This is a genomic window from Bacteroides muris (ex Afrizal et al. 2022) (assembly GCF_004793475.1).
Lineage (GTDB): Bacteria > Bacteroidota > Bacteroidia > Bacteroidales > Bacteroidaceae > Bacteroides > Bacteroides muris.
Window position 1 is genome coordinate 1 of the sequence record NZ_SRYZ01000011.1, and the last position, 99092, is coordinate 99092.

General features: G+C 46.9%; 76 protein-coding genes, 2 tRNA genes and 1 riboswitch. Of the genes, 50 read left to right on the plus strand and 28 right to left on the minus strand.

What is annotated here, in order from left to right:
- From E5355_RS19645 to E5355_RS06910, 6 genes are all read left to right on the plus strand, one after another.
- On the plus strand, nucleotides 1-293 hold a 293-nt coding region (locus tag E5355_RS19645), incomplete at its 5' end, for a hypothetical protein (protein ID WP_210434521.1).
- Nucleotides 294-386: 93 nt separating this feature from the next.
- Nucleotides 387-1244 carry an ATP-binding cassette domain-containing protein gene (locus E5355_RS06890; protein ID WP_136009721.1) on the plus strand — a complete coding sequence of 286 codons (858 nt, stop codon included), beginning with the start codon at nucleotides 387-389 and terminating at the stop codon, nucleotides 1242-1244.
- Entirely contained in the window at nucleotides 1241-2086 is an 846-nt protein-coding gene (locus tag E5355_RS06895) for a hypothetical protein (protein ID WP_136009722.1), read from the plus strand. Before E5355_RS06890 ends, E5355_RS06895 begins: the two co-directional genes overlap by 4 nt.
- 4 nt (nucleotides 2087-2090) lie before the next feature.
- A complete protein-coding gene (locus E5355_RS06900) occupies nucleotides 2091-2459 on the plus strand; it encodes a GntR family transcriptional regulator (protein WP_136009723.1) in 369 nt (122 codons plus the stop codon).
- An 18-nt stretch (nucleotides 2460-2477) separates the two neighbouring features.
- Nucleotides 2478-3308, plus strand: coding sequence for a hypothetical protein (locus tag E5355_RS06905; RefSeq protein WP_136009724.1), 831 nt, complete (start codon nucleotides 2478-2480; stop codon nucleotides 3306-3308).
- A 127-nt stretch (nucleotides 3309-3435) separates the two neighbouring features.
- Nucleotides 3436-4746 carry an anaerobic C4-dicarboxylate transporter family protein gene (locus E5355_RS06910; protein WP_136009725.1) on the plus strand — a complete coding sequence of 437 codons (1311 nt, stop codon included), beginning with the start codon at nucleotides 3436-3438 and terminating at the stop codon, nucleotides 4744-4746.
- Nucleotides 4747-5680: 934 nt separating this feature from the next.
- Here the strand turns inward: E5355_RS06910 and E5355_RS06915 are convergent.
- Complete coding sequence (locus E5355_RS06915) at nucleotides 5681-6115, minus strand: hypothetical protein (RefSeq protein WP_246866898.1); 435 nt, start codon at nucleotides 6113-6115, stop codon at nucleotides 5681-5683.
- Between the two features lie 189 nt (nucleotides 6116-6304).
- Between E5355_RS06915 and E5355_RS06920 the strand changes: the two genes are divergently transcribed.
- Complete coding sequence (locus E5355_RS06920) at nucleotides 6305-7852, plus strand: sulfatase family protein (protein WP_136009726.1); 1548 nt, start codon at nucleotides 6305-6307, stop codon at nucleotides 7850-7852.
- A 177-nt stretch (nucleotides 7853-8029) separates the two neighbouring features.
- On the opposite strand, the gene E5355_RS06925 is transcribed toward E5355_RS06920, so the two are convergent.
- A tRNA-Met gene (locus E5355_RS06925) sits at nucleotides 8030-8102 on the minus strand.
- Nucleotides 8103-8339: 237 nt separating this feature from the next.
- Between E5355_RS06925 and E5355_RS06930 the strand changes: the two genes are divergently transcribed.
- The 4 genes from E5355_RS06930 (at nucleotide 8340) to E5355_RS06945 (ending at nucleotide 13010) form a co-directional block, all read left to right on the plus strand.
- Nucleotides 8340-8924 (plus strand): TetR/AcrR family transcriptional regulator, encoded by a 585-nt coding sequence (locus E5355_RS06930; protein WP_136009727.1) that lies wholly within the window; start codon nucleotides 8340-8342, stop codon nucleotides 8922-8924.
- 31 nt (nucleotides 8925-8955) lie between these two features.
- Nucleotides 8956-9702 (plus strand): 3-oxoacyl-[acyl-carrier-protein] reductase, encoded by a 747-nt coding sequence (fabG, locus tag E5355_RS06935; protein WP_005828602.1) that lies wholly within the window; start codon nucleotides 8956-8958, stop codon nucleotides 9700-9702.
- 88 nt (nucleotides 9703-9790) lie between these two features.
- The gene (locus E5355_RS06940) at nucleotides 9791-10462 is read left to right on the plus strand and encodes an RluA family pseudouridine synthase (RefSeq protein ID WP_136009728.1); all 672 of its coding nucleotides are present in this window, start codon (nucleotides 9791-9793) and stop codon (nucleotides 10460-10462) included.
- Between the two features lie 10 nt (nucleotides 10463-10472).
- Nucleotides 10473-13010, plus strand: coding sequence for an alpha/beta hydrolase family protein (locus tag E5355_RS06945; RefSeq protein WP_136009729.1), 2538 nt, complete (start codon nucleotides 10473-10475; stop codon nucleotides 13008-13010).
- A gap of 232 nt (nucleotides 13011-13242) precedes the next feature.
- Here the strand turns inward: E5355_RS06945 and E5355_RS06950 are convergent, their stop codons facing one another.
- Together E5355_RS06950 and E5355_RS06955 are read right to left on the minus strand one after the other, a co-directional pair.
- Entirely contained in the window at nucleotides 13243-13425 is a 183-nt protein-coding gene (locus E5355_RS06950; RefSeq protein WP_136009730.1) for a hypothetical protein, read from the minus strand.
- Nucleotides 13426-13648: 223 nt separating this feature from the next.
- Entirely contained in the window at nucleotides 13649-14992 is a 1344-nt protein-coding gene (locus E5355_RS06955) for a sigma-54-dependent transcriptional regulator (RefSeq protein WP_136009731.1), read from the minus strand.
- A gap of 93 nt (nucleotides 14993-15085) precedes the next feature.
- On the opposite strand from E5355_RS06955, the gene E5355_RS06960 reads away from it, so the two are divergent.
- From E5355_RS06960 to E5355_RS06975, 4 genes are read left to right on the plus strand one after another with little or no spacing between them, the layout of a single operon-like run.
- Complete coding sequence (locus E5355_RS06960; protein WP_136009732.1) at nucleotides 15086-15925, plus strand: peptidylprolyl isomerase; 840 nt, start codon at nucleotides 15086-15088, stop codon at nucleotides 15923-15925.
- Between the two features lie 24 nt (nucleotides 15926-15949).
- On the plus strand, nucleotides 15950-17188 hold the full coding sequence (locus E5355_RS06965) for a M16 family metallopeptidase (protein WP_136009733.1): 1239 nt from the start codon (nucleotides 15950-15952) through the stop codon (nucleotides 17186-17188).
- A gap of 1 nt (nucleotide 17189) precedes the next feature.
- On the plus strand, nucleotides 17190-18533 hold the full coding sequence (locus tag E5355_RS06970) for an MATE family efflux transporter (protein WP_136009734.1): 1344 nt from the start codon (nucleotides 17190-17192) through the stop codon (nucleotides 18531-18533).
- Nucleotides 18534-18538: 5 nt separating this feature from the next.
- Nucleotides 18539-20884, plus strand: a complete 2346-nt coding sequence (locus E5355_RS06975) for a hybrid sensor histidine kinase/response regulator (RefSeq protein ID WP_136009735.1) — start codon at nucleotides 18539-18541, stop codon at nucleotides 20882-20884.
- Between the two features lie 14 nt (nucleotides 20885-20898).
- On the opposite strand, the gene E5355_RS06980 is transcribed toward E5355_RS06975, so the two are convergent.
- Both E5355_RS06980 and E5355_RS06985 read right to left on the minus strand, forming a co-directional pair.
- Nucleotides 20899-22017: a BF3164 family lipoprotein gene (locus tag E5355_RS06980; protein WP_136009736.1), complete on the minus strand. Its 1119-nt coding sequence runs from the start codon at nucleotides 22015-22017 to the stop codon at nucleotides 20899-20901.
- A 1-nt stretch (nucleotide 22018) separates the two neighbouring features.
- The gene (locus E5355_RS06985; RefSeq protein WP_136009737.1) at nucleotides 22019-22273 is read right to left on the minus strand and encodes an NVEALA domain-containing protein; all 255 of its coding nucleotides are present in this window, start codon (nucleotides 22271-22273) and stop codon (nucleotides 22019-22021) included.
- Nucleotides 22274-22440: 167 nt separating this feature from the next.
- Here E5355_RS06985 and E5355_RS06990 point away from each other — a divergent pair, with 167 nt between their 5' ends.
- The 11 genes from E5355_RS06990 (at nucleotide 22441) to rodA (ending at nucleotide 42620) form a co-directional block, all read left to right on the plus strand.
- On the plus strand, nucleotides 22441-26988 hold the full coding sequence (locus E5355_RS06990; protein ID WP_136009738.1) for a translocation/assembly module TamB domain-containing protein: 4548 nt from the start codon (nucleotides 22441-22443) through the stop codon (nucleotides 26986-26988).
- Nucleotides 26989-27067: 79 nt separating this feature from the next.
- On the plus strand, nucleotides 27068-29422 hold the full coding sequence (locus E5355_RS06995; protein WP_136009739.1) for a BamA/TamA family outer membrane protein: 2355 nt from the start codon (nucleotides 27068-27070) through the stop codon (nucleotides 29420-29422).
- Nucleotides 29423-29576: 154 nt separating this feature from the next.
- On the plus strand, nucleotides 29577-30488 hold the full coding sequence (locus E5355_RS07000) for a nucleotidyltransferase family protein (protein ID WP_136009740.1): 912 nt from the start codon (nucleotides 29577-29579) through the stop codon (nucleotides 30486-30488).
- A 502-nt stretch (nucleotides 30489-30990) separates the two neighbouring features.
- Nucleotides 30991-32952 (plus strand): ABC-F family ATP-binding cassette domain-containing protein, encoded by a 1962-nt coding sequence (locus tag E5355_RS07010; protein WP_136009742.1) that lies wholly within the window; start codon nucleotides 30991-30993, stop codon nucleotides 32950-32952.
- A 20-nt stretch (nucleotides 32953-32972) separates the two neighbouring features.
- Nucleotides 32973-35009 (plus strand): M13 family metallopeptidase, encoded by a 2037-nt coding sequence (locus E5355_RS07015; protein ID WP_136009743.1) that lies wholly within the window; start codon nucleotides 32973-32975, stop codon nucleotides 35007-35009.
- A 160-nt stretch (nucleotides 35010-35169) separates the two neighbouring features.
- A complete protein-coding gene (purH, locus tag E5355_RS07020; RefSeq protein ID WP_136009744.1) occupies nucleotides 35170-36693 on the plus strand; it encodes a bifunctional phosphoribosylaminoimidazolecarboxamide formyltransferase/IMP cyclohydrolase in 1524 nt (507 codons plus the stop codon).
- Between the two features lie 115 nt (nucleotides 36694-36808).
- Entirely contained in the window at nucleotides 36809-37831 is a 1023-nt protein-coding gene (locus tag E5355_RS07025) for a rod shape-determining protein (protein ID WP_005828544.1), read from the plus strand.
- On the plus strand, nucleotides 37831-38673 hold the full coding sequence (gene mreC / locus E5355_RS07030; RefSeq protein ID WP_136009745.1) for a rod shape-determining protein MreC: 843 nt from the start codon (nucleotides 37831-37833) through the stop codon (nucleotides 38671-38673). The genes E5355_RS07025 and mreC overlap by 1 nt, the downstream gene beginning before the upstream one ends.
- A gap of 46 nt (nucleotides 38674-38719) precedes the next feature.
- Nucleotides 38720-39223: a rod shape-determining protein MreD gene (gene mreD, locus E5355_RS07035; RefSeq protein WP_136009746.1), complete on the plus strand. Its 504-nt coding sequence runs from the start codon at nucleotides 38720-38722 to the stop codon at nucleotides 39221-39223.
- A gap of 19 nt (nucleotides 39224-39242) precedes the next feature.
- On the plus strand, nucleotides 39243-41099 hold the full coding sequence (gene mrdA / locus E5355_RS07040; protein ID WP_136009747.1) for a penicillin-binding protein 2: 1857 nt from the start codon (nucleotides 39243-39245) through the stop codon (nucleotides 41097-41099).
- A gap of 63 nt (nucleotides 41100-41162) precedes the next feature.
- Entirely contained in the window at nucleotides 41163-42620 is a 1458-nt protein-coding gene (gene rodA / locus E5355_RS07045; protein WP_136009790.1) for a rod shape-determining protein RodA, read from the plus strand.
- A gap of 265 nt (nucleotides 42621-42885) precedes the next feature.
- On the opposite strand, the gene E5355_RS07050 is transcribed toward rodA, so the two are convergent.
- From E5355_RS07050 to E5355_RS07070, 5 genes are all read right to left on the minus strand, one after another.
- Nucleotides 42886-43371 carry a gliding motility lipoprotein GldH gene (locus E5355_RS07050; RefSeq protein WP_136009748.1) on the minus strand — a complete coding sequence of 162 codons (486 nt, stop codon included), beginning with the start codon at nucleotides 43369-43371 and terminating at the stop codon, nucleotides 42886-42888.
- Nucleotides 43349-44713 (minus strand): PSP1 domain-containing protein, encoded by a 1365-nt coding sequence (locus tag E5355_RS07055; protein ID WP_176468515.1) that lies wholly within the window; start codon nucleotides 44711-44713, stop codon nucleotides 43349-43351. The genes E5355_RS07050 and E5355_RS07055 overlap by 23 nt, the downstream gene beginning before the upstream one ends.
- A 67-nt stretch (nucleotides 44714-44780) precedes the next feature.
- Entirely contained in the window at nucleotides 44781-45908 is a 1128-nt protein-coding gene (gene holB, locus E5355_RS07060; RefSeq protein ID WP_136009750.1) for a DNA polymerase III subunit delta', read from the minus strand.
- A gap of 72 nt (nucleotides 45909-45980) precedes the next feature.
- Nucleotides 45981-46934 carry a methylenetetrahydrofolate reductase [NAD(P)H] gene (gene metF, locus E5355_RS07065; protein ID WP_136009751.1) on the minus strand — a complete coding sequence of 318 codons (954 nt, stop codon included), beginning with the start codon at nucleotides 46932-46934 and terminating at the stop codon, nucleotides 45981-45983.
- 91 nt (nucleotides 46935-47025) lie between these two features.
- Nucleotides 47026-48933 carry a fimbrillin family protein gene (locus E5355_RS07070; RefSeq protein ID WP_136009752.1) on the minus strand — a complete coding sequence of 636 codons (1908 nt, stop codon included), beginning with the start codon at nucleotides 48931-48933 and terminating at the stop codon, nucleotides 47026-47028.
- Nucleotides 48934-49276: 343 nt separating this feature from the next.
- Here E5355_RS07070 and metA point away from each other — a divergent pair, with 343 nt between their 5' ends.
- Genes metA through E5355_RS07085 form a run of 3 tightly spaced genes read left to right on the plus strand, consistent with a single transcriptional unit; the run spans nucleotide 49277 to nucleotide 53176 of the window.
- Nucleotides 49277-50194 carry a homoserine O-acetyltransferase MetA gene (gene metA, locus E5355_RS07075; protein WP_136009753.1) on the plus strand — a complete coding sequence of 306 codons (918 nt, stop codon included), beginning with the start codon at nucleotides 49277-49279 and terminating at the stop codon, nucleotides 50192-50194.
- A gap of 26 nt (nucleotides 50195-50220) precedes the next feature.
- Nucleotides 50221-52086 (plus strand): peptidase U32 family protein, encoded by a 1866-nt coding sequence (locus E5355_RS07080; protein WP_136009754.1) that lies wholly within the window; start codon nucleotides 50221-50223, stop codon nucleotides 52084-52086.
- Nucleotides 52087-52120: 34 nt separating this feature from the next.
- Nucleotides 52121-53176, plus strand: a complete 1056-nt coding sequence (locus tag E5355_RS07085) for a hypothetical protein (protein WP_136009755.1) — start codon at nucleotides 52121-52123, stop codon at nucleotides 53174-53176.
- Nucleotide 53177: 1 nt separating this feature from the next.
- Here the strand turns inward: E5355_RS07085 and E5355_RS07090 are convergent, their stop codons facing one another.
- The 4 genes from E5355_RS07090 to radA all read right to left on the minus strand — a co-directional run bounded on the left by E5355_RS07090 (nucleotide 53178) and on the right by radA (nucleotide 59483).
- Nucleotides 53178-55586: a TonB-dependent receptor gene (locus E5355_RS07090; RefSeq protein WP_136009756.1), complete on the minus strand. Its 2409-nt coding sequence runs from the start codon at nucleotides 55584-55586 to the stop codon at nucleotides 53178-53180.
- A gap of 263 nt (nucleotides 55587-55849) precedes the next feature.
- Entirely contained in the window at nucleotides 55850-56461 is a 612-nt protein-coding gene (locus E5355_RS07095; RefSeq protein ID WP_136009757.1) for a response regulator transcription factor, read from the minus strand.
- 68 nt (nucleotides 56462-56529) lie between these two features.
- Entirely contained in the window at nucleotides 56530-58110 is a 1581-nt protein-coding gene (locus E5355_RS07100) for an NAD(P)/FAD-dependent oxidoreductase (RefSeq protein WP_136009758.1), read from the minus strand.
- A 5-nt stretch (nucleotides 58111-58115) separates the two neighbouring features.
- Nucleotides 58116-59483 carry a DNA repair protein RadA gene (gene radA, locus E5355_RS07105; RefSeq protein WP_136009759.1) on the minus strand — a complete coding sequence of 456 codons (1368 nt, stop codon included), beginning with the start codon at nucleotides 59481-59483 and terminating at the stop codon, nucleotides 58116-58118.
- Nucleotides 59484-59603: 120 nt separating this feature from the next.
- On the opposite strand from radA, the gene E5355_RS07110 reads away from it, so the two are divergent.
- On the plus strand, nucleotides 59604-60146 hold the full coding sequence (locus E5355_RS07110) for a beta-class carbonic anhydrase (protein WP_136009760.1): 543 nt from the start codon (nucleotides 59604-59606) through the stop codon (nucleotides 60144-60146).
- A gap of 10 nt (nucleotides 60147-60156) precedes the next feature.
- On the opposite strand, the gene E5355_RS07115 is transcribed toward E5355_RS07110, so the two are convergent.
- Entirely contained in the window at nucleotides 60157-61194 is a 1038-nt protein-coding gene (locus tag E5355_RS07115) for an asparaginase (RefSeq protein ID WP_136009761.1), read from the minus strand.
- A gap of 448 nt (nucleotides 61195-61642) precedes the next feature.
- Between E5355_RS07115 and thrA the strand changes: the two genes are divergently transcribed.
- The 3 genes from thrA to thrC all read left to right on the plus strand — a co-directional run bounded on the left by thrA (nucleotide 61643) and on the right by thrC (nucleotide 66727).
- Entirely contained in the window at nucleotides 61643-64075 is a 2433-nt protein-coding gene (gene thrA, locus E5355_RS07125; protein ID WP_136009762.1) for a bifunctional aspartate kinase/homoserine dehydrogenase I, read from the plus strand.
- Between the two features lie 20 nt (nucleotides 64076-64095).
- Complete coding sequence (locus tag E5355_RS07130) at nucleotides 64096-65355, plus strand: cofactor-independent phosphoglycerate mutase (protein WP_136009763.1); 1260 nt, start codon at nucleotides 64096-64098, stop codon at nucleotides 65353-65355.
- Between the two features lie 70 nt (nucleotides 65356-65425).
- On the plus strand, nucleotides 65426-66727 hold the full coding sequence (gene thrC / locus E5355_RS07135; protein WP_136009764.1) for a threonine synthase: 1302 nt from the start codon (nucleotides 65426-65428) through the stop codon (nucleotides 66725-66727).
- 51 nt (nucleotides 66728-66778) lie between these two features.
- Here the strand turns inward: thrC and E5355_RS07140 are convergent, their stop codons facing one another.
- Genes E5355_RS07140 through E5355_RS07150 form a run of 3 tightly spaced genes read right to left on the minus strand, consistent with a single transcriptional unit; the run spans nucleotide 66779 to nucleotide 70294 of the window.
- On the minus strand, nucleotides 66779-67393 hold the full coding sequence (locus E5355_RS07140; RefSeq protein WP_136009765.1) for a thiamine diphosphokinase: 615 nt from the start codon (nucleotides 67391-67393) through the stop codon (nucleotides 66779-66781).
- A 1-nt stretch (nucleotide 67394) separates the two neighbouring features.
- Nucleotides 67395-67982: a nicotinamide riboside transporter PnuC gene (gene pnuC, locus E5355_RS07145; RefSeq protein WP_136009766.1), complete on the minus strand. Its 588-nt coding sequence runs from the start codon at nucleotides 67980-67982 to the stop codon at nucleotides 67395-67397.
- Nucleotides 67982-70294, minus strand: coding sequence for a TonB-dependent receptor (locus E5355_RS07150; RefSeq protein WP_136009767.1), 2313 nt, complete (start codon nucleotides 70292-70294; stop codon nucleotides 67982-67984). Before E5355_RS07150 ends, pnuC begins: the two co-directional genes overlap by 1 nt.
- Nucleotides 70295-70330: 36 nt before the next feature.
- A riboswitch (TPP riboswitch) is annotated at nucleotides 70331-70426 on the minus strand.
- Nucleotides 70427-70546: 120 nt separating this feature from the next.
- On the opposite strand from E5355_RS07150, the gene E5355_RS07155 reads away from it, so the two are divergent.
- Nucleotides 70547-71398: a mechanosensitive ion channel family protein gene (locus E5355_RS07155; RefSeq protein WP_136009791.1), complete on the plus strand. Its 852-nt coding sequence runs from the start codon at nucleotides 70547-70549 to the stop codon at nucleotides 71396-71398.
- Nucleotides 71399-71662: 264 nt separating this feature from the next.
- Here the strand turns inward: E5355_RS07155 and E5355_RS07160 are convergent, their stop codons facing one another.
- Nucleotides 71663-73552, minus strand: a complete 1890-nt coding sequence (locus E5355_RS07160) for an alpha-L-fucosidase (RefSeq protein ID WP_136009768.1) — start codon at nucleotides 73550-73552, stop codon at nucleotides 71663-71665.
- 187 nt (nucleotides 73553-73739) lie between these two features.
- Between E5355_RS07160 and E5355_RS07165 the strand changes: the two genes are divergently transcribed.
- From E5355_RS07165 to E5355_RS07175, 3 genes are all read left to right on the plus strand, one after another.
- Nucleotides 73740-74495 (plus strand): IS5 family transposase, encoded by a 756-nt coding sequence (locus E5355_RS07165; protein ID WP_136009769.1) that lies wholly within the window; start codon nucleotides 73740-73742, stop codon nucleotides 74493-74495.
- 51 nt (nucleotides 74496-74546) lie between these two features.
- Nucleotides 74547-75791: a RagB/SusD family nutrient uptake outer membrane protein gene (locus tag E5355_RS07170; protein ID WP_246866900.1), complete on the plus strand. Its 1245-nt coding sequence runs from the start codon at nucleotides 74547-74549 to the stop codon at nucleotides 75789-75791.
- A gap of 140 nt (nucleotides 75792-75931) precedes the next feature.
- The gene (locus E5355_RS07175) at nucleotides 75932-77479 is read left to right on the plus strand and encodes an arylsulfatase (protein ID WP_136009771.1); all 1548 of its coding nucleotides are present in this window, start codon (nucleotides 75932-75934) and stop codon (nucleotides 77477-77479) included.
- A 258-nt stretch (nucleotides 77480-77737) separates the two neighbouring features.
- Here E5355_RS07175 and E5355_RS07180 read toward each other — a convergent pair whose 3' ends face one another.
- Both E5355_RS07180 and E5355_RS07185 read right to left on the minus strand, forming a co-directional pair.
- A complete protein-coding gene (locus E5355_RS07180; RefSeq protein ID WP_136009772.1) occupies nucleotides 77738-78112 on the minus strand; it encodes a DUF4377 domain-containing protein in 375 nt (124 codons plus the stop codon).
- Between the two features lie 508 nt (nucleotides 78113-78620).
- On the minus strand, nucleotides 78621-79142 hold the full coding sequence (locus E5355_RS07185) for an RNA polymerase sigma-70 factor (RefSeq protein ID WP_136009773.1): 522 nt from the start codon (nucleotides 79140-79142) through the stop codon (nucleotides 78621-78623).
- Here E5355_RS07185 and E5355_RS07190 point away from each other — a divergent pair.
- The 7 genes from E5355_RS07190 (at nucleotide 79109) to E5355_RS07220 (ending at nucleotide 85982) form a co-directional block, all read left to right on the plus strand.
- Entirely contained in the window at nucleotides 79109-79630 is a 522-nt protein-coding gene (locus E5355_RS07190) for a hypothetical protein (protein WP_136009774.1), read from the plus strand. The genes E5355_RS07185 and E5355_RS07190 overlap by 34 nt on opposite strands.
- 135 nt (nucleotides 79631-79765) lie before the next feature.
- Nucleotides 79766-80410: a RagB/SusD family nutrient uptake outer membrane protein gene (locus E5355_RS07195; RefSeq protein WP_136009775.1), complete on the plus strand. Its 645-nt coding sequence runs from the start codon at nucleotides 79766-79768 to the stop codon at nucleotides 80408-80410.
- Nucleotides 80411-80765: 355 nt separating this feature from the next.
- Nucleotides 80766-82373, plus strand: a complete 1608-nt coding sequence (locus E5355_RS07200; RefSeq protein WP_136009776.1) for an alpha-galactosidase D — start codon at nucleotides 80766-80768, stop codon at nucleotides 82371-82373.
- Between the two features lie 50 nt (nucleotides 82374-82423).
- The gene (locus E5355_RS07205) at nucleotides 82424-84142 is read left to right on the plus strand and encodes a DUF4091 domain-containing protein (RefSeq protein WP_246866901.1); all 1719 of its coding nucleotides are present in this window, start codon (nucleotides 82424-82426) and stop codon (nucleotides 84140-84142) included.
- Between the two features lie 103 nt (nucleotides 84143-84245).
- Nucleotides 84246-84419: a hypothetical protein gene (locus E5355_RS07210; protein ID WP_176469617.1), complete on the plus strand. Its 174-nt coding sequence runs from the start codon at nucleotides 84246-84248 to the stop codon at nucleotides 84417-84419.
- Between the two features lie 301 nt (nucleotides 84420-84720).
- Nucleotides 84721-85263, plus strand: a complete 543-nt coding sequence (locus tag E5355_RS07215; protein WP_136009777.1) for a hypothetical protein — start codon at nucleotides 84721-84723, stop codon at nucleotides 85261-85263.
- Nucleotides 85264-85772: 509 nt separating this feature from the next.
- The gene (locus tag E5355_RS07220) at nucleotides 85773-85982 is read left to right on the plus strand and encodes a winged helix-turn-helix domain-containing protein (protein ID WP_136009778.1); all 210 of its coding nucleotides are present in this window, start codon (nucleotides 85773-85775) and stop codon (nucleotides 85980-85982) included.
- Between the two features lie 238 nt (nucleotides 85983-86220).
- Here the strand turns inward: E5355_RS07220 and E5355_RS07225 are convergent.
- The 3 genes from E5355_RS07225 to E5355_RS07235 all read right to left on the minus strand — a co-directional run bounded on the left by E5355_RS07225 (nucleotide 86221) and on the right by E5355_RS07235 (nucleotide 88136).
- A tRNA-Lys gene (locus E5355_RS07225) sits at nucleotides 86221-86296 on the minus strand.
- Between the two features lie 95 nt (nucleotides 86297-86391).
- On the minus strand, nucleotides 86392-87507 hold the full coding sequence (locus tag E5355_RS07230) for an AI-2E family transporter (RefSeq protein WP_136009779.1): 1116 nt from the start codon (nucleotides 87505-87507) through the stop codon (nucleotides 86392-86394).
- Nucleotides 87508-87530: 23 nt separating this feature from the next.
- Nucleotides 87531-88136, minus strand: a complete 606-nt coding sequence (locus tag E5355_RS07235) for a thymidine kinase (RefSeq protein ID WP_136009780.1) — start codon at nucleotides 88134-88136, stop codon at nucleotides 87531-87533.
- 110 nt (nucleotides 88137-88246) lie between these two features.
- Between E5355_RS07235 and E5355_RS07240 the strand changes: the two genes are divergently transcribed.
- From E5355_RS07240 to E5355_RS07260, 5 genes are all read left to right on the plus strand, one after another.
- Nucleotides 88247-88831 carry a hypothetical protein gene (locus tag E5355_RS07240; protein WP_136009781.1) on the plus strand — a complete coding sequence of 195 codons (585 nt, stop codon included), beginning with the start codon at nucleotides 88247-88249 and terminating at the stop codon, nucleotides 88829-88831.
- 13 nt (nucleotides 88832-88844) lie between these two features.
- On the plus strand, nucleotides 88845-89519 hold the full coding sequence (gene rsmI / locus E5355_RS07245; RefSeq protein WP_136009782.1) for a 16S rRNA (cytidine(1402)-2'-O)-methyltransferase: 675 nt from the start codon (nucleotides 88845-88847) through the stop codon (nucleotides 89517-89519).
- 34 nt (nucleotides 89520-89553) lie between these two features.
- On the plus strand, nucleotides 89554-90432 hold the full coding sequence (locus E5355_RS07250; RefSeq protein WP_136009783.1) for a hypothetical protein: 879 nt from the start codon (nucleotides 89554-89556) through the stop codon (nucleotides 90430-90432).
- An 86-nt stretch (nucleotides 90433-90518) separates the two neighbouring features.
- Nucleotides 90519-91217, plus strand: coding sequence for a YjjG family noncanonical pyrimidine nucleotidase (locus E5355_RS07255; protein WP_136009784.1), 699 nt, complete (start codon nucleotides 90519-90521; stop codon nucleotides 91215-91217).
- Nucleotides 91218-91269: 52 nt separating this feature from the next.
- A complete protein-coding gene (locus E5355_RS07260) occupies nucleotides 91270-91935 on the plus strand; it encodes a MarC family protein (protein ID WP_136009785.1) in 666 nt (221 codons plus the stop codon).
- Nucleotides 91936-91993: 58 nt separating this feature from the next.
- Here the strand turns inward: E5355_RS07260 and E5355_RS07265 are convergent, their stop codons facing one another.
- The 3 genes from E5355_RS07265 to E5355_RS07275 all read right to left on the minus strand — a co-directional run bounded on the left by E5355_RS07265 (nucleotide 91994) and on the right by E5355_RS07275 (nucleotide 98383).
- The gene (locus E5355_RS07265) at nucleotides 91994-93511 is read right to left on the minus strand and encodes a RagB/SusD family nutrient uptake outer membrane protein (RefSeq protein ID WP_136009786.1); all 1518 of its coding nucleotides are present in this window, start codon (nucleotides 93509-93511) and stop codon (nucleotides 91994-91996) included.
- 17 nt (nucleotides 93512-93528) lie between these two features.
- The gene (locus E5355_RS07270; RefSeq protein ID WP_328515056.1) at nucleotides 93529-96348 is read right to left on the minus strand and encodes a SusC/RagA family TonB-linked outer membrane protein; all 2820 of its coding nucleotides are present in this window, start codon (nucleotides 96346-96348) and stop codon (nucleotides 93529-93531) included.
- Nucleotides 96349-97192: 844 nt separating this feature from the next.
- Nucleotides 97193-98383: a site-specific integrase gene (locus E5355_RS07275; RefSeq protein WP_136009788.1), complete on the minus strand. Its 1191-nt coding sequence runs from the start codon at nucleotides 98381-98383 to the stop codon at nucleotides 97193-97195.
- Between the two features lie 453 nt (nucleotides 98384-98836).
- Here E5355_RS07275 and E5355_RS07280 point away from each other — a divergent pair.
- Nucleotides 98837-99092, plus strand: a 256-nt coding sequence (locus E5355_RS07280) for a carboxypeptidase-like regulatory domain-containing protein (protein WP_136009789.1), incomplete at its 3' end; no start/stop codon positions are given.

The window sequence follows — 99092 nt, forward strand, 5'->3', positions numbered from 1 at the left end:
TCGCCGTTTTAGAGGAAGCCCCCGAGTCAGAAATGACGAGGGGGCTTTTGCTTTTTCCACATCACACATCACACATCCTTGTCATTGTGCCTATTATATATATTGGTCAACTCTATAGCCAAGTCGTAGACCGATTTCAGTTCGGGATAATGTTCGAATATGATTTCCGCACGTATTCTTTGGAAGTCAGTCCATTTACTAATGTACTGCTGGCGATTTTAGTCTGCTTGTTCTCTTTTTCCATTTCTTTCTTTTTGCCTTCTTTTTGTATTCTTGGAGGAATATTTCTGTGAAAGCACTTGTTATATTGAAAAGAAGCGCTACATTTGTAGTGTACTACTGTGCTAGTACACATAATTGCTGAAAATCATTAAATCATTCAAGTTATGCTACAAGCAAAAAATGTTTCGTTTGGTTATCACAGAAGGAGAAAAGAAGTCCTGAGTGATTTCTCGCTTTCGCTGAAAACGGGCAAAGTGTATGGGCTGTTGGGGAAGAATGGAGTGGGCAAATCCACGTTGCTCTATCTGATGAGCGGTTTGTTGACTCCCAAACGGGGGAGAGTGATGTATCGTGGTACCGATGTGCGCCGCCGGTTGCCTGCCACGTTGCAGGACATGTTTTTGGTGCCCGAGGAGTTCGATCTTCCATCGGTGTCCTTGGTCAGTTACATCGAACTGAACAGCCGGTTCTATCCCCGTTTCAGCAAAGAAGACATGGTGCGGTATCTTCATCTTTTCGAGATGGATATGGATGCTCATTTGGGCGCATTATCCATGGGACAGAAGAAGAAAGTCTTCATGAGTTTTGCCTTGGCCACCAATACATCTCTGCTGCTGATGGACGAGCCTACCAACGGACTTGACATTCCGGGCAAGAGCCAGTTCCGCAAGTTTCTGGCATCGGGCATTTCCGAGGAGAAGACGATTGTCATCTCCACGCACCAGATACGCGATATAGACAAAGTGTTAGACCATGTGTTGATAATGGACAACAGCCATGTGCTGCTTGACGAATCCATCTCCGGCATTTGCAACAAACTGTTGTTTATGGAGAGCGACGACCGGGAATTGGCCAAGCGTGCGCTCTATGCACTCCCTTCCGTGCAAGGCAATTACCTGATGCTGCCCAATACGGAAGAGGCTGAAACGGAAATCAACCTTGAACTGCTGTTTGGAGCCACGCTTTCGGTTCCCGAAAAGATAGCAGAAATGTTCCACCCCCAAATGAATGAACCGAGATGAAGATACACGATACTTTTTTTAGTTTGCACCGTTTCGCCAACGTATGTCGCAAGGAGATAATCGAGAATTGGAAGTCCCTGCTGCTCCGCATGCTGCTGATGTATGGTGGGCTTACCGTTGTTCTGGTCTGGAATGCCTATTATGAATATGGCAGGTGGCAGGATGTACTCCAGATGCAGGATAGGATAGAGCAGGATATCTGGACTTTCGGAACCGTCATTTTCATGATAGGCATGGGCGTTATGGGATGCCTCAGTGCATCGTTCATGATGGAAGGCATGAAGACGAAGAACGGTCGGTTGGGCGTGCTGATGACGCCTGCCACCATGTTCGAGAAGTTTTTTGCCCGATGGCTGGTGTTTACCTTTGGTTTCTTGCTGGCCTATCTGGTAGCCTATAGGCTGGCCGACTGGACACGCATGCTGGTATACATGGCTGCCTATCCCGAAGCCGAGACTGTGGCACAGGTACCGTTACTTTCCCGTCTGGTGGGCGATTGTGCGGGGTATTGGACGGCTTTTCCCACCTACGAGCAGTTTATGCTTGCGCTCAGCATGTATTTCTTTTTTCAATCCTGCTTTGTGCTTGGCAGCGCTATCTGGTCTAAGAATGCCTTTGTCAAAACATTTGTGGCAGGAGTGGGCATCGTCATAGTCTATATTTTGGTGACTGTCATGATGCACAAGTTGCTGCTGGGAAACCAATATATGTGGAATATGGGCGAACCGACCGAAAATGAGTTGCTGCTTCTGACAACCTTGGTTTCTTCCTTCATGGCTTTGTTCAACTGGACAGTTGCCTATTTCCGTTTCAAAGAATCCGAAATCATTAATCGCTGGTAGTCGTATGAATTTTAAAGAGAGTAAAGCCATTTACTTGCAAATAGCGGAGCGCATTTGCGATGAAGTGCTTCTGGGGCAATACCGGAAGGAGGAACGTATCCCCTCGGTGCGCGAATATGCAGCCGTGGTAGAGGTAAATGCCAATACCGTGATGCGTTCCTACGATTACTTACAGACGCAGGGGGTGATTTATAACAAGCGCGGCATTGGCTATTTTGTGTCGGCTGATGCCCGCGAGTTGATATTCTCGTTGCGCAAGGAGTATTTTATGAAAGAAGAGTCTGATTATTTTTTCAGGCAGCTTTCCATGTTGGGCATATCAGCCGAAGAATTGGCTGATATGTACCGGAAGTTTATTAAGAAACAAAAATAAAGAAAAAGAGAAAACGTCATGAAACGAACAACGTATGTGATAATAGGAATGCTGGTTGCCGGATTGGCGGTGATATGCGGTGCCATTTTTTATGCGTCATGTCACATGGTCGGGAGGGAATCGGCCGATGCCGTTGAAATCGGTGGAGAAAGGAAAACAGTAGAACTGCCCGAATGCAGGGTAGTGAAACTACTTCACTCTTCCATTGTACGGGAAGAGCATAAGCGGACAGTGAGAGAGCCGGACAGGATTTCTTATTCACTCTGTCAGGTTCCCTTGTCGGTATCTCCGGCAGATTCCGGGCAAGGTAGCTTTTCTTATGCCGGTGATATGGATGAATTTCTCTCGATGAGTTTGGTGGGCGACACATTGCTTGTTTCCTTTGATTTCTCCCGCAAGGCGGATTTGCATTCTTTCGCTTTTGTGAAAATCAAATCGGAACAAATGGAACTGAAAATACCTTCCACTGTGCAGACGGTCTTGGTGGATGTTGATGCTGCCGCCGCTTTCTGTGATTTCCGTCGCGACTCGCTTGCTTTCCATACGCGGGGCGTTGCTTCGGTGAGAAACTGCCGGATGAACTCGCTGTCGGCTCGGGCGGTTGAATTGAAGTTCGTCAGTGGCGAGGTGCGCGATTTGCATATAGATTTGGATGAAGTGCATGCCTGGCAAGTGGTTGCCGACTCATTCCACATCGACACCGAACATTTGTCGGGTAGTCGCGAACATTGGAATTCACTGCAAGTCGGTGAATGTCGGCAGGTGCTTTGGACACCTGTCGGGGAGGAAGCTTCTCTGCATTTGAATTTGAAACAGGCTGCGAAATTGGAAATAGGTGAACAACCGTAGTACGAATACATTATCTTTGACCGGAAAACGAAAACAGGCTGCATCGAATACAGAACTTTTTCATGCAGGCATGAAAGTTCTGTATTCAGTTTGCATTATCTTTGCAGGAAATCAAAAGAAGTAGGGTATGGTCTTGCAATTGTTATTTGTATTGGTGGCTATCATTATCGGTGCCCGTCTGGGCGGCATCGGACTAGGGGTAATGGGAGGGATAGGCTTGGCTGTCCTGACGTTCGGTTTTGGCTTGCAGCCCACATCGCCTCCCATTGACGTCATGCTGATGATAGCCGCTGTTATTTCTGCCGCATCCTGCATGCAGGCCGCCGGAGGACTGGACTATATGGTGAGGCTGGCTGAGCGGTTGTTGCGGAAGAATCCCTCGCAGGTCACCATCCTAAGTCCCATCGTCACCTATCTCTTCACCTTGGTTGCAGGTACGGGACATGTGGCCTATTCGCTACTACCTGTGATAGCCGAGGTGGCTACCGAAACAAAGATACGCCCGGAAAGGCCGCTGGGCATTGCGGTGATTGCTTCGCAGCAGGCCATAACGGCAAGTCCCATTTCGGCTGCCACCGTTGCCTTGCTCGGGTTGCTGACTGGATTTGACGTTACCTTGTTCGATATTCTGAAAATAACAGTTCCGGCTACCATTATCGGGGTGCTTGTGGGTGCCTTGTTTTCTATGAAGGTGGGCAAGGACCTTGCGGACGATCCGGAATATAGGAAGCGGTTATCCGAAGGTTGTCTGACCGCTGCGAAGGTGGAGATAAGGGATATACATAACAAGCGGCATGCTGTTCTGTCCGTCCTCATCTTCTTCCTTGCCACTGTTTTTATCGTGTTCTTCGGTTCGTTCGACAGTTTACGACCTGCCTTCGTGATAGACGGAGAAACGGTGAAGCTCGGCATGTCTGCCATCATCGAAATCGTGATGCTTTCTGCTGCCGCCCTCATCTTGCTGCTGACCCGTACCGACGGTATGAAGGCAACACAAGGTTCCGTATTCCCTGCAGGCATGCAGGCGGTGATTGCCATATTCGGCATTGCCTGGATGGGAGATACTTTTCTTCAGGGAAACGTGCTCCAGCTGACCCAGTCCATCGAAGGAGTGGTGAGGCAGATGCCGTGGCTGTTCGGTATAGCCTTGTTTGTCATGTCGATTCTGCTTTATAGCCAGGCTGCTACTGTGCGTGCGCTTATGCCTTTAGGCATCGCTTTGGGCATTTCGCCTCTGGTACTGATTGCCCTGTTTCCCGCGGTAAACGGTTATTTCTTTATTCCCAATTACCCCACTGTGATAGCGGCTATCAATTTCGACCGTACCGGAACAACCCGCATCGGCAAGTATGTACTGAATCATTCGTTCATGCTGCCCGGACTTATTTCGACTGGGGTTGCCATCGGGCTGGGATTGTTCTTTATCAGGATGTTTTGACGGAAACCGATTCTTTTGAAGGGAATCCTTCCGTAATTTTGTAGATTTACTCTGAGCCTTTTGGAGTATATCCCTATCTTTCCTCTAAAAAAACAAAGAAGCTCACCTCTCTCTTTCTGCTTGGGGATAGATATGATTTATTAGGCCCACATTATCCCGGGAGACTTCCTGTTTTTGAAGTCTCCCACAAAGACACGGTCCTTTTCATCAATAAAGTTTAAGTTTATGCCGCTTCATCTGCAAGCGTTCCTCATGATATTGGCGCAGGATATCACGATTGGTATCGGTTACAAAACCATGAGTTATTCCAAACAACAATCCAATAGATACTCATACTCTCAAGGGACACTTCACAAACATGATGGGAAACAAGCAAATCACGTAGTTTATCCAACTACCAAAAACAGAATCAATTTTTGAGCCGTTTTTATACAAGATATATATATAAATACTATCTTTGTGAACATCAAGACCACATTCATAAGAAGCCAATTTATAGCTTAATTACTGGAGACCTAAAGATAAGAAAAAATGTGTACCAAGAGTACAAATAAGGCTAAGGAGAAGGAGGTGGTGTTGTTTTTTTATGCGACTGGCATAAAATCTAAAGGATTTTGCGTAAGTTTGTAATATCTGTTACTTATGCGAATCAGTAGTTGAACTCTGATTCATTGTTTTAATAAATAAATGCGATGGCAATTTTCTCCATCGTATGTACCAAAAGTCCGAATGTAAATCAGATTTTCATCGTTCTTTGAGTATTTGTTTTCTCATTTAGCCGGTTGAAAAACGATTCTATGGGTTGTCTGACCTTTGAAACGGCAATAGAAAATAGGTCTCTGTCTGCTTTCTGTCTTTGCGTAATAATCGGATTCTCTCCTTTTATAACTTTAGTGGGAGTCAGTATGTTTACACTTTTTTTGCTGTTTATTTCCTAAAAATGCGAAGTCTGAGTATACTTATCGGCAAATATATCTCTGTTTATCAGACCATCATCTGCTTCTCTTTTAAGAACTGTCAGATTATTCTCCTGTGCGGATGATAAGATAATCATTTTCAGTAGCCATTTCCTCTGTTTTGTCTTTCCTGCACAAGTAGTGATGGGCATGGAGTCAATAAGTGATGTCATAGAATCGCAATCTATTGGTTTAAAGAAAGTAAGCAGCAGCTTCACCAGTTCGTTAATCGCCTCACTCATCAGGTTTAACCGATAGTTGGGAAGGTTAGGAAACCAGGAAAGCAAATATGCTTTGGTAAATGTATGTATCTCGTTGATGCTAAAATAGCGCTGTACAGTAAGTAGCTCCTGATTGGTGTAGAACTTCAGTGAAGACTCGTAAACATCGCAGATATACATATATATATTCATAAGTTTTAACTCTTTCTACTTGGGAATCATAATTAGAATAATGAGTGTTTTTTATTCTTATAATTTGTTGATTAACAAGGAGATTAAGAGATGAGTATATGAGGGATTGAATAATAACAATTTATAAACTGAATCAGTAAGTGATTTCAAATACTGATTCGCATTACTTACAAAATAATGGTATTTTATATGAAAAAAAAACACTATGGAATGCTTTCTCTAGCTGTAGCTTCATACCTGACAGCTTATGCGGAAAATGGAAAGCAGAATACGGACAAACCGAATGTGATTCTTATTTATGCTGATGATTTGGGATATGGTGACTTGGAATGTTATGGGGCAAAAAATGTGCAAACCCCTAATGTTAATCGCTTGGCATCCAAAGGTATCCGGTTTACCAACGCACATGCCACCGCTGCCACCAGTACCCCGTCCAGATATTCCATGCTGACAGGAGAATACGCATGGCGTAAACCGGGAACAGACGTTGCGGTAGGAAATGCGGGAATGATTATACGTCCCGAACAGTACACCATAGCAGATATGTTTAAAAGTTCCGGTTATGCCACAGGAGCATTTGGTAAATGGCATTTGGGGTTAGGTGACAAAACTGGGCAACAAGATTGGAATGCTCCTCTTTCCGCCTCTTTGGGCGATTTAGGATTCGATTACTCTTATATTATGGCTGCCACGGCCGACCGGGTTCCTTGTGTATTTATTGAAAATGGCCAAGTTGCCAATTACGATCCTTCCGCTCCGATAGAAGTGAGCTATGTAAAAAATTTCCCCGGTGAGCCTACCGGTAAAGACAACCCCGAACTGTTGTACAATCTCAAACCAAGCCACGGACATGATATGTCCATTGTAAACGGTATCAGCCGGATCGGTTATATGAAAGGGGGGGGGAAAGCATTGTGGAAAGATGAAAATATAGCTGATTCCATTACTACACATGCCATTGAGTTTATCAAGCAACATAAGGACGAGCCTTTCTTTATGTATTTCGCTACGAATGATGTGCATGTTCCCCGTTTTCCACATGAGCGTTTTCGTGGTAAAAACAAGATGGGGTTGCGTGGTGATGCTATCGCACAGTTTGACTGGAGTGTAGGTCGGTTGTTGGAAACCCTTGACGAAATGGGGCTGACCGGGAATACATTGATTATCCTTTCCAGTGACAATGGTCCGGTGGTAGATGACGGATACGATGACAAAGCGGAAGAATTACTGAACGGTCACGAACCTACCGGTGGTTTGCGAGGGGGGAAATATAGTGCATTCGAAGGAGGTACTCGCGTTCCTGTAATTGTGCATTGGCCCCAGGCCGTCGGCAAGCCTGGGGTTAGCGATGTTCTTATTTCACAAATAGACTGGTTGGCATCATTGGCTTCTTTAGTGAATGCTCGTATTCCGAAAGGAAGTGCTCCCGACAGTTACAACCGCCTGGGTAACTTGTTGGGCCAAGACAAGACAGATCGTCCATGGGTTATTGAGCAAGCCGCTAACCACACTTTGTCTGTACGTACCAAAGACTGGAAATTCATTGAAGGAGGTGACGGACCGGAAATGATACCTTGGGGGCCGAAAATTGAAACTGGATATTTGGGTACTCCTCAATTATATGATATGAAGCAAGTAGGCGAAAAAAAGAATGTGGCAACACAATATCCTGAGAAAGTGTTCGAACTGGAAAAGATATTGAGAAAAGTACGAGACAGAAGTATAAAGATGAAGTAAAGTATATCGGAGAATCTGGTTTGCTTTTAATCGGTAGATACCCTCATGGTCGTTAGGCTATGAGGGTATCTGTTTTATACGTATTTCCATAAAAAATCTGCAAACTGCCCCTGTCTTGTCCGACCTTTTAAAAAAAGAGGATAAAAAGCTTACATCAGCTATTTATCCTCATTATAGTTGCGGAGATCCGACTCGAACGAATGACCTTTGGGTTATGAGCCCAACGAGCTACCAACTGCTCCACTCCGCGATGTTATCGTTTTGTGAGTGCAAAGGTACGGCTTTTTATTTAATATGCAAATAAAATGCATGATAATTTTGAGATTAAGTAGGCTTTCCTGGATAATGTGCTGATAAATAGAATGATAGTAAGCCTGCTTTTTTCTTTCTTTTTAGAGCTATTTGTTAATAAAATGAATGTTTTCTTGTAAGATATGCGGAAATGTCTTACTTTTGCTCAAATAATAAAGCAATGTGCAATTAATTTATGACCGTATCTAAAACAAAAGCTAAATTAGTGGACGTTGCCCGTCAGCTGTTTGCAAAGATGGGTGTTGAAAATACCACGATGAATGATATTGCCCTCGCTTCAAAGAAAGGTAGGAGAACACTCTATACCTATTTCAAGAGCAAGGAAGATATTTACTTGGCTGTTGTTGAGTCGGAGCTGGATATTCTCTCGGATATGATGAAGCGTGTGGTGGAGAAGGATGTTCAGCCGGACGAGAAACTGATGGAAATGATTTATACCCATCTGGATGCAGTGAAGGAGGTTGTTTTTCGGAACGGTACCCTTCGTGCCAATTTCTTTCGGGATATTTGGAGAGTGGAGAAAGTGCGCAAACGTTTTGACGCCAAGGAAACCCAACTTTTCAAGGAGGTCTTGCGTGAAGGCATGGAGAAAGGTGTTTTCCAGATAGACGATTTGGATATGACTGCTGAGATTGTGCATTACAGTGTCAAAGGCATTGAAACACCTTATATTCGTGGCCATATAGGAGCCAATCTGGAGGATGAGGTGCGGGATGCTTACGTTACCCGTCTGGTGCTTGGCGCGTTGGGGAAGAAGTAAGAATACATTTTATAAATAATTTAAAAATAATATGGGATTATTAGATGGAAAAACAGCCATTGTGACGGGTGCAGCACGTGGCATCGGCAAGGCTATCGCTTTGAAGTTCGCTCAAGAAGGAGCAAATATTGCATTCACTGACTTGGTGATTGATGAAAATGCTGAGGCTACAGCAAAGGAACTGGAAGCTTTGGGAGTAAAGGCAAAGGCATATGCCTCCAACGCGGCAAACTTTGAAGACACAGCCAATGTAGTGGCAGAAATCCATAAGGACTTTGGTCGCATCGATATTCTGGTAAACAATGCCGGTATCACACGCGACGGCCTGATGATGCGCATGAGCGAACAGCAATGGGATATGGTTATCAATGTCAACCTCAAATCGGCATTCAACTTTATCCATGCCTGCACCCCTATCATGATGCGGCAGAAGGCAGGTAGCATTATCAATATGGCATCTGTGGTAGGTGTTCACGGCAATGCCGGCCAGGCCAACTATTCTGCTTCCAAAGCCGGTATGATTGCTTTGGCCAAGTCTATCGCACAGGAACTGGGTTCTCGCGGTATCCGTGCCAATGCCATTGCTCCGGGCTTCATCATGACAGCCATGACCGATGCCTTGTCCGAAGAAGTGAAGGCTGAATGGTGCAAGAAGATTCCTTTGCGTCGTGGCGGTACACCCGAAGACGTGGCAAACATTGCTACCTTCCTGGCTTCTGACATGTCTTCGTACGTGTCCGGTCAGGTAATTCAGGTAGATGGTGGTATGAATATGTAGAATGACAAGCAAATTGAGGGATTAAGAATTGAAAGGTACAATCTACTTTCATTCTTTAATTCTGTCATTATTAATTTTTGAAATAACGATGACTGTCGTATACGAAGACAATCATATCATTATAGTCAACAAGACCGCTTCCGAGATAGTTCAGGGAGACAAAACGGGTGATACACCGCTTTCGGAAACTGTAAAGCAGTACCTGAAAGAGAAGTACAGCAAGCCCGGAAATGTCTTTATCGGTGTCACCCACCGACTGGACCGCCCCGTGAGCGGTCTTGTTGTTTTTGCCAAGACCGGTAAGGCACTATCGCGTCTGAATGAGATGTTCAAGAACAGCGAGGTGAAGAAGACTTATTGGGCAGTGGTGAAGAACCTGCCTCGCGAAGAAGAAGGGGAGCTGGTGAATTATTTGGTACGCAACGAGAAACAGAACAAGAGTTATGCCTACGACAAGGAGGTGCCGGGCAGCAAGAAAGCGATTTTGCGCTATCGGATTATCGGGCGGTCGCAGAACTATTATCTGTTGGAAGTAGACCTGAAAACCGGACGTCATCATCAGATACGCTGTCAGTTGGCAAAGATGGGTTCTCCTATCAAGGGCGACTTGAAGTATGGTTCGCCCCGCTCCAACCCCGACGGCAGCATCTGTCTGCATGCGCGGTCTATCCGTTTTGTGCATCCGGTGTCCAAAGAACTGATAGAAGTGGAGGCGCCTGTTCCTCCCGGAAATTTATGGAATGGTTTTGAAACGATTTAATCTTACTGTAATGAAGAAAATCATAGTTTTGTCGGGCTTGCTGCTCCTTGCGGGATTGGCTGCCCAAGCTCAGGAAAGGATTGCTGAGTATAATGTGCGTCCTGCCGTTACGGTGCGCACCCCCCTCCAAGGCGATAGTATCAACTTCAAAGGAGATAAGTTTACTGTCGGTAATCTTTTGAAGACGAAGGTCAACCTCGGCTTCGACGGATGTCAGTACGAACGTATGGCGGCTGATACGGCCGGATATGTCGCTGTGGCAAAGGCGGATAAGGACAATCTGTTCTATCTGTTTGCCACCAATCTGCGTGCCGAGCGTTTCATGAAGGGCAAGCTGAATGTATATTCCCCTGCCCGTTTTGAGGTGTTTGTAAACGGTGAATCCAAACAGGTCAAGGAGACGGCAGAGGACAGCTTGTCGCAGGTTCGTCCTACGGCCGTGAGTCTGCGCATGAATCCCGAAGCAGATTATGAGATTGTTATCAAGTTGCTTTCAAGCGCGGACGACAAGATGCAGCCGATGCTGAAATGCGAATTTGAAAAGGAAGAAGACTTTACCGATGTAGCCTGTCAGATAGCACCGGACATGAAGAGACGCTTTTCTTTGTTCAACACCAATTTCGGTTCCCGAGTGAGCTGGGTTTCTCTTTCGCCCAACGGCAAGTACCTGCTGACCCGCTATTCGGACAGTTACGACGTGAAACGTTTCAGAACCCGTTGTGAACTGACCGAGGTGAAGACCGGCCGGGTGATACTGCCCAATGCCAATGAAGGGATGAAGTGGATGCCCAACAGCAACAAGCTTTACTATACGGTTATGGGTGAGAAGCAGAACGACCTGGTTGTGTTCGACCCTGCTACGATGCGTGAAGAAGTGCTGCTGAAGAATGTCCCGGAAGGATATTTTAGCTGGTCTCCTACGGAAGAATACCTTATCTATATGCTCACGGACGAGGGCGAAAAGGTGAGTGGCCCGTTGAAACGTCTCTTGCATCCGGACGACCGTATCCCCAATTCTCGCAACCGTTATTATCTCATGAAATACGATGTGGCGACGGGACTTTCCGAGCGTCTGACCTATGGTAACCGCAACGTCTATCTGAATGATATTTCTCCGGATGGCAAGAAACTGTTGTGCAGCACTTCCAAGCCAGACATCACTCGATGTCCTTTCTCTCTCTCTTCTCTTTTCGAGATTGATCTGGCCACCTTGCAGGCAGATACACTGGTGGCTTGGGATGCCTATCTGGGAGGAGCTTCCTATTCTCCGGACGGCAAACAGCTTCTGGTGACCGGCAGTCCGTCCGCTTTCGGAGGCATCGGCAAGAACTGTGGTGAACATCCTATTGCCAATGACTTTGATACCCAAGCCTTCATTATGGATCTGGCTACAAAGAAAGTGCAAGCCATCACGCGCGATTTCAATCCTACGGTGTCTCTCGTGCAGTGGAACCGTGTGGACGGATGTATCTATTTCGATACGACCGATGGAGATTGCAGTCATATCTATCGTTATGTTCCGAAGACGGGTGGCTTTGAGATGCTGCCGCTTGAAGAGGATGTGATTACTTCCTTCACGCTGGCCGATGACAATCCGGTTGTGGCTGCCTATGTGGGCGGAGGAAACGCTAGCACGGGCGTAGCTTACACGTACGACACGAAGAAAAAAGTTTCCACCCTGCTTGCCAATCCCATGAAGCCCATCCTCGATAAGATTGAGCTGGGACAGATGGAAGAGTGGAACTTTACAGCTTCGGACGGTACGGAGATAAAGGGAATGATTTGCTTGCCGCCGTCTTTCGACCCGAACAAGAAGTATCCGCTTATCGTGTACTATTATGGAGGAACGACTCCTACGACCCGCGGCATTACTTCTCCGTACTCTGCACAGTTGTTTGCATCACGCGACTATGTGGTTTATGTTATCCAGCCCAGTGGTGCCATCGGGTATGGCCAGGAGTTCTCTGCACGCCACGTCAATGCTTGGGGTGAGCGTACGGCCGATGAAATTATTGAAGGCACGAAGAAGTTCTGTGCAGCCCATCCGTTTGTCAACGATAAACGTATCGGATGCTTGGGCGCCTCTTATGGAGGATTCATGACGATGTATCTGCAGACTAAGACGGATATGTTTGCTGCCGCAGCCTCACATGCAGGTATCAGTAATGTGACGAGCTATTGGGGCGAAGGTTTCTGGGGATACTCCTATAACTCGGTGGCGGCTGCCGAGAGCTATCCTTGGAATAATCCCGATTTGTTTACGAAACATGGAGCGCTGTTCAATGCGGACAAGATTAAGACTCCTCTGTTGTTGCTGCATGGCACGGTAGATACGAATGTGCCTATCGGTGAAAGTATCCAGTTGTATAATGCGCTGAAGATATTGGGCAAGCCGGTGGAATTCATTACCGTGGACGGTGAGAATCATTTTGTGTCTGATTATGCAAAGCGTGAATTGTGGCACAATTCAATCATGGCTTGGTTTGCCCGCTGGTTGCAGGATAGTCCGGCATGGTGGAATGACCTTTATCCGGAAAGGAACTGGTAATACTTTATCTCTACTTTACCTATCGTAAAGCGGCACTTTATCACCGATAAAGTGCCGCTTTATTAGTGATAAAGCAATACTTTACTGGTAATAAAGTGCCGCTTTATGATGGGTAAAGTGAATATAAAGTGATTTCTGTCTGATAATAAGTATCTTACTGTGATGAAATGAAAAAGCCGTTTCCCAGAATAGACAAGGAGGAAACGGCTTTTTTGTTGTAGTGTGCTTACTGTTATTCGGCCACTTTTGCTGTGTCTGGGACGTTCTCGGCTTTCTGCAAAGTATCCGTTATCACAGTGTCGTTAGACAAGGTTGTTGTCTTACTCGGCTGTTCTACCGGAGCCTTGGCTTGAGCCAAGAACGATCCGCCACAAACAAACATAAACAGGGCTGCTACTAATACTAATTTTTTCATAATTCATTTGCTTTAGGTTGATAATATATTGTTGTTAAGTCTAAGTGCCTGCTTGGTGTAGCGCTTGGTGCTTACGCTTAATATAGGTCAAATGATGTGCCAAAAGAAGTGCGGTTCGGTTAAGTTGTTGAAATATAACTGTATATGAATTCGAGGCACAGTATGACACAGTGTGGAAAAATGTGGAATATGTGGAGGGAGATGTGGAATTATTCCACACTTCTCAGTCCGACAAGTGATAAAGTTTCAGTTTGTTGTACAGTGTTTTGCGGTCGATTCCCAACAGTTGTGCCGCACGGCTCTTGTTGTTTCCCGTCTGCCGCAGCGCCTCGATAATCTGATGCTTCTCTGCCTCCTCGTTGCGGAGAGGAATACCGATGATGGCCGGTGCTGGTCCTTTCAGTTCGCTTAGTTCATTGATTGTAATGAATTTGCCTTGCGCCAGCAGTGTGGCACGGCGCACCATGTTCTTCATCTGGCGCAGGTTGCCCGGCCAGGGATATTCCAATAAGGCGCGTGATGCTTTATCGTCGAAGCCGGTCAGTTGCTTGTCCATTTCGCGGTTGGCCTGGTCCAGAAAGAAATTGGCAAAGAGCAGGATATCTTCACGGCGGTCTTTGAGTTGCGGCATACGCAGCGTGAATTCATTGATACGGTGGTATAAATCTTCACGGAACATCCCTTTTCCGATGGCTTGCTCCAGATTTTCGTTGGTGGCGGATACCAGACGCACGTCCACGCTTATCTCTTTGTTCGAGCCTACGGGACGTATCTTGCGCTCTTGCAAAGCACGCAGCAACTGTATTTGCACTTCATAGCTCAGGTTTCCTATTTCATCCAGAAAGATGGTACCACCGTTGGCTTCAACGAAAGCGCCCGTCTTGTCGGTCAATGCGCCGGTAAAGGCGCCCTTTATGTGACCGAAGAACTCCGAGGCGGCCAATTCTTTGGGGATAGAACCGCAATCGATGGCTACAAACGGCCGGTCGGCACGCTTGCTGAGTTGATGGATGCGGTGGGCCACGTATTCTTTGCCCGTTCCGCTGGCGCCATTGATGAGTACGGACATGTTGGTAGGTGAAACCAGTTTCACATAATTATAGAGTTGCTTGGCGGTATCGCTCTCTCCTTCTAGGTAATCGGAAGGGGGGAGGGGAGTGCTTCCTATCCCTTTAGCGGGAGTGCCTTTTGAAGAACTATGGCCGGCACGCATTTTCTGCGCTTCCTCTATTTTCTTCAATAATTCATCCGGATTTATCGGTTTGGCTATATAATCGCAGGCTCCCAGTTTCATGGATTGGACAGCCGATTGTATATCAGCGTATCCCGTCATGATGATGAGCGGTATTTGCAAATTGCGTTCGCCCAGCCATTTCAGTAAGTCAATGCCATCCTTGTCGGGCAGACGCAGGTCGGATAATATCAAGTCTACGGTTCCCGACTCAATATGTTTTTGAGCACGGGCAATGCTGCTGGCGGAGGTTACTTGGAAACCTTTTTTGCCGAGCCATGTTTTTAGCATCATGCCGTAAGTAATATCATCTTCTACGATTAATATGGATGTCATCGCTTTTGCCTTTTATCTCTTTTATGCAGGCAAAGGTAAGTGCTTTTGTCTGATTTTAGTATATTTGCAAACTTAAATTAAATAAAAAACAAAATGAAAAGAAATCTTATTGTATTATTAACTATACTGGTTTGCGGTCTGACTGCCTGCAAGCCGGGACAAAAGAAAGAAGTAGATATGGAAAAAGAAACGAAGTTGAAGATTGAGACAAGTGCGGGTGATATCATCGTGAAACTGTATAACGAAACCCCGAAACATCGTGATAACTTTATCAAGCTGGTGGAAGACGGCACGTATGAAGGTACGCTGTTCCACCGTGTCATCAAGGACTTTATGATACAGGCAGGTGACCCGGAATCGAAGAAGGCCCCGAAAGGCAAGATGCTTGGTACGGGTGATGTGGGTTATACCGTTCCTGCCGAATTCGTCTATCCGAAGTATTTTCACAAAAAAGGTGCTTTGTCGGCTGCACGTCAGGGTGATGAGGTGAATCCTGAGAAGGCATCGTCCGGTTGTCAGTTCTACATTGTGACCGGAAAGGTGTATGGTGATTCTACTTTGCTGGGTATGGAACAGCAGATGAACCAGATGCGTCTGAACAATGCTTTCAATGCATTGGCACAGAAGCACATGAAAGAAATCTACAAGATGCGCAAGAATAACGATCAGGATGGCTTGATGAACTTGCAGGATTTATTGATTGCGCAGGCCGAGGCTCAGGTTGCCAAGGAACCGGAGTTCAAATTTACTCCCGAGCAAGTAAAGGCCTATACTACTGTGGGCGGTACTCCGCATTTGGACGGTGCATATACCGTATTCGGTGAAGTGCTGGAAGGTATGGATATCGTTGATAAAATACAGAAGGTCAAGACCGACCGTAACGACCGTCCCGAAGAGGATGTGGTTATTAAAAAAGTGACTGTGATAGATTGATGATGTAATCTGTCATTCCATTTTATGAAGATAAACAAAAAGATATTTGACAACGGTCTGCGGTTGGTGCACAAAGAGGACACCAGCACGCAGATGGTTGCCTTGAATATTGTTTATGACGTGGGTGCTCGTGACGAACATCCCGGGCATACGGGCTTTGCCCATCTGTTCGAGCATCTGATGTTCGGAGGTTCGGTGCATATTCCTGATTATGATGCTCCTTTGCAACTGGCAGGTGGGGAGAATAATGCATGGACCAATAATGATATTACCAATTACTACCTGACGGTTCCGAAATCGAATGTGGAAATCGGTTTTTGGCTGGAGTCCGACCGTATGCTGGAACTGGCATTCAGTGAGCAGAGTCTTGAAGTGCAGCGTGCGGTAGTGATGGAGGAATTCAAACAACGTTGCCTCAACCAACCGTATGGCGATGTGGGGCATCTGCTTCGTCCTTTGGCCTATCAGACGCATCCTTATCGCTGGCCTACTATCGGAAAGGACCTTTCTCATATTGCCAATGCCACGCTGGATGAGGTAAAAGAATTCTTTTTCCGTTTTTATGCACCTAATAATGCGGTTTTGGCCGTTACCGGAAATATCTCGTGGGAAGAAACGGTGAGGCTGACTGAAAAGTGGTTCGCTCCCATTCCCCGTAGAAACGTGCCCGTAAGGCAATTGCCGCAAGAAGTCGCACAGACGGTGGAACGCCGACAAACGGTGGAACGGAATGTTCCTTTGGATGCATTGTTCATGGCTTATCACATGTGTAGCCGTAAGGATGCCGATTATTATGCATTCGATATTTTATCGGATGTTCTGAGCAATGGAAGTTCCAGCCGATTGACCCGCAGGCTGGTGCAGGAGCAAAAGCTCTTTTCCAGTCTCGATGCCTATATCTCCGGTACACGGGATGCCGGACTGCTGCATATCAGTGGAAAACCCTCTGCAGGCGTATCTCTGGAGCAAGCCGAGGCTGCTGTTCGGCAAGAACTGGAAGAGTTGAAATCTGGGCTTGTTGGAGAGCAGGAATTGGAGAAAGTAAAGAATAAGTTTGAATCTACACAGATATTCGGCAACATCAATTATTTGAATGTTGCTACGAACCTTGCCTGGTTTGAGCTGACCGGAGAGGCGGAAGACATAGACCGTGAAGTAGACAATTACCGTGCCGTGACGGCAGAACAGCTTCATAGGGTGGCACAGCAGACGTTCCGTGACGAAAACGGGGTTGTGCTCTATTATCAAAAAGAAAACCTTTAGTATGAGAAATTTATTTGATACGTATAAGCAACACTATAAAGCACTGCTTCTCTTGGGACTGCCCATTGTGGTGGGCCAGTTGGGAGTCATTGTACTTGGTTTTGCCGATACGCTGATGATTGGGCATCACAGCACGGAGGAGCTGGGGGCCGCTTCTTTTGTAAACAATCTGTTTACTCTATGCATTATTTTCAGTACGGGTTTCAGTTACGGGCTGACACCGATTGTAGGAGGATTTTACGGTAACCACCGTTTTGCCGAGGCCGGACAGGCGTTGCGGTGCAGTCTGGTGGCCAATGTGCTGGTGGCTTTACTGCTGACTTTCGTCATGACTGTTCTGTATTTCAATGTAGAACGGTTGGGGCAACCTGAAGAATTACTGCCTCTGATTAAGCCTTATTATCTGGTGTTGCTTGCTTCATTGGTTTTTGTCATGTTGTTCAACGGTTTCAAACAGTTTACCGACGGCATCACTGATACCAAGACGGCCATGTGGATTCTGCTTGGAGGAAATGCGCTTAACATCGTAGGAAACTATATTCTAATTAATGGCAAACTGGGTTTCCCGGAACTGGGATTGCTGGGTGCGGGTATCAGTACCTTGTTTTCCCGCATTGTAATGGTGGTGGTCTTTGCGCTGATTATGTTCCGCAGCCATCGGTTTATTCGTTATAGAATCGGTTTCATGCGGTTGGGATGGTCGACCCCGATGTTCAAGAAACTCAATGCGCTGGGCTGGCCCGTCGGCATGCAGATGGGGATGGAGACGGCTTCCTTCAGTCTGAGTGTCATCATGGTAGGCTGGTTGGGAACACTTGCTTTGGCATCGCATCAGATAATGCTTACTATCTCTCAGTTCACCTTTATGATGTATTACGGCATGGGTGCTGCGGTTGCTGTGCGTGTCAGCAACTTCAAGGGGCGGGAAGACGGACAGAATGTGCGTCGCTCGGCATATGCAGGTTTCCACATTGTCCTTTGTATGGAGGTGGTGTTGCTGAGTATCGTCTTTGCACTTCGCGGACAAGTAGGCGGATGGTTTACGGACAATGCGGAGGTTTCTGCCATGGTTGCTTCTCTTTTCTTCCCGTTCTTGATTTACCAGTTCGGTGATGGGTTGCAGATTAACTTTGCCAATGCTTTGCGCGGTATCTCGGACGTGAAGCCAATGATTATTATTGCATTTATATCCTATTTTATGATATCTTTGCCTGTAGGGTACCTTTGTGGCTTCATCTTCGGCTGGGGACTGACGGGAGTCTGGATGGCTTTTCCGTTCGGACTTACCAGTGCGGGGCTGATGCTGTGGTTGAGATTCCGTAAACAGACAAGGAACAGGGCCTGATAAGTATGAATAGTGTCTCCAAAGTAAAGATTGCCGTAGGCTACACTTTGTTGCTGGCTGTATTGTTTTTTTCCTTGTTATTCGTGCGGCGGGAAATGGAGAACCTTATTCTTACCGATGACCACAATGTACAATGGGCGGATAGTGTGCTTGCCTTGATACGAGAGAAAGATGCCAACACGATAAGAATGCTGCGTACGCTGAGTGAGGCGAGTGACAGTGTGGTATCTACCAGCGACATTGAACAGATAATTGCCCGGCAGGATTCGGTAGTGGCCCAGCAGCGTGTGCAGCATCGTATCATTACACATCGGGATACGGTTGTGACGCGTCCTAAGAAGAAGGGGTTTTTCCGTCGTTTGGGTGAAGTGTTTGTCCCCTCCAAGGAAGATACGGCTATCCAAGTAAAAACCTCCCTCGAATTTGCAACGGATACGGTGATAGAACCTTATAATCCGGCCGACTCTTTGCATGAGAAACTGCGGGCTGTGGCCCGGCAGAAGAAAGCTGTAAACACTGTTATACAGCGACGTAAACGCTATCTGCAGCGTTTGGACCATACACTGACAGCCCGCATAGACAGCTTGCTGAAAGATTATGAGACGGAAACATTGCTGCGTGCCCGGGAGGAGGACGAATATCAACAAGCGGTTCGCTACCGTTCGGCAAAGATTATCGGTGGCATTGCCGCAGGGGCGGTGGTGCTTTCCGCTTTTTTTCTTATTATCATTGGTCGCGACATAACCCGCAGCAACCGTTACCGCCGTGAACTTGAAGAGGCCCGCCGTCACGCCGAAGACCTGCTTGCTGTCCGTGAAAAACTGATGCTTGCCATTACCCATGACTTCAAAGCACCGCTCGGATCTATCATGGGCTATGCCGATCTGCTTTCCCGGCTGACGGTGGATGAGCGGCAGCGGTTTTACCTGGACAATATGAAAACCTCATCGGAGCATCTGCTGAAGCTGGTCATTGATTTGCTCGATTTCCATCGCCTTGACTTGAACAAGGCCGAAGTCAACCGGGTCACCTTTCATCCTTCCCGCCTGCTCGAAGAGATACACGTCAGTTTTGAGCCACTTACGGCTGCCAAAGAGCTGATGCTTCATTGTGACATAGCCCCCGAACTAGGAGGTACTTATATCTGCGATTCCTTGCGTCTGCGCCAGATTATTAATAATCTGCTGTCCAATGCCGTGAAGTTTACGGACCGGGGCAGTATTACCATGACGGCCCGTTACGAAGCCCGTCAACTGGTAGTTGCCATCGCTGATACTGGTAAGGGAATGGAGCCTGCCGACCGTGAACGTATCTTTCAGGAGTTCACCCGCTTGCCGGGCGCTCAGGGAAAAGAAGGATGCGGACTCGGACTTTCCATCGTCCGTATGTTGGTACAGTTGCTCGAAGGTGCGATTGAAGTGGATAGTGTACCGGGTAAGGGAAGCACTTTTACCATATATATTCCTATCTATCCCGTAAGAAGTGAAGGACATGACATTAAGGATAAAGAACCGGACTGTGCCGGCATGCAGAATGGCAATTCTTCATGCCCTATTTCTCATCCTTCACTGAAGAATGTTCTCCTTATTGATGACGACCGTATTCAGCTTACTCTTACTGCCGCCATGCTCCGGCAGAGCGGCATAAATTCTGTTTCCTGCCTGCAATTGGACGAATTGTTGGATGCTTTGCGCACGGAGACTTTTGATGCGCTGCTCACAGATGTACAGATGCCTGCCATTAATGGTTTCGACTTGCTGAAGCTGCTACGTGCCTCAAATATACCGCAAGCACAGTCCATTCCGATTATTGCCGTAACTGCCCGTAGTGACATGAAGCGTGAAGAATTTACTTCGCACGGCTTTGCCGGGTGTCTGCACAAGCCTTTTACGGTGCAGGAACTTCTTTGCGAAACGAATGCCGGAGATGCGGAAGCAGCGGCTGTTCCGATGTCTGCCGGTACGGCAAATGCCATTACCGGGACTGCGGTGCCCATTGTGAAGGCTGCTTCTGTGGTGGCAGGTTCGACCTATGACTTCGCTGCGTTGACTTCCTTTGCAGGCGATGATTTTGAAGCTGCACAATCTATTCTGGAGAGTTTTCGATCGGAGATGCGTCTCAATATCCATCGCTTGGAAGAGGCTGTTGCAGCTTGCGATATGGACGGGATGGCCGCTGTTTCCCATAAAATGATTCCCCTCTTCAAATTGTTGGGAGCCGCGGAAGTTGTGGCATTGTTAAGGCAGTTGGAAGCCGCTACGGGAACGCCTTTTACGGACGAATGGGGGACAAAGGCAGCTTTGGCACTGCGCCTGCTGGAGGAAGTGTATCGGCACATTCCGGCAGGCTGAGGGAGGCATTGCTTTCAGAAGATGTGGGGGTAACGCATCAGGACGGGTTCATACGCTTCCGATTCCGTGATGCCATAGATGAGGCTGTCGTCTTCCGTAACGGCAATGTTGACCACGAAGGGATTTAGGTGCAGCTTGTGGCACAGACGGCCTTCCCAGTCGAATACAAGAATCTCTTCGCTGAAAGCGGTTCTTTTGCCTGGACCCTTGAACTTGTCGGGCGTTTGTCCTCGGGTTATGGCACGCCGTTCGCCATGGCTCTCTCGGGATAGAAGCAGATAGATGTACCGGGATGTCACGGATACTTTGAATCCGGTCAATTGCCAATCCGGAGCTCCTTCCGGTGAGATGCCGTCTTCGCCAGGCTGATAGGTAGGATATTGGTCGAGCATGACTTTGCGGTTGATGACCCGGTTGTCTTCCAGATCGAAGATTTCGGCATAAAGCCCCTCGTCACCGCAGCCATATAGGAAGCGATTGCGGGTGGGATGTTTTTTGAGGCGTGCCGAGGAGTTGTAGATCCACTGCTTGGTCATCATCGGACTGTCGAAACCGTCGGCGGGGAAGAAACCCGCTACGTCTGTCAGCCGACCAGTAGGCAGATGCAATAGCTTGAACCAATCTTGTCTCTTATTCTTGGGATTAGGTATGACACAGGCAACAAGTACAATACTGTCGTTGACGAAGTCCGCTTTCATGAGCCATAAGGAGGCGTTTTGCCTGAAAGCAGTGACGGGATACACAGCTTTTGTGTTGAGGTTGATAAGCTGTGCACCCATGTCGTTGCCGCTATAGAGCAACATGTTGCGGGTAGGTTTGTGATAGTATATCAAGTGGGCTTCTGCCAGTTCTGTGGGGCCTGCTCCCCGTGCACCGTAGCGTTGGGTGAGGCAGGCGCTGTCGGCGGTCAGCCTGTAGGTCTCAAAGAAGTGTTGTTCTTTGGAAACTTCTATGATAATCTCGTTAGCATCGGCGTCGATTACTGCATAACCGTTTTGTAGAGAGTCGGTCGGCACTGCAACTCCTTCAAGATAAAACGTGGTGGTCCCGTCTGATGTGCGACGGGAACACGACATTGTCAATGCCCCCGTCAGAATCAGGACAAGGAGGAGGAAGGGGAACGTGCGTTTCATGTTATTGGGATTTGGTCATGTCTTTAATGATGATGTGTCGCCAGATACCGTCAGATCCTTCTGTCAGAAACTTACATTCTGCGTTTTCCTTTTCTGAACAAGGTATTTTGACCGGTTTGTCTCCTTCTGTGTTGGCAAGTGCTTCAATATTTGCTAATTGGAGGTCTGTAAGTTGCGCTAAATCCATATTGCGATGTCTTAAATAGCTGAAGGATATAGCCGCTGCTGCAAACATGGTAATAATAATTTTTTTCATAATCTATTCGCTTTTAAGTTTGGTTTTAATGGCTTATCCCGCAAATCTAATGATATTTTTTTAAAATGCGACAAATGTTACTCTTTTCGCAACGTATAAGAACTAAATGTCACAAGAAATTGTTTCCTTTGTAGAACTTTTGAATACGATGACTGATTAACGTTCCGATGAAAAGAAAAGGATTTAAAATAGCACTTTGGGCGTTGCTTACTCCTATAACATTATTTATAATACTGATGATATTGCTCTATGTACCTCCCGTACAAAGTTTCATACGGAAGCAAGCTACGGCAATTGCGTCAGATGCTACGGGTATGGATATATCCGTAGAACGGATTGATTTGCGCTTTCCTTTGAATCTGCTGGTTCGTGGTGTACTTGTAGTAGAACCGGCTGACAGCACTGCCGGTGTGCAGCATCCCGATACCTTGTTGAATCTGGAAAGCCTGAATGTACATGTGCAGGCATGGCCTTTGTTTAAAGGAAAAGTGGAGGTAGATGACATTACCTTGAAAAAAGTTGCCGTAAACTCCTCCAATCTGGTGGAAGGCATGCGCATCAAAGGGGTACTGGGGCATTTCTTTCTTGAAAGCCATGGTATAGATCTCACTAAGGAAGATGCTATCCTCAATAACATTGAGTTGAGCGATACCCACGTTCAGGTGATGCTTACCGATACGACCGAGACTCCCAAAGATACCACTGAGACGGCGTTGAACTGGAAAGTGACTCTCCATACCCTGAAATTGAAGAATGTATCGGTCGATTTACAGATGCCGTTGGATTCTATGGGACTGAAAGCCCATATAGGGGATGCAGAGATTGCGGATGCCGCCGCCGATTTGAAGCATCAGTTCTATGGCTGGAGGAAATTCCTGCTGACCGGAACTTCCGTCAATTATGATACCGGCGGCCCGGGAAGTGCGATAGGATTCGACCCCTCGCACATCGCTCTTCGTGACATCCGTCTGGGCATTGACTCTGTGATGTACTACGGCAGGGATATGAACGCCGTTATCCGGGAATTTTCCATGTACGAGCGTTCCGGTTTGAGTGTAACTTCTCTGACCGGTCGGTTGTTTGCCGACTCTACCGTTATCCGTATCCCTTCTTTGAAGTTACTGACACCTCATAGTGAAATGAACCTTACGGCACAGACTTACTGGAAACTGATAAATATGCCTACCATCGGCCGTCTGACAGCCCGTTTCAATGCCCGTATCGGCAAACAGGATGTACTGCTTTTTGCCGGTGGCCTGCCGGAAGCTTTCAAGGAAGCCTACCCGTTCCGTCCGTTGACGATTCATGCCGGTACAGAAGGAAACCTGAAGCAGATGCAGATTTCACGTTTTACGGCCGAGCTGCCCGGAGCTTTTTCGCTGAGTGGAGGAGGAGAGTTTTGGAATCTGACCGACAGTGTAAAACGTAGCGGGAGCATGGACTTTGAAATGCACACACAGAACCTGAACTTCCTGACCGGACTTGCCGACATTGCTCCCGACGGCTCTGTCATCGTGCCGGACAGCATGCACCTTGCGGCATGTGTCGGTGTGGAGGGGGCGCAGTGCACTGCTACCCTGAAGCTGCAAGAGAAGGAGGGCGACTTGAATCTGGATGCTGCCTATAACCTTGCTACGGAGGCCTACCATGCCGACCTTGCCATCAACAACTTGCAGGTGCATCACTTCCTGCCTAAGGACTCTATCTATGCTCTTACGGCAAAGATGTCCGCTAAGGGACAAGGGGTGGATATGGCATCACGAAAGACTGTGGCTGCTTTGAATGCTTCCTTGGAAAAACTACAGTATGGCCATTGGGACATTTCCGGCGTGGATGTGCATGCCGGACTCAAGTCATCCGTTGCTACCGTCCGTCTTGCCAGCGATAATGTTCTTCTCAAGATGCAGGGAAATGCGGATATGCGTCTTGACCGCAGCTATCTGGATGGCGCTTTGGATTTGAATGTGAAAGAGGTAAATCTGCATAAGCTGGGGTTGGTGCCCCGACCGTTGAAACACCCGTTTGCCTTTACAATGGGAGTGGAGGCACGCCATGATTCTCTCAAGTTGAGGCTTGATGCCGGTGACTTGAATCTGCGTTTCCGCGCCCACAGCACGTTGAAGAAGTTGATGGAACAGTCGGATAAATTTGTCTCTATCCTGACAAAGCAGATTGATGAACGGTGTCTGGACCATGCCGCTTTGCGCCAAGTCCTTCCTTCAGCGGGCATGCATCTGGAAGCCGGTAATCAGAATCCCGTCAGTTATTTTCTGGCTGCAAAGGGTATTTCCTATAATGATTTCAAACTGAGTTTCGGGTTTACTCCGCAAGTCGGCATCAACGGGCGTACGGCTGTTCACGGATTGCGCATGGACTCCTTGCAGCTTGATACGATATTTTTTACAGTGAAACAGGATACTGCCCGCATGAAGTTGCAAGGCGGTGTCATAAACGGTCCCAAGAACCCGCAGTTTGTGTTCCGCAGTACTCTGACGGGTGAAGTCCGTAATGAAGATGCGGAGCTGACTGTGGATTATGTGGATGGAAAAGGGCAGACCGGTGTGCTATTCGGTATTAATGCCCGTCCGTTGACCGAAGGACATGGTCGCGGTAATGGTGTGCTGCTGAACCTCGTTCCTGCCGAGCCGATTATTGCTTTCCGTAAATTCCATTTTGAGGACAATTGTAACTGGATTTATTTGCATAAGAATATGCGCGTCTATGCCAATATCGACATGGACAGCGACGACGGTTTGTGCTTCCGCATGCAGTCAAACAAGGATGACACCCTTTCTTTGCAGAACATAAATGTGGAACTGAACCGGTTGCGTTTGGACGAACTGACCGATGTGCTTCCTTATATGCCCCGGCTTACGGGATTGTTCTCTGCCGAAGCAAATTATATACAGACCGCCACTTCCTTGCAGGTGTCTGCCGAAGCTAATGTAGAGAAACTGACCTACGAACGCCAACCGGTTGGAGATATCGGCTTGGGGGCTACCTGGTTACCGGGCGACAAGGATACACACTATCTGAATACCTATTTCACATATGATAATGAAGAGGTGATGACTGCCGACGGTATCCTGAAGCAGAAGAACGGAAAGGATACCCTGGAAGTGTCCACTCGTTTCGAACATTTCCCATTGAAGATGGTCAATGCATTCATCCCTGACCAAATGGTGACTTTTACCGGAGATATTGATGGGGGGCTTTATATTGGCGGTTCGCCGGACAAGCCTCAGATGCATGGTGATATTGCTTTGGACAGCGTGTCGGTCTACGCACGTCAGGCAGGAGCACGTTACTGGTTTGACAACCGTCCGGTACAGGTAAAAGACAACCAGTTGATATTCGATAAGTTTGCCATTTATACCACCAGCAAGAATCCGTTTACGATTGACGGTAAGGTAGATTTCCGGAATATGGAACGTCCTACAGCCAATCTCAATCTGCTGGCCGAAAATTATACCTTGCTGGATGCACCGCGCACCCGCGAGAGCTTGGTTTACGGAAAAGTGTTTGTCGATTTGCGTGCCACGGTGAAGGGGCCGCTTGACGGGCTTGCCATGCGCGGAAACATGAACCTGCTGGGCAATACCAACGTGACGTATGTGTTGACCGACTCTCCTTTGACTGTAGAAGACCGCCTTGACGGACTGGTCACCTTTACCTCGTTTGCCGATACCATGTCGGTGGCGGCAGAAGAGGTGCCGGCCATGTCGTTGGGAGGGTTGGAGATGTACATGTCTGTCCATATAGACGATGCGGTCCGCCTTCGTGCCGACCTGAGTACCGACCGCAGCAAGTATATCGAACTGGAAGGCGGTGGTGACCTGAACATGCAGTATACCCCGCAGGGAGATATGAGCCTTACCGGACGCTACACCCTTTCGGGCGGTGTCATGAAGTATTCGTTGCCCATTATTCCGCTGAAGGAGTTCCAGTTCAATCCCGGCAGCTATGTGGATTGGCGGGGCAATATCATGAATCCTGCTCTGAATCTGAAAGCAACGGAACGTGTACGTTCTTCTGTGTCCGATGGAGATGGGGAAGGTTCGCGAATGGTGAATTTCGATGTTTCCATTTCCATTAAGAACAAGCTTGAATCGCCCGATCTCATTTTCGATATTTCGGCACCCGAAGATGCCGCAGTGGAGAATGAGTTGCAAGCCATGGGTGCAGAGGAACGCAGTAAGCAGGCCATTGCCATGCTTGCCACAGGCATCTATCTGAATAGTGGTGCCAAAGGAGGAGGATTGACGATGGGAGCTGCCTTGAACTCTGTGCTTCAGAGCCAGATAAATTCTTTGGCGGGAGGCATAAAGGGCGCTAATATCAGCGTGGGTGTGGAAGACCGCACCTCTTCTGAAACAGGCGACACGCAGAAAGATTTCAGCTTCCGTTATTCCCAGCGTTTCTTCAACGACCGCGTGCAGATTGTCATCGGTGGTAAGGTATCTACCGGTGCCAATGCCACGAACAATGCGGAGTCGTTCATCGACAATATATCGTTGGAATACCGCCTTGATGCTTCGGGCACCCGTTATGTCCGGGTATTCCATAATAAAAATTATGAAAGCATACTTGATGGCGAGATAACCGAGACGGGTGTCGGCCTTGTATTGCGCCGGAAGATGGACCGGTTGGGTGAACTCTTCATCTTTAAAAAGAAGGGGATAAAGGAGCGGGAAAACGGGTTGAAGAGGGAGTGAGTTGACAAAGCAGAAAGTATTCATCTTCTTTCCCTCCTTGCATCTTCATCAGCTTGAAACTTAATATGAAGCAAATGATATGAAACGATTGATATTGCATGTTGCAGGATTGATTTTTCTGGCGGGTTGCTCTACTACGAAGCACTTGCCCGAAGGAGAAATACTCTATACCGGCCAGAAGCCGATGGTGGTATTGAATCGCAGTGAAACCCCCGTTGGCGAGATTGCTATGGAAGAGGTGGAGGCGGCTCTTGCCACGGCGCCCAATAATTCTTTGTTGGGAAGTTCCAGAATCCGTTATCCCTTTCCTTTCGGACTGTGGATTTACAATGGTTTCCAGAAATACGAGAAAGGGTTGGGCAAGTGGATATTCAATAAGTTTGCCGCCACTCCGGTACTTATGTCCACAGTGAATCCTGATATTCGCCAAAAGGCGGCTGTCAACTTGCTGCGCGATTATGGCTATTTCAATGGAAGCGTCAGCTACAAGACATTTGCAGACCCGAAGGATTCCTTGAAAGCCAAACTGCAGTATACAGTAGATATGCGTAATCCTTATTTTATAGATACGGTATATTATCGTGGTTTTAACCAGCGCACCACCCGCATCATGGAATTGGGGCGTCGACGTTCCCTTATCAGTCCGGGAGAACAATTCAATGTGGCTGATTTGGATGGGGAGCGTACCCGTATCAGCACCTTGCTGCGTAATGTGGGCTGTTATTATTTCCGTCCCGACTACTTGACCTATCAGGCAGATACCATGATGGTTCCTAATGGGCATGTCCAGATGCGCTTGATTCCCGTTCCCGGTATGCCAACGGTAGCCGAGAGGCAGTTCCGTGTGGGGCGTAAATCCGTATATCTTCTTGGAAAACAGGGGCAGGAGCCCAATGACAGCATGGATTATAAAGGCTTGACCATACACTACTATAACAAACCTCCGGTACGTCCCAACATGCTTTACCGTTGGCTGAACTATCAAGGTTATCGGCGGAAACGTCAGATACAGGACAGTGCGGGTATTGCCCGCCAGCGTTCCGTGCAGAGCTTGTATAGTCTGTATCGGCAAACCCGTATTCAGGAACGACTGGCAAGTGTCGGCATCTTCCGTTATGCCGAAATGCAGTATATACCGCGTGATACGGCATTTGTGTCCGATACATTAGATGTGAAAGTCATTGCCGCTCTTGATAAGCCATACGATGCCGAATTGGATTTTAATGTCACCATGAAGAGCAATAACCAGACCGGACCGGGTGCTGCCTTTACCGTGACCAGGAACAATGTCTTCGGTGGCGGCGAAAGCTGGAATGTGAAGCTGAACGCTTCGTATGAATGGCAGACGGGCAAGGAGAGCTCTTCCTTGATGAACAGTTATGAACTGGGCATTTCCTCCTCGCTTGTCTTTCCGCGCGTGGTGTTTCCTCGGATGGGTGACCGTGAATATGATTTTCCTGCCACTACGACATTCCGTTTGTATGCCAATCAGGTGAATCGTGCCAAATATTATAAATTGCTGGCTTTTGGCGGTAACGTCACTTACGACTTCCAACCCAAAGCCACTTCCAGGCACAGTATAACTCCTTTCAGACTGACGTTTAATGTACTGCGCAATCCTACGGCTGCTTTTGATGCGTTGCGTGCCCAGAATCCGGCTCTCTATGTCAGTTTGCGCGACCAGTTTATACCAGCTATGGAGTATACCTATACTTATGACAATGCTTCTGTGCGTCGCAAGCGCAATCCCATTTGGTGGCAGACCACTGTCGTATCGGCCGGTAATCTGACTTCGGCTGTTTACCGCATGTTCGGCAAGCCGTTCGGCGAGGAGGGAAAGAAGCTTTTCGGTGTGCCTTTCGCACAGTTCCTGAAGCTGAATTCGGAATTCAGGTATCATTACCGTATAGACAAGAATCAGATGATAGCCTCGCGCATTGCGGGAGGAGTGATATGGTCGTACGGAAACGCTACGACTGCCCCTTATACAGAACAGTTCTATATCGGTGGTGCCAATAGTGTGCGTGCTTTCTCTGCGCGCAGCATAGGCCCGGGTGGCTATCCTCCCGAGAAGAACAGGAAGTATACCTATATTAACCATGTAGGCGATATCCGCATGGAAGCCAATGTAGAGTATCGCTTCCGTATGATTGCGGATTTGCACGGGGCTGTGTTTCTGGATGCCGGCAATGTATGGCTGATGCGCAAGGACGAAAGTCGCCCGAACGGTGAGTTTACCCTGAAGAACTTCCCGAAACAGATTGCTTTGGGCACGGGATTCGGCTTGCGTTACGATTTGGACTTCCTTGTTTTCCGTCTGGATTTGGGTATCGGACTGCATAATCCGTATGATACCGGAAAGTCGGGATATTACAATATTCCTAAGTTCAAAGACGGACTGGCTGTGCACTTTGCCATCGGTTATCCGTTCTGATTGTTTGTGAAGAAGTTGATTTTTCATAAAATGCGCGTTTTTGTACAGTTGAGGCTAAAGAATGAACTGAAACTTCCTTCTGCCAGTCATAAATTTTTGTACATTTGCAATCGTTATCAAACGTGATACACTAACCTTTTTAAATATAACTGATATGAAACCAACTTTATTCTTATTGGCAGCCGGTATGGGTAGCCGTTACGGTGGCTTGAAACAATTGGACGGACTGGGTCCCAATGGCGAAACTATTATGGATTATTCTATCTACGATGCTATCAATGCCGGTTTCGGCAAGCTCGTTTTTGTTATCCGTAAGGATTTTGAGCAGGATTTCCGTGATAAAATCATTTCTAAATACGAAGGTCATATTCCATGCGAACTGGTGTTCCAGTCTATCGACAACCTTCCCGAAGGCTTCACTTGTCCCGAAGGACGTACCAAACCTTGGGGAACCAATCATGCTGTGATGATGGGTGCCGATGTGATAAAGGAACCGTTTGCCGTTATCAATTGTGATGATTTCTATGGCCGCGACTCTTTTCAGGTAATGGGCAAATTCCTGTCTTCCCTTCCCGAAGGTTCCAAGAATGTGTATTCCATGGTAGGATTCCGCATTGGCAACACGTTGAGTGAAAGCGGTACCGTATCCCGCGGTTTGTGCGGAACGGATGCAAACAATCTGTTGACTTCCGTAGTGGAACGTACCAAGATTCAACGTATGGACGGCGAAGTGAAGTACATCGACGATAACGGCGAATGGACTGCTACTCCCGAGACTACTCCGGTCAGCATGAATTTCTGGGGCTTTACTCCCGATTATTTTGCTTACAGTGCAGAATTTTTCAAGAGTTTCTTGAGCGACCCGAAGAACATGGAGAACCTGAAGAGCGAATTCTTCATCCCGCTGATGGTGGATAAGCTGATTAACGACGGCACTGCTACCTGCGAAGTGCTCGATACGACCAGCAAGTGGTTTGGTGTGACTTATCCTGAAGACCGTCAGAGCGTGGTCGACAAGATTCAGGCTCTGGTGGATGCAGGCGAATATCCTGCAAAGTTGTTCTAAAAGTAAGATAGAAGGATAACCTGATTCGCGATTTGCGTTAATTTATAGGACAGAAGAGCAAAAGGACAAATATGGGGAAGGCGTTTTGCCGGAGCTGTGTTTGTTCTTTTGTTCTTCTGTCTTTTTTGTTTTTGTCTTCCATGCTTCCATTCTTTTGCCAGCTTGTTGGCACAGTTTTGCCTCCTTGTTGGCAAGGCCTTGTCATCAGCTTGGCAAAGTCTTGCCATTACTTTGGCAAAACCGTGTCGGTGCTATGTCTATGCCTTGGCAAGGTATTCTCTGATTACCATGACTTTTTCATTTTTAATAAATATGAACGAGGAGCCGCGGATACGGAAAGCAGGTGACTCAGGTTGCGGTGTGGGGCTGATGCTGGTGCTGGTGGTGTGCGAGGAAGTGTGATATACTATTGTAGGAATTGCCGGCATTTTCTCCGTTTTATCTTTATATACCGTTGAAAATCGCTACCTTTGCAGCTCTTAACGATAAATTCATTGACACTATGATATCTGTAGAAGGACTGAAGGTAGAATTTAATGCCACTCCTCTGTTCGAAGACGTCTCTTATGTTATCAATAAGAAAGACCGTATAGCTCTTGTCGGCAAGAATGGTGCCGGTAAGTCCACCATGCTCAAGATATTGGCTGGCATTCAGCAGCCCACTGCCGGTGTTGTTGCCGTTCCCCGCGAATGTACTATCGGGTATTTGCCCCAAGTGATGATACTCAGTGACGAGCGTACTGTGATGCAGGAGGCCGAACTTGCCTTCGAGCATATTTTTGAGATGCAGGCTGATATTGAGCGTATGAACCTGCAACTTGCCGAACGTACCGACTACGACAGCGAGGATTACCAGAAACTGATTGACCGCTTCACCAACGAAAATGAACGTTTCCTGATGATGGGTGGTACCAACTACCGTGCCGAGATAGAGCGCACGCTTCAGGGGCTGGGCTTCAGCCGCGAGGACTTCGACCGCTCTACAAGCGAATTCTCCGGTGGTTGGCGCATGCGTATAGAACTTGCCAAACTGTTGCTTCGCCGTCCGGATGTGTTGCTGCTCGACGAGCCCACCAACCACCTTGATATCGAAAGTATCCAGTGGTTGGAGAACTTTCTTTCCACCCGTGCCAATGCGGTGGTGCTTGTCAGCCACGACCGTGCCTTTTTGAACAACGTCACTACGCGTACCATCGAAATAACTTGTGGACGCATTTACGACTATAAAGTGAAATATGATGAGTTCGTGGTGCTTCGCAAGGAGCGTCGGGAGCAGCAACTGCGTGCTTACGAGAATCAGCAGAAGCAGATACAAGATACGGAAGACTTTATCGAACGCTTCCGGTACAAGGCTACCAAAGCAGTGCAGGTGCAAAGTCGCATCAAGCAGCTTGAAAAGATAGAACGTATCGAGGTGGATGAAGAAGACAACTCCTCTTTGCGCCTGAAGTTCGTTTGCAGTAGTCGTAGCGGTAATTATCCTGTTATCTGCGAGGATATGGAGAAATCCTACGGTGAGCACGTTATTTTCCATGATGTGAACTTGACCATCAACCGAGGAGAGAAGGTTGCTTTTGTCGGCAAGAATGGCGAAGGTAAGTCTACGCTTGTAAAGTGTATTATGGGTGAGATTACGGATTATACCGGAAAACTTACACTGGGACATAATGTGCAGATTGGATATTTTGCCCAGAACCAGGCACAACTCTTGGATGAGAACTTGACTGTATTCGATACGATTGACCGCGTGGCCGTAGGGGATGTCCGTCTCAAAATCCGTGATATTCTGGGTGCTTTCATGTTCGGCGGTGAGGCTTCGGATAAAAAGGTGAAAGTGCTCAGCGGTGGAGAGCGCACCCGGCTTGCCATGATAAAACTGCTGTTGGAACCGGTGAATTTTCTGATTCTCGACGAACCGACGAATCATCTTGACATGCGCTCCAAAGATGTGCTGAAGGAGGCTATTCGCGATTTTGACGGTACTGTGATAATAGTCAGTCATGACCGTGATTTCTTGGACGGACTTGCGACTAAAGTGTACGAGTTCGGTGGCGGACTGGTGAAGGAACATCTGGGAGGAATTTATGATTTCCTGCAAAAGAAGCAGATAGAGAGTCTGAATGAGTTACAGAAATCCCCTTCACTTTCCACTTCGCCCACTGCCGGAAAGGCGGCATCGGGCAGTGTCGGTGCAGAATCGGCCCAACCCTCGGCAACCAAACTCTCTTACGAGGAGCAGAAGGAGTTTAACAAGAAACTTAAGAAACTGGAACGCCGCGTTGCCGATTGTGAAGCGGAGATAGAGCAGACGGAGGCTGCCATTGCTATTCTTGAGGCCAGGATGGCTACACCGGAAGGCGCTTCGGACATGTCGCTTTATGAGCAGCACCAAAAACTGAAAGAGCAGCTTGACCGTGCGATGGAAGAGTGGGACGCGGCTACTGTAGAGTTGGAGAATCACTAACTGTTATATTTTATATATTTATGAAAGCAAATCATTTGTTACCTATTGCAGCGTTCTGTCTGATGACGGCATCCTGCAACACCGGCAAGCAGCAGGCTGAACTTACAGCAGGCATCCAGCTCGCCAATCTTGACACGACGGCTCTACCCGGAACTGACTTTTACCAATACGCATGTGGCGGTTGGATGAAGAACAATCCGATTCCTGCTGAGTACTCACAGTACGGCTCTTTCACTATCCTTGCAGAAAACAACCGTAAGCAGATTCAAGGACTGATTGAAGAACTTGCCGCCACCCAGCACGAAGCCGGTAGTGTGGCACAAAAAATCGGTGACTTGTACAAAATCGTAATGGACAGCGTGAAGCTGAACAAGGACGGTGTAGCCCCCATCAAGGCTGAACTTGACCAGCTGGCTGCTTTGAAGGACAAGAAGGAGCTTTATGCTTTGCTGGGCGATATGCAGAAGAAAGGTATCATCGCCTACAACGTGCTGTATGTTGGCGCTGACGAAATGAACAGTAGCATGAATGCTGTACAGACCTATCAGACCGGGCTGAGCATGGGCGAACGCGAATACTATCTGGAAAACGATGAGGCTACTGCTAAAATTCGTGATGCTTTCCGCGCGCATGTACAGAAGATGTATCGATTGGCCGGTTTTGACGAGGCTACTGCCAAGAAAGGTATGGAGGTGGTGATGGATGTGGAAACATGTCTTGCCAAGGCTTTCCGCTCTCGTACGGAGTTGCGTGACCCGCATGCCAATTATAACAAAATGAGCATGGAGGAGCTGGAACAGAATTATCCTACTTTCGATTGGAATGCTTATTTGTCTGCCATGGGATTGAAGGATGTGAAGGAAATTATCGTAGGCCAGCCTGCTTCGCTGAAAGCTGCTGCCGATATTCTGGATACGTTGCCTATTGAACAGCAGAGCCTTTATCTGCAATGGAAATTGATTGATTCTGCCGCAAGCTTGCTGAACGATGCTATGGCAGAACAGAACTTCGACTTCTACAGCCGCACCATGAGCGGTACACAAGAGATGCAGCCCCGCTGGAAGAGAGCGGTAAGCACTGTAAGCAGTGCGCTGGGTGAAGCTGTAGGTCAGATGTACGTGGAGAAATATTTCCCTGCTGCTGCCAAGGAACGTATGGTTACTTTGGTGAAGAACTTGCAGGAAAGCCTGGGCGAACGTATCAAGAACCTTGCCTGGATGGGTGATTCTACCAAGGTGAAAGCTCTGGAAAAACTGGCTACCTTCCATGTGAAGATTGGTTATCCCGACACTTGGAAAGACTACTCCACGCTGGAAATCAAGGACGATTCTTATTGGGCAAACATGGAGCGTGCCAATGAGTGGGACCATGCCCAAATGATAGCCAAGGCCGGAAAGCCGGTGGATAAGGACGAGTGGCTGATGACTCCGCAGACTGTCAACGCTTATTACAACCCCACTACCAATGAAATCTGTTTCCCCGCCGGTATCCTGCAATATCCTTTCTTCGATATGAATGCAGATGACGCCTTTAACTACGGTGCCATCGGTGTGGTAATCGGTCATGAAATGACTCATGGATTCGATGACCAAGGCCGCCAGTACGACAAGGACGGTAACCTGAAAGACTGGTGGACTGCTGAAGACGCCAAGAACTTTGACGAACGTGCCCAGGTGATGGTAAACTTCTTCGATAGCATCGAGGTTGCTCCGGGCGTATATGCCAACGGACGCATGACATTGGGTGAGAATATTGCCGACCACGGTGGCCTGCAGGTTGCTTATCAGGCATTCAAGAAAGCTACGGCTACCAATTCGTTGCCGGTGTTGGATGGTTTCACTCCCGAACAGCGTTTCTTCCTGGCATACGCAGGTGTATGGGGCAACAATATCCGTCCCGAAGAAGTGCTGAACCGCACAAAAAGTGATGTGCACTCATTGGGCGAATGGCGTGTAAACGGTGCACTGCCGCAAATAGGTGCTTGGTATGAGGCATTTAATGTGACAGAAAAAGACCCGATGTTCTTGCCTGTAGAAAAACGTGTATCTATTTGGTAAACCAACAAAATAGCCCTTAAAAAAAGGCGGCAGACTGGAAACAGATGCCGCCTTTTTTAATTATACCTAATTTATTGTGTATGAATGTATGTATGAATAAACAAAATTTGTAACTTTGCACATCAAATACTAATATACGCATACTTTAATACGCAAATCCATGTCTGAAACAAAAAGAATCAAAACAGCTCTGGTATCAGTTTACCATAAGGAAGGTTTGGACGAAATCATTACCAAACTGCATGAAGAAGGTGTAGAGTTCCTCTCAACCGGTGGAACCCGTCAGTTTATAGAATCCCTGGGTTATCCCTGCAAGGCAGTGGAAGACCTGACTACATACCCTTCCATTTTGGGTGGACGCGTGAAGACTTTGCATCCGAAGGTTTTCGGAGGCATCCTTTGCCGCCGTGGACTGGAGCAGGATATGCAACAGATTGAAAAATATGAAATCCCCGAAATAGACCTCGTCATCGTTGACCTCTATCCGTTTGAGGCTACAGTTGCCAGTGGTGCCGAAGAACCGGCCATCATCGAAAAGATTGATATAGGTGGTATCTCCCTGATTCGTGCTGCTGCCAAGAACTACAATGATGTGGTTATCATCGCTTCGCAGGCACAATATCAGCCGTTCCGTGACATGCTGATGGAACACGGGGCCACTACTACCATCGAAGAGCGTCGTTGGTTTGCCAAAGAGGCGTTCGGAGTGTCTTCACACTATGATTCTGCCATCTTCAACTATTTTGATGGCGAGGAAAGTTCCGCTTTCCGTTGTTCTGCCAACAGCCAGAAGACTTTACGCTACGGTGAGAATCCGCACCAGAAAGGTTATTTCTATGGCAATATTGATGCTATGTTCGACCAGATTCACGGTAAGGAAATCTCTTATAACAACCTGCTCGACATCAATGCTGCCGTTGACTTGATTGATGAATTCAAAGATACTACTTTCGCTATCCTGAAACATAACAATGCCTGCGGGTTGGCTTCACGTCCCACTGTACTGGAAGCATGGAACGATGCGCTTGCCGGTGACCCGGTATCTGCTTTCGGTGGTGTACTCATCACGAACAGTGTGATAGACAAGACTGCCGCCGAAGAAATCAATAAAATTTTCTTTGAGGTGATTATTGCTCCCGATTATGATGTGGATGCGTTGGAAATTCTCGGTCAGAAGAAGAACCGTATTATCTTGGTTCGCAAGTCGGCAGCTCTGCCTAAGAAGCAGTTCCGCTCTCTGCTGAACGGTGTATTGGTTCAGGACCGCGACCTTAAGGTGGAAACTCCTGAAGAGTTGAAGACTGTAACCACAAAAGCTCCCACAGCCCAAGAAATTGAAGACATGCTCTTTGCAAACAAAATTGTGAAGAACAGTAAGTCGAATGCTATTGTGCTGGCAAAAGGCAAGCAACTGTTGGCAAGCGGTGTAGGTCAGACCAGCCGTGTGGATGCTTTGAAGCAGGCTATCGAGAAAGCCAAGAACTTTGGTTTCGACCTGAATGGTGCAGTAATGGCGAGTGACGCGTTCTTCCCCTTCCCGGATTGTGTGGAGATTGCCGGTAACGAGGGAGTAACTGCTGTCATCCAGCCGGGTGGGAGTATCAAGGATGAACTCTCGTTTGAATATTGCAACGAACATGGTATTGCCATGGTAATTACCGGATTCCGTCATTTTAAGCACTAATTCGGATTTACGATTTGACGATTTACGATTTACGATTGAAGTTACATCGTAAGTCTGAATCTCAAATTGTAAACAAAAGGAATATCAATCGTAAATAGTTAAATCGTAAATATTAATGGGATTATTCTCTTTTACACAAGAAATAGCGATGGACCTTGGCACAGCCAATACCATCATCACCACGAATGGCAAGATTGTGGTGGATGAGCCTTCGGTGGTGGCCTTAGACCGTCGTACCGATAAAATGATTGCCGTGGGTGACAAGGCAAAGATGATGCATGAAAAGACCCACGAAAACATACGTACCATCCGTCCGCTGCGTGATGGTGTGATTGCAGACTTCTATGCTTGCGAGCAGATGATACGCGGACTTATCAAGATGGTGAACAACCGTAACCGTCTTTTCTCTCCGTCACTCCGCATGGTGATTGGAGTTCCTTCGGGCAGTACCGAAGTGGAGTTGCGTGCCGTGCGCGATTCTGCCGAGCATGCCGGCGGGCGCGACGTTTATTTGATTTTCGAGCCGATGGCCGCTGCCATCGGTATCGGTATCGACGTGGAGGCTCCCGAAGGCAATATGATTGTTGACATAGGTGGTGGCTCTACGGAAATTGCCGTTATCTCTTTGGGAGGTATCGTAAGCAACAACTCCATCCGTATTGCCGGTGATGACTTGACAGCCGATATTCAGGAATACATGAGCCGCCAGCACAACGTGAAGGTCAGCGAGCGTATGGCTGAGCGTATTAAGATTAATGTAGGTGCCGCCTTGACGGAACTTGGTGAAGATGCTCCCGAAGACTATATCGTTCATGGTCCGAACCGCATCACGGCATTGCCCATGGAAGTGCCGGTATGCTATCAGGAAGTGGCGCACTGCTTGGAGAAGTCTATTTCTAAGATTGAGACTGCCATCTTGAGTGCATTGGAGAATACACCTCCCGAATTGTATGCCGACATCGTCCACAACGGTATCTACCTTGCCGGCGGCGGCGCATTGCTTCGTGGCCTGGATAAGCGTCTGACTGATAAAATAAACATACCGTTCCACATTGCGGAAGACCCCTTGCATGCCGTTGCCAAAGGTACGGGCGTGGCATTGAAGAATGTTGACCGCTTCTCATTCCTGATGCGGTAATGCGGAATTTATTAAACTTTCTCATTAAATATAATTACTGGTTCCTCTTTCTTCTGTTAGAGGTAGCCAGTTTTATTTTATTATTTCGCTTCAACCATTACCAGCAGAGTGTGTATTTCACCTCTGCCAATGGCGTGGCAGGGAAGGTTTATGAGCTATCGGGTGGCATCACTTCTTATTTTCATTTGAAGACGGTCAATGAGGACTTGCTCGACCGTAATATGTGGTTGGAACAGCGACTTTCCTTTCTGGAAAATGTATTGAAAGAAAAAGGATTGGACTCCGCCAGACTGTACAGTATGGAACGGCTTGCTCCTACGGAGTATCAGGTATTCAAGGCGAATGTCATAAAGAACAGCCTGAACAAGGCTGATAATTACATCACTTTAGACCGTGGAACGACGGAAGGTATCCGTCCTGAGATGGGAGTGGTGGATGCCAATGGCGTGGTGGGCATTGTGTATAAGACCTCTCCCCATTATTCGTTGGTCATTCCGTTGTTGAACAGCAAGTCGAGCATCAGCAGCAAGATTGTGGGCAGTGATTATTTCGGTTATCTGAAATGGGAGGGAGGTGACTCCCGTTTTGCCTATCTGAAGGATTTACCCCGGCATGCCGAATTCAATCTGGGAGATACGGTAGTGACCAGTGGCTATTCTACGGTGTTTCCCGAAGGTGTCATGGTGGGGACGGTGGATGATATGTCAGATTCGCACGACGGGCTTTCCTATCTGTTGAAGATAAAGCTGGCTACGGACTTTGGAAAGCTGAGCAATGTGCGTGTCATATCCCGCACCGGGCAAGCTGAGCAAAAGGCATTGGAAGCAAAGGGGGAAGAGTAGTAATTGGTGATTGATGATATATCGTTTAGCGTAAAAAAAGATAACATTGTTAGTTAATTATCTGCATAAAATAGGATGGTTCATAGGCTTGGTACTGTTGCAGGTACTGATATTGAACAATGTGCATATAGCAGGATATGCCACTCCATTTCTGTACATTTACCTGATATTGAAGTTTGAGTCGGACACTCCCCGCAATGCGTTGATGTTGTGGGCATTTTTCTTGGGCTTGGCTGTCGATGTCTTTTCCGACACGCCAGGGATGAATGCTGCTGCTACGGTGTTCCTGGCTTTCTTGTGTCCCGTTTTCCTGCGCTTATTCGTGCCTCGTGACACGCTGGATACACTGGTTCCGGCTATCCGTACAATGGGGATTCTTCCTTTTCTGAAATATTTGGTTGTGAGTGTGCTGATACATCACGGCTTGTTGCTTGCCCTCGAATTTTTCTCTTTTGCCCATATCGGTACGCTGTTGTTGAGAATCGTGACAAGTACCCTGCTTACTGTGACCTGCATTATGGCTGTTGAGGGGATAAGAAAGAAAGGATAAAGGGATTAAGGATTAGGAATTGATGAAAGATTATACATTAGAAAAGCGGAAATATGTAATCGGGGCGGCGGCTATTGTCATCGTTATTATTTACGTGTTCCGGTTGTTCGACCTGCAGATCATGACCGATGACTACAAGAAGAATGCCGACAGCAACGCTTTTCTGAACAAGATACAATATCCCTCGCGCGGGGCTATCTACGATCGTAACGGTAAGTTGCTTGTGTTTAACCAGCCGGCATACGACATTACGTTTGTTCCGCGGGAGGTGATACAGTTGGACACGCTCGACCTTTGCAGCGCCCTGAACATCACCCGTGAACAGTTTGACAAACGGATGAAGGACGTCAAGAACCGTTGGATGAATCCCGGTTATTCCAAATACACCCATCAGGTGTTTATGACGCAACTTTCTGCCGAGGAGTGCGGTGTGTTTCAGGAGAAGCTGTTCAAGTTTCAGGGTTTCTATATTCAGCGGCGCACCATCCGCCAATATACTTATAATTCTGCCGGACATGCGTTGGGGGATATTGCTGAGGTGTCCAAGCGTGATATAGAGAACGATGATTACTATATCCGTGGTGACTATATAGGCAAGCAAGGCATCGAGAAGTCTTATGAAAAGTACCTGCGTGGAGAAAAAGGGGTGGAAATCCTCTTGCGTGATGCCCATGGACGTATTCAGGGGCGCTACATGAATGGACAGTTGGATCGTCCTTCCGTGCCGGGCAAGAATTTGACCTTGGGGTTGGACATAGACTTGCAGATGCTGGGCGAACGCCTGCTGCAGAATAAAATCGGTGCAATCGTGGCCATCGAACCGGCTACGGGCGAGATTCTCTGTATGGTTTCTTCGCCTTCCTTCGACCCTCATCTGATGATTGGGCGGCAACGCGGAAAAAATCACCGGATGTTGCAGATGGACAAGCGGAAACCTTTGCTGAACCGTGCCATTATGGGGGCATATCCTCCGGGTTCTACTTTCAAGACGGCTCAGGCGCTGACGTTCCTTCAGGAAGAGATTATTCATGAGGATTATCCGGCTTATCCTTGTGCGCATGGCTTCAACTATGGAAGTTTGCATGTAGGATGCCATGCGCATGGCTCCCCGTTGCCACTGGTACCTGCCATCGCCACTTCGTGTAACTCTTATTTCTGCTGGGGGCTGTTCCGTATGTTCGGTGACAAGAAGTATGGTTCGCCACAGAATGCGATTACGGTATGGAAAGACCACATGGTGTCGCAGGGGTTCGGCTATCGGCTCGGTACCGATCTTCCTGGTGAGCAGCGTGGCTTTATTCCCAATGCCCAATTTTATGATAAGACGTATCGGGGCTCTTGGAACGGGCTGACAGTTATCAGTATCTCCATCGGGCAGGGTGAGATTACCGCTACTCCGTTGCAGATTGCTAATTTGGGTGCGACCATTGCCAACCGGGGACATTTCATCACTCCGCATATCGTAAAGGAGATAGAGGACAATGAGCTCGACACTCTTTATCGCAATCCCCGTTATCCCATTGTCGACCGTGAGTATTATGAGATGGTGGTGAAGGGTATGCGTGCCGCCGTTACGGGAGGGACATGCCGTGTGGCAGGTGCTATCTTGCCCGGTATAGAGGTGTGTGGTAAGACGGGTACGGCGCAGAACCGTGGCAAAGACCATTCCGTTTTCATGGGCTTTGCCCCGATGGATAATCCCAAGATAGCCATTGCGGTGTATGTGGAGAACGGTGGTTTCGGTGCTACGTATGGAGTGCCTATCGGTGCAATGATGATGGATCAGTACCTGCATGGAAAACTGTCGCCCGAGAACGAGATACGGGCAGAAGAATTCAGCAACCGTGTGATACTCTACGGTGATGAGGAGAGATGATGGAGAGGAATCAAGGATGAGTAACTCCAATCGTAAATTGTAAATCGTAAAATAGTGAATAAATTGGTGACGCGGAAAGATAGTATGTGGAAATCATTGGACTGGGTGACGATTGTCGTTTACCTGCTGCTGATTGTATTCGGCTGGTTCAGTGTCTGTGGAGCGAGTTATGATTATGGTGACCGTGACTTTCTGGACTTCTCCACCCGTGCCGGCAAGCAGTTCGTCTGGATTATATGTTCCTTCGGGCTGGGGTTTGTATTGCTGATGCTGGACGATTCCCTCTATGACATGTTCTCCTACCTTATATATATAGGGCTGATGCTGTTGCTGATTGTCACGATATTCATTGCGCCCGACACGAAAGGATCGCGGTCGTGGATTATCCTGGGACCGGTCAGTTTGCAACCGGCGGAATTTGCCAAGTTTGCCACGGCGCTGGCGCTGGCCAAGTATATGAGTGCCTACTCGTTTACGATGAAGAACTGGAAAAGCTCCCTTATGCTGGCTTTTTTGATTCTCTTCCCCATGTTGCTGATTATCCTGCAGCGGGAGACGGGTTCGGCATTGGTGTACTCTGCATTTTTTCTGATGCTTTATCGGGAGGGAATGCCGGGCGTGGTGCTCTTTTCGGGTATATGTGCGGTGGTCTACTTTGTAGTGGGCATCCGTTTTGATGCGGTAATGATTGCCGATACGCCGACGCCTATCGGAGAGTTTGCCGTACTGCTGATGGTGCTGCTCTTTGCCGGAGGCATGGTGTGGGTTTATAAAAAGCGTTGGGAACCCACGCGGAATATCATCGGTGGTTCGTTGGGACTGCTACTTGTGGCTTATCTGACTTCGGAATACGTGGTACCCTTCAACTTGGTGTGGGTACAGTGGGGGCTTTGTGCACTTGTTGTCGGGTATCTAATCTTTCTTTCTTTAAGCGAGCGCCATTTATCTTATTTTCTGATCGGGCTGTTTGCCTTGGGGTCGATAGGTTTTCTCTACTCCAGCGACTACTTCTTCAATAAAGTGCTGGAACCTCATCAGCAGATACGTATCAAGGTGGTACTTGGCATGGAGGAGGACCTTGCAGGCGCCGGCTATAACGTAAACCAGTCGAAGATAGCCATTGGCTCCGGGGGCCTGACCGGCAAAGGTTTCTTGAACGGTACGCAGACAAAGCTGAAGTATGTGCCGGAGCAAGATACGGACTTCATCTTTTGCACCGTGGGCGAGGAGGAAGGATTCGTAGGGTCTACGGCTGTACTGTTACTGTTCCTTATTCTTGTCTTACGGCTGATTGCTGTGGCCGAGCGGCAGCAATCTCCCTTTGGCCGGGTATACGGCTACTCTGTGCTTAGCATATTCTTATTCCATTTATTCATCAATATAGGTATGGTGCTGGGACTGACTCCTGTTATCGGTATCCCATTGCCTTTCTTCAGTTATGGAGGTTCGTCTCTTTGGGGGTTCACTATCCTGTTGTTTATTTTCCTACGGATTGATGCGGGACGTAATCGCCGAATTTAGTTGTGATTCCGTTTTCTTGTGGAATATGCGAATGGGCTTGATTATCATTACATTGCATTTACACATTGTTTACATCGTAATGTAACGGCCGTTACACCGCATTGTAACGTCCTTTACGCTGTATCGTAACGTCTTTTACGCCAGGATGTAACGCTATGAGGCAAGAGGGTCAGTTATGAGAGCTCGTCAGTTTCCCCTTCGAGGAGATGTGAGTGGGAGACTGAGACAGTTGTTAGAAAAGGTAATAAAGCAGAATAGGGAGCTCCTATCTCTTCAGTTTGATGCCGATGTCATTGATTCCTTGCAGCCTTTCGTCCGGTAGCGTATAGGCCACTTTAAAGAGGTAGATGCCGGGTTTGCCGATTCGAACGCTTCCTGCGGAGACGGCAGTCTGATAGAGGCCTCCCCAGCCGTCACCTTTCCAGATTCCTTCTTTGTCCGCGAGGATTAGCTGTATGGTGTCCGTGGGTGACGGAATGGAATCTGCGGTGGTGTAGCAGATGGATAGAGGTAGATTCTGATAGGGGTAGTTGCTTCGGTTACGAACTTCCAAAGACAGTTTGTAGTAGGTCAGTGAGTCGGTGACCTTCACGTCGAAAGAGAGCGTGTCTTCGCGCAGCCAGCCTTCGGTGGGAAGGGATTGGAAGGAATGGTATACAGTCTGTTTGTCGCAAGCGCTCAGCAGGCTTGCGGCAAACAGTAGTATGATACCTTTCAGGCAGAGATTTCTATTCTTGAGTCGGTTTGTCATTTTGGGCAGGTCTTTCACCTTGAGGTTTAGGCTTATTGTTACGGGGCGGACGACGGTTGTTATTGTTCCTTTGTTGACGTTCGCCTTGTTGCTGGTCACCCTGTTTGGGGGCTTGCCGGTCTTGTTTTTGCCTCGGTTGCCGGTCTTGCCAAGATTGTTCTCTCTGACTGTTGGCTTGGGGAGCACTCTGTTGCGGACGACCGTTTCCACTCTTTTTCTTTTTCCTGTTACGGTTGTTGTTGCTGTTTTCGCCACCGTTGCCGTCACCGCCACCCTTGCCTTTACGGTTACGGTCAAAGCGGGTGAGGCTCTCTTGTTCCAGCAAGTCTACCGGCTTTTTAGGTTCGGAGCGATGGTTTTCTTCTGTCAGGCTGTCGGGCTTGATGCCGCGTCTGTTCAAGCCGATGACCTCAAAAGCCCGTCTGCCGCTGATGGTCACCAGGTTGGCGGGGATATTCTTGTCGCTCGAGTAGGTTATCAGATTGCTCAGGATGTCAGCCTTGAAGAAGAAGAACTCGCCATCCTTCGTTTCCAGGGTAATCTCACGTGAGGGCAGACGCTTTTGTGCTTCCACGTAACAGTCCACTTCGTAGTTGAGGCAGCATTTCAGCTTGGCGCATTGGCCGGCAAGCTTCTGCGGATTCAGGGATATGTCTTGGAAACGCGCCGCGCTGGTAGATACCGATACGAAGGAGGTCATCCAGGTGGCGCAGCAGAGTTCGCGTCCGCAAGGACCGATGCCACCGATGCGTCCTGCTTCTTGGCGGGCGCCTATCTGTTTCATCTCGATGCGTACGTGGAAGGCGTCGGCAAGAACCTTGATGAGCTGGCGGAAGTCCACCCGCTCGTCGGCGATGTAGTAGAAGATGGCCTTGTTGCCGTCTCCCTGATATTCCACGTCGCCAATCTTCATGTTGAGGTCGAGGTCTAAGGCTATCTGACGCGAACGTATCATGGTTGAGTGTTCGCGGGCTTTTGCCTCGTTGTACTTCTCCATATCCACAGGTTTCGCCTTGCGATAAATGCGTTTGATGTCTGCCTCGGACTTGATATTGGTCTTCTTCATTTGTAGCGGTACGAGTCGTCCGGTCAGGGTTACCACACCGATGTCATGTCCGGGGGTGGCTTCTACGGCTACGATGTCGCCTTTCTCCAGAGGTATCTTGTTGCTGTTGCGGAAATAACCCTTGCGAGTATTCTTGAACTGAACCTCTACCAGCTCACTTTCATTGGCATTGCCCGGAATGTCTGCCAGCCAGTCGTAGGTGTTCAGTTGCTTGTCCTGCCTGCCGCAACTCTTGCAGCACAGGCCTCCGCTTCCGTTATGTAGTTTAAATTCCATCATCTGATTTATTTACTATTTGACTATTTACTATTTGATACTTTGCATTTCATTGTTTTGCCACCTTTCATTGTTTCAACAGCACAATCATCTTTAGCGAGAAGTCGAAGAACACCATGCGGGCGTTTACGTTCTGCTCGATGTGGCGTTGTGCCTCACTTAGTTCGTCCATGATACCCATGACATTCCGTTCGTTGACAAAGGGGGCGAAACGGGTGGCGAAGTTTTGTTCGGGCAACGTCATGTAGTTCATCTCCTTACGATGCAGGTTGTAGATGAAGTTCTCGCGGGTCATACGCTGGCAGTAGTCCAGGAAGTTTTTCTGCCGTTCGCGTCCCATGGCGGCAAGTTGCTCGCTCCATTGTTTCATTTCCCGTATCTTGCGCTGGTAGGAGAGACGCATCAAGCTGACAAAGAGATTGAAGAACAGTTCGTTCTCCTCATTCAGGTGGATGGTTTCCAGCGCTTTGATGAAGTCGCCGTTTGCCAGATGGGCTATCGTCTCGCTGTCACGGGGCTGCACTCCGTATTTCTGCTGCAGAGCTTCGGCTATGTCGGCTTCTTCAATCTTGGGGATGTTGAAGCGCTGCGTGCGGCTGAGGATGGTAGGCAGTATCATTTCCGGAGCTTCGGAGATGAGGAGGAATATCGTTCTTTCGGGTGGCTCTTCCAGTAGCTTCAGTAGCTTGTTGGCGCAGACCTCGTGCATTTTTTCGGGTAGCCATACGATGGTCACTTTGTAACCTCCTTCGCTGGACTTCAGGCTGAGTTTGCGAGTTATCTCATCACTCTCTTTGGCGTAGATGATGGCTTGTCCGTTTTCGGCATCCATTTCGTTCAGCCAATGGTTCAGCCCGAAATAGGGACTGTTCAGCAGAAGGCGTCGCCAGTTGGCGATATAATCGTCGCAGACTTCCTTTTTCCCTTTGGCGCTTTTGACGATAGGGTATACGAAGTGTACGTCGGGATGCACCAGCTTGTTCCATTTCACGCAGGAAGGGCAGGTGCCGCATGCATCGGTTTCCGTCCGGTGGGGACAGCAGAGATAGCGGGCATAGGCAAGTGCCAATGGGAGTTTTCCTACTCCGGCAGAGCCGCAGAAAAGTTGTGCGTGGGGGATGCGTCCTTCCTGCACTTCTTGTATCAGCCTTTGTTTGGCTGCCTCTTGACCTATTATCTCCTTGAAACTGAACACGGGTTAATTAGTTATGAGTTATTACTTGTGACACTGCCAGTTGCCAATTGTCAACTATCAGTCATCCATTGTTTAGTAGATTTGTTTGGCTACTTCCCTGATGCTGTCTGTGGCTCCTACCGAGTAGAAGTGGAGGCTTGGGACGCCATGGGCTATCAGCTCTTTGCACTGCTGCACGCACCATTCGATACCCGCTTGCTGGGCTTCCGCATCGGTATTGCACTTCAGAACCTCTTGGGTCAGTTCCTCGGGCAAATCTACTTTGAACGTCTTGGGTATCATGCTGAGTTGTGACAGCTTCTTGAAGGGTTTGATGCCCGGGATAATCGGGATGGTGACACCGGCTTGACGGGCGCGCTTCACGAAGTCGAAATATTTCCGGTTGTCGTAGAAGAGCTGGGTCACGGCATACTCCGCACCCATTTCCATTTTCTTCTTCAGCCAGTGGATGTCAGTATCCATGTTGGGAGCTTCTTCATGCTTTTCCGGATAGCATGCCACACCGTATGAAAACGGGGTATTGGTGACTTTCATCTCGGAGCCGTCCACAAAGATGCCTTTGTTGAAGTTATTGATTTGTTCCTGTAGTTCGATGGCGTGGTGATAACCGTTGCCCACGGGGATAAACGAGGATTCGTGCTTTGCCTTGTCCCCACGAAGTACCAGCAGGTCGGTGATGCCGAGGAATTGCAGGTCGAGCAGCACGTACTCCGTCTCCTCGCGGGTGAAGCCGCTGCAAAGGATGTGCGGCACCATGGTGATGTTGTATTTATTCTGGATGGCAGCGGCTACGGCTACGGTTCCGGGGCGGCGGCGCAGGCGGTTCCGCTGGAACAATCCGTTGCCGAGGTCTTTGTACACATATTCGCTGCGGTGCGTGGTGATGTTGATATATTTAGGGTCGAATTCCCGTAACGTATCTATGGTCTGATACAGCTTTTCGATGCCTGTACCTTTCAGTGGTGGCAATATTTCAAAGGAAAAAGCTGTTCTTTCGTTACTGTTTATCAGGTCGATTACTCTCATTTCTTTTTCGTTATCTTTGTCCGGTTGGCAAGAAACTTGCACATTGGGAACAAAAATACGAAAAAGAAATGAGAAATGCCGGAATTGCCGGCTATTCTTTTATACAGCGAATGGAAAGGGCTTTATAATAGGGCTTGCCGGTGACATGGGCGGTGCTTTTGACAAACTCGTTGCTTTCGCCGAGAAAGTAAAAGGTGCTTTCCGAAAGTGTATGCTTTGTGTAGTCCCAACTCCAAAAGGCGGTCATCTTGTTTGGGCTGTTGTGGCTCTTGTTGTACCACATTCCTACGGGGAAAGCATTGAATCGGGTATGGTTGTTGACGGGGACAACTTCGCCGGATACCATTACCTGCCATTCTCCTGCTTTTAGTATGGAGGTATCGTTGTCGGTGTAGTTTTTCAGTTGCTCCCAGTCTGTATCCGATGGAATTTTCCAGCCTTCGGGAGCCAACTCTCCTGCCAGTATGGCTTCTCCATTGTAAAAATAAATATCATATTTGTCCGGCTTGTAATATCCGGCTTTGTCCGTTCCCAAGTCAATCTGTTTTTTCAGGGGAGTTCCGTCACGGTAGGTGGTGGCATGAAGCTCTCCACCCATCCAGTATTGGGCTCCAATCTTGACAATGGGGTATTCGGTAGACACTCCTTTTCTGATGTCTCGAAGGGTGTGGCATGCCACATTCACTTTGATGGCGTTTTCCGGCTTTTCCAGAAGCAGCTTATGGTTGTTGTCTATATAGAACTTGTCTATGCCGGCAGATTCTCCTTTTGTGTAGGTAAATCCATAGTCGTCTGTATTCCAGCTTATTCTTCCTCCGCAGATGCTGTCTTTACGGTCTGCGAGTTGTAGGATGATTCCATTGCTCAGGTCGGTCTCTTCATTTTCACCTATGGGATAGGCTATAATGGCTCTGGAAGTCAATGACGCTGATTTGAGATATTCCCTACATACTTCTGCAACGGGTACTCCTTCGTGATAAATTCTGTATACATTTGAAAGAGAAAAGGAGAGAGCGGAGATATGTATGGCAGTGTAATCTTCCATATTGTCGGTGTCAATGGGAGGGAGGCTGCTCCATTCCTTGATTTTTCCGGCAAAGCTGCTCAGTACGTTGCTGTTGCTCTGCATGGCTGATATGTTGATGGTACATTGGGTGCTGCTGTTCATTTCCACGTCGGGTATTGCACAACTGTATATACGTCCGTTCCACTCCATAATGAAGGATTGTTTGCCGTCGTTTATCGTTTGGGGTATGATGATGAATTCCTTGCCGGTAAGTTTGTTGTCTTTGACGTTCCACTCGCCGGAGGCTATGATGTCTTGTGTTCCTGCAAGATTACTGAAAGTCCCGTCCTCCAGATTATAATCGGCCGAGGTCTTGAGCCCGGTTGCGATGATGCGCGGATTGGCTTTCAGCAAATCATTGGCGGAGTTGCTTGCGTCAGGAGTCAAAGAGATTGCCAGTTTGGACAGCTTGTGCTGGAACTCCAAGGTTACAGATTTGGTCTTATTGGTGATTCCTTGCGCTTTGGCTACCAAAAAGTCACTTTGTGCGCGGTTCTTCTCATTGCTTTGGTCTGTCTGTACGGATACGGGAAGGACGGACGTACCGGCGGCTACCCCTTCGGTTTGGTAAGGGTGGTAACTGATAAAGTCCAGTGGTACATCTCCTTCCGGATAGAATACTGTCTTTTTGGCAACCAGTGTGGAGCCTTCCGTATATTCCAGAACCAGATTGTCAATATACCGTTTTCCCTTGATGGAGCCGGAGGAAGTGGTTGCAAACAAACCCATTCTGTCTCCTTTTTCAAAGGTGGTGTTTGTGACCTTGGTGTTTGCCTTTTCCATTTTGATAGAGAACGTAATAGGTATCGTCCCTTCCTTAATTTCCACTTCTGGTTCTTCATCAATCCGATTCACACAAGCTGTATTTCCTAAGGACATGCAGCAGAATAAAGAGGCTGCTAAGACTCCTTTTGCAAGAATAAGTTTTTTCATTGTATTATTATTGCGGGGCAACGGTTTTTCCGCTTTCCCAGTTATACTTAATAGACCTTGTCTTAACTTAAAATGAGGATTTAGCAGAGCTATAACTGGTATGGAAAAGTCTTTTACGCTTTTGAATGCTAATTATCGGCATCATGCTTGATGCTGCAGTGCTTTTAAATCTTGTTTTTTAATAATTTTTATAAGGTTCGGGTGCAAATATAAGGAAACGTGTTAAATAAAGAGGGATAAATCAATAAAACTTTTATAGTTTATTTATCACACTCTGATTTTTTGCCTAACTTTACACGCTAAAATCATAGACAGTAATAAGTTAAACCATAGATATAAGCTCATGCCTTTAAATTTACCCGATAAACTACCTGCTATCGAGTTGCTGAAAGAGGAGAATATTTTTGTCATTGACAATTCCCGGGCAACCCAGCAGGATATCCGTCCGTTGCGTATTGTTATTCTGAATTTGATGCCGTTAAAGATTACTACGGAAACGGACTTGGTGCGTCTGCTTTCCAATACTCCGCTTCAGGTGGAAATATCGTTCATGAAGATAAAAAGCCATACTTCCAAGAACACTCCGATGGAGCACATGAAAGCGTTCTATACGGACTTTGACAAGATGCGCGATGAAAAGTACGACGGCATGATTATCACCGGTGCTCCGGTAGAACAGATGGATTTTGAGGAGGTGACTTATTGGGATGAGATTACCGGGATATTCGACTGGGCACGTACGCATGTCACCTCTACTCTCTATATCTGCTGGGCGGCGCAGGCAGGGCTCTATCATCATTATGGAGTGTCGAAGCATGCACTGGATAAGAAGATGTTCGGTATCTTTGAACATCGTACCCTGCAGCCGTTGCATCCCATTTTCCGAGGATTTGATGATATGTTCTATGTGCCGCATAGCCGTCACACGGAAGTGCGCCGGGAAGATATACTGAAGATTCCGGAATTGACGTTGCTTTCCGAGTCGGAGGATGCCGGTGTATATATGGCAGTGGCCCGTGGAGGGCGTGAGTTCTTCGTGACCGGCCATTCGGAATACTCTCCGTTGACGCTGGACACAGAGTATCGACGTGACTTGAATAAGGGCCTGCCCATCGAGATGCCCCGTAACTACTATGTGGACGATGACCCGGACAAAGGAGTGCTGGTGCGTTGGCGCGCCCATGCCAATTTGTTGTTCTCCAATTGGCTGAATTATTTCGTATATCAGGAGACGCCGTATAATATCAACGATATAGAATGAGTCGTGAGTAATTTGTAACTGAACAAATGATAAAACAACGTAAAATAGAGCTGCTGGCTCCTGCCAAGAATTTGGAGTGTGGCATAGAAGCCGTGAATCATGGAGCGGATGCGGTCTACATCGGTGCACCCAAGTTCGGTGCGCGTGCCGCTGCCGTCAACTCTTTGGAGGATATTGCAGTCTTGGTGGAGCATGCCCATTTGTATAATGCCCGTATCTATGTGACGGTCAATACCATTCTGAAAGAAGAAGAGCTGAAGGAGACGGAGAGGATGATTTGGGAATTGTACCGCATCGGGGTGGATGCGCTGATTGTGCAGGACATGGGGATTACGCGGCTGAATTTGCCACCCATCCCGTTGCATGGCAGTACGCAGATGGATAACCGTACGCCGGAGAAAGTACGTTTTCTTGCCGATGCCGGTTTCCGTCAGGTTGTGCTGGCACGCGAGTTGTCGTTGCAGGAGATACGCGGTATCCACGAGGCTTGTCCCGACGTGCCGCTCGAGGTTTTTGTACACGGGGCTCTTTGTGTCAGTTATAGCGGGCAGTGCTATGTCAGCCAGGCCTGTTTCGGACGGAGTGCCAACCGGGGGGAATGTGCGCAATTCTGCCGTTTGCCCTTCAGCCTGGCAGATGCCGATGGCAAGACTATTGTGCACGACAAGCATCTGCTTTCTTTGAAAGACCTCAACCAAAGCGAGGTGTTGGAAGAACTGCTGGATGCCGGAGCCACTTCCCTGAAGATAGAAGGCCGTTTGAAGGATGTGACCTATGTGAAGAATGTGACGGCGGCTTACCGTAGGAAACTAGATGCCATCTTTGCCCGTCGCAAGGAATATGCCCGTGCTTCTTCAGGCACCTGCCGTTTTGATTTCCGGCCACAGTTGGACAAGAGTTTCAGTCGTGGTTTCACTCATTATTTCCTGCAAGGAAGAGGAGGGGAAATTACTTCATTCGATACGCCCAAATCTTTGGGAGAAGAGATGGGCACCTTGAAGGAGCAGCGCAGAGGCTATCTCACTGTGGCCGGTGTAAAGCCTTTCCACAACGGAGACGGTGTCTGTTTTCTGGATGAGCAGGGACGTTTGCAAGGTTTCCGTATCAACCGGGTGGATGGCAACAAACTCTATCCGGCAGGGGAAGTGCCTCGTATCAGACCGCGTACCCGGCTTTATCGTAACTTCGACCAGGAGTTTGAACGTGCCCTTACCCGTAAATCTTCCGAACGTAAAATAGGTGTTTGTTGGGAGTTGGCAGATACTTCTTTCGGATTCAGCCTGACGGCTGCGGACGAAGATGATAACCGCGTGACACTCTCTTTCCCTTATCCGAAGGAGTTGGCACGTACACCGCAGGCGGATAACCTGCGCAGCCAACTGGTTAAGTTGGGAAATACCCCTTTCGAGGTAGCCGGGCATCTGTCAGAAGAGGCGTCGGGTATCAGGCTCAATCTTTCTGCGAACTGGTTCCTTCCTGCTTCTGTGGTGGCAGACTGGCGCCGGCAGGTGATAGATAAGCTGATTGTGGCCCGGCGTGTTACTTGTCGTCGTGAGCTGGCCGTCTGGAAACCGACAAGCCATGTTTTCCCGGCTACTTCGCTGACCTATTTGGGCAATGTGATGAACAGTGCTGCCCGGAGTTTCTACCATGAGCATGGACTTTCGTCTATAGCGCCTGCCTACGAGGTGCAAGCGGTTCCGGATGCTGTACTCATGTTCTGCAAGCATTGTCTGCGTTTCAGTATGGGATGGTGTCCCACCTATCAGAAAGGACATTCTCCTTATAGAGAACCGTATTATTTGGTTGGAACGGACGGCAAGCGCTTCCGTTTGTCGTTTGACTGCAAGAATTGCCAGATGAAAGTCCTTGCTCATCAAGAACCGCTTTAATGAAAAATGAGGTGTTACTAACAAATGCTTGAAAATGAGTAGTGAGGAACGGAAATGTAATAAAAGGCTGGCAAATGACCGGTGCCGGGAAGCGGGTAGAGACAAGCATCCTTTGCGCTCACTGCGTTCTCTCCTGTTCTTCATTCTTTATTTTTCATGCTTCATAGCTTTAGTTTCCTGCCATTATCCCCGTCCTAATCTTGAAGATGAGAATCTGTCTAAGGAAACGCGTGATTCGCTGACTTGTCTTTTTGAGCGGCATTATACCTGGAACGCCAATCTGGAAGTGCTGGCGGATTCCGTGAATTTGGCTTGCCTGCCCGTGAAAGACTGCTATAACATGCTTCATCGGGGAGACCGCGTGGTTGTCGCGGAGTTTGCCATCCACCCTGCCGACAGCGTGGACAGTGTATGGGTGAAGCTTGCCCATTCGCAGGAGGTGCAGGGATGGCTGAGGGAGTCCGAGATGCTGCATGCTTTTATTCCTACGGACAGTATTTCGCAGGCCATCTACTTGTTCAGTGATACCCATGTCTCTTATTTCATCATGATTTTTGCCTTGTTCGTGGCGGTCTGGCTGTTCCATGCTTTCCGGCGCAAGCAGTTGAAGATGGTGTACTTCAATGACATAGACAGTCTCTATCCGTTGTTGCTATGCTTGATGATGGCGTCTTGTGCCACTATTTATGAGTCTGTTCAGGTTTTTGCACCGGAAACGTGGCAGCACTTCTACTTCAATCCTACCTTGTCTCCGTTCAAGGTGCCGCTTGTGCTTTCTGCTTTTCTGATGGGTTTCTGGTTGTTCATTGTGGTATTGCTGGCAGTGCTCGATGACTTGTTCCGCCAGCTTTCACCGGCAGCCGCCGTATTCTATCTGTTGGGGCTGGCCTCCTGCTGCATCTTCTGTTATTTCTTCTTTATCCTTGCTACATCCATCTATGTCGGATACTTGTTTTTGGCTGCTTTTGTATGGGTATTCTTCAAAAGGCTTCGTGTTTCGCTGCTGGCTTCACGCTATCGTTGCGGCAGATGCGGGCAGAAACTGAGGGAAAAAGGAGTCTGCCCGCATTGCGGAGCGATTAATGAATAAATCAGAATCTGCATCGCAGTTCTATCCCTGCCTGCACGGGACGTCCTTTCTGCATGAATCCGTTTCCCATACTCTCGAAATAGAAGGAGGCGTAATCTTTGTCGAGTGCATTACGTACCCAGAAGTCAATCTGTCCATGCCCTTTCTGGAAGCTGATGCGTCCGTTCAGCGTGCCGTAGAAGGCTTGGCTCACGTTGTTCTCTTCCGTCCAGTAGATACGTCCGGCGCCGGTATAGTTGGCGCTCAACCGGATACAGTCCAGCCAGCGTCCCGGACGGATGCGGAAGATGTACTGCCCGCCCACGTTCATGGTATGCTTGGGGACAAACGGTACATATTTGCCGTTGTAGCTCACTTCCTGGAGTTCTCCGTTGATACGGGCATTGCCGACGTACTCCTTGAAGGTGGCGTATGTATATCCGTAGCAGGCATTCAGCGTGAACGCGTCGGTCAGGGCAGCCTGCAGGCTTGCTTCGGCTCCGTAGCTCCGGCTTTTCCCGGCGTTTACAGTAATGCGTCCCAGTCCGCTTTCTGCGAATTTGGATATTTGCTGGTCGCGGGTGTCCATATAGAAAGCGGAGACATCGGCCAGCAGACGGTCTTCCCAAAGCGTGAGGTGCATACCTGCCTCGTAATTCCAGGTATATTCGGGCTTGTAGCGGGTTGCTTCACGTACTTCCGGTACCTTTTGTTTGATGGTGTTCACATCAATCATCAGGTTTATCATCTTCAGGTTCTCGTCCGCAGCGATGGCGTCTATCATCGAATTGCTCAATACGCCGGTAATCAGGTCGGAGAACATCTGTATGTTGTATCCCCCCGAACGGTATCCTCGGGTAGCGGTGGCATATACATTGTTCCCTTTACTCCACTCGTATTGCAGGGCGAATTTGGGCAACAGCTGTACGTAGTCCGTCGACTCCTTTCCCTGATAGGCTGCATTGCCTCTCAGCGGCGAGGCGTTCTCAATGACGATAGGGAACGGCATACCTGGTTTGTTGACCGTCACCTTGAAGTCGAAATCGGTAGGAGTAGAGGCCGAATTATAGTCCATCCGTATCTTTTCATAATCCAGACGCAGGCCGACTGTAGCGGACAGTCCTTCTGTCAGCAGGTCGTTGAAGGTGGACTGGTGGAAGATGGCTCCGCTTAGTGTGGGTGTGTCGAAACTGCCGCTTACCCGCATGTTTTGGTCGTTGATGGTCAGGTGCATGTCCGGTGCTCCCGAAAGCCCGGCGAATACATTGTTCGCGTTTCCTTCTATCACCTGGTCGATGCCTTCCTTGTGGAACACGACCGGTCCGTCCGTGTGCAGCCATTGATAGAATCCGAAGGCACCGGTGGTCCATTGCCAGCGGCGGTTGGGCCTCGACTTGAGGACAACTTCCTCGGAGAGGGTGTTCATCTTCTGCCTCTGCTCGATGTTGAAGATGTTGGCGGGGCTGAAGTCCTGGTCCATGAACATGCGGTCTTTGAGGTATTGATAGCCGGTGACCATACTCAGAGTGAAGTTACGGGCTTGATATTCCAGGTTCAGTCCGGCATTCAGCAGGTTGCGGTAGTAACTGCTTGCCTCGTCGTTGGAGATTTTGCCGATGTAGGGTTTCAGTTCCTCTTTCTGTCCGGCAGGGGCCAGACTGCCCAGGTAAAAGTAGGGATATCCTCCTTGGTCGCTGTATTCGTAGTTGATGTTCAGGTCTGCCTTCCAGTTGTCCGAGGGGAGGTAGATGGCACGGAAGCGTCCGCCTGCCGATTGCCCCTTGTCGGCTTTCTCGTCTCTCACCGTGTTGCGGAAGAATCCTCCCTGGTAGTCGTAGAATCCTCCGGCAGAAAAGGCGAACCGTTCCGAAAGCTGGTGATAGTGGGTCAACGAGGTGTTATAGGCATTGTGCGTGCCTGCCCCCACGTGGAAGTCCGTTCCTTGGTAGGAGAAGGGGGATTTGGTGTGTACCTTTATCAGCCCGCCCATGGCATTGCGTCCGTAGAGCGTGCCTTGCGGACCGCGAAGCACGTCAATGCGCTCCACGTCGGCGTAGCTGAAGTCGAAGGCCGACTTGTCTATATAAGGAATGTTATCCACGTAAAGTCCCACCGAGGGAGTGTTGATGCGCGAACCTATGCCGCGGATATAGACAGCCGAAGTCAGTCGCGAGCCGTAGTCGGGGATAAACATATTGGGTACTACGGACGTCAGATTCTTGATGGAGTTTACTTGTGCGTTCTGCATGTCTTGTTGCGAAAGCAGGGTGACGGCAGCGGGCTGCTCGCGCAGTTTCCGGTTCTCTTTTGGGGCAGCAATGACGGTTATTTCCTCCACATCCACCACTTTCAAAGTGTCTGCCTCTTCGGCAAGTACATTGCCGGTTGCCAAAAGGCAGAAGATACCGGCTAAAATTCTATATCTGTTCATAAACTGTTTTTTTGCGCTTGCAAAGTAAAGGGATTCTTGCGGAAGAGGCAATCCTCATTTATTAGGATTTCGTTCTTGGACTGCCAATCATGAATCGTTCCATCACATAGAAAATATCGTTCCACCATGGGGTAAAAATCGTTCCACCATGATGGAACGATTTTTACCCCATGACGGAACGATTAAGTTGTAGCATATAAGTATATTGATTGGGGCGGAGCCTTTCTGAAAAACTCCGCTTCTGATGTATTCCGGTTGTAGGATTATATTCTGTCGGCTTCCACATATCCATGCATGACTGCATAGATAGTCAGCCCGGATACGGACTTGATGCCCAGCTTCTCGGTGATATTCTTGCGGTGTGAGATGACGGTAGTCTGGCTGATGTTCAGTTTGTCGGCAATCTCCTTGTTGATAAGTCCTTTGATAATCAGCACCAGTACTTCTATTTCCCGGGCGGAAAGGTCGTGTCCGGCAGCTGTATTTACTGCCATATCCGAGTGTCTGGCAGGTGCCGGCTTTTCGTGGTTTTGTCTGTATTGGTTTCCGTATTGGCGCAGTTGCAGGATGTTCTTTGCCAAGTTTTGTTCGTCCTGATAGATGTTCAGCGTCGGCATGCCCGACAGTTGGGGAACGGTTTCACCATTGACCAGCACAATGGTTTTGGGCATGCGCTCCAGAAAGAAAGCGGTATGCTCGAAGTAAATCTGTGAAGAGATGAAGTAATGCACATACATGTCAGGTGTATCATCCATCAACTCACCAAAGGAACGGAAAGAGCGGATGACGGCTGTCGGGATGATTTCCTCCAGCAGGTTCTGCAGTCCCAGGCATGAGAGGGTGTTGGAGTCGACGATTGCTATTTCAGGAGTCATTCTCGTTTTTTTGTTTCTGCAAAAGTACGGATTATTTTTATGAACGAAAAGAAAATCAAAACAGTGTCTCAGCCGAAGAAAGCCTTTGCCGCTTCCGCACACCGTTCGCCGTCAATTCCGGCAGACACAATGCCTCCGGCATATCCGGCGCCTTCTCCGCAAGGGAACAAGCCTTTTATGCGTATATGTTGCAACGTTGCTTTGTCTCTTGTTATGCGTACCGGTGCTGATGTACGCGTTTCCACTCCAATCATTACCGCCTCGTTCGTCAGGAAACCGTGGCTGTATTTTCCGAATAGCTGGAAACCTTTGCTCAGGCGTTCTGCAATGAAAGAAGGCATCCAGAAGTGGAGAGGTGAGGAAACCAATCCCGGTGCATACGAAGTTTCTGGCAGGTCGTAACTCAATTTTTTCTTAGTGAAGTCTGCCATTCTCTGCGCCGGTGCCGTCTGCTTCATATTGCCTTGTTGCCAGCAGAGGCGCTCCAGATATTCTTGAAAGTACATCATGCTTAATGGAAAATTGACTGTGGACAATTGACAATTAGCCGCACTGTCGTGCTCTATGTCTTCCGGCCGCAACTCCACTACCATTCCCGAATTGCTCCAACGGGAGCCGCGGTTGCTGGGACTCATTCCGTTGACAACAATTTGTTCGGGACCGCTGGCAGCGGGCACGACAAAACCGCCGGGACACATGCAGAAGCTATATACTCCTCGTCCGTCCACCTGGTTTACAAAGCTGTATTCGGCGGCGGGCAGATATTTTCCCCGTCCGTTCCGGTTATGATATTGTATCCGGTCTATCAAGGCAGCGGGGTGTTCCAGTCGTACGCCTACGGCAATGCCTTTGGCTTCAATCTCTATATTGTTGGCGGCAAGCCAGCGGTATACGTCCCGGGCGGAGTGGCCGGTGGCAAGTATCACCGGGCCGAGGAAGGTCTTGCCGGTATTCGTTTCAATGCCTTTGACTTCATCCTTCTCTATGAGCAGGGCGTCCATGCGTGTCTCGAAGTGAACTTCGCCACCGCATTCGATGATGGTGTTCCGCATGTTTTCGATGATACGCGGCAGTTTGTCCGTACCTATGTGCGGATGTGCATCTACCAGTATGGAAGTAGAGGCGCCATGTTGGCAGAAGACGTTCAGAATCTTGTCTACATTACCGCGCTTCTTGCTGCGTGTGTACAGCTTGCCATCCGAGTAGGCTCCGGCGCCTCCCTCTCCGAAGCTGTAATTGGACTCCGGGTTGACGAGTTGCTGGCGGCCGATTTGCGCCAAGTCTTTCTTGCGTTCCCGTACGTTCTTTCCACGTTCCACGATGACGGGGCGCAGACCGAGCTCTATCAGGCGCAGGGCGGCGAAGAGTCCTCCGGGACCGGCTCCCACCACTATCACTTGCGGTTTTCCTTCTACATTATTATATGGGGTATGTTGATATTCGTCCTCTTTCGGCATCTCGTTCAGATATGCCCGCACGTTGAGATTGATATAGATAGTCCGCTGACGGGCATCGATACTGCGCTTCAGGATGCGCGTGGCTGTTATTTCCCGTGCGTTCAGGCCTTTTTCGTGTACTAGGTAGTCTTTCAGGCGTTGCTCGTTTGCCGCAACTTCGGGCAATACGCGCAGTTGGTATTCTTGTATCATAATGATTATCCGAATAGGGCACGGAATGCTTCTTCCACCTTCCGCACCGGTATCAATTCCATTTTAATCTTTTTCGTGTTCAGTCCTTGCATGTTATACTTGGGAAGTATGAATCGCTTGAATCCAAGTTTCTCTGCTTCTCCGATACGTTGCTCTATGCGGTTGACAGGACGTATTTCGCCTGACAGGCCTATCTCTCCCGCCATGCATACCTCCGGTTCTACGGCTGTGTCCATGTTGCTGGAGAGGATGGCGCTGATGACAGCCAGGTCTATGGCGGGATCGTTTACCTTCAATCCTCCGGCAATGTTGAGAAACACGTCTTTCTGTGCCAGCTTGAAGCCTACACGTTTTTCCAATACGGCCAGCAGCATATTCATGCGGCGGATGTCGAATCCCGTGGCAGAACGTTGCGGGTTGCCATATACAGCGCTGCTGACCAATGCCTGCGTTTCGATGAGGAACGGCCTGACGCCTTCTATCGCCGAGGCAATGGCTATGCCGCTCATGCCTTCATGGTCCTGGCTCAGCAGCAGTTCGGAGGGGTTGCTTACCTGTCGTAATCCATCTTGCCGCATTTCGTAGATACCCAGTTCGGCGGTACTTCCGAAGCGGTTCTTGATGCTGCGTAGGATACGGTACATATAATGTTGGTCGCCCTCGAACTGGAGTACGGTATCCACGATATGTTCCAGTACCTTGGGACCGGCTATGCTGCCTTCCTTATTGATATGCCCGATGAGGATGACCGCCGTATGCGTTTCCTTGGCAAAGCGCAGGATGGAAGCGGAACATTCCCGCACCTGAGCGATGCTCCCCGGCGAGGATTCGAGGGTTTCGGTAGAAATCGTCTGTATGGAGTCGATGATGACTATGTCCGGACGAATGTTCTTGACGTGGACGTAAATCTGTTCCAAGGAAGTTTCGCACACGATGAGGCAGTCACTGGAAGTGTTTGTCAAGCGGTCGGCACGCAGTTTCAACTGGCGGGTGCTTTCTTCACCGGATACATAAAGGATGCGTTTCTCCGGTATGCGGAGTATGGTCTGTAGCACCAGGGTGGATTTGCCGATGCCCGGTTCGCCGCCAATCAGTACAAGAGAGCCTTGTACAAGACCGCCGCCAAGTACCCGGTTCAGCTCGGCGTCATGGAGGTCGATACGCGGCTCGTCATCGGCCACAATTTCATGGAGGGTGACGGGTTTGGCCTTGGCAGTTGCTATGCCCGATACGGGACGCTTGTTCACCACTTCTTTCCGCACCACCTCTTCCACATACGTGTTCCACATTCCGCACGACGGGCATTTGCCTACCCATTTGGGAGAGTCTTGCCCGCAGTTGCTGCATACATAAACCGTCTTTTCTTTAGCCATAATTGAGCATTCCTTCTAAAATGATTGCCCAAAGGTACAATTTTTCGATGCAGGGCTTGCAGACTCCCATAGAGTTTTTTTATTTTTGTGGGTAGAAAACAATAACATATCATAAAAGCCATGATAGAAGATATTCTTGCATATAACAGACGTTTTGTAGCCGAAAAGGGGTATGAGAAATACATCACGAATAAATACCCGGATAAGAAGATTGCCATCCTCTCTTGTATGGATACCCGTTTGACCGCTTTACTGCCGGCCGCTTTGGGCATAAAGAACGGCGATGTGAAGATGATAAAGAATGCGGGTGGAATCATTTCGCATCCGTTTGGCAGCGTCATCCGTAGTCTGATGGTGGCCATCTATGAGTTGGGAGTGACGGAAGTTATGGTGATTGCCCACTCCGATTGCGGCGCGTGCCATATGAGCAGTGCCCAGATGATAGAGCATATGAAGACCCGGGGTATCAAGCAGGAGACGATTGATATGATTCGTTTCTGCGGAGTGGATTTTGAGTCCTGGTTATATGGATTCGAAGATACGGAGAAATCGGTAAAAGGTACGGTGGAAGCCATTATCAATCATCCGCTGATACCGAATGACATCAATGTCAGCGGTTTCATAATAGATTCTGTGACGGGAGAACTGACCCCGGTGCGGTGATGGTTGTGCTTCACACGGTAATTTCCCCTGCCAGCGGCCGTCCCATCAGTTCGCGTATTTCGGCAGGCGGATAATCGTGCCCCAGGAGGAACATCAGCTTGGTTACGGCAGATTCCGTCGTACTGTCATATCCGCAGACAACTCCTGCCTGCATCAGTTGGTAACCGGTTTCATAACGCTCCATCTCAACGGTGCCGGCGCTGCATTGGGTGACATTGACAATGATGATTCCCTGTTCGCAGGCATCGTGCAGGCGGCGTAGGAACCATTCCTTTCGGGGAGCGTTGCCGGAACCGTAGGTTTCGAGGACTACGGCTTTCAGTCCTTCAGTGGCAAGTATGGCTGCCACGACATTTTCCTGAATACCTGGAAAAAGCTTCAGTATGGCGATGTTGGTATCGAGCAGATAGTGAGGCTCCAGTTCGCGGGGAGTGCCGTGCGTATGAATCTGCACATTATTATATTTAATATGTATACCGGCGGAAGCGAGTACCGGATAATTGAAGGAACGGAAAGCATTGAAGTTCTCCGCGTTCATTTTGGTGGTGCGGTTGCCGCGCATCAGGTGGTTTTCGAAGAAGATGCAGACTTCGGGCACGATGGGCCGTCCGTTGGCGTGGCAGGCGGTGGCTATCTCGATGCTGGTCAGTAGGTTTTCTTTGCCGTCTGTACGGAGCACGCCGATGGGCAGTTGTGAACCGGTCAGGATAACGGGTTTGTTCAGTCCCTCGAGCATGAAGCTGAGTGCGGATGCAGTATAGGCCATCGTATCTGTGCCATGCAGAATGACGAAACCCGTATACCGGTCGTAGTTGTCGCTGATGATGCGTACCAGTTTACGCCAGGCATCGGGGGCCATGTCCGAAGAATCCATGGGCGGGTCGAACTGATAAGTGTCGATACGGAACGCAAACCTCTGAAGCTCGGGAACATGTTTCTGCAACTGCTCGAAATTGAAGCTTTCCAGAGCACCGGTCTCTGTATTCTCTATCATTCCAATAGTTCCGCCGGTGTATATTAGCAAAACGGAAGTGTTTTCTGGGTTCATGCGCACTTTTCTTTCATATTTTTCATGCAAATATAATGATTTATCTTAATAATAGTATCAAAATGTTAGAAAAGAATGGACGGATATACAGAAAAAAGGTATGGAAAGTGTGAAAGTGTAAGCCGGAAGTTGTGCATATATCTTGCCTTTTTAGAGCCTTTCTATATTTTTATCGCAAAAAAGTCGTAAAAAGTGATATATTGAATGTTTTTATTGTTACTTTTGCAACACTTATCATAAACGATAGAAACAAGAGACAATGAACAAGTACTATCTGCATACAGTCACATCCATGTGGACTATGACCCTTAGGGGTTAGGGATAGTATTTTGTGTTTCTACGTGTTACACCATTTTTAAGCAGTTTTTCCATTTAATTAAAGTCAATGCAAGCTGTAGCAGCTTGTTTCCGACACATTGTATCAACCATCTCAACAATATAAAGAGAAATGAAAGTAATGAAATTCGGCGGAACGTCCGTAGGTTCCGTGAACAGTATTTTGAGCGTCAAGAGAATTGTAGAAGCAGTTGACGAACCGGTTATCGTGGTAGTGTCCGCATTGGGCGGCATCACGGACAAGTTGATTAACACTTCCAAGATGGCGGCAGTCGGTGATGCTTCTTACGAGAATGAGTTTCGGGAGATTGTCCACCGTCATGTGGAAATGATAAAGGAAGTGATTCCGGCAGGCGAGGCGCAGGTTGTCTTGCAGCGCCAGATTGGTGAGCTGCTCAACGAGCTGAAGGACATCTTCCAGGGTATTTATCTGATAAAAGACCTTTCGCAGAAGACATCCGATACCATTGTGAGCTATGGCGAGCGTCTTTCATCCATCATTGTTGCCCAGTTGACGGGGGCTGAATGGTTTGATTCGCGTAAGTTTATCAAGACGGAAAAGAAGCATTCCAAGCATGTACTGGATACGGACTTGACCAATTCGCTGGTACGTGAGACATTCAGCAGCCTGCCCAAGCGTGTGCTGGTTCCGGGTTTTATCGCCACAGACAAGATGACGGGCGAGGTGACAAATCTGGGTAGAGGTGGTTCCGACTATACGGCGGCAATTATTGCTGCCGCGCTGGATGCCGACAGTCTGGAAATCTGGACGGATGTGGACGGGTTCATGACGGCTGACCCGCGTGTGATTTCTGGGGCATATACAATCAATGAATTGAGCTATGTGGAAGCTACGGAGCTTTGTAACTTCGGTGCGAAAGTTGTCTATCCGCCGACAATCTATCCGGTTTGCCACAAGAATATCCCCATTCTGGTAAAGAATACCTTTAATCCGGAGGGGGTAGGAACTGTTATCAAGCAAGAGGCTTCCAATCCGCAGAGTAAGGCCATCAAAGGTATTTCTTCCATTAACGATACGAGCCTGATTACAGTGCAAGGCCTTGGTATGGTAGGTGTTATCGGTGTGAACTACCGTATCTTCAAGGCGTTGGCAAAGAACGGCATCAGTGTGTTCCTTGTGTCCCAGGCTTCTTCAGAGAATTCAACCTCTATCGGTGTGCGCAATGCGGATGCCGACTTGGCTTGCGAGGTACTGAACGAGGAGTTTGCCAAGGAAATCGAGATGGGAGAGATTTCCCCCATTCAGGCGGAAAAGAATCTGGCTACTGTGGCCATCGTAGGCGAGAACATGAAGCATACGCCGGGTATTGCCGGAAAATTGTTTGGTACGTTGGGACGTAACGGTATCAATGTAATTGCCTGTGCGCAGGGTGCCTCGGAAACCAACATCTCGTTTGTTGTGGACAACAAGTCGTTGCGCAAATCGCTGAATGTTATTCATGATTCTTTCTTCTTGTCAGAATATCAGGTATTGAATCTCTTTATCTGCGGTATAGGAACCGTAGGCGGCAGCCTGATAGAGCAAATTCACAGCCAGCGCCAGAAGTTGATGCAGGAGAACGGCTTGCAACTGAATGTAGTGGGTATCGCCGATGCAAACAAGGCCATGTTCAGCCGCGAAGGTTTCGATTTGGGACGTTTCCGTGAAGAGCTGCGGGAGAAAGGAAAGAACAGTTCCCTGGAAACGTTGCGCAATGAGATTATCGGTATGAACATCTTTAACTCTGTCTTTGTGGACTGTACGGCAAGTGCAGGCGTGGCTTCCCTTTACAAGGACTTGTTGCTGCACAATGTTTCGGTAGTGGCTGCCAATAAGATTGCCGCTTCTTCTGAATACGAGAACTACCGTGAACTGAAACAGATTGCCCGCCAACGCGGTGTGAAGTACTTGTTTGAAACGAATGTAGGCGCCGGACTCCCTATCATCAATACCATTAACGACCTTATCCATAGCGGTGACAAGATATTGAAGATTGAAGCAGTGCTGAGTGGTACGTTGAATTACATCTTCAATAAAATCAGTGCAGACATTCCTTTCAGCAAGACCATCAAGATGGCACAAGAGGAACGTTACTCCGAGCCCGATCCGCGTATCGACCTCAGTGGAAAGGATGTTATCCGCAAACTGGTGATTCTGGCACGCGAGGCCGGTTATCGTTTGGAACAGAGCGATGTGGAGAAGAACTTGTTTGTGCCCGATGACTTCTTTGAAGGCTCCCTGGATGACTTCTGGAAGAAAGTGCCGGGCCTCGATGCCGATTTCGAAGCCCGCCGCAAGGTGTTGGAAGCCGAGAACAAGCATTGGCGTTTCGTAGCCAAACTGGAAAACGGCAAGGCATCTGTCGGTTTACAGGAAGTCTGTGCCAACCATCCGTTCTACGGTCTGGAGGGCAGCAATAACATCATCCTGCTGACCACGGCACGTTATAAGGAATATCCGATGATGATACAAGGCTACGGAGCCGGTGCGGGTGTAACGGCTGCAGGGGTATTTGCGGATATTATGAGCATTGCAAACGTTTAATCCCAAGGGTAAATAGAAAGATGAAACACATCATTATATTAGGTGACGGTATGGCCGACTGGCCCGTGAAGGCTCTGGGAGGAAAGACCTTGCTACAGGCGGCTGCAACGCCCTATATGGACAAGCTGGCATGTATGGGACGTGTGGGAAGGCTGGTGACAGTGGCCGAGGGATTTCATCCCGGCAGTGAGGTGGCGAATATGTCCGTTCTGGGCTATAACCTGCCGAAGGTGTATGAAGGCCGTGGTCCGTTGGAGGCGGCGAGCATTGGTGTGGACTTGCAGCCGGGTGAGATGGCGATTCGCTGCAATATTATCTGCATCGAGGGAGACGATATCCGGAATCATTCTGCCGGGCACATCACCACAGAGGAAGCGGATGTGTTGGTGAAATACCTTCAGAAGCATCTGGGCGACGACCGTGTGTGTTTCCATACGGGCGTGCAATATCGCCATCTGCTGGTAATAAAGGGAGGGGACAAGCGCATTGACTGCACACCGCCCCACGATGTCCCCTTGAAGCCTTTCCGTCCGTTGATGGTGAAGCCGATGGAGGGTACGGAAAACATTACAGTCCCCGAAGGAGAGGCAGCACTTACTCCGAAGCAGACTGCCGACTTGATTAACGATTTGATTCTCCGTTCGCAAGAGTTGCTGGAAAACCATCCGGTCAACGTGAAGCGGAAGGCGGAGGGGAAGGACCCTGCCAATAGCATCTGGCCATGGAGCCCTGGTTATCGTCCGCAGATGGAGCGCCTTTCAGACAAGTTCCCGCAGGTGAAGCGTGGTGCAGTGATTTCTGCCGTGGATTTGATTAACGGTATCGGCTACTATGCCGGATTGCGGCGCATCACCGTAGAAGGTGCGACGGGGCTTTATGATACCAACTATGAGAATAAGGTGGCTGCCGCCCTCGATGCATTGCGGACGGATGATTTTGTCTACCTGCATATCGAGGCTAGTGATGAGGCCGGTCATGAAGGAAACGTCTCCTTGAAGATTATGACGATTGAGAATCTGGACAGCCGTGCCGTAGGTCCTATCTATGAGGCTGTGAAGGATTGGGAGGAACCCGTTGCCATCTCCGTATTGCCCGACCATCCCACTCCCTGCGAGCTCCGTACGCATACGGCCGAACCTATTCCGTTCCTCATCTGGCATCCGGGTATCGAGGCTGACGAAGTACGGACATTTGATGAAGTGGCAGCCTGTGAAGGCAGTTACGGACTGATGAAAGAAGACGAGTTTATTAATGAATTTATGAGTTCCACCACAGAGTAACACAGAGTTTCACGGGGTTTTATTTATAGAGAATTCTGTGAGACTCTGTGGTGAATAAAAAAATACCGCAATGAAATATTATAGCACCAACAAACAAGCCCCCGAAGCCACTCTTGAAGAGGCCGTGGTAAAGGGGCTTGCCGCAGACAAGGGGCTTTTCATGCCCTTTACAATCAAAACTCTGCCACAAGAGTTTTACGATAGCATCGATACGCTCAGCTTTCAGGAGATAGCCTATCGCGTGGCCGATGCCTTCTTTGGCGAGGATGTTCCTGCCGATACGCTGAAACAGATTGTTTATGACACACTCAGTTTCGATGTCCCTCTGGTCTGGGTGACGGAGAATATTTATTCACTTGAGCTGTTCCATGGTCCGACGCTTGCCTTTAAGGATGTAGGCGGGCGCTTCATGGCGCGTTTGCTGGGGTACTTTATCAAGAAGGAGGGCAAGAAGCAAGTTAATGTTCTTGTGGCTACTTCCGGTGATACGGGGAGTGCCGTTGCCAACGGTTTCCTCGGTGTGGAAGGCATACACGTCTATGTGCTCTATCCGAAGGGAAAAGTCAGTGAAATTCAGGAGAAGCAATTCACTACCTTGGGACAGAATATCACGGCTATTGAGGTAGATGGCACGTTCGACGATTGCCAGGCTCTGGTCAAATCTGCTTTTATGGACTGTGAACTCAATGAACGCTTGCAACTGACCAGTGCCAATTCCATCAACGTGGCGCGTTTCTTGCCACAGGCATTCTATTATTTCTATGCCTATGCTCAATTGAAGAAAGTGAAAGGTGACTCATCACCGGTTGTCTGTGTCCCCAGCGGTAACTTCGGCAACATCACTGCCGGACTTTTCGGTAAGCGTATGGGGCTTCCCGTGGAGCGTTTTATCGCTTCCAACAACCGCAATGATATTTTCTTCCAATATTTGCAGACGGGCATTTATACGCCGCGTCCCAGCATCGCCACCATTGCCAACGCGATGGATGTGGGCGACCCAAGCAACTTTGCCCGCGTACTCGACCTTTATGGAGGCAGTCATGCCGCTATCTCTGCGGAAATCAGCGGTGCTGCTTATACCGACGAGCAGATTGCCGAAACCATGCGGGAAGTGTGGAAGAAGGACCATTATCTGCTCGATCCGCATGGAGCCTGCGGTTTCCGGGCCTTGGTCGAAGGACTGAAACCCGGCGAAACGGGCGTGTTCCTGGAAACGGCTCATCCGGCGAAATTCAAGGATACGGTCGAAAAGATTATCGGTGAAGCCGTAGAAATACCTGCTAAGCTTCAGACCTTTATGCGCGGTGAGAAGAAGAGCCTGCCGATGCCGAAGGACTTTGCAGACTTCAAGGCCTATTTGCTGACGCGCTAGGACGGTATACTTTTTCTGCTTCGTACCAAGTGGGGAGAAGAGGGAGGAGAATCAGCGGAGAACGGTATCGTTGAGGAATACCAAGTATTCTCCTTCCGCTTCGATGGTGAATTCCGTATCGGTGCATTCGTTGAGTGTGCCTTGCCACCAGTTGGTGAAGTCGCTGAGAGGATAGACCAATCCTTTGCCATGCAGGCCGCGTGCGGTGAAGTTGATGATGGATACTTGCTGTCCGGGATGACTTGGGAAGGTGCGGGTACCCTGGCAGGGGATGAAAATACCGTAATCTGTATAGGTGCGTACGTCGGCTCCGGCTCGGAGATAGTCGATGAGCAGGCTGATATTTCCCAATGTATGGTCCTCGCGTTTGCCCGTAGCGCCGATGATGGCGATGTGGCGTTTGCCTTGCGCCAGCAGGAAGTTGACGGCTTTGGTTTGGTCGTTGGTTTCCTGGTCGCTGATGCGGTGTAGGATATGCCCGAACTTCCGGCGGTTTTCATCACTGAGGGAGTCACCGTCGCCGATGATTACGTCGGGAGTATTGCCTCGGCGGATGTATTCGTCCGCTCCACCGTCGCAACAAACCACGTAAGGCGCTTCTGCCAATATCTTCAAAGGCAGGGGATTGGCAGGATATTCCCCGTTCGCCAGAACTACTGCTTCCATCTTACATCATTTTTCTCCATTTGAAGTAGCCAAAGATAGCTATAATTGTGTAAAGGGCATACAGTCCGGCTGTAAAATCAAGCCCCTTGTAGATGTACAGCCCGGTGCTGACGGCATCTACTGCAATCCATGCCCACCATTGTTCTACATATTTCCGTGCCAACATCCACATGCCGACGATGCTCAGTGCGGTGGTGAAGGAATCTAGCCAGGGCACATTGCTGTCCGTGAAGTTCATCAGTATCCAGGCAATGCCGAGGAGGGCGGCGATGAATACGGCGGTAAGCGGCAGCAGGTAGCGCGTCGGCATGTGGGTAATGGGGGAGGACTGCTGCCTTGCATCTTTCCGTTTCAAGATAGTCCGTCGTAGAAACGCCCCGTACTTCCACATCATCCAGCCGTAGATGGCAGCCCCCATATAGTAGATATTGATACTGAAATCGGCATACAACCCTGCCTCGTAGTAGACAAAAATATAGACGGCGGGCATAATGATGCCCGCTATCCAGAGATAAATGCTTGCTCGGTATTCCAACCAGAGGTAGAGAATCCCGACAATAGTGCCTATGATTTCAAGACCGTGTTCCATCAAAAATTAATAGCTATGTGTCCCAGTACGTTCGTTCCCGCCTGCGCGGCATAGCCCGCATAGTTGTAACGGGCTTTTTCTCCTTTATCGTCGCGGTAGTATCCGCTGCCTGCGTATCCGTTATTCTCGTATTCTTCATTGAACAGATTGTAGATGGTGCATCCTACGGTTACCGACTTTACTTTAGGAAACTTGAAGGTATAGGAGAGATTCAGGTTGCTTACGAAATAAGCATCCAGCGTGCACTCCTTTTGCTTGGCGTTGCTCATGTATTGCTTGCTGATATATTGCGACTGTAACGAGGCCTCGAATCCCTTGAATGAATAGCCGAAGCGGTTATTCAGTATGAAGCCGGGAGAGAATGCGATGGGGGTATCCCCGTGTTTGACGCCCCATGCCTCAGACCCGACTTCTTCGTTCTCGTAGAGTGTCTCGGTGAAGTTTTGCACACGGTTTTTGCTTAGCGTGGCGTTGATGTCCCATTGGATACCGCACTCCAGCCGGATGCCTGTCATCAGTTCGATACCCATACGGTAGCTGTCAGGCACGTTGCTGGCCATGGCTTCGCCTATCTCGTTCAGCTCTCCCGTCAGTACCAGCTGATCTTTATAATCCATATAGTAGAAGTTGGCACCTGCATGGAGCCATGAGTTGGCAAAGGTATATCCCAGTTCGTAGTCGAACAAACGTTCAGCCTTGGGATGTTCGGTGAAGTAGCCGTCGGTGTAGTTGTTGCGCGTAGGTTCTTTATGGGCTACGCTGAACGAACCGTATAGGCGGTGGTTGCGGTCGATTTGCCAGGACAGTCCGGCTTTCGGGTTGAAGAAGTCGAAATCTTCGTCAATGTCCAATTTTTGCATTCCCGGAGTAGCGGCAGTCCAGTTGTACTTGTCGTTCAGTCCGTTTATCCTGTAGTTGATGTGGCGGTATTGCAGGTCAAGGTAGGCGCTGAGGCCGTTTACCAGTTCATAATTGGCTTTCAGATAAATATTTCCGTCGTTCTTTGTGGCGTTGTTGCGGTAGTAGTCGTGGTCGGGGTTCAGGTGGCCGATATAGTTCTTTACCCAAAGCACCCGGCCGAAGTGGTCGCCGTCATAGCGGTTCAGTGCACCGCCTAGCGAGGCATGCAGACGGTCGGCTTTGTAGCTTACAGAGAAGATTCCGCCGCCAAACCAGTTGTCCATTGCCTTCTTGCGGATAAGGTCGCTTACTTCTACCTTGCCGCCATTGTATTCGAAAGGCGACATACCGTACTCTGCCAAGGAGCGTTCACCTTTATATTCTTGATAGTATCCGTCGCCTTTGGTGTAGTGCAGGCCGATATTCAGATTCCATTGTGAAGTGAAGTTGTGGTTGAGGAGCAGTTGGTAGTTCTTCTGTGTATAGTTGTCGGTCTGGTCGTTATAGAAGTGCAGGGCGCCTCCTTCGTTCGTGAGGTAATGTTTCTCTCCGTTGTCGTCTTTATAATATTCTTTGCCGTACACGTTGCCTTCCCGGTCGGTGGCGTACATGAAGCCGCAGGAATTATAACGCCGTCCGTAGCGTTCCATCTCCTCCTTGCTGGCGTAGTTCCATGCGTGGTAAGTGCGTTCTTTGCCGGCAAAGGTTATCAGCTTGATGGAGGTATTGTCATTGTAATATCCTCCTTGCAGGTAATAGGAGTTCAAGCTCACGGACGCCCGGTCTATATATCCGTCCGTGCTGATGTTGGAGAGCCGTGCATCGAACGACCAATGATTATTGATGAGTCCTGTTCCCACTTTCACCGTTTCCTTGTGTGTATTGAAGGAGCCGTAGGAACCGTTGAACTCTGCGTAGGGTTCCATGGAGAAATCACCCGTCTGCATGTTGATGCTGGCACCGAAAGCCCCAGCTCCGTTTGTTGAGGTCCCTGCTCCGCGTTGCACCTGCATGTCTTTGACGGAGGAGGCAAAGTCCGGCAGGTTGACCCAGAACACCGTGTGGCTCTCGGCATCGTTGATGGGGATGCCGTTGGCGGTGACGTTGATGCGCGTGCCGTCTGTGCCGCGGACCCTCAGCGTGGTGTAACCTACTCCCGCACCGGCATCGCTGGTGGTAATGGCGGAGGGCGTCATGCTCAACAGATACGGCAAATCTTGTCCGAAATTCTGTTTTTTCAGTTGTTCTTTTCCGATGTTGGTGAATGCCACCGGTGTGCTGCTGGTGGCACGCGTGGAGATGACCTCCACTTCTTGCAGGTTCACCACCCGCAGGCTGTCTTGTTCCCGTGTCTGCGCACAAACACTCAGTGCTGCCATTAGGAGGCAGGCTGCCATTGCATGTCTTTTCATTTGCAATTGTTTCGTTTAGATGAATACAGAAAAGGGGAGACTTTTCTCGTTTTTCCCTCCGCCGGCACTACCCGGATCAGGTCAATGGGTATAATCTCAGCCCGTCGTATTAGGGCACCCCTTAGTTGAAATCGAGGGCAAAAGTAGGGAGTTCCGTCGAAAAAGACAAGCTAAGTGAACGAAAACCTGAGTTATTTGTTAATTTTGTACGCTTAATTTCAAAAAAGTATAGTTATGTTATTATCCTTATTCATGGCAACTTTTGCCATCCAAACTGCTGACGATGGTTTCAGCAAACTGCAAATATTTCTTCAGCAATTGATAAATTGGAGTGTGGATGCCGGTGGGCGCATCATTGGGGCTGTCATCATTTTTGTGGTGGGGCGATTCTTGATATCCCTTCTCCGGAAAATGCTGGCGAGATTATTGGAAAAAAGGCGTGTGGATGCCAGTATCCAGAGTTTTGTGAAAAGTTTGGCCAATATCTTGCTGACCGTTCTGCTGATTATTGCCGTTGTCGGCAAGTTGGGAGTGGAGACCACTTCATTTGCAGCTTTGTTGGCATCTGCCGGTGTGGCTGTTGGTATGGCACTTTCCGGAAACTTGCAGAACTTTGCGGGTGGATTGATTGTGCTGTTGTTCCGTCCTTTCAAGGTAGGCGACTGGATTGAAAGTCAGGGCGTGTCCGGAACGGTACGTGAAATCCAAATCTTCCATACGATTTTGACCACAGCCGATAATAAGGTGATTTATATCCCCAATGGCGCGTTGAGCAGTGGGACGGTGACCAATTACAGCCGTGAGGATACGCGTCGTGTAGATTGGGTAATCGGGGTGGAATACGGTGAAAATTATGATAAGGTGGAAAGCACCGTGCGTCGTATCATCTCCGAAGACAGCCGTATCCTGAATGTTCCCGAGCCGTTTGTCGCCCTTCATGCTTTGGATGCCAGCAGCGTGAATGTAGTAATCCGTGTCTGGGTAAAGAGTGGCGACTACTGGGACGTATATTTTGATATGAACAAGAAGGTTTACTCCGTATTCAACGAAGAGGGCATCGGCTTCCCGTTCCCACAACTTACGGTGCATCAGGCGAAAGAGTGATTAAGAGCATAGTGGGCTATGTGACGAGCAAAAGAAGGAATACAAATCTTGATTGCTCTTCGTGTTTTTTGAAGGCGAAAAGCTAATATGATTTTAGTTTTTCGCCTTCGTGCTTCTAAGAATCTGTTTTAATCTTATTCAGCATTTTTTGGGAGCATAGCGAGCTATGTAACGAATAGAAAGGGGGAAACAGGCTCTAGGTTTTATTTTGTGCCCATTCATTTCCCTCTATTTATTGCTCAAGGGTTCCCTTTATCTCCCAGGTTATAAAGCTTGTTGCAAAACTGTCAAAGCAAATATGCCGACTTCCGCAATAGAAGTGCAATTCTTTGCATTGATTTCCATCAGCGGCTCTAATTTGAAATATCTGCCGTTATAACTTCTTTCGAATTGTACGACATTAGGTACAGGATTGTGCATGATGTTGCTGAATTCACCATGGGTAATGCATTTTGTCCATTTCTTACCGTTATTACTTACATAAAAATTATATTTGTAGATTGTTCCATCTAAGTTTTCATCGGTAGCAGGGGCATAGCTGAAACCAGTAATTTCTGTTTCACTGCCTAAGTCAACCACCAATGGAATCAATCCCTCTGTACGCCAAACGCTCTGAAGATTTCCGTCTATGGCTTTACCGGCTTCTTTGTCATCACCAACGATGTGGTATTGAGAAATTGGCACATTACCCAACTTCACTTTGGCATTAGTGTTCGAGAGTGGTTGTGCATAGAATAGTCCGGCATTTAGAAAATTGGCTTTGCCTCGTGCCGAACGAATAGTCAGTCTTACTTTTTCCGGTTGGCATGAATCAAAACGTATCAGGCGTTTATAGCCTACGGTGGTGCCTTCTGCCAGTTTATGCCATGCATTGTCCATCCATCCTTCCAATAGGAAATCTTCTACTCGTTGCCCTTTTGCTATATCCTCCTGAAGCATAAAAGTATTGACCAGTGCGTTTGTCTGAACTGTAAATTCTCTTGATTCTCCAGAGGAAGCCTGCCAATATGAGTTTCCCTTTTTCAGGAAATTGTCATTGAACGTATTTTTCAGATAACTGGCAAATTCATTCAACCGGAGACGATCTGTTTCATGAATCAATCCTCGTTTGTCAGGTGGTATATTCAGTAGCAATACAGAATTATATCCTACCGATTTAAAATAAATATCCACTAAATGTGACAATGGCTTTACTTGCTCATTTTGGTCTGCATGATAAAACCAACCTGGTCTGATGGATACATCTACTTCTGAAGGATACCAATAAAGTTCCGATGCACGTGCCAGTACCTCTCTACCTCCCAAATCTTTTGAACGGTTAAAAATGCCTATCTCCTTATTCCTTTGTTCGGAGTGTGTATAAATACCAGGAGTAAGTACCGTGGCACTCCATTCTGTTTCACGGCCAATCCCTTTTTCGTTGCCAACCCAACGCACATCGTCGCCCATGATGGCAGTTACGGCTTTGGGCTGCAAACTGCGGATTGTCTTCTCGATGGCAGCCCAGTCATAGATTTGCTTCTTTCCGTTCGGTCCCTCACCATTAGCACCGTCAAACCACACTTCATGTACTTCACCATAATTAGTGAGCAATTCTGTGAGTTGTTTAATAAAAAACTGATTATAAATATCACCTTGTCCATAGCATTTAGCATTACGATCCCATGGTGAAAGATAAACACCAAATTTCAATCCGTATTTTTTGCAGGCATTACGTAATTCGCGTACCACATCGCCTTTTCCTTCTTTCCATGGTGAAGAAGTTACGGAATATTGGGTAGTTTTAGTGGGCCACAGACAAAAGCCGTCATGATGTTTGGCGGTAATGATGGCCATCTTGAAACCACTTTCTTTCAAAGATTTTACCCATTGTTCACAATCCAAAGATGTGGGATTGAATAAAGATGGGTCTTCCTTCCCTTCTCCCCATTCTCGACCTGTAAAGGTATTAATTCCGAAATGGAGAAATGCTGTCAACTCCATTTGTTGCCAATCCAACTGTTGCTTGCTGGGTACGAGTCTTGAAGCCATATCTATTTTTTGTTCAAGGGTAGCTCCTGATGGAAATACCACATGCTTTTCAAAATATTGTTGCGCTCTCGCAGGTATAGCCGAAGTTACAGTTAAGGCAATGTAAAAAATAAATTTTTTCATGATAATTTAATTAATTGAAGGGTTCACAAAAGACTTATGTATTACGAATACAAATATAGCAAAAAATAATGGATAAATTAATAATTTTATTTAGAGCCTGTTTAAAAATGCCTGAAATCTTTTTCTAAAGAGGTTTCCGTATCCGCCAGATTATTTCTTTCTTTGAAGCGACCAAACTTAAAAAAAGATGTATCATACAGATTTAACGGAAACCGATTGGCGATATATAACAAAAGTATTGAACCTGCAAGAAAGAAAGCGAAAATATGATTTGCGATTGATTTGGAACGCTATATTTTACCTGGTAAAGACAGGTTGTCAATGGCGGATGCTTCCTCTTGACTTTCCCAAGTGGCAGTTGGTCTATTACTACTATCGCAAATGGGCCTCTCAATTGGATTTTGACTTGTTGTTAGAGAAATTGCGTGGGCATGTACGTGTGAAACGCGGTCAAAGCATGGAACCCAGTGTAGGAATTATGGACAGTCAAAGCGTCAGATGTGGGAACAATGCTTCTTTGAACGGTATTGATGGAAACAAAAAGGTAAAAGGCATAAAACGGCATGTCATAGTGGATAAGAATGGCTTTCTTATTGCCGTTATGGTCACCATAGCTAATGTGCATGACAGTAAAGCCGCTTATTTGCTGATGAGGGTTCTTAAGGAGATGTGCTCCAGTGTAAAAAACATTCTTGCCGACGGAGGTTACCGAGGAGAACTTGTCGATAACATAAGAAAGAAATTCGGATATGTCATTCAGGTTGTTATCAGTGCGTACAAGGAACAGGGATTCAGACCCATTCAAAAGAGATGGATTGTGGAAAGAACATTCTCATGGATGGATTACAATAGAAGGCTCTGCCGAAACTATGAACTAACATTCGACTCGGCAGAGGAAATGGTCAAATTAGCCGCTATAAGATTATTATTGAGGAAAATTTAAACAGGCTCTAAATCTGCCGGTGATGGCGACAATACCATTAATACCAATGTCGTGAGGGCTTTGATTTCACGGTTTGCTTTGTTTGAAGGTACGTGGCGAAGATATCACAACTTGGGGGATGAGGAGAAATATTTTGATGCTTGTATCAAATACTCAGAAAAGCTGATGCAAGCATATCCCGATTTGCATGACAATTGGGGAGAAATGCTGACTTCCAATCTGGCCGGTATGAAAGGTATTATCCTCTACAAAGAATATGTGCCGTCAGAAGTGAACAACTATGCCATGCACTTGGTAGAGCGTACTTCCACTCACAACATTGAAATGCCTCAGCATATTGTTGATATGTACCTGTGTTCTGACGGTAACCCCATTGGTACCAGTGAGAAATACGAATGGGGAAAGACTGATAAAACTATGTACTCCACATTCCGTAATCGTGACCGCCGTCTTCTGGAAACCGTGGCACCTCCTTATGAAGTGGTTAATCATGCTAATAAAAGTTGGGAGTATGTAGACGGTAAACGTGAGTATATGGATATTTTGGGAGTTACTACCTATACTGGTTATGGTGGCGGTAACGGTGAGGCTGGTAAGCATAAAGTGTTTCCTATGATGAACTGGTCGGGAAACATCCTCCCTGCAGTTCCCCATTTCTTTACCAATCAAGGCGGTGTAGGGTTCTGTGTGGCTAAGAGCGGAAACTATGTATGGAGATTATATAACGTCTGGGATTGCTCGTTGGAGAACAAGGCAGAGGCCGACATACCTATTTTTAAGATTGATGAAGTACTGCTGAACTATGCGGAAGCTAAATATGAAAAAGGTGAGTTCAATAACGAGGTAGCCGACATTACTATCAACAAGTTGAGAAGGCAATTCGCAAAAATTGCAGATATGGACGTGAATGCTATCAATAACGGTTTTGACCCGAATCGCGATCCGGATGTAAATCCGGTTTTGTGGGAAATCCGCCGTGAACGTATGGTTGAACTGATGGGGGAAGGATTTGGTTTCTATGATGTACGTCGCTGGAAGAAAGCCGAATGGTTTATAAATAAAGTGGCTTATGGACAATGGGCTACCAAGGAACAAATTGGCGAAGGAGGAACCTTCATCAATCTTGAAACAGGTTTGGCAACTACTGATAAAGAGCAGAAAGAAGGTTACATATATATGTACAATGACCCTACCAAAGTAGGTAAGGGATGGTTGGATAAATACTATCTGTATCAGATTCCGACCAATGAAATTGCACTGAATCCTAATTTGCTTCCCAATAATCCGGGATGGTAAAACTATAGGACTTAGACTGAAAACTTTATAAATGGAGTGTCTCTCAACACTCCATTTATTTTTCAAGATATCTTCAACTTTTACTCAATTATCATTATCTTTACATACAAAATGTTTATTAATACTTTTAATACTGAATTATGAAGCCCAATCAATCCCTTTTCTGCTGCACGGCCTTGCTGGGCATACTTTGCAGCAATGGTATATCTGCTGCCGATAGAAATAAAGAGAACAAACCCAATATCCTTTTTATCTTGTGTGACGACATGGGATATGGAGACCTCGGGTGTTATGGACAAAAAAATATTGATACTCCCTGTTTGGATCAAATGGCGCAAGAAGGTATGCGTTTTACCCAGGCATATGCTGGAAGTCCTGTCAGTGCACCTTCACGGGCATCTCTGATGACCGGACAGCATACTGGACACGGACATGTACGAGGAAACAAGGAATATTGGCGGGAACAGTCTATCGTGATGTATGGCAACAACAAAGACTTTTCTGTAGTAGGGCAAGAACCTTACAGTCCAGATCATATCATACTTCCCGAAATCATGAAGAATAACGGATATACCACCGGTATGTTCGGTAAATGGGCAGGTGGTTATGAAGGCTCCTGTTCTACTCCTGACAAACGTGGTGTTGATGAATATTACGGCTTTATCTGTCAATTTCAGGCACACCTTTATTATCCTAATTTCTTGAACAGATACAGCAAGGCAATGGGAGATACCGCTGTTGTGCGAGAGGTCTTGGAAGAAAACATTCAATATCCCATGTATGGCGAAGATTATAAGAAACGACCGCAATATTCTGCCGACTTGATTCATCAACGTGCTCTGCAATGGATTGAACAGCAGAACCCTGAACAGCCTTTCTACGGTCTGCTGACCTATACACTACCTCATGCGGAATTGGCACAGCCCAATGATTCCATCTTGAGAATGTACAAACAGCGTTTCTTTACCGACAAGACTTGGGGAGGAGATGAGGGATCGCGTTATAACCCTGCGGTATATACCCATGCTGAATTTGCGGGTATGATTACTCGGTTGGATAAATATGTGGGTGAGATCCTGACCAAACTGAAAGAGAAGGGACTGGATGAAAATACCATTGTTATATTTAGCAGTGATAATGGTCCTCATGAAGAAGGGGGGGCGGATCCTGCTTTTTTCGGACGTGACGGCAAATTGCGTGGGTTAAAGCGACAATGTCACGAAGGAGGTATTCGGGTACCATTTATTGTACGCTGGCCGGGGCATGTACCTGCGGGCACAGTAAACAACCATCAGTTGGTATTTTATGATGTAATGCCAACCTTCTGTGAATTGATAGGAGACAAACGTTTCCCTAAAAAATACCTGAATAAGCAGACTGAGGGAGACTGCTTTGATGGGATTTCTTTTGCTCCTACCATGTTGGGCAATGATGAAAAACAGCAAAAGCATGACTTTCTTTATTGGGAATTTCATGAAACAGATCAAATAGGTGTGCGTATGGACGATTGGAAAATGCTTGTAAAGAAAGGTGTTCCATACTTATATAATTTGGTGACTGACCTTCATGAAGACCATGATGTGTCTGCCGATTATCCTGAAATTGTTAAACAGATGAAAGAGGTTATCTATAGGGAACATCGTCCTAGCGAACTGTTTAGAATTACGCTTCCCTCTTTGGAACCGTAAAGTAACTGCTGGAAACATTTGAATTATGAAATTGAGAAAAATAAGAATCTAAATTATAGGAATCAGTTTAATTCACCGTCTGGCTTGTAATGAGTCAGACGGTTTTTGTTTCCACATGACTCTAATTGGTTGATGTTCAATGTTATTTTTGTGTAAAGGAGGGCTATATGCAGATTTTACGCCTTTTATATCTCCTGAAGATAGATAACTGCGTTGCGCTCCAAAATATAAACCGTTTCTGGTTTCATAGTTTGCTCACTATTGATTGAAAAAGCTGACATCCGTTGTGAAAAGAGGCACTTCCGAATTTTTCTTTTCTTTTGAAATAATACGTAAGAGATGGTAGCTGTGTGATGATTGGTCTGGGCCAGCATTCTTGTTTTTGTAAACCATTACTCTTATTATATATTCATACCCTATTTCATGATTGAAATTTGAAATGCCAGTATGCATTAGTTCCCAGTTTGTTTTTCCGTTTTTCTTAACCCAATAAGCTGTACCCTCATTGGTGGTAATGACTTCTGATGCAATAACTAATGTTTCATCATAAGAATTTTCGTCATCAGAACACGAGGTGCAAAAGCTTACCATAAGTGTTAATAACACATAGCACAAGAAATTTGTAGTTTTCATAAAATGGTGTATTAGAAGTTATGTAGCAAATATAACTTATTTTATAATAAGTTGTCTATTATTTCTTGTTTTTATTTAGGCCTTTTTGTTTTCTAACCTTCTTGGCGTTTGTTTCTAAGGTCTTCTTATTAATAGCGTTGATTACATAGCCAATGAAATCGGGAATCTTTTTTTCTTATGGCTTTTTCGACAGTCTGCATTGTTTACAAAACCAATAGGGTGACCTTTTATCCGTATACTGAAGGTAATTCAGTCGTATACTGAATGTATTTCAATATACGACTGAATTGCGTTCAGTATACGACTGAAATAGGCTCTATTTATATGTGCTGATAATCAAATAGTTATATTTATGCTTTGTGGTGGTGCAAAATCACAACAAATTGAAGGCTCTAAGCGAATCGGAACAGCGAAAAAATGCATTACCTGTGACTGGAAAATAGAAAAAAAACTGCAGTATCAAAGCACTATTATATATAATGTATAGTGTCGCATCAATCCCCTTCTGTCACAGAGAATGGCTATGGTTTGCATTCATCGAAAGCATCAACAATGCCAGCGGCAAGTAATCTTTCAGGCTCTGCTCCAATAACTTCACGGCTTGTTGCACGCGGTAGTACACCAGCTTGTCGGCCACCCCCAGCCGTGCCGCCACCTCCTTGCACTCCAAGCCCTGCATGCGGTAGAGCATGAACGCCTCGCGATAGGTTTCCGGCAGGGATGCCAAAGCAGCCTCGATGCGTTGCTGCAACTCTTCAAGGCTGAAAGGTTCTTCATCGTAAAGCAGGTCGTTCATGTCTTGGCAGAAACGTTCGTCGGCGCGATGCATGGCATCGTCCTTGGCAAGCTTGTTCAGCACGCGGTGGTACACCATGCGGAAAAGGTACGCATTAAGCGACGAGTTGATGAGCAATGACTCACGCTTCTCCCAAAAGCAGGCAAACACATCTTGTACCACCTCCTCGGCATCGTCCATGCCTACAAAGCGGCGGGCGTATGCGCAAAGCAGCGGATAATAGCGGTGGAACAGTTGTTCAAAACTCTTCTTTCGGAAACAACGCTCCCAAGATTATCTACGGTTTCAACAACGCCCTGCGCTACAAACGTTTCGATCTCAATGTATATTTCTATGGTGAAGCAGGCCGCAAAGTGACTTCCAGTTATTGGGAAGACTGGATTGACACCAACCAGAACTCACAGAATCTCTCTCGTTATGTGTTCGACTCGTTCAGCAGCGAGAATCAAGGTTCCAAGAACCCCAGCATCTTGGCAGGTAGCCGCGGAAACGGTGACTATTACTTGAAGTCGCTCTACTTCATCCGTTGTGGAAACATTACTCTGGGTTACAACGTTCCGGTGAAGAAGAACTGGGGCATCTCCAACCTGCGTGTGTATGCTGATGTCAACAATCCGTTTGTCATCACCAACTGGACAGGTCTTGATCCCGAAACCGATACGGGTACTTACTCTTATCCTAACGTGACCTCTTACAGCCTTGGTCTGAACATCACGTTCTAAAAGAAAGGCAGAAGAGCGAATAAGTAAAACAAAGAAAAAAATTAAAAGATTAATCGATTATGAACAAGATAACAGAACTGTTGATGGGGTCCATCCTGCTGGCAGCTTCGAGCTGTGCGTTTGAGAGTGAAGTGTATGACAAAATTAGCCCGGATAATTTTCCTTCTACCTGGATACCGCATGGCATGGTCTTACTATCACACTTTTGAAAAGGGTGATTACCGTCTGACACGCATCTACGGTGAATATACCGATACGAGCGGCAAGCAACACAGCGAAGAACTGGACAAGACCGACGGTTCGTTGAGAGTAGGTGCGGTTCCGGGCAAATACACCATCGACGGCATGATTGGCGACAAGGGCATGTGTGACGTAGTGGTATTCCGCTTCTCGGATGTTAAGACCCTTTATGCCGAGGCAGTGGTGCGCAACAGCAACAGCGTGAACGCCATGGCCAAGGAGTATCTGAACGAAATCCGTACCAAGCATGGCAAACTGCCTGCCTTCACTGATGATGAAATCGGTACGGTAGATAAGTACCTTGACAAGCTGCTTGAAGAGCGCGGACACGAGTTTTACATGGAAGGTGTACGTCGTCAGGACCTTATTCGTCATGGCCGCTATGTGGAGATGGCTATCAAGAAGAACGAATATGCAGGTCATTCTATCGAAAACGTGAAGCGTATGGAAGGTGACAAGTACGTATATGAGCTTCTGCCCATTCCGGTGGCTACCATCCGCGACGGACAAGGTAAGATTGTGCAGAACCCAGGATTCTGATGATGTAAATTCTAAAAACAAATAATTATCATATTTGTATTTTTCTTAGTAGGAGTCCGGCGTGTGTGATACATACCGGACTTCATCTATATTCATAAATACACAAATAAACCGTATCTGATTTTTCTTGCAACATTTTTTCTCTTATCTTTGGAAATTCATTGCAGGATATGGTATCTAAAACCTGAAAAATGATTATGACAATAAAAAGGATATATAACAGTACATATATCGCTGTGTTCTGCCCGTTATGCCATCCGTTGTGCTAACGGGAATACGACGTGGACTGTGGCTGAAGGAGGCCGCTACGGCATCAATGTACTGACGGAAGTGAGTGTGGAAAATAAATAATATCATGAAATTTGCGTTACTCTTTCTTTTACTGGGATATTTCCCTGCTTTCTCCCTCGCACAGCCGACAGGCGGTGAAGTGATTCGTCCCCTGATGGGGTGGAGTTCCTGGAACACCTATCGGGTGAATATCAGTGACGAGTTGATAAAAAAACAGGCAGATGCCTTGGTACAGACCGGATTGAAGGAAGCCGGCTATACTTATATCAATATAGACGACGGCTTTTTCGGTCACCGCGATTCCACCGGACAGATGGTTACCCATCCCGTGCGCTTTCCGCATGGGCTGAAAGGCGTGGCAGAGCATATCCATTCGCTCGGGTTGAAAGCAGGCATCTATTCGGATGCGGGCAGCAATACCTGTGGTTCCATTTGGGATAACGATACCCACGGCGTGGGCTCCGGGCTTTATGGACATGAGCTGCAGGATGCCCGGCTTTATTTTAATGACTGGGGATTCGATTTCATCAAGATAGACTATTGCGGTGCGGGCCAGGAACTGGATTTGGAAGAAGAACGACGCTATTCTGGGATATGCCGTGCTATCCGCGAAGTGACGGAACGTCCCGTCTCGGTCAATATCTGCCGTTGGGCCTTTCCGGGTACGTGGGCGGCACGGTTGGCATGTTCATGGCGCATCAGTCCTGACATCCGGCCGGAGTGGGCATCAGTAAAATCCATCATCCGGAAGAACCTCTATCTGTCGGCATACGCCGGCGGCGGGCACTACAATGATATGGACATGCTTGAGATAGGACGGGGGCTGACTCCCGTAGAAGAAGAGACGCATTTCGGGATGTGGTGCATCATGAGTTCGCCACTGCTGATAGGCTGCGACCTCACCACCATTTCCGAAGCTTCACTCCGGTTGTTGAAGAACAAAGAACTTATAGCTCTGAACCAAGATCGGCTGGGTTTGCAGGCATACGTGGCCTTGCGCCAGGGCGAGGGATATGTGCTGGTGAAGGACGTGGAACAATTACGTGGACGGATACGTGCCGTGGCCTTATACAACCCTTCGGACACGGTATGCGGTTTTCATGTTCCTTTGGAAGCGCTTGAACTGGCAGGTACGGTCAAGGTGCGCGACGTGGTGCGGCAGAGGCAATTGCCGTCCATACAAGGGGTGCTTTGCAAAGAGGTGCCTCCCCACGGTGTACTGATGCTGCGCCTGGAGGGTGAAAGGAGAATAGAGCCTTCGCTTTACGAAGCCGAATGGGCTTATCTGCCTTGCTTCAATGATTTGGGCAAATCGTCCAAGACGGTGGCATATGTGCCCATGCCCGAAGCCTCGGGCGGCATGAAGATTGCTTATGTGGGAGGCAGCTGCGAGAACTATGCCGAATGGAACAAGGTATACAGTGAGCGAGGCGGATGTTACGAACTGACGGTGGATTATATTCCCGGCAAGTATCGCCGGTTGTTCATTGAGGTGAATAATGGAGAACCTATTCGGATAGACCGCCTACGTGAGACGGCGGAAGGACGTTCTGTGGCTTCGATCACGGTGCCTGTACGCTTAAAAGCGGGGTATAACACGGTGCGCATGGGTAGCCCTTATTGCTGGGCACTGGATATAGACTGCTTCCAGCTGAAACGGATAGGCGACTGACCTGCCGTTTACCCGATATGCAATATTTACTTTAAAAATAATTATATCCAATGAAAAAACATTTTCTTTCTTTTTGTACCTGCCTCTTCCTTTCGCTTTTGGCAGGTAATGTAATGGCACAGGATGTGACCGAACCAAGTGTTCCTCATGCCAATGACCCGGCATGGAACAAAACCTCTAAGAACCTACAGGCCGCCTGGGGAGACACCAATCTGCAAACCGACAAATTCATTTGTCCCATAAGCAGTAAACTCTCAAAGCACCTAATCCTGACCGCCTGGCGTGGCGAACGCCTACATGCCAAGTTCCTGGTATGGTCAGGAGAAGAAGAAGGCAGTCTGAGTTTTGAAGTGGAAGAGCAGGAAGGATGCCGCTGGACGGATGAACAGACCACCGGATTTTTGCGTTATGTGATGACCGACGAACTGAACAAGAATGGCGGAGGTTGCGGTTATCGTCCGGACAAGACTTTGTTTGATTCTGCCCTCGTTGCCGACCGCATAGAGCCTATACGCACGTTGCGCTATGAAGCGCGTACCGTACGTCCGGCGTGGATAACTTTTGACGTGCCACGTGATGCAGTTTCCGGTATTTACAAAGGTCGGATAAGAGTGGAATGCGAAGGCAAGGAATGCGGCGTGCTGCCGTTTACAATCCGGGTGATTGACCGCACAATGGCACTGCCTGAAGAGTGCAAATTCCATCTGGATTTGTGGCAAAATCCCTTTGCGGTGGCGCGTGTGGCAAACGTGCCTTTGTGGAGCCGAGAACACTTCGAAGCCATGCGTCCGCTTATGCAACGGCTGGCACGTGCTGGTCAGCGCGGCATCACCGCTTCCATTACCCATAAACCATGGAACGGACAGACTTACGACTATTTTGAGAACATGATTACCGAAATAAAGAAGGCAGACGGTACGTGGATGTACGACTTCACGGTATTCGACCGTTGGGTGGAATTCATGCAACAGTGTGGCGTAGGTCCTTACATCTACTGTTATTCCGTCATTCCCTGGAAACTCTCTTTCCGCTATTACGACCAGGCAACCAACTCCATAGTAGACAAGAAGATGAATGTCAACAAGCCCGAGTTCGATGACTATTGGGTGAACAAATTGTCAGCTTTTGCAACTCATCTGAAAGCGAAAGGCTGGTTCGGACATACTATCATTGCTATGGACGAACGTCCCAAAGAGAGTATGGAGGCAGCTTTGAGAGTCATCCGTAAGGCTGATCCGAACTACAAAATATCACTTGCCGGAAACTATCACGCTGAACTTGAAGGAGAACTGTTCGACCTCTGCATTGCCTACGACACCCAATATCCCGACGGAGTGGTGGACGCACGTCGCCAACAAGGAAAGATAACGACTTTTTACACCTGTTGCACGGAATCATGGCCTAATACCTTTACTTTCTCACAACCGGTAGAGGCATCCGCTTATGGTCCGATAGCCGCCGAACGTGGACTGGACGGCTACCTCCGCTGGGCATACAACAGCTGGGTGGAATCACCAGAAGTCGATACTCGTTTTCACACATGGGCGGCAGGCGATACCTACATCGTGTATCCTGACAACCAATCGTCTGTTCGTTTCGAAAAAATGGTGGAGGGGATACAGATGTTTGAGAAGATACAAGTGCTGAAGCAAAATCCCCGTTATGCCAAGAGCATTGAAAAGTTGTTAAAGCCTTTTGCTTACAAAAAGATTAATGCCGCCACTTTGGGTGAGGATATTAAAAGACTGAACGCTTTTCTTAACAAGTAAAAAGAAACCAAAGTGAATTTTTATTCAAATAATGATTCGCTATTCGAAATAGACAAGCCGTTGGTATATGCCGACTTTTATTTTCATCCAATTCAAACAAGTTATGAAGAAATACGCATTTTTATTCTTGTTGCTTAGCATGTTTTTCATCTTTATTGCACAATCCGGCAACAAATACCGTATTGAAATCAAAGATGGACAATTTGTTTATGACGAAGAGGCTGTCTGGGTTATTTCCGGAGAAATGCACTACACACATATTCCGCATCAATACTAGCGGCATTGTGTAAAGATGTTGAAAACCATGGGATTAAATGTTACGTATTTTGGATTTTGCATGAACTGGAGCCTGGAAATACGGACTGTCCGAAGGTGTGATTAACGGGCAAGTCCTTGTTTTTGTTAGTGCAGGTGTATCATGTGCTGAGGGTGTGTCAAAACCCTCTTTTTAACAAAATCACCCTTGCTACAGATATCTGTGACAGGGGTGATTTTCATATTTTTGGTGTTTTGACACATTCCCGGTCTTCGTTTGAACAAAATTTCTTTGTATTTTTGCAAAAAATATAGATGGGATAATGAAAGCACTGCTTGTAAAAATACTCCGCTGTTTGATGCTGATACTGGTTATTGTATTGACTGGTCTTGGATGTTATATCTATGAGAAAACTTTGGCTGCCTTATGGATACCTGTAGGGGTGGGGATTGTAGTAGCAGTCGTTACACTTCCTCTATCTAAGAAATGGGTATGGTTGACGACAGTGGAGGGCATGGGCATGAATATGTTGTGTCATGTGGTTTGTGTGGGCCTCATCGGGTATTCGCTTTTTCTTATGGGGAATTATCAGATGGCGGCTCCTGCTTCTACTCAAGAGGTGACGGTTACCGTACTTGAAAAGCTGATAAAAGAACAGGAAAAGAAACGTAAAGTAGGCAGGCACCGTTATGTGTCGGCTGGGGTGCGTAAAGAATATTTCTTAAAGGTAGCTTTCGAGAATGGAGCGATAGAGACTTTGCATGTTTCCACAGCCACATACAATAAAGCACGAAAAGGCAAACCGAAAGTCCTGACTTTGCAGAAAGGAGGTTTCGGATTGCCAGTGATAACGAAGGGGTTATAGTTTTCATCTCCTCCGTGTAAGACATCAGATGAGTAATCGAATGCTCTTCTTAAGGATTTTTGCGTACAAATTGTCTGTGAATCCAAATGGTGGCATCAGTCCTTTGAATTTCAATAATACATAATTGGAATCAGTCGGACTTTTGCTGAAGTGCGTAATGAACCAGTCTTGCTACATTCCGTGCTTATACTCCTGCGGGGTGGTCGGCTGTTAAGGTGTAGTTCAAAGACAGAAAAGTGGACGAAATGAAGAGCTATTATATAATAGTACCTTGATGATACCAGCATAATCGTTTCCGGATATAGTATAATGTGAATATTCCTTTCTATAAGGTGCTGATATTTATAAAGTTCTATATTTTTTGCAGATTTTAGGTATACGTAGTTCAAAGAATGTTATCTGAAATGAAAAGAATGGGCAATGTTTGTCATTGCTCTGTCTTTGTCTTATCTTTGAGTAGATAATATAGGATATCATTTTAAGAAAGGAACTAATAATAAGATAATAATATGAAGAATATTGAGAAGGCGACTAATAATATGAAAATGGTATATTCCATTCTGTGCAATCTTAAGAGGTGTACAATCTTTGAATTACAGAAACTGACGAAGTTCAGGGATGTGGATCTGTGTTTGGCCTTGGGGTATCTGCTGCAGAATAACCAGATTTATCAGAAGCGTATTGATAACATGGTTTACTACGGGGTCATCGCAAAATGAGAAGATATACAATAGTGCGCATATCTAACTATTATTTAATCAGTGTGTTAAAAGCCTATGTTTGAGTAATGAAAGCCTGATAAATTCAACCGGATTTTGCAGCTGACCCCATTTTCATTGTGATTCTGTATTGTGCTTTGAAGCATCGGTATGATTATAAACTTTCCAACCAACTCATTACGTAGCAGATACCTTTAAAAGAAAAAAGCAATTATCTATTTCAGATAATTGCTTTTTTTGGTGAACCGCTTGGGGCTCGAACCCAAGACCCCAACATTAAAAGTGTTGTGCTCTACCTGCTGAGCTAGCGATTCAGACCTTATTGCTGTTAAGCGGGTGCAAAGATAGCTACTTTTGTTTAAAGAAACAAATGTATTAAAGAAAAAAGTTTTGATGACGACTTTTATTTTTATTTTTCTTGTTGATTATCAGCTTGTTCAAACTTGCGAATTTTTTCTCTGTTTATGATGAAACGTTGATAGTAGGAGAGCATAAGGGTGGTAAGTGGGAGTGCTATAATCATGCCCAGCATTCCCATCAATGAACTCCAGATTGATAAAGAAAGTAGGATGATGGCAGGGTTCAGGCCCGTAATCTTCCCCATGACACGCGGTACGATGAATCCGTCTTGAATGACTTGTACTATTATGAATACCGCAAGGGCCGATGCGATGATAATCCAGAAGTTTCCTCCCGTATCCGCTGCTTTCAGTATGGCCAGCACGATGGTAGGTATAAAGCCGATAATTTGCAAATAAGGTACTAAGTTTAAAGCACCGATGAACAGGCCGAGCCCAATGGCCAGTGGGAAATCAATAATCAGAAAACCTATACTGAACAGAATACCGACACACAATGCCACGAACGCTTGTCCGCGGAAGTATCTGTTCATGCCGTCTTTTACATCGTTCATCACACTGACTACGAAAGGCCGGTATTTTTGCGGTACCAGGTGGGTCCATCCTTCGGCAATGCTTTCGTAATCCAGTAATATGAAGATTATATAGAGAAGAATGAGAAAGAAAGTAAAGAAGCTGAACAGTAGATTGACGGATTCTGACAGCAAGGACCAGAGCCGGGGAACGGTTTCCTTGATGGCGTTCAGCATATTCTCTTCCTTGAACAATTGGGTGACGAACTGGGTGTCTATGTTCTCACGAAGGAATTCGGAGAGTGTTCTGGGCACATTGCCGTCGTGGGTTCCGTTGGAAAAGTAGTCTATTACCAAATCTTTTACCCTGACGAATTCGTTCATCATGGGAGGCACAAGCAGATAGAATGCGGTTCCTCCTACAATCAGAATACTGAACAAGGCGCAGAAGATGGATATGACCCGGTTCTTGAGCCTTAATCCGTATTGGAAAAAGGTGACCAAGGGGTATATCAGATAGGAAATGAGCCATGCGATGAAGAATGGCAGCAATACGCCGCTTAGACGCTTGAAGAGCATAAGGATGCCGATAATGACGACACCGAGTATGACACCGCGAATAAAACTGTCGAATGTAATCTTTTTGCGTTCCATAATGCTCCGTTTTTTTGTATTCGTTAATGACCGTTTTCCTTTTGGTCGGCTTGGATGGCTTGCTGATAGCACTCCCGGCATAGGGGTTCATACTCTTCGGTTTCTCCCAGCAGTACTTGTTTGTCGTTCTTGACGGTACGGTGGGAGAACGAGGCGAGTTGACCGCATTTCACACAGATGGCATGTACTTTGGAAACTTCGTCTGCAATGGCACACAGTCCCGGCATAGGTCCGAATGGAATACCGCGGAAGTCCATGTCCAGTCCGGCTATAATGACGCGTATACCATTGTTGGCAAGCTGGTTGCATACATCAATCAGACCGCTGTCAAAGAACTGGGCTTCGTCAATGCCCACTACATCTATCTCTGAAGTGAAGAGCAGAATGCTGGCAGACGAGTCGATGGGAGTGGAGGCTATGGAATGACTGTCATGCGATACGACATCAGCTTCGGAATAACGGGTGTCTATGGCAGGCTTGAATATCTCTACGCGTTGTTTGGCAAATTTTGCCCGTTTCAGTCTCCTTATCAGCTCTTCGGTTTTGCCGGAGAACATGGAACCGCAAATGACCTCAATTCTTCCCCTGCGTTTGGTTTCCTGTATATGATCTTCTGAAAATAATACCATGTTTTCAAGTGTTATATTTAAGCACAAAAGTAACACTTTTGTTTGCTTTCCGATATTTTTTCATTATTTATTTCTACATTTGTAGCGTTAACACGGACTGTGTAAAGGATATGCAAACCCTATTAAACGACATAGAATTAGATATTCAGGAATTGAAATGTTTGATGCAGGCCATTTCAAGTGATGCCAATCCGACATTGAGGATTGTGGCAAGACGGAATATCCAGCAGATGAAGGCACGCTTGGAGGCGTTGCAAGAACTGCTTGAGGAGGCGCCAACGGTTGTTGTGCCGCCCTTAGAGGAACTCCCTGCTGTTACTACTCCTTTGGCCGAATCGGCTTCTCCGGTTGAACCGGTAGTCCCTGATACAATGAAGATGGTATGTGAGGAACCGGCAACAGTTCATACGGCTGAAGCGCTCCAGACTGTTGCAACTTCGGTGTCTCCTATTTTGGCGGAACGCATCAAGCCTTCCAAGGACTTGCGGCATGCTATCAGCCTGAACGATTCGTTCCGTTTTGTCCGCGAACTGTTCGCAGGCGATACTGCACGGATGAATGAAGTGGTACGCCGTTTGGGTGAGGCTCCTTCTTTGGACAAGGCTATGGATATTTTTGCTTCGGAAGTGCACCCGGATGAAGAAAATGAAGCCGCCGTCGATTTTATGGAACTCCTCAAAAAATATTTCAGCTAAACAACCGATAAGTATGGGAAAACTTTATGTAGTGCCTACTCCGGTAGGAAATTTGGAAGACATGACATTCCGTGCTATCCGGATTCTGAAGGAAGTGGATTTGATACTTGCCGAGGATACACGTACCTCCGGCATATTGCTGAAACACTTTGAAATAAAGAATGTGATGCAATCTCACCATAAATTTAATGAACATAAAACGGTTGAAAGTGTTGTTAATAGAATAAAGGGGGGAGAAACTGTAGCTTTGATTTCGGATGCAGGTACGCCGGGTATATCCGACCCAGGCTTTCTGGTGGTCAGAGAGTGTGTGCGTAATGGTATCGAAGTGCAATGCCTGCCGGGAGCGACAGCTTTTGTGCCGGCATTGGTGGCTTCCGGATTGCCGAATGAGAGGTTCTGTTTTGAAGGTTTCCTTCCACAGAAGAAAGGAAGGATGACCCGCCTGAAGGCATTGGCCGAGGAGCGTCGTACCATGGTGTTCTATGAGTCTCCCCACAGATTGGTAAAAGCTTTGACGCAGTTTACCGAACATTTCGGTGCCGAACGTCAGGCATCTGTTTCGCGGGAAATTTCAAAGGTGCACGAAGAAACGGTGCGTGGAACGCTTACAGAATTAATAGAACATTTCACAGCGAATGAACCGCGTGGTGAAATTGTGATTGTAATAGCAGGAATAGACGATTAAATAACTTCATTAACCAAACGTAAAACGAAAGCGTATGAAAAAGTTAGCAGTTTTAATTGTATGCGCGGCTGTAATGGCTTCGTGTGACAGCTTCTCTGGTGGCAATAAGAATCAGTTGAAAGCTGAAAATGATTCTTTATTGATGGAACTGACTCAGCGTAATGCTGAATTGGACGAGATGATGGGCACTTTCAATGATATTTCAGAGGGATTCCGCCAGATTAATGCAGCGGAGAGCCGTGTGGATTTGCAACGTGGCGCCGTGGCAGAAGGTTCTTTGAATGCCAAGCAGCAGATTGCGTCGGACATTGAGTTTATCCGTAAACAGATGGAAGAGAATAAGGAGCAGATTGCCAAACTGCAGTCCATGTTGAAGAACAGTAAGAATAACTCTGCCCAGTTAAAGAGAGCCGTAGAATCCCTGACTCAGGAGTTGGTGGCAAAGACCCAGCGTATTGAGGAATTGCAGGCTGAATTGGCTTCCAAGAATATCCGTATTCAGGAACTGGATGCTGCTGTGACCGGTTTGTCTACTGAGAAGGAGGAATTGACTGCCGAAAATGAGGCGAAGGCTCAAACCGTTGCCGAGCAAGATAAGGCACTTAATACAGCTTGGTTTGTGTTTGGTACAAAGAAGGAGTTGAAAAATCAGAAGATATTGACAAACACCGGACTTTTCAAAAAAGGTCAGGTGCTGAAGGATTCTGATATCAATAAGGATTACTTTACACAAGTGGATATCCGTACGACAAAAGAGATTAAACTATACTCTAAAGATGCTGATATCTTGACTACTCATCCTGCTGGCTCTTATGTGTTGGAGAAAGATGATAAAGGACAGCTGACTTTGAAGATTACAAATCCGAAAGACTTCTGGAGTGTGTCCAAGTATCTGGTAATCCAAGTAAAATAACACTGTTATAGACTGATACAGAACGGACGCAGGTTATTGGAATTGATAATCTGCGTCTATTTCTATATATCCCTCTCCTTTAAATTATGGCATCCCAATATAAGAACCTGTTTTTTGACCTGGACGACACGCTTTGGGCATTTTCCCTTAATGCACGCGATACATTTGAAGAGATGTATCATAAGTATGATTATGACCGTTTCTTCCGCTCTTTCCAGCATTTCTATACTCTTTATCAGCATCGTAATGTAGAGCTGTGGGAAGAATACGGCAGAGGCCAGGTCAGTAAGGAAGAGTTGAACCGCCAGCGTTTTCTATATCCTCTGGAGGCAGTAGGGGCGGGGGATGTTGCTTTGGCCGAGGCTTTTTCTGGTGATTTCTTTTCGGTAATTCCCACAAAAAGTCGGCTGATGCCGCATGCGTATGAGGTACTGGAATATTTGGCAGGGAAATATAACCTCTATATCCTTTCCAACGGCTTCCAGGAGCTGCAATGTCATAAGATGCGTTCGGCAGGCATTGACCACTTTTTTAAGAAGATTGTTCTCTCTGATGACATCGGTATCTTGAAGCCCTGGCCCGAAATTTTTCATTTTGCCCTTTCTGCCACGCAATCTGAGGTACATGATTCTTTGATGATAGGCGATAGTTGGGAGAATGATGTGGCAGGAGCCAAAGGAGTGGGTATGCACCAAGTGTTTTATAATGTAACCGGAAAGGAAGAACTGCCTTTTTTGCCGACTTATCATATCAGTAATCTGAAAGAATTGATGCAGATTCTGTGACATTGAAATTTTTAGTTGTACTTTTGTCTGCAGAAACGTATATTATACAGCTATGGACACAATCTTACCTTTCACTCTACTTTGTTTTACCTCCTTCTTTACGTTGACAAATCCTCTCGGCACCATGCCGGTGTTTTTGACCATGACGCATGGAATGACAGACCGTGAACGGCAGTCGGTAGTATCGCGCGCCACTCTGGTTGCCTTTATTACGATTATGGTTTTTACGTTTGCAGGGCAGTTTCTCTTTAAGTTCTTCGGTATCTCTACCAATGGTTTCCGTATTGCCGGTGGAGTTATTATCTTTAAGATTGGCTTCGATATGCTGCAAGCCCGTTATACCCCAATGAAACTGAAAGATGAGGAAATCAAGACTTATGCCGATGATATTTCCATTACTCCTCTTGGAATTCCGATGCTTTGTGGTCCCGGTGCTATAGCCAATGCCATTGTACTGATGCAGGATGCCCATACCATTCAGATGAAAGGAGTTCTTATAGGAATGATTGCCTTTATTTATCTGATTACCTTTTTTATATTGCGTGCTTCCACGCGGTTGGTCACAATCCTGGGTGAGACGGGAAACAATGTGATGATGCGTCTGATGGGACTTATTCTGATGGTTATTGCCGTTGAGTGTTTTGTCAGCGGAGTGAAACCGATATTGGTGGATATATTGAAAGAAGGAGGCATACCATCACTGGCACACCTCCTCTAAACACTTTATTTATAAAAACACATTGGGAGAATTCCCAAGTTCTTTAGGCTACTATTGATTAATAGCCTGGATTTTGTTCTATGTTCGGATTGGCATTGATTTCACCAACGGGAATTAACGGGAGCGCTTTCTTGGAGTCGCGGTTGAATGTACGTGCTTCTTCGCTCAATACGTCATGCCATCCTCTGTCATTAACGTCCGTGTAGCGTGTAACGGTTTCACCTCGGCGCATAACATCGAAGTAGCGCTGTCCTTCACCTACAAGTTCCTTGCGGCGCTCAATGTAGATGCGGTCTAATGTGATGTTTCCGCTGGTTACTTGTTTGCTTTCATCCGTTGTGCGGTTGGATATGATATCGTTCAGCAGGTTGGCAGCCTTGTTCTTGTTTCCGGCTTGGAAAGCTGCTTCTGCTGCTGACAAGTAAACTTCTGACAAGCGCAGCAACGGGACATTGGAGTAACGTACATCTCCGTTTACAGCAGGCATTTTGTTGATGTAAACTTTGCGTTTGTCAAATCCTCCTGCTGCCGCTGCCAGTAATATGTCGTTACGGATGTCTGCCGGGTCGGATGTAAGCATGTCAGAGAAGTCTTTTGTGACAATTACATCTCCATATCCGGGAGAAGCGCCAGCCTTGTCTGCATATAAGTAGGCAATACCTTCACGGTCTGTCCAGTCAGTATTGTTGTTGATGGAAATCTCGAACATGATTTCTTTTGAATGATTGGCATCACTTTTGCTCCATGCAGCAACATATTCGGACGGTTCCCAAAGTTTGTAAGACGAGTTTGATATGATGTTTTCAGCTACGGATAAAGCCTTGCTCCATTCGCCTTTTGTCATATATACACGTACCTGCAAGGCTTTGGCAGCCCAAAGGTTGACATAGCCCACTTCATTGGTTTTGGGCAGTGCATTTGAATTGATTGCATCTGTCAAATCCTTCTCAATAGCCTCATAACATTGAGCTACTGTGCTGCGGCTTGGCTTTTCTGTCGATTCCAGTGGGGAGGTAGCGATGGGCACACCGAGTGAGCTACCTTGATCTACCGTATAAGGTTTACCGTAAATGCGTGTAAGGTCAAACAGTGCCATGGCACGCAGAACTTTTGCTTCTGCATCATATTGGTCAATAGTGGCTTTTGCCTCTGCCGCATCGGTCAGGTTGCCACTTTCTGCTGCTTGAATCAGACGGTTGGCGCGTGCAATGACTACATAAGGCATCTGCCATACAGCTGTTGAGGTGGTGAAATTGTCGGCAGTTGTATATTCCATATAGTAGTAGAAGTTTGCTCTTCCACTTCCACCGTTATATTCATATTGGATATCTTCCCCTCTCATGTCACCGTATACGAACATGAGGCGTCCATAATAATTAATCAGGCTACTGTTACCTTTAACGGCAGCATAAAGTCCCGTCCGCACATTGGCCAGATCATCGCTGTTCTTGATTGCGGTTTCAGCATCTATTCCGTCTGCGGGTGACTGATCCAGCCAACTGTTGAGGCATGATGAAGTGCTGACTGCCATAGCTGCGCAAAGCGTTGCTGTGTATAATGTCTTTAATATTTTCATTTTCGTATCTTTATTAGTTAGAAATTCAATTCTATTCCGAATGTATATGTTCTCAATGCCGGAGTCTCAAAAGTGCATAGTCCGTCTACACGCATTTCCGGATCTACAAATAGGTCTTTGGACTTCCATGTAAGCAGGTTGGAACCAGAGAAGTAGATTCTGGCCTTGCTAAGTCCAAGCTTGCTGATGTAGTTTTGCGGAATGCTTACACCTAATGTGAGGTTCTTCAGACGTAGATAATCAGTAGGCATCAGCCAGCGTGAAGACAGTGAAGCTGCGCTTCCATATTCAAATTTAGGCAATGTGGCATTTGTATCGCCCGGTCCGGTCCACATCTTTGAGATGTCATAGTATGTTGGTACGGCACCACCATATAAATATGAACCGCCATTGGAGTGCTGCCAAGTGGAGTAGTCAAAAGCATCACCACCCAATGAATAAGTGAAAGTGAAGCCTAAGTCTATAAACTTCCATTTGAGGTTGTTGGTAAGACCGCCTTCTATACTAGCCTGATGCTTGCCTACAATAGTTTTGTTGGCTTCAGAGATATTTGTAGTTGTTTTGCGGGCATTCTCTGTTCCGTCATTCAGGTAGAACATTTCTTTACCGGTCTCAGCGTCGACTCCGGCGTATTCATAAACGTAGTATGAATAGTAAGGCTCGCCTACACGGTGAATCAGTGGTCCTGATACGATTTCATTCTGCTGGCCATCTAATTGGGTCAGTTTGTTGCTGTTATGTGCCATGTTCAGAGAAGTGGTCCACGTGAAATCCTTGTTTCTGAAATTGGTTGATGTAATGGTCAACTCAAAACCGGAGTTCTTCAGTGAACCGATGTTTTGCGGAGTGGTATACCCATAACTGCTATCATAATATCCGCCAACTTGTGATACGGGAAGGTCGTATATGAGGTCACTGGTTTTGCGTTGATAGTAGTCGAATGTTACAGAGATACGGTCAATGAATGAAAGGTCGAGACCGATATTCCATGTTTTGTTCTTTTCCCATTTCAAGTCCGGATTTGCAATTCCGACGATTGACATTCCTGACTGTCCATTGTATATGATCCCATATTTATAGAGATTCATATAAGCATAATAATCTGATGGTTGCGTTCCGTTTACACCGTATGACACACGTAGCTTTCCATCTGTCAATACACTTTTGACGGGATTCAGGAAACTTTCGTCTATGAATCTCCATGCTCCGGAAACTGACCAGAAACTTCCCCACCGGTTTTCTCTAGCCAAACGTGAACTTCCGTCGGTACGATAACTGAAACCGAGATAATATCTGTCTGCATAGTTGTAATTGGCACGTCCGAGGAACGAAGTCATGCGATAGCTCTGCCTGTTGGTTTCGGCACTTGTCGAACCGGCATTTGTCAATTCGTACAAATCACCCGGATAGTCTTGGCCTGCCATGTAGTTGAAAGCATATTCCGTATCTTGTGTTTCAAAACCAAGCAGGGCATCAATATTATGCAGACCGAAAGAGTTGATGTAAGAAAGTTGAGTTTGTGTATTCAACTGGTCATTACGATTGACAATACGCTGCATAACACCGCCTGGGGCACCGTTGTTTGAGTGTCGATCCCAAAGAACATCATTGGTACCTTGTGCGTAATCATAAGCAATCTTTTCACTTAAATTCAACTTATCCCAAATATTATAAGTCAACTTGATTGTATTGAATGCCTTCATTAGGGTATAAACGTCGGAACTGTGTTCTCTTTCATACAAAGGATTGACTCCAAATACACCGCAACCATTGTTTAATGTGCCGTCTTCATTATAAGGAGTTGATGAGGGATTTTGGAAGAATGCGTAATTGGCCACAGGTCCATCATAGGAGGTAGCTTCATTGGTTTTGTTTTGTCTTACTTTTGAGAATTGGCTTGTAACCTGAACTTCAAAGTCTCCAAACTTATGAGTGAGGTTTGCATTACCAGTGAAACGTTCCAGACCTTGTTTGTAAATGATACCTTCCTGATTGGTATAAGCTACTGAGGTGTAGAACTTGGTACGGTCGTTACCGCCAGATACGCTCAGCTGGTAGTTCTGATGAGAACCGTTACGGAAAAGCAGGTCTTTCCAATCCGTCCATCCGGTCGAGGGTTTTGAAGCAAAATCCTCGATGTTTTGGTCTGCAAAAGTTGCGGCATCTGCGTCAGACATGTTTCCGGTGTATAACCCATAATTCTTGAGACCGGTCCATAAGAGTTCACGGCGCGAGTCACCGTCGAGCATAGGACGATAATCTATTGCCATGTTTGAGAAACCCCAGTCAGAGCGGAAACTTACATTTGTTTTGCCTTGTTTTCCGCTTTTCGTCGTAATGACCACAACACCGTTGGCAGCACGCGAGCCGTAAAGAGAGGCCGCCGCCGCATCTTTGATAACTGTGATAGACTCGATGTCATTGGTATTGAGTGAAGACAAAATATCAGTTCCTGCATCACTATAAGTGAACTCGGATAAGTCTCCACTTGTGACCGGTGTTCCGTCAATAACATAAAGCGGATTGTTTTCGGCATTGATGGAACCCATACCACGTACACGGATACTGCTTACAGAACCAGGATTACTTGAACTTGAGCCAAAAGTAACACCAGCGACATTACCAGAAAGTTTGTCGGCAACAGAAAGAACAGGTACATCTTCCAAGGTGGAAGTGTTTACGGTAGAAGCAGCTCCAGTAAATGATGCTTTTTTAAATGTACCGTAACCGGTAACCACAACCTCTTCAAGCAGCTCAGAATCGGATTTCAAAATTACCTTTACATGAGGTTTAATCGTTACTTCTTGGGTTTGCATACCAACAAACGAAATCACCAGAGTTTTCGCGGAACTATAATATTTTTATTTTATTAGTAATCAGTCAATTATGCTATATAGTAGAAATAGCTATAGCGAAATTCTCTTTCTTACAAGGTATATGTATAGGGATACAATGCATAAAACCTTACTGTAGTGATACTATTTGTAGGATTAACAACCAGATTATCAAATGCATATCATGAAGTTAATACTCTGCATAAAGATTTTAAATGATTCTTCTTATATGAAGAATATCTTTTGTCAACATCTGTCATCCTAGTTGCTTTCAATGAAGCATTTACTCTACATTGTCATTTTATCAGCGAAAGTACTAAAGTCTATGTAAAAGAATATTTCAATAGCTTCAAAGAAAAGTAAACTCAAAACTTTGTGATTAGCCAAACAATCAAGACAATTGTTGTTTCTTCATAACAGTTTTTATCACATTTCCACCTGCTCCTTGCATCCCTCTATTCATCGGCATTACAAACGCTGTGGAAGCAATGCAAAAGTGTGGAAGCAAAATTTGCTTCCACACCTCTAATCAGCCTTAAATATTGATAGTACATCAATGTCAATCTTCTATTTATGTAACACTATAGCTGTTTGATTCTCAGTAGCTTTTTACTGCAAGATTTTGCAAACCTATTGCAGCGATACTGCAAAGCTGTTGCAGTGGTACTGCAAACTAATATGCAGTGCGGCTGCAAGCAATATGCAGTGATGCTGCAAACAGTTTGCAGTAGTACTGCAAAACGTATGCAGCAAGTTTGCAGCTAGCCGGCTGAAACAGAATAGTGAATGGACAGACTTTAAAGGAGAAGTATATGACTAATGATATGAAAGTATAGTATCGACCATGCTAAGTTCGTGTTTTTTTAGGTAAAGGCGTGAATGCATGGTTCTTTTCTAAATCATGTACTATAGTCATATCCATTACATTTGTATACACTTGTGTGGTTTTAACGCTTTTATGCCCCAATAATTTTTGCACCGTTGTAATGTTTACTCCATTATAAATCAATAGAGTAGCATTAGTATGGCGGGCGGTGTGAAATGAAATCTTTTTTGACAAACCGGCTAGGCGGGAAATCACAATTAAATCCTTGTTCACATTAGAGTTGTCCCTTAAATGAAAGAAACTTTGTAAGTCATCCCGATATTTGTCTAGAATAGCAAGTCCTTTCCCTTCGAATAAGAGATAAAGTGGCAACCTTACTTCTGTACTTGTCTTTATGGATTTATAAACCAGCCAGGGTTCTTGACGAATCTCCATGATGTTATCAGGTGATAAACTGGTAAAATCAGAATATCTCATTCCTGCATAACAACAAAACAAGAATGCATCTAAAGTTTTCTGCAATTTTGTGTATCTGCCAGCCAAGCTTAATTTCTCCAACTTCTCCAACTCTTCAGGAGACAAGTGTGTATGCTTGTTTTCTATAGTTTTAATCTTGTACTTTCGAAAAGCGTATTTTTGTATCTCCATATAATCCTTGTTGATGGCGACATTTATATGTCGCTTCAGATGCTTCATGTGCTTGGCTATCGTATTTGTATGATAACCTCTTGTTTGCAAGAAATATTCAAAGGAGGATATGAATTCGAATGTCAAATCAGAAAAGGTCACATCCTTTTTGAACTGTTGTAATAATGAAAGAGTGGAGAGATGATTTCGTTTTGTACTTTCTTTTAGAGTAGAGTTTACTATCTCTTGCCTAAAAAAAGGAATAAAAGAGGTTTTGCTCTCGCTTGTACTCAAAACATCCTTTAGTAACTCTAGTGAAATACGCCTTCCTTGCTGCCACAATTCCAACTCTTTTTTTTCTATCATAGCCATAAACTCATATATCAATCTATTCAGCGCATCTGCATTGGGATGATTCTTCACGACAAGCTTTTTATTGTCCCACTGTTCCGGCTTTAGATAGACTTTGGTTGAGAAGTACTTTTTCTTTCTGTCCAAATAAGCTTCCACTTGTACTAATGCCATTCCTTTTTTATTCAGGCTTTTTTTTCTGTTGCACACTAAATTGTAAATAATCTTGCTCATTTTACTTGATTTAAATTAATACCAATGACAAATAAGACGATATTCTGTACTCTATGAGGTTAGAATAAGAATTAATATCTCTAAAAAGTGTCTTTTTGTGTTTAGCTATTAATCGGTATTTAGCCTCCGGAAACTCTCAATTTGTTTCAAAGTCAGGTCTATTCTCTGTTTTAGCGGCTTGTTTATTAACCATTTTGTTTTAAAACATGTGTATTCCTTGGGAAAATCACCCTAAAAGAGGAAATCATAGTGATAGTAAACATAAGCTAGTTTAGGTTTTTTAAGTATGAAAAATCTGTTATTAAGCATAAAGTAACATGTTTAATTAACAAATTGATAGATTTACAAGGTTTTTTCAATAAAATAGTTGTTCGTTTCAGTTTTATTAATATATTTGCACTTTGTTAGAGTAAAGAAACAATTAATGTAAAGTTAAACTTTAAGAGAGAATTTATGAAAAGAAAATTAATGCTGTTATTGGCCTGTCTTTTTGTCGGAATAGGCCTAGTAACTGCCCAAACCCAGAAGGTTACAGGTGTTGTAATTTCTGAAGAAGACGGGCAGCCAGTTATTGGAGCCTCTGTATTGGTAAAAGGTACACAAATTGGTGCCATTACCGGTGTAGATGGTGATTTTACATTACCAAACGTACCAAGTTCCGCGAAAACTCTGGTAATTTCGTATATTGGTATGCAGACGCAGGAGGTGG

Excerpts from the sequence above, each read along its gene's own strand:
- E5355_RS07180 (WP_136009772.1), bottom strand. The coding sequence starts at position 78,112 with ATGAAAACTACAAATTTCTTGTGCTATGTGTTATTAACACTTATGGTA.
- E5355_RS07220 (WP_136009778.1), top strand. The coding sequence starts at position 85,773 with ATGAAGAATATTGAGAAGGCGACTAATAATATGAAAATGGTATATTCC.
- purH (WP_136009744.1), top strand. The coding sequence starts at position 35,170 with ATGTCTGAAACAAAAAGAATCAAAACAGCTCTGGTATCAGTTTACCAT.
- E5355_RS06950 (WP_136009730.1), bottom strand. The coding sequence starts at position 13,425 with ATGAAAAAATTAGTATTAGTAGCAGCCCTGTTTATGTTTGTTTGTGGC.
- E5355_RS07175 (WP_136009771.1), top strand. The coding sequence starts at position 75,932 with ATGAAGCCCAATCAATCCCTTTTCTGCTGCACGGCCTTGCTGGGCATA.
- E5355_RS07195 (WP_136009775.1), top strand. The coding sequence starts at position 79,766 with ATGACAAAATTAGCCCGGATAATTTTCCTTCTACCTGGATACCGCATG.
- pnuC (WP_136009766.1), bottom strand. The coding sequence starts at position 67,982 with ATGGAACACGGTCTTGAAATCATAGGCACTATTGTCGGGATTCTCTAC.
- fabG (WP_005828602.1), top strand. The coding sequence starts at position 8,956 with ATGGGATTATTAGATGGAAAAACAGCCATTGTGACGGGTGCAGCACGT.
- E5355_RS06915 (WP_246866898.1), bottom strand. The coding sequence starts at position 6,115 with ATGAATATATATATGTATATCTGCGATGTTTACGAGTCTTCACTGAAG.
- E5355_RS06970 (WP_136009734.1), top strand. The coding sequence starts at position 17,190 with ATGAGAAATTTATTTGATACGTATAAGCAACACTATAAAGCACTGCTT.
- E5355_RS07010 (WP_136009742.1), top strand. The coding sequence starts at position 30,991 with ATGATATCTGTAGAAGGACTGAAGGTAGAATTTAATGCCACTCCTCTG.
- E5355_RS06960 (WP_136009732.1), top strand. The coding sequence starts at position 15,086 with ATGAAAAGAAATCTTATTGTATTATTAACTATACTGGTTTGCGGTCTG.
- E5355_RS07085 (WP_136009755.1), top strand. The coding sequence starts at position 52,121 with ATGAGTAGTGAGGAACGGAAATGTAATAAAAGGCTGGCAAATGACCGG.
- E5355_RS06990 (WP_136009738.1), top strand. The coding sequence starts at position 22,441 with ATGAAAAGAAAAGGATTTAAAATAGCACTTTGGGCGTTGCTTACTCCT.
- E5355_RS06985 (WP_136009737.1), bottom strand. The coding sequence starts at position 22,273 with ATGAAAAAAATTATTATTACCATGTTTGCAGCAGCGGCTATATCCTTC.
- E5355_RS06945 (WP_136009729.1), top strand. The coding sequence starts at position 10,473 with ATGAAGAAAATCATAGTTTTGTCGGGCTTGCTGCTCCTTGCGGGATTG.
- E5355_RS06940 (WP_136009728.1), top strand. The coding sequence starts at position 9,791 with ATGACTGTCGTATACGAAGACAATCATATCATTATAGTCAACAAGACC.
- E5355_RS07230 (WP_136009779.1), bottom strand. The coding sequence starts at position 87,507 with ATGGAACGCAAAAAGATTACATTCGACAGTTTTATTCGCGGTGTCATA.
- E5355_RS07100 (WP_136009758.1), bottom strand. The coding sequence starts at position 58,110 with ATGATACAAGAATACCAACTGCGCGTATTGCCCGAAGTTGCGGCAAAC.
- E5355_RS07055 (WP_176468515.1), bottom strand. The coding sequence starts at position 44,713 with ATGGAATTTAAACTACATAACGGAAGCGGAGGCCTGTGCTGCAAGAGT.
- E5355_RS07090 (WP_136009756.1), bottom strand. The coding sequence starts at position 55,586 with ATGAACAGATATAGAATTTTAGCCGGTATCTTCTGCCTTTTGGCAACC.
- E5355_RS07255 (WP_136009784.1), top strand. The coding sequence starts at position 90,519 with ATGGCATCCCAATATAAGAACCTGTTTTTTGACCTGGACGACACGCTT.
- E5355_RS06995 (WP_136009739.1), top strand. The coding sequence starts at position 27,068 with ATGAAACGATTGATATTGCATGTTGCAGGATTGATTTTTCTGGCGGGT.
- E5355_RS06980 (WP_136009736.1), bottom strand. The coding sequence starts at position 22,017 with ATGAAACGCACGTTCCCCTTCCTCCTCCTTGTCCTGATTCTGACGGGG.
- E5355_RS07110 (WP_136009760.1), top strand. The coding sequence starts at position 59,604 with ATGATAGAAGATATTCTTGCATATAACAGACGTTTTGTAGCCGAAAAG.
- E5355_RS06930 (WP_136009727.1), top strand. The coding sequence starts at position 8,340 with ATGACCGTATCTAAAACAAAAGCTAAATTAGTGGACGTTGCCCGTCAG.
- E5355_RS06965 (WP_136009733.1), top strand. The coding sequence starts at position 15,950 with ATGAAGATAAACAAAAAGATATTTGACAACGGTCTGCGGTTGGTGCAC.
- E5355_RS07000 (WP_136009740.1), top strand. The coding sequence starts at position 29,577 with ATGAAACCAACTTTATTCTTATTGGCAGCCGGTATGGGTAGCCGTTAC.
- thrC (WP_136009764.1), top strand. The coding sequence starts at position 65,426 with ATGAAATATTATAGCACCAACAAACAAGCCCCCGAAGCCACTCTTGAA.
- E5355_RS07080 (WP_136009754.1), top strand. The coding sequence starts at position 50,221 with ATGATAAAACAACGTAAAATAGAGCTGCTGGCTCCTGCCAAGAATTTG.
- E5355_RS07160 (WP_136009768.1), bottom strand. The coding sequence starts at position 73,552 with ATGAAAAAATTTATTTTTTACATTGCCTTAACTGTAACTTCGGCTATA.
- E5355_RS07190 (WP_136009774.1), top strand. The coding sequence starts at position 79,109 with ATGCGCAAAGCAGCGGATAATAGCGGTGGAACAGTTGTTCAAAACTCT.
- E5355_RS07250 (WP_136009783.1), top strand. The coding sequence starts at position 89,554 with ATGAAAAAGTTAGCAGTTTTAATTGTATGCGCGGCTGTAATGGCTTCG.
- E5355_RS07095 (WP_136009757.1), bottom strand. The coding sequence starts at position 56,461 with ATGACTCCTGAAATAGCAATCGTCGACTCCAACACCCTCTCATGCCTG.
- mreC (WP_136009745.1), top strand. The coding sequence starts at position 37,831 with ATGCGGAATTTATTAAACTTTCTCATTAAATATAATTACTGGTTCCTC.
- E5355_RS07070 (WP_136009752.1), bottom strand. The coding sequence starts at position 48,933 with ATGAAAAAACTTATTCTTGCAAAAGGAGTCTTAGCAGCCTCTTTATTC.
- E5355_RS07165 (WP_136009769.1), top strand. The coding sequence starts at position 73,740 with ATGTATCATACAGATTTAACGGAAACCGATTGGCGATATATAACAAAA.
- E5355_RS07240 (WP_136009781.1), top strand. The coding sequence starts at position 88,247 with ATGCAAACCCTATTAAACGACATAGAATTAGATATTCAGGAATTGAAA.
- E5355_RS07140 (WP_136009765.1), bottom strand. The coding sequence starts at position 67,393 with ATGGAAGCAGTAGTTCTGGCGAACGGGGAATATCCTGCCAATCCCCTG.
- E5355_RS06905 (WP_136009724.1), top strand. The coding sequence starts at position 2,478 with ATGAAACGAACAACGTATGTGATAATAGGAATGCTGGTTGCCGGATTG.
- E5355_RS06920 (WP_136009726.1), top strand. The coding sequence starts at position 6,305 with ATGAAAAAAAAACACTATGGAATGCTTTCTCTAGCTGTAGCTTCATAC.
- E5355_RS06900 (WP_136009723.1), top strand. The coding sequence starts at position 2,091 with ATGAATTTTAAAGAGAGTAAAGCCATTTACTTGCAAATAGCGGAGCGC.
- E5355_RS06910 (WP_136009725.1), top strand. The coding sequence starts at position 3,436 with ATGGTCTTGCAATTGTTATTTGTATTGGTGGCTATCATTATCGGTGCC.
- thrA (WP_136009762.1), top strand. The coding sequence starts at position 61,643 with ATGAAAGTAATGAAATTCGGCGGAACGTCCGTAGGTTCCGTGAACAGT.
- radA (WP_136009759.1), bottom strand. The coding sequence starts at position 59,483 with ATGGCTAAAGAAAAGACGGTTTATGTATGCAGCAACTGCGGGCAAGAC.
- E5355_RS07155 (WP_136009791.1), top strand. The coding sequence starts at position 70,547 with ATGGCAACTTTTGCCATCCAAACTGCTGACGATGGTTTCAGCAAACTG.
- E5355_RS07130 (WP_136009763.1), top strand. The coding sequence starts at position 64,096 with ATGAAACACATCATTATATTAGGTGACGGTATGGCCGACTGGCCCGTG.
- E5355_RS07260 (WP_136009785.1), top strand. The coding sequence starts at position 91,270 with ATGGACACAATCTTACCTTTCACTCTACTTTGTTTTACCTCCTTCTTT.
- E5355_RS06890 (WP_136009721.1), top strand. The coding sequence starts at position 387 with ATGCTACAAGCAAAAAATGTTTCGTTTGGTTATCACAGAAGGAGAAAA.
- E5355_RS07200 (WP_136009776.1), top strand. The coding sequence starts at position 80,766 with ATGAAATTTGCGTTACTCTTTCTTTTACTGGGATATTTCCCTGCTTTC.
- metA (WP_136009753.1), top strand. The coding sequence starts at position 49,277 with ATGCCTTTAAATTTACCCGATAAACTACCTGCTATCGAGTTGCTGAAA.
- E5355_RS07050 (WP_136009748.1), bottom strand. The coding sequence starts at position 43,371 with ATGACAAACCGACTCAAGAATAGAAATCTCTGCCTGAAAGGTATCATA.
- E5355_RS07265 (WP_136009786.1), bottom strand. The coding sequence starts at position 93,511 with ATGAAAATATTAAAGACATTATACACAGCAACGCTTTGCGCAGCTATG.
- E5355_RS07115 (WP_136009761.1), bottom strand. The coding sequence starts at position 61,194 with ATGAACCCAGAAAACACTTCCGTTTTGCTAATATACACCGGCGGAACT.
- E5355_RS06955 (WP_136009731.1), bottom strand. The coding sequence starts at position 14,992 with ATGACATCCATATTAATCGTAGAAGATGATATTACTTACGGCATGATG.
- E5355_RS06975 (WP_136009735.1), top strand. The coding sequence starts at position 18,539 with ATGAATAGTGTCTCCAAAGTAAAGATTGCCGTAGGCTACACTTTGTTG.
- E5355_RS07235 (WP_136009780.1), bottom strand. The coding sequence starts at position 88,136 with ATGGTATTATTTTCAGAAGATCATATACAGGAAACCAAACGCAGGGGA.
- E5355_RS06895 (WP_136009722.1), top strand. The coding sequence starts at position 1,241 with ATGAAGATACACGATACTTTTTTTAGTTTGCACCGTTTCGCCAACGTA.
- E5355_RS07205 (WP_246866901.1), top strand. The coding sequence starts at position 82,424 with ATGAAAAAACATTTTCTTTCTTTTTGTACCTGCCTCTTCCTTTCGCTT.
- E5355_RS07210 (WP_176469617.1), top strand. The coding sequence starts at position 84,246 with ATGAAGAAATACGCATTTTTATTCTTGTTGCTTAGCATGTTTTTCATC.
- E5355_RS07025 (WP_005828544.1), top strand. The coding sequence starts at position 36,809 with ATGGGATTATTCTCTTTTACACAAGAAATAGCGATGGACCTTGGCACA.
- metF (WP_136009751.1), bottom strand. The coding sequence starts at position 46,934 with ATGAGAGTAATCGACCTGATAAACAGTAACGAAAGAACAGCTTTTTCC.
- E5355_RS07215 (WP_136009777.1), top strand. The coding sequence starts at position 84,721 with ATGAAAGCACTGCTTGTAAAAATACTCCGCTGTTTGATGCTGATACTG.
- E5355_RS07275 (WP_136009788.1), bottom strand. The coding sequence starts at position 98,383 with ATGAGCAAGATTATTTACAATTTAGTGTGCAACAGAAAAAAAAGCCTG.
- rsmI (WP_136009782.1), top strand. The coding sequence starts at position 88,845 with ATGGGAAAACTTTATGTAGTGCCTACTCCGGTAGGAAATTTGGAAGAC.
- E5355_RS07015 (WP_136009743.1), top strand. The coding sequence starts at position 32,973 with ATGAAAGCAAATCATTTGTTACCTATTGCAGCGTTCTGTCTGATGACG.
- E5355_RS07150 (WP_136009767.1), bottom strand. The coding sequence starts at position 70,294 with ATGAAAAGACATGCAATGGCAGCCTGCCTCCTAATGGCAGCACTGAGT.